Source organism: Pseudomonas sp. D1-1 (assembly GCF_051132225.1).
GTDB lineage: Bacteria > Pseudomonadota > Gammaproteobacteria > Pseudomonadales > Pseudomonadaceae > Aquipseudomonas.
The window spans coordinates 613,874-727,287 of sequence record NZ_CP071676.1 but is presented as its reverse complement, the minus strand read 5'-3'; the positions used below and the strand labels follow the sequence as shown (position 1 = coordinate 727,287).

Sequence of the window (113,414 nt, the reverse complement as noted above, 5' to 3'; positions counted from 1 at the left end):
ACTGCATCAGCAGCCCGGAGCTGATCAGCAGCGTGACGTTCCCGCCAAACACCGCGCTCTGGCCATAAAGAAATGCCATGATCCCGCCGCCCAGCAGCGTGATGACACACACCGGTTTACGCCCCCACCGCTCCACCAGCCAGGCCGCCATCAGGAAACCGGGAATCCCGCCGAGGGAAATCAGCACCGTGTAATAAACCGACTGGGTCACCGCAAACCCCGACTGCTGCAGCAGCGCGCTGAGCCAGGACGTCAGCCCGTAGAAGCCGAGCAAGGCAAAAAACCAGACGCTCCAGATCATCATCGTGCGCTGGCGGTACAGCGGTGACCAGATCTGCGCCAGAGCCGAAAAGAAATTGCCGGGCGCCGTCGCCAGTGTCGGCAGGCTAATCGGTTCGGGCAGGTCCTGGCGACCCAGCGAGGCCCGGACCTTGTCTTCGATCCGCTTGAGTACGGCGTCCGCGTCGGCGCCCCGCCCCGCCTGCTCCAGCCAACGTGGCGACTCGGGGATGAAGAAGCGAATCACCAGGACGAACACTGCCGGCACCGCCAACACCAGGAAAATGTCCCGCCAGCCGATCAGCGGCAGCAGGAAATACGACAGCACCCCCGCCGCCACGAAGCCCAGCGGCCAGAAGCCATCCATCAAGGCGATGTAGCGTCCGCGCTGCCTCGCCGGGATCAGCTCCGAGAGCATCGACTGGGCAATCGGAAACTCCATGCCCATGCCGACGCCCAACAGGATGCGAAACAGCGTCAGCATCTCCACGTCCTGGGCGGTGGAACACAGGTAACTGGCGAGCCCCCACAAGACGATGCTCCACTGGAACACCGGTTTGCGTCCGAAGCGATCGGCAAGCAGCCCCGACAACGAGGCGCCCAGCACCATGCCGAAAAAGCTTGAACTGGCCAACAAACCGGCCTGGGCGGCGCTCAAGCCGAACTCGGTTCTGATCGAGCCCAGCAGGAACGTCATCATGGCCAGATCCATGGAATCAAAGAAAAAAGCCAGCGCGATAATAATGAAGATGACCCGGTGATAGCCGCTCATGGGCAACCGCTCAAGACGTTCCGCTGCACTGTAAACGTGAGTGTCCACTATTGCGTTCCCCCAATCCGATAGAACCCCGGACCGAGTGTGCGCGAACCTCACGGGCGGCTATTGCTGATAACGACCTGTGTACCGCTCTAGAGCGCCATTTCCAGAACCTCTTGCCTGGCGAATCGATGGATTTTCTGTTGACCGAGCGCGGTTACCTGCAACGCCCTGGAGTCGCTGGGCAGGCTGAGCCAGCCGGACTGCATGAACAATTGCAGCAATGCCGCCCCCAGCGCCCCTCCCAGATGTGGACGAAGTTCGCTCCAGTCGGGGCAGGCGCAGGCCATACGCGTCTCGCGATGAGCCAGTGCCTGGATGAACAGACCTCGCCCAGCCAGTTGGCTGGCACCTTTATGCGTGACGACCACCCGATGCTCAAGCTGTTCGAGCCATCCGGCTTCCAACAGCCGCTGATACAGGTCCGCCGCCAGTGTGCCTCCCAGGTGGTCATCGCAAAGCCTGGCCCGCATCAACGAAGCGGGTGCCGTCGGCGTCCTGTTAGGCATGAGGCTGCGCTTGAAGACTTCCGGAACCTGTCGCGGCGTGCTGGCCAGGGTTGCGCTCGCCAATGCATCGACGGCAGCGCCGATCTCGGGTGCCGCCAGGCGAAAAAACCGCTTGCGGCCACGGATTTCGACCTTCACCAGGCCACCGGCAGACAGACGTCCCAGATGGGCATTGGCCGAGGATGGCGAAAGCCCGGCCAGCAAGGCCAACTCTTCAGCTTGCCGGGCCGTACCGTCCATCAACGCCCACATCATTGCGCTGCGCTTGGGGTCGGCCAGCAGCGTGGCGATCTGGCTGATGCAAGGTGCATGTTCCATGTATTCACTCCCTGTTGAATCGTTCGTCTACTGCTCTGGGCGTACTGAGCCGTAATGAGGTGCCGGCCGGTTCCTGGCCGGTTGCAGCCGTGCTCGATGCCATGCCGATACACTCGGCCGCTAGTATAAGCGCGCGGATCACGGTTGCCTGTCCTCCGGAAACCTTTGGAGGCGATTGTTCGTGAGGGAAAAGTCTCTATTTATCCGCGACTATGGCCATTATCAAAAAATCATTGAAAGAGCCTGTCGCTCCAGCTGCTTTAATCTCGCGCCTGAATAGCCAAACATGGGCTTCATCGACCCCCCTTACGGAGCTGCTGTATGAAAGCCATCGCGTATTACCAATCGCTGCCTATCACCCACCCGCAGTCGCTGCAGGACATCGAACTGCCCGAACCGGTTGCGGGTCCCCGAGACCTGCTGGTGGAGGTCAAGGCCATTTCAGTCAACCCCGTCGACACCAAGGTCCGCCAGAACGTCCAGCCCGAAGCAGGCGCGGCCAAGGTGCTGGGTTGGGACGTGGCCGGCGTGGTCAAGGCCGTAGGCAGCGAAGTCACGCTGTTCAAGGCCGGAGACAAGGTGTTCTACGCCGGTTCGATCGCCCGGGCCGGAGGCAACAGCGAGTTGCACGTTGTCGACGAGCGCATCGTCGGTCATATGCCGCAGACCCTCGGTTTCGCCGAAGCGGCCGCACTGCCGTTGACCGCTATCACCGCCTGGGAATTGCTCTTTGATCGATTGCAGATCAAGGAAGGCCAGAGCGATCTGGGCCAGAGCCTGCTGATCGTCGGCGCCGCCGGGGGTGTGGGTTCGATCCTGACGCAATTGGCCCGCCAACTCACCGGACTGAACGTCATCGGCAGCGCTTCCCGGCCGCAGACCCAGGAATGGGTGCGAGACCTGGGCGCCCACCTCGTCGTGGATCACAGCCAACCGCTGAGCGATGCACTGAAGGAGGCGGGCCAGGCCCAAGTGACCCACGTTGCCAGCCTGACGCAGACCGATCAGCACCTCGACCAACTGGTCGAAGCCCTGGCGCCCCAAGGCAAACTGGCACTGATCGATGATCCCAAATCGCTGGACGTGACCAAGCTCAAGCGCAAGAGCCTGTCGTTGCATTGGGAGTTCATGTACACCCGTTCACTGTTCGAGACCGTCGACATGCTTGAACAACACAAGCTGCTCAACCGTGTGGCCCGACTGATCGATGCCGGCACGTTGAAGACCACGGTGGGCGAACACTTTGGCACCATCAATGCCGAGAACCTGCGCCGGGCTCACGCGTTGCTGGAAAGCGGCAAGTCCAAGGGCAAGATCGTGCTAGAGGGCTTCTGACTGCAGCGGGCAGTTGCCCTGCAAACAATCCTGCTGGGGGCAACTGCACCGTTAGTCCGACAATTGACCGTCGTCACAACTGCGCTGGCATTCGGGTCTACACTCGAGGCCTTTGCAACGCAATCTTTTACGTGAGGAGGTCAGCAATGAAGATCCTGATAAAAGAGGTGGCAAAATCCCAATGGCAAGTGCGTCTTGACCAGCACGTCGTGACCTTTCGCTCAGAAGCCGAAGCCCAGGCTTTCGCCGCGACCTTGCAAGCGCGCATCCATGCGCCGCATCAATTTCCCGAACATCAGCAACGTGCCGCCAGCTGACTCAGCTCTGCTGGCCCGCCTGAGCGAGCGCCCGGGCGTTCTGCAGCCGACGGGTCAGCATCGCGGCACCCACCACCAATAGTCCGCACAGGCTGATTACCATCGCCATCGGCACTGCCGTGCCGTCATGCAGCGCCGCCACCAGTGCGGCGGCCCCGGCGGCTACGGAAAACTGCAGGCACCCCAGCATCGCCGAAGCGCTACCGGCCCGGGCCCCCTGCCCGTTCATGGCGCAGGCCGATGCATTGGGAAGGATGCAGCCAAGGCTGGCGATGCAGATGAACAATGGGATCAGTAACGGCCACAAACGCTCCGGCTGCAAGGCGCTGACAGCCAGTAAACTGAGCCCGGCTATCCAGTAGACCCAGACGGCGCGAGCCAGCAAAAATGCCGGGCCTCGCCTGGACAACAAGCGGGCATTGACCTGGGCCACCAGGATGAAACCCGCCGCGTTGGTACCGAACAGCCAGCCGAAGTGTTCGGCCGGTACGCCGTAAAGCTTGATGAAGACAAATGGCGAACCGGCGATATAGGCAAACATCCCGGCAATCGCGATGCCGCCCGTCAGGGCGTGCCCTAGGAAAACCGAGTCTGTGAGAAGCCGACCGTACTGACGCAACGCGCCGGATAACGGTTGCCGAGGTACGTGGGCCGGCAAGCTCTCCGGGAGCCACAACGCGACGGCCGTCGCCGCGAGCGCGCTGAACAAGGTCAGGCCGATGAAAATTGATTGCCAACCGTACAGGTTCACCAGCAAGCCGCCGAGCATCGGCGCCAGGATCGGCGCCAGGCCCATCACCAGCATCAGTTGCGAGAACACCTTGGCCGAGCCCACCGCGTCGCATTTGTCGCTGACTACCGCCCGGGAGATCACCATCCCGGCACAGCCGCCCAACGCCTGGACGAAACGAGCGCCAATCAGCCATTCGAGACTGGGCGCATAGGCACAGGCCAGCGATGCCACGGTGAACAAGCCGACGCCTGTCAGCAACGGGATACGCCGTCCAAAGCGATCCGCCACCGGCCCGTAGGCCAGTTGCCCGAGGGACAGCCCGAGGAAGTAGGCGGCCAGGGTCAGCTGGACATGGTTTTCATCGGTGCCAAAGGCGATCGCCATTGCCGGGAAGGCCGGCAGATAGAAATCGATCGCCAAGGGACCAAAAGCGCTCAAGGCGCCAAGAATCAGAATGGTACGGAGGTTCATCGGGCGTCCAGCTCAGGCGTCAGTCGGCAGCCCGACAGTCTAGCCGGGCTGGGCGCTCTTGAACATTCCGATAGGTCGCTAACGATTGAAAAGTTTCAAGCAGGACTGGCTTCGTAACCCTCTTCCCTGATTGCCTCGATTACGGTATCGGACGACAACTTGCTTTGGACCTCAACAGTCTTGGCGCCCAGATCGACCTTTACCTCGGCGTCCGGGTCTTTGGCTTGAAGAGCCAGAGTGACTGCCTTTACACAATGACCGCAGGACATGCCTTGAACATTGAAGATCTGCATGAAAATGACTCCTTGGTTTGAGGTTGTGCGCAGTTTCAAGCTTGCCATCATGGCAAGGTCAAGTTCTGACGGAAACTGCCGGGCTGGCATTCGGCTGCGCGCTCGGCCAAGCTGCACACATCAAGGATTTAATACCGGAGGTTCAGCCATGCGCTGGTCAGCGTTCAGCCTGTTTTGCATGCTCGGTTTTTCTGCATTGGTGCCCCAGGCATCGGCCGCCGGCGAAGATTTCGGTGTGCTGATCATTTCCCGCGAGCGCCTGGAAGTGTCGACCAACTGCGAAATCGGCATCTACATTCAGGACCAGCTCGCGGCCAGGCTGTTCCAGGAGCAGAGCACTTCATTCAATTTGCCGCCGGGGCAGTTCTCCTTGCGCCTGAAATTGCTGCCAGGCCAGGCGCCGGGTTGCAACCCAGGCATGCTTGCCCCCGGTTCGCAGAACATCACGCTCAAGGCCGGCGACATCCTGAAGTACCGCATCGCCATGACGCATGAGGGCATGTACCTCAAGCAGGCTGATCTCGGTTACTGACCTCGCGAGTCCTTGTGGGAGCGAGCCTGCTCGCGAAAGCGGTGCGATAGCCGATGAAGAGATTGGCCTTACCGGCCTTCGCGAGCAGGCTCGCTCCCACGAGGGTCGCAAGCTTTTGAACTGGTGCTTGACCTTGCCCGCGTGGCAAGGTTGATCCTGTAGTCACTCACTACAGGGAGCCTGTCCGATGTCCGAGTCCACCACCTTCGATTTGCCGATTTCCGGCATGACCTGCGCAAGCTGTGCCGGGCGAGTCGAGCGAGCCTTGAGCAAGGTCGCCGGCGCCAGCGCCGTCAGCGTCAACCTGGCAACGGAACAGGCGCGGATCCAGGCCCCGCAGGGAAGCCTGCCGGCATTGATGCAGGCGGTCGAGCAGGCAGGTTACAGCGTTCCCGTCCAGACCCTGGAGTTGAGTATCGAGGGCATGACCTGCGCCTCTTGCGTGGGCCGGGTCGAACGGGCGTTGGGGAAAGTTGCCGGGGTGAACCGGGCCAGTGTCAATCTCGCCAATGAGCGAGCACACCTCGAATTGCTCGGGCAGGTTGATCCGCAAAGCCTGATCGATGCAGTCAAGCGCGCCGGTTACGACGCCAGTGTCTGGCAAGTCGAACAGCCTCGAAAAACCCAAGCCGATCAGCTGAGCCGCGAGCGCGTGGCCCTGGTGCTGGCGATTCTGCTGTCGATCCCGCTGGTATTGCCGATGCTGTTGCAGCCGTTCGGCGTGCATTGGATGCTGCCGGCCTGGGCGCAATTCGCGCTGGCGACGCCGGTGCAATTCATCTTCGGTGCGCGGTTTTACGTCGCGGCGTTCAAAGCCGTCCGCGCCGGCGCCGGAAACATGGACCTGCTCGTTGCCCTGGGCACCAGCGCCGGCTATGGCTTGAGCCTCTATGAGTGGGCGATGGCCCGACCGGGGAGCATGCCGCACCTGTATTTCGAGGCATCGGCCGTGGTGATTGCCCTGGTGCTGCTGGGCAAGTACCTGGAAAGCCGCGCCAAACGACAGACCGCCAGCGCCATCCGCGCCCTCGAAGCCTTGCGACCGGAGCGGGCGATTCAAGTGGTTGACGGTCAGGAACGGGACGTCGCTATCAGTGCCCTGCGCTTGAATGACCTGGTGCTGGTCAAGCCCGGCGAGCGCTTCCCGGTGGACGGTGAAGTGCTCGAGGGCCAGAGTCACGCCGACGAGGCGTTGATCAGCGGCGAAAGCCTGCCCGTGCCGAAGCAGCCCGGTGATCAGGTCACTGGCGGCGCGATCAATGGCGAAGGGCGCCTGTTGGTGCGCACCCGGGCCCTGGGGGCCGAGACCGTGCTGGCACGCATCATTCGCCTGGTGGAAGACGCCCAGGCCGCCAAGGCGCCGATTCAGAAGCTGGTGGACAAAGTCAGCCAGGTTTTCGTGCCGGTCGTATTGATCCTGGCACTCGCAACGTTGCTTGGCTGGTGGCTCTACGGTGCGCCGCTGGAGACGGCGCTGATCAATGCCGTCGCCGTGCTGGTGATCGCCTGCCCCTGTGCCCTGGGCCTGGCGACGCCGACGGCAATCATGGCCGGCACTGGCGTGGCCGCCCGCCACGGCATTCTGATCAAGGACGCCGAGGCGCTGGAACGTGCCCATGAAGTCGGCACGGTGGTGTTCGACAAGACCGGCACCCTGACGTCCGGCACGCCACGCATCGCCCATCTGGTGGCGCTTGACGGTGATGAAGACGCACTGCTGAACATGGCCGGCGCCTTGCAACGCGGCAGCGAACACCCGCTGGCCAAAGCGGTGCTCGACGCTTGCGCCGAACGCGGCCTGAGCGTAGCGGATGCCAGCGATAGCCAGTCCCTGACCGGACGCGGCATCGCCGGTAGCCTCGACGGGCGCCGCCTGGCCTTGGGAAATCGTCGTCTGCTGGAAGAGCTGGGCCTGAACCCCGGTTCGCTGGCCGAGTCGGCGCAAGCCTGGGAAACCGAAGGCCGAACCCTGTCCTGGCTCGTCGAGCAAGGCGCAACGCCTCGGGTCCTGGGCCTGCTCGCCTTCGGCGATACCCTCAAGCCCGGCGCTCTGGCGGCGGTCGAGGCCTTGAAGCAACGTCACATCGCCAGCCACCTGCTCACGGGCGACAACCGGGGCAGCGCTCGGGTCGTTGCCCAGGCATTGGGAATCGCCAACGTCCACGCCGAAGTGTTGCCGGGCGACAAGTCCGCCATCGTTCAACAACTGAAAACCCACTCGGTGGTGGCGATGGTCGGCGATGGCATCAACGACGCTCCGGCCCTGGCCGCCGCGGACATCGGCATTGCCATGGGCGGCGGCACCGACGTGGCGATGCAGGCCGCCGGCATCACCCTGATGCGCGGCGATCCGCGCCTGGTACCGGCGGCGCTGGACATCAGCCGCAAGACCTACGCGAAAATCCGTCAGAATCTGTTCTGGGCGTTCGTCTATAACCTGATCGGCATTCCGCTGGCGGCGTTCGGTTTGCTCAACCCGGTGTTGGCCGGCGCAGCCATGGCGCTGTCGAGCGTCAGCGTGGTGAGCAATGCATTGTTGTTGAAATTCTGGACACCCGCGCATCTGGAGGACAAGCGATGAACATTGGCCAGGCAGCCCGCCAGAGCGGCCTCAGCGCAAAGATGATCAGGTACTACGAATCCATCGGCCTGCTCAGGGCAGCCCATCGCACGGAGAGTGGCTATCGGATCTATGGCGCCGATGACTTGCATACGTTGGCATTCATCAAGCGCTCCCGGGATCTGGGGTTTTCCCTGGAAGAGGTCGGCAAGTTGCTGACTTTGTGGCAGGACCGTCAGCGTGCCAGCGCCGACGTAAAGGCTCTGGCCCGGCAACATATCGACGAACTGAACCAGAAAATTCGCGAACTGGCCGAACTGCGCGACACGCTCCAGGATCTGGTGGAGCACTGCCAGGGCGATCATCGCCCGGATTGCCCGATCCTCAGGAAACTGGCGTCGGGGTGATGTAGACCTATTACCACCTGTGGGAGCGAGCCTGCTCGCGAAGACGGCGGCCAATGCATTGATGCAAGCTGATCCACCGCTTTCGCGAGCAGGCTCGCTCCCACAAAAGCGTTTCTGAAGCACGCTAAAAACCCGGCCATGGCCGGGTTTCAGGTCAACCGATCACTGCATCCACGGCGGAGGCGGCTCTTCGGTCTTGCCGGGTGGCGCATCGTCAGCGGCGCGTACGGCCTGGCGGCGCTCTTCATCCAGGCGCGCGGCCTCGATTTCGCGCATGATCCCGCCGACATCCGCCAGTTCTTCCGGCTCGTCGAACTCACCGGTCAGCACGCTCGCCGGGTGCAGGGTGCCTGCTTCATACAGGGCCCACATTTCCTTGGCGTATTTGGTGCGTTTCAGCTCCGGGGCAAACCGACCGAAGTAGGACGCCATGTTGCCGACGTCCCGCTCCAGCATGCTGAAGGCGTGGTTGTTCCCGGCAGCGTCCACCGCTTGCGGCAGGTCAATGATGACCGGCCCCGTCGGCGTCAGCAGCACGTTGAACTCCGACAGGTCGCCGTGCACCAGACCGGTACACAGCATCAACACGATCTGGGAAATCAGAAAAGCGTGATATTCGCGGGCCTGATCCGGCTCCAGCACCACGTCGTTGAGACGCGGCGCCGCATCGCCGTATTCGTCGGCCACCAGTTCCATCAGCAGCACGCCCTCGAGGAAGTCATACGGCTTCGGAACCCGCACGCCGGCGCTGGCCAGCCGGAACAGCGCGGCCACTTCGGCGTTCTGCCAGGCGTCTTCGGTTTCCTTGCGGCCAAACTTCGAGCCTTTAGCCATGGCCCGGGCCTGACGGCTGTTGCGCACCTTGCGGCCTTCCTGGTATTCGGCCGCCTGGCGAAAACTTCGCTTGTTCGCCTCCTTGTAGACTTTGGCGCAACGTAGCTCGTTGCCGCAGCGCACCACATAAACAGCTGCTTCTTTACCACTCATGAGTGGGCGCAGCACCTCGTCGACCAGACCGTCCTCGATCAGGGGTTCAATGCGTTTTGGAGTCTTCATCAGCTTTTATTCTGGGTCCTTTATTACCAAACACGCGAATGACAGGTCGTTATACGGCAATCCTCCCTCCACGGGGAGGGGGTCCGACCTATGAACCCTGAATGCACACACTGTGCCGGGTCGGACAACCGAGCCAAATCATAGTCGAGACCGGGCGTGGGGTTGCTCAGTGAATGGCAAGCGGTTGCGACAAAAGCCAAACGAGTCAGCGTTTGAACAGTTCCCCCGGCGTAAAACCGAACAGTCCCTTGAATGCCGCAATGAAAGCGGACGTCGAATCATACCCACAGGATAAGGCCGCGCTGGTCACGCTATCGCCCTGTTCCAGCGATTCCAGGGAAGACAACAGGCGCATGCGCTGGCGCCACGCACGGAAGCTCAAGCCGGTTTCACGCTGGAACAGGCGCATCAAGGTTTTTTCCGACGTGCCCAGGCGCTCGGCCCAGGCTTGCAGGGTCACGTGGCCTTCGGGTTGCTCGATCAATTCGTTGCACAGTTCCAACAAACGAGCATGACGGGGCAATGGCAGGGAAAAGCCCACCTCCGGCAGCGCCGCCAATTGGTCCAGCAGCACTTGGACCAAGCGTGTTTCCTGGGTCTCGCCCTGTGGGTAAGTGGCGGGAAACTGGCAGAACACTTTGATCAGCTCCCGCGCCAGCGGTGTAACTTCCAGCACCCGGCAACGATCTTCGGACCACGGGCACGCCTGGCGATGGACGTAAAGACTGCGCATTTCCGCGCGCATGGACGTCACGACCTGGTGCTCCAGGTCGGCCGGGATCCAGATGCCCCACTGCGGTGGCGCGAAGAAGCTGCCTTCGGCCGTATGGACGCCGAGCACGCCACTGATCGCGTAGGAGAATTGCACCCAATCGTGGCGATGAGCCTGGGTCCACGAACCGGCATTCAGACTTTCGACCCGGGCATAAAGCGGCCGAGGCAGCTCCGTCAGGTCCGGAATGCGTCTTTCGAGCTGTTGGTGTCCGTTAGTCGGCATTGATTGGCCTTATGTCGCAAGACGACTGGGTAGACCGACGTTAGGCTAAGACGACTCTTCTTACAATCCGCGGTGCCCTATGCACATCCTCAGACACCTCAAGCGCATGGCGACCGACTGGTTCCTGTGCGGCATGTTGCTCGCCACGCTGCTGGCGTATTTCTTCCCACGCTTCGGCGCTACCGGCGGCGCCATGCATGCCGAATGGGTGGTCAACATTGGCATCTTCGTGGTGTTTTTCCTCCACGGCGTCAATCTGTCCGGCGAGCAGATCCGCCATGGCCTGAAAAACATCCGGCTGCACCTGATGGTGCAAGGCTTCACCTTTGGGGTATTTCCATTGATCTGGCTACTCGGCAACTGGACACTGGGCAGCCATGTGCCGTCCTTGTTGATGCTGGGGTTCTTTTACCTGTGCGCGTTGCCTTCGACCATTTCGTCCTCGGTGGCCCTGACCGGCAGCGCCGGCGGCAACGTACCCGCGGCGATTCTCAACGCTAGCTTGTCCAGCGTGCTGGGGGTTCTCCTGACGCCGCTGCTGGTCAGCCTGGTGGTCGGCAACGGTGCCGGCGGCATCGACCTGGGCTCGACGCTGCTCGACCTGTGCATGATGTTGCTGTTGCCGCTGGTGCTCGGGCAGTTTTTGCGGCGCTGGCTGGCCGGTTTTTTCGCGCGCTACAAGCGCTATACCAGCATCATCGACAAACTGGTCATCCTGCTGCTGGTTTACGCCGCATTCTGCAATTCGATGATTTCCGGGATCTGGCAACAACAAGGTCATGGCGTGCTGCTCAGCGCCGTGCTGGGCAGTGCGGTGTTGCTGGCTGTCATCCTGTGGATGACCACCCGCACCGCTCGCGCCCTGCGTTTCAACAACGCCGATGAAGTCGCCGCGGTATTTTGCGCGAGCAAGAAATCCCTCGCCGCCGGAGTGCCGATGGCGGCGCTGATTTTCGGCAACAACCCCGGCCTCGGGCTGATCCTGCTGCCGATCATGATCTATCACCCGCTGCAATTGATCGTCTGCTCGATCCTCGCCGAACGCTATGCAAGCCGGCAACGGGCGCAGGCATCGCAAAAGAGCGAGGCCATCGTCAGCGCTCGATGATAGCCGTCACCCCTTGGCCGGCGGCTGCGCAGATAGAAATCAGCCCCCGGCCCTTCCCTGCCGCGTCCAGCAACTTGGCCAGGTTGGCGACAATGCGCCCGCCGGTTGCGGCAAACGGATGCCCGGCGGCCAGTGAGCTGCCCTTCACGTTCAGCCGGCTGCGGTCGAGAGTACCCAGCGGCGCATCAAGGCCCAGGCGGGTCTTGCAGTAATCCGCGTCTTCCCAGGCTTTCAACGTGCACAGCACCTGGGCGGCGAACGCCTCGTGAATCTCGTAATAGTCGAAGTCCTGCAAGGTCAGGCCGTTGCGCGCCAACAGCCGCGGCACGGCATAGACCGGCGCCATCAGCAGGCCTTCGGCGCCGTTGACGAAGTCCACTGCCGCCGTTTCGCCGTCACGCAGGTAAGCCAGGATCGGCAGCCCACGGGCGTTGGCCCACTCCTCGCTCGCCAACAATACCAGCGAGGCGCCATCGGTCAGTGGGGTGGAGTTGCCCGCCGTCAGCGTGCCCTTGGCGGTTTTTTCGAAGGCTGGCTTGAGGGAAGCGAGTTTCTCCAGGGTCAGGTCCGGGCGCAGGTTGTTGTCGCGGGTCAGGCCGAGAAACGGCGTCATCAGGTCGTTGTGCCAGCCTTCGGCGTAAGCGGCGGCCATTTTTTGATGACTCTCCAAGGCCAACTGATCCTGCTCTGGCCGGGGGATCTGCCAGGTTTGCGCCATCAACTCGCAGTGCTCGCCCATGCTCAGGCCAGTGCGCGGCTCGTTGATGCGCGGCAGGTCAGGTACCAGGTGCCCGGGGCGCAATTGCAAAAACGTCTTGATTTTATCGGCGGTGGTTCTCGCGCGATTGGCTTGCAGCAGGATCCTGCGCAGCCCTTCATTGACGCCGATCGGTGCGTCGGAGGTGGTGTCCACGCCGCCGGCAATGGCGCTGTCGATCTGCCCGAGGGCGATTTTGTTGGCCACCAGCAGCACCGTCTCAAGCCCCGTGCCGCAGGCCTGCTGCACATCATAGGCGGGTGTGCTGGGCGACAGCCGCGAGCCGAGCACGCACTCGCGGGTCAGGTTCATGTCCCGGGACAACTTCAGCACCGCCCCCGCGGCCATCTCCCCGATATGCACGCCGTGCAGGTTGTAGCGCTCGATCAAGCCTTCAAGCGCAGCGGTCAGCATCGCCTGGTTGCTGGCGGTGGCATAGGGCCCGTTGGAGCGGGCGAAAGGAATGCGGTTACCGCCGATGATCGCGACGCGGCGTAGCTGTGCCATGTAGAACTCCCCTTTGTATGTCCAAATGTGCCGTCAGCGTTGACCCATCACCCATGGGAGCAGGCTTGTTCCCATGTGAAGGCGGTGCTCTGGAACACAGCTTAGGCTTTATCCCGCCGATCGAACGACTGATTGCCAAACATGGTCCACACTTGGAACCTCATCAGCCGGAGTGTGTTCCATGTCAGACCGTTACATAGACTTTGCCAATTCGCCCATTGGCCTGCGTCTGGTTGGCGCTCTCGGCTTGCCATCGCCGGTACGCCTGGAGCGTTGGCAAGCCGGGCGCCTGCGGCCAATCGAGGGTGCCTTGCTGCTGGGCGGCGGGCCGCTGACCGAACAGGTCGGCACATTCGCCAAGCGCCTGACCGACGCCATTTTCATCTACGGTGGCGAACCGACGCTCGCCACCGAATGGATCCCCGGGCACGGCCCGAAAATCAAGGCTGTGGTGTACGACGCCAGCCACCTGGCGCAGGTCGACCAGCTCAAGCAGTTGCGCGAGTTTTTCCAGCCGCTGATGAAAAATCTCGACCACAGCGCTCATGTCGTCATCCTCGGCCGCGCTCCGGAAAACCTCGACGACCCGTTCGCCGCCAGCGCCCAGCGGGCTTTGGAGGGTTTCAGCCGATCCCTGGCCAAAGAGCTGCGCCATGGCGGGACGCTGCAGTTGCTGTACGTCGGCGAAGGCGCCGAAACCCAGCTGGAAGGTGCGCTGCGGTTTTTCCTGTCGCCCAAGAGTGCCTACGTTTCCGGGCAAGTGATTCGTCTCAAGGCCTGTGCGACCCAGGTCCAGGACTGGACCCGTCCGTTGACGGGGCTCAAGGCATTGGTTACCGGCGCTGCCCGTGGCATCGGCGCCGCCATTGCCGAAACACTGGCCCGCGATGGCGCCGATGTGATCCTGCTGGACGTACCGCCAGCCAAGGCCGACCTCGATGCCTTGGCCGCACGCCTGAGCGGGCGCAGCCTGACGCTGGACATCTGCGCAGAAGACGCAGCCACGCAGTTGATTGAACACCTGCCCGACGGCGTCGACATCGTTGTACATAACGCTGGCATCACCCGGGACAAGACCCTCGCCAACATGACCCCGGAATTCTGGGACGCGGTGCTGGCAGTCAACCTCAATGCGCCGCAAGTGCTGACCAAGGCCCTGCTCGACAGCGGCACCCTGCGCGACAACGGCCGGGTCATCCTGCTGGCATCCATCAGTGGCATCGCCGGCAATCGCGGCCAGACCAACTACGCCGCGAGCAAGGCCGGGCTGATCGGCCTGGCTCAAGCCTGGGCGCCAACCCTGCAGGCCCGAGGCATCAGCATCAACGCCGTGGCGCCAGGCTTCATCGAAACCCGCATGACCGCAGATATTCCTTTCGCCCTGCGCGAAGCCGGGCGCCGCATGAGCTCGCTGGGCCAGGGCGGCCTGCCCCAGGATGTCGCCGAAGCCGTGGCCTGGCTCGCGCAACCGGGCACCGGTGCCGTGACCGGACAGGCGCTGCGCGTGTGTGGGCAAAGCCTGCTGGGGGCCTGATCATGACGATCCATTGGCATGAGATACACGCCGCGCAGTCGATGTCCGGGCTGTACGCCAAGGCCGCGACACGCCGCAAGATCACCGGCACTACCTTGCCGGACGTTGGGCTGCGCCAAGTGATCCAGGTTGATCAGCAACGCCTGGCGGCCTATCGCAAGGTCTGCGGTTTTACCGAAAACGGTCTGCTGCCACCGACCTATCCCCATGTGCTGGCGTTCGCCCTGCAAATGCAGCTACTGACGGATCGGGATTTTCCGTTCCCGCTGCTGGGGTTGATCCACCTCAGCAACCGCATCCGCATACTGCGGCCCATGGGCGGGGTCAGCCAGGTGCGCGCCAGCGTCAATGTCGAGAATCTCCAGCCGCACGCCAAGGGCGCGGTGTTCGATCTCGTGACCCGCATTGAAGATCAGTTGGGACCGCTGTGGCAGGCCGAAAGCCAGATGCTGTGCAAAGGCGTCCAGCTTGATGGGGCGCTGGTGGAGGAACCGGCGATTGCCGCCCTTGAGTTGACGGAAGTGGCACATTGGACAGCACCTGCGGACATTGGCCGGCAATACGCCAAGGTGTCCGGCGACTACAATCCGATCCACCTGAGCGCTGCCAGCGCTCGGCTGTTCGGCTTCCCCACCGCCATCGCCCACGGCCTGTGGAACAAGGCCCGGACGTTAGCGGCGCTGGACGACCATTTGCCCGAGGCCAACATCGAGATCGAAGTGAACTTCAGGAAACCGGTGCGCCTGCCCAGCGAGGTGACGCTGCTGGCGAGCGCCGCGGGCTCCAGTGGAAAACTGCGGCTGGTGGGGGCTGGAGAGTTGGAACACATGCTCGGCAGTTGGCAGCCGGTTGCCTGAATAAAAAACGCCGTCCCCTGTGGGAACGAGCCTGCTCGCGAAGGTGATGGTCCTGCCTACGCCGCTGCTGCTGAATGGGACGGCCTCTTCGCGAGCAGGCTCGCTCCCACAAGGGCCATCCGTCAACGCGGTGGATAATTCGACAGGATCCGCCCCACCGTCTCGCGCACCTTCGTGCTGCGCTCCGTAGGGTTGGGCGACTCGCTGAGCAGTTGCTCATCGCTACCGCGCCACACCAGCTTGCCGTCCTTGCCGTCGAGCAGGTCGATCTGCACCGTGGCGACTTTGTAGCTGACGTTGCGGGTTTCGTTATACATCGGCCCGCCCCAATAGCCATTCCAGGGGCCGCCCCAGCCGCCGCCGTAGTTTGTCGTCACCTGTTGCTGACGGTCCTCAACGATCAGGTAGGCCTGGACCTGCACATCGCTGCGGGTACCGGACGGAGCCGGGCGCAAGCCGCGCTGATCAAGCTGATCGGCAATGGCCTGGCGGATCCGCTGTTCGGTCAGGTCGCTCTTGATGCGCGGGTCATCCGGACGGTACTGCAGCGCCGGCTCTTTCCAGCTCCAGCTGCGGTAGGCCGCGAAATCGCGGGTGGTGTCGAAGTCATGATTGACCTGATTGGAAGTGCAGGCGCCAAGCAACAAGGCCAGGGCAAATGGGGCGATACGGCGGAACATGGTTTTTCTCCGTTGCGTAATCAACTGGGAGGATAAGCCGAAAGAGCCTTTTCCACTGCCTCACGAATGGCATCGCTACGTTCGCTCTGACTGCCTCGCTGGCTGGTCTCGGCGCTGGCACTCCACACCGGCTGGTTGTTGCGGGCATCGAACAGATCAACCCGAACCACCACGACCTGCTCCCGGTAAGTGCGTACCACGGGGACGCTGTTATACATGCCATAACCCGGCCCGTATCGGTTGTAACCACCGTAGTAGCCCGAATCATAATCATCGCGAACCTGGCGTACGCGGGTCTCCAGGCGCAGGTCGGCACTGACGAAGAGGTCCGCCGGCCGATTGTCATGCAGCGGGCGCAGGCCGCGCTGGTCCAGGGCATTGCTCACCGCTTCGGCCACCTGCGCCGAGTCCGCCCAGGCCGTGCCCGGTGGCAGTCGGCCGTTGAGCCAGGACCAGCTGCGATAGCGCCCGTAATCCCGGGGCGGCGCGGGATAGGCGCTGCGATCGAATACCGTGGCGGCCTCGGGTGGTGCTGGCGGCAGCGGCCTGGATGTCGCGACATAAGGGTTGCTGCCCTGACAGGCCGCCAGCCCCAGGCACAACACCATTAACCCTGAACGACCTTTCATTTCGCTCTCCGATTGCTTTGCGGATCAGAGGGGACGGCAAACCCAGTGCAAATAACGTCCCAAGCCGGCAAAGGCCGGATGGCGACGGTGGGCCAGTTCCATCTCCAGCAGTTGCGCAAGCTCTGCACGGCCCTGGAACTCCACCGGCATGTAGTCGTGAAAAACCCGCACCCCACTCTGGGTTTCGACCTGCCACAGGCCTTCAAGTTGCGCCGCCAATTCTCGTGGATCAAGCGGTTGCTGAGGGGTCAGGCTCTGTTTCTCGCCGGCCATGTCGTTTTTACGCAGTTTACGAAAGTGCCCCTTGAGCAGGTTGCGATAGACCAGCGCATCGCGGTTGTAGAACGCCAGGGACAACCAGCCGCCAGGCACCGTCAACTGATGCAGCACCGGCAGGATCGCATGGGGCTCGGCCAGCCATTCGAGCACCGCGTGGCACAGCACCAGATCGTAAGGTTCGGTGAGCTGGCCGAGCAGATCCTGCCACGGCGCCTGGATGAACGTTGCGGCCTGGCCCGCCTCGGCAAAGCGTTGGCGAGCGCCTTCGAGCATCGGCTCGGCCGGTTCGGCCAGGGTGACCTGATGCCCGCGCTCGGCCAGCCACAGAGACATGTGGCCCAGCCCCGCGCCAATATCCAGCACTCGCAAGGGGCGATCCGGCAACGCTTCAAGGAGATCGGCCTGAAGCACGGCCAGCCGAATCGCCCCCTTGGCTCCTCCATAGATTTTTTCGGCAAAACGCGTGGCGAGTTGATCGAAATGGCGATCGCTCATTGGCCGAACCGCCGTTCGCTGTCGGCCAACTTGCTGCGCACCACGGCGTCCATGTCCAGGCCCAGCTCGCTGCACAACAGCAACAGGTACAAGACGATGTCACCGATTTCCTGCCCGGCGTGGGCAAGTTTTTCCGCGGGCAACTGGCGTGACTGCTCCTCGGTCAACCACTGGAAAATCTCCACCAATTCAGCCATTTCGACGCTGGCGGCCATGGCCAGGTTTTTCGGGCTGTGAAATTGCCGCCAATCGTTACGATCACGGATGGCATGCAGGCGTTCGGTCAGTTCAACAAGGTTCATCGGGCTCTCCTGGATGCGCATAGCTTCGAGGGGATGACGAGGTAAGGCAAGAGTCTCGATACAAAGCGCCGGTTTGCCCCATAATCGAACGATCCCGGCCCGGACCGCTCCTACATTCAGGAGCAAAAGGCTCAACGTGGATTCCCTCTCATCAGGACGCACACATGCAGGTAGAAAGCTTTTTCGAATGGCTCGGTCAGGCGCTCGGTTCGGTGATCCGTTTTATCGTCGATCTGCTCAGTGGCCTGTTCAACACCCTGGCCAATGCCGGCGGCAACTTTGTCGAAGGCCTGTCCCGGACGCTGGGAATGGATACTTCAATCATCAGCATCATTGCGCTGATCCTCGGGCTGATGCTGCTGTACTCGGCGATCCGCGCCTTCATGCGGGCGTCGATCGTCATGGGCATCATCTGGCTGGTGCTGGGGTTGTGGCTGTTGAGCTGGATTATTCACTGAGGCGTTCACCGCCGAATACCTGTGGCGAGGGGATTTATCCCCGTTCGGCTGCGTAGCAGTCGCAGACCGGGCGGAACGGTTCAACTGGCGTACCGCAGTGTTCGGTTTTGGGGCCGCTGCGCAGCCCAGCGGGGATAAATCCCCTCGCCACGATGAATCCGAACGCTGAGGGAACGATTATCAGGAACCCGCTACAATCGCGCTCCTTCAAGGAGCCCGCATGCCCAAGCTGATTACCGACTGGCGCGACCGCCTTACTCATCGCCGGGTCTGGGCGCTGGCTGCGCCGATGATTCTCTCGAACATTTCCGTACCGCTGGTGGCGCTGGTAGACAGCACCGTCATCGGCCATTTGCCCCATGCCCATCAGTTAGGCGCAGTAGCGGTCGGAGCGAGTCTGTATACGGTGCTGGCATGGGCCATGGGTTTCCTGCGCATGGGCACCACCGGGTTCGCCGCCCAGGCGGCCGGGCGTGCCGACGGCGCGGCGTTGCGCCAGGTGTTGTTGCAGGGCCTGCTGCTGGCGATGGGGCTGGCGGTGCTGCTCGGTGCCGTCGGCATTCCCTTGAGCGACGTGGCGCTGCACTTCATGCAACCGTCCGCCGAACTCAACCAGTTGACCCGCGATTTCTTCCACACTCGCCTTTTCGGCTTGCCTGCGGCGCTGGCCAGCTATGCGCTGGTCGGCTGGTTCCTCGGCGCCCAGAACGCCCGCGCGCCGCTGGCGATCCTGCTGGTGACCAACCTGGTGAACATCGCGTTGAACCTCTGGTTCGTGATCGGCCTGGACTGGGGCGTGACCGGTTCGGCCCGGGCGTCGGTCATCGCCGAATGGACGGGCGCGCTGGTAGGCCTGGCCCTGGCGCGCAACACCCTGCGCAACTGGCCTGGGCAGATAGCCTGGGCGGCGCTGGGCTTGTGGCAGAGCTGGCGACCGTTGCTGGCGGTGAACCGGGACATTTTCATCCGCAGCCTGGTGCTGCAATCGGTGTTTTTCCTGATCACGGTGCAAGGCGCGCGTCTGGGCGATGCGACCGTGGCCGCCAATGCCCTGCTGCTCAACGGCCTGCTGCTGACGGCCCACGCCCTGGACGGCCTGGCCCACGCCGTGGAAGCACTGTGCGGCCACGCTATTGGGGCTCGCGACCGCCTGGCCCTGCGCCGTGCGCTGGTCGTTGCCAGCGGCTGGTCACTGATTGCCAGCCTCGGGTTTGCCCTGCTGTTCCTGCTTGCTGGGCATTTGTTCATCGACATGCAGACCGACATCGCCGAAGTGCGGAACACCGCTTACCACTACTTGCCTTATCTGGCGGCGTTACCGTTGATTGCGGTATCGAGCTACCTGCTCGATGGCCTGTTCATCGGCGCCACCCGCGCCCGGGAAATGCGCAACGGCATGCTCCTGACCCTGCTACTGACGTTGCCGTTCGCCTGGGTCCTGCAAGGATTGGGAAATCACGGCCTGTGGATCACTTTCCTGCTGTTCATGGCCTTGCGCAGCCTGACGCTCGGTACCTTCGCCTGGCGTTTGCAACGAGACGACAGCTGGCTCGGTGGCAATGCCCGGTGAGGCCTTCAATCCTGGTTGCCTTGCCATAGCCGCCGCAACTGCTCCAGACGCTCGTGTTGCGAGCCGCCAGCCAGCTCCGGCGCTGGCTGAGCATCAGGGTATTGCAAGCGTAGCCACAACCAGCCGTCGAGGGCGCTCTGTTCGCTGAACCCCAGCGCCAACCCTTGCTGCATATATTCCCAGAGCGACCAGTAGTCATGCCCAATGGAGCAGGACCAACGCCAGACATGACGCTCCAATACACACGCCTGCAACTGGCTTTGTTGCCTGTCACTGAGGCCCGGCTCGTTCTCCAGAGCCGGCACCGACAAGCCAGGATTGGCGAGCTGTTGCCAGCCCTCCGAGCCCATGGTCCGATCAGCCCAGGTGCCTCCGAACCAGCGCAGAATGCTGATCGGCCCCAGCCAGCAACTGAGTTCCCGAGGGTCGCAACCATCAAAAAAATAACTCGCGGTGTGCGGGTTGTAATAGCTCAACAAAGCCTTGTAGTGCAGGCCCAGCGTGACCGTCAGCATGCGCCGCAAATGCGTCAGCAATACTTCGGCAGGCGCCGCGCTCACTATCAGTAGCCCCGGCCAGGATTGACTATCCAGCTGGCACAGACTGGCCAGCGCTGGCGATCGCTGCAGATCAACCAATAGCGGGCCATCGTCCCTCAGTTCGTGAAGATCGGTGTTTTCGAACAGAAGAAAGCGCCGTGCCTCGGCAAATTGCTCCCGCAGGCGCTGCGCGGCTCCGCGGCCGTTCGGCGCGTCGAGCAGCAGCCATTGCGGCGTGGCCCCAGGCATGGCGGCAGCGTTCATGGCGCTGCGCCCGTACCACGTTGCGTCACCAGGCGGCAGATGCACACCGCCCGGGCGCAGGGGTTGAACGCCCCTGCGCCGGGCAGCAGGCACAGCAGGAACAGCGGCTCGCCACCGCGCACTGCAGACAACAGGTGGTCATCGACTTCAGGCGTCCCGGGTGTTTCTGACAAACTCGCACTGGCTGGCGCTGGCTGTGTGCCCATGAGGGGCGGTGGGCCGAGAAAGGCACAGATAAGCGGGCGATCCGGGTCACCCTCGATAAAGCTCACCAGGACCTCGGTGCCCTCACGAATCCGATCGCCTGCGCAGGCCGCCAGCTCAGGCGCCAACGGCAGCCAGCAATGGCTGGCGCTGGCCCCTTCCCCTTGATAGACCCAGTCGAACTGCACCGCCACTCGCCCAGGCACCTGGTCTGCAGGCTCATCCACGTCTACCACCCATCCGCGTTGCCGGCTCACCATGACCGGCTTCGCAGGCACCTTTTCTGCCACAAACGACAGCCCGAAGGGAATGGCTCGGAACCGGTTGGCATATCCACCTGACTGGCCACGATGCTCGACCCTGGTCAATAACCAGCGCCGGTTCCAGTCCTTGAAAGGGTGAGCGGTCAGGGTCAGGGTCTGGCCGCTGTGCAAGTGCATCAGATCGCTCTGGCCCTCGGCGGCCAGTATGCCGATACCCTCGGAGCCAGCCTGAACGCTGAAGGCGTGCACGGCGTCAGTCTGGCCGTCACCGTCGTAGATAACCTCGCCAGCGGAAAAGACACTGCCCGGCGCATCGGAGAAAACCAGGCAGTGCCCATCCCGGGCATGCTCAAAATGGAACCGGATACCAGACTCGGCGCATATCCTCTGCAGAAACTGCAGGTCGGACTCCCGGTATTGGCTACAGACATCCCGCGTCGCAAAATCACCGTTCAAGTCCAGGCACAGCCCGCGCCCGCCGATGCCGTGCCCGCTTAAGACCTGGCGAATGATCTGCGGTACCGAGCGGCCACTGAACACCCGCTGGCTGAAGCGCTGCGCCAGGTATGCAAGCTTCGGCTCGATGCGCACATCGCAATTACCTCCATGACGGTGCTGCACAACTTCGTGGAGCTGTCCGTGAATGCCCCGGCCGCAGCTCCCGAAACTCAACCAGACGCTGCGGTACAGCAGGCCCGCCAGGTCCAGCGGCGTGTCACTGGTCACCAGTTCCACCTCGAACAGGAAAGGTTCGCTGATGTTTTCATTGCCGGTGAAGGCCACGACAACAAAGGATTCGGGCAGACCGGCTATCTCCAGACGAAATGATGACTCGCGGGCTGGACATGACATCGGCGTTTCTCTACAGGAGGGGGCGACCGGGCATTCTGGCCGAGAGCCCGGGTCGAGTAGAGGGGCCAAGTACAAGTAAGGAACGGGACTACACGAAATAAGGACCTTTCCGATTAGCTGCCCCCGTGTGAGGAAATTTCCACAGCGCAAATCAAAACGCCCTCCGGAACTGTCCGAAAATACCCGCGGCATGCGACGTATTTTCTGACAGCCCCGGAGGGCGTTGCGCTTGGCGCTATTGCCCTGTCAGGAAGACAGGTAGGAGGAACGAGTCAACCCGAGACGCAGGGCATCCAGGAACTGGGTGCGTTCGGCCGCCGTGATCCGGGCGCTGGCGCACTTGTCACGGTAGTGAGTCATCAGCTCCTCCGGCGACAGGTGCACGTAGCGCAACATGTCCTCGATGGTGTCGTGGGTTTCGATACCGGCGTGGTACACGCTGCCGTCGGCGTTCTGGTAGATGTTCACCGAATCGGTGTCACCAAACAGGTTGTGCATGTCACCGAGGATTTCCTGGTAGGCACCCACCAGGAAAATGCCCAGCAGATAGTCTTCGCCCGGATTGAGCGAATGGACCGGCAGGCTGGTCTCGATGCTCTGCTCATCGACGTATTGCTTGATCTTGCCGTCGGAATCGCAGGTCAGGTCTTGCAGAACGGCGCGGCGCAGTGGCTCTTCATCGAGACGATGCAACGGCAGGATCGGCAACACCTGGCCGATCGCCCAGGTGTCCGGCAAACTCTGGAACACCGAGAAGTTGCAGATGTACTTGTCGGCCAGCTTGTCGTTGAGCTCATCGAGCACTTGACGGTGCGAGCGCTGACGGGCCTTCAGCGAGTTGTGCAGACGACGGCACACGGCGAAGTAGCACTGCTCGGCCAGGGCTTTTTCCGCCAGGGTCAGCTTGCCATCGGCGTACTGCGCAGCCACGTCGCTCATGTAATGGGTGGCACGCCAGTAGGTCTCGGTGACCATCTCGATATCGGTCGGGCCCAGCAGGTCCACCAGCCATTGCACGGTTTCCGGCAGGCTTTCCTTGTTTTCGATCACCGGCACATCGTCATGGTGCTTCTCGACGTCGGTGACCTGGACCACCAGCATCGCATGGTGGGCGGTCAACGAGCGGCCGCTCTCGGAAAAGATGTGCGGGTGCGGCAGGCTCTGCGCATCGCAGAACTCCTTGAGCATCCCCACCACGACCCCGGCGTAATCGTCCATGTCGTAGTTGATCGAGCTGGCGTTGCGCGAGTGCGTACCGTCGTAGTCGACGCCCAGACCGCCGCCGACATCGATGTGATCCACCGGCAGGCCGAGGTTGCGCAGCTCACCGTAGTAACGAATCGCTTCCTTGAAACCATGCTGGTAGTCCGCCAGGTTGGCGATCTGCGAGCCCATGTGGAAGTGCAGCAGGCGGATGCCCTGGTCGAGGCCGGCGCCGCGGAAGCGCTCGACCACCGACAACAACTGCGCGGCGGACAAGCCGAACTTGGATTTTTCGCCACCGGTATCGGCCCATTTGCTCGATGCCAGGGACGACAGGCGCACCCGCAGACCGACCTGCGGCTTGACCTTGAGCGACGCAGCCTCTTCGATCACCAAGCCGACTTCGGACTCTTTCTCGATCACGATGAAGACATTGTGGCCCAGCTTCTGGCCCATCAGCGCCAGGCGGATGAACTCGCGGTCCTTGTAGCCATTGCAGACGATGGTCCCGCCCTTTGGCGCCAGGGCCAGCACTGCCAGCAACTCGGGCTTGGAACCGGCTTCCAGGCCGATGGAGACATTCTGGGTGGCGATGATGTTTTCGATCACCGCCTCCTGCTGGTTTACCTTGATCGGGTAAAGCGCGGTGTACTGGCTCTGGTATTCCAGGCGTGCAATGTTGCTGTCGAACGCGCCGGTGAGCTGACGCACCCGATCTTGCAGGATATCGGGGAAGCGCACCAACAACGGCAACGAAAGGCCACTCTGGCGCAACTGGTCGACTTGCTCGTACAAATCGATCGGCGAACTGTCGGGGCCGTTCGGACGGACTTCGACGCGACCGGCTTCATTGATCGCGAAATACCCGGCCCCCCAATGGCGGATCCCATAAACGCTGCGGCTGTCCGCAACTGTCCATTGGCTGCCATCGTCTTTTCGTGTGCGTCGTACGGACATCGAAGTCCCCTATAAAGAAGTCAAAATGCACCATCCGGTCGGAGGCTGGCGCAGTCTAGAGAATGGAAATGACGATTTGCCTGTAAGCAGGTAGACCCTGCCCGCAGCGCTGAGTTTAGAACCCCGTTCAGAACAGGCTCTGTGAAAACCATGTGGGCGATCGCAAACCGAGGTCCGGATCAAGCCAGGGTGGGTTTCACAGAAGCTGCTAGCCGCCGGACTTCTTTGCCTTGAAACCGTGTCGGGTGAGTTCCGCCAGCAAGAGCTCGACGTGATCGCCCTGGATCTCGATGACGCCATCCTTCAACGCGCCGCCGGTACCACAGCGCTTTTTCAGCGTCGTTGCCAGTTCCTTGAGCGCGTCCTCGGCCAGCGGCACGCCGGTGACCGTGGTCACCGTCTTGCCACCTCGGCCTTTGCTTTCGCGGCGTACGCGAGCGATGCCGTCTCCGGCGGGTATGGCGGTCTGTTTGCAGATGCAGGCATCCACCGGCTGGCGGCAATCAGGGCAATGACGACCGGCGTCGGTAGAAAATACCAGGCCGCCCAGGGCGGCGAAGGATGCGGCTTTTTTGGCCACCGGCAATCCTCTTCGGAGGACAAAGACTGGTCGAGGGGCGAAAGTGCCTCGACCGCGAAGCCCCACTCAGGCAGGGGCAGCGCAGCTGGACCGAACGAAGTCGGCCAAGCTTGAAAAGTCGCGCAGTGTAACGACAAAAAGCCCACTTGCTAAGGGCCAATCAGCGCCAATTTACAGCTTCTTTGCGACACCGCGCTCACGGGCGCGCAAATAGCGCCCAAGCGCCGCCAGGGAGTCCGGGCAATACGGTTTGTGGCGTATTTCATCGAGCACCTGCTCGACGGGCAGAAAGCGCGCTTCCAGGACTTCTTCCGGTTGCAGGACCAACGGCCCGTCCCACACGGCGGAAAACGCCGCGCACCACAGGCGACTGCCGGCGTCCTCGAAATAGAAATGATCGTGGGCGACCAATTCGACGCCGCTCACGCCTAATTCTTCGGCCAGCTCGCGCGCCGCCGACTCGGCGTACGTCTCGTGGGCCTGAACCATTCCCCCTGCCGCGACATCCCAATAGCCGGGGTAGATAGCCTTGCTCAAAGTCCTTCGATGAACGCACAGCTCGCCCGCCGAATTGAACAGCATGATGTAGGTGCCGCGTCCGATCAGGCCTCGCTCGCGCAGATCCGAGCGCACCAGGCTGCCGAGCAGATTGTCGTCTTCGTCGACCCAAGCGATCAGCTCGGCATCCGAGGCCACTCGATGAGCGTCCTCCCGGGTGCTTTCGTCCATCCTTCAGCCCTGGTTGAGCAATTGCCGCAGGTCAATCACCGCCGCATTGGCGCGAGAAATATAGTTGGCCATGACCAGCGAGTGGTTCGCCAACACCCCGAAGCCGCTGCCGTTGAGAATCATCGGGCTCCAGATCGGCTCCTGTGAAGCCTCCAGTTCGCGAATGATCTGCCGCACGCTGACCGTCGCGTTCTTCTTCGCCAGCACGTCTGCGAAATCCACCTCGATGGCGCGCAACAAGTGAGACAGCGCCCAGGCTTGACCACGAGCCTCGTAGAACACGTTGTCGATTTGCAGCCAAGGTGTCTCGACCACCTCTTCGTCAACCTGCGGCACCTGGCCTGGCGCCGGGACCTCGGTCTTCAGCGAGGTGTTGAGCTTGACCCGGCCGACGCTGGCAGACAGGCGCTGGGACAGCGACCCCAGGCGCGTACCGACATCCCCCAGCCAGTTGTTCAGGTTGTCGGCGCGGGCGTAGAACAACGCGCTTTTCTGACTTGGATCGGACAGGCGCGCCTGATAACGGCTCAAGGAATTGATGCCTTCCTGGTATTCCGATTCGCTGGACGGCAGCACCCAACTGCGGTTGTCGAAGTTGAAGCGCGGCTCGGCCTTGGCCAGGTCGGCGTCTTCGGCGGACTGCGACTGGGAACGGGCGAAGTCCTTGCGCAGGGCACGGCTCAGGTCGCGGACCTGCACCAGCACGCCGTATTCCCAACTGGGCATGTTGTCCATCCACAGGCCTGGCGGGAAGCGGTCGTTGGAAATGTAGCCGCCCTGCTTGGTCAGCAAGGTTCCGGCGACGGTCTTGAGGGTTTCCACGGTGGTGTAGCCGACCACCATCTGCCGGCCATCCTTCTCGGCCGCTGCCTGGGCGTTCTGCTGTACCGGAAACAACTCGGGCTCCTGGCTCCAATACCAGCCGACTGCAATAGTCACCAGCAGGTACAGGCCAATGAGCGTGGCCAGCGCCCGACTGAAAAACAGCCCACCCAGATAGCTGCGGGTGTCCGATTTCGGTTCGGCGGCGCGTTCAGGCGCGCTGCCCGCGCGGTTCTTCCAGTCCAGCATGGCGATGTCCCTTCAATCACTTGAGTTCACGGTTCGACCACAACCTTACATCAACGTGCCTTGGCCGGCATCCGTCGTTGGGCTTATCGGAGAATTACCGCCACGAGACAAAGACCCGCCTAGGGGAATCCCTGAACCTCATCCGCTGGAAAATTGAAGAAACAACGTCGGAGAAAAGCGCAAGCAACATCCCGAAGCCGCGTCGTTGTGCCGTACCAGATAGCTTGGATCAGCTATTGGAAACCCCTGAAGACCTTTATTTATAGGGCCGTCACCACGTCCGCAAAGACAATTCCAGACCGACAGGTCAGAAACTGAATGGCGCCTCCTGGCAGATTATTGATGTAGAACACTCATGTAAGGGAAAAGAGGTGCTAGCATAGAGCCACCAGTCGATCTCAGCATGCCCCCTAACTAGTAGTCAGGATATGACCGAGCCAGAAGACCCCAGCCGCGAGCGCCTCAAGCACCACTTTGCCCAGCGGGTAATTCATCAGGCTCGCCAGATCCTGGAGATATGGCAGCGCCTGCAACGCAGCGAATGGTCCAGTACCGACCTGTCGGAGCTCAGTGAAGCCAATCTGCGCCTGCTGCGCTTTGCCGAGCGTTTCGAGCAACCTGAGCATTGCCAGCTTGCCCAAGGTATCGGCCAGTCGTTGCAAGCGGTAGATGCCAATCGCGGGCGCCTGAGCAGCCAGCTGATCACCGAGATCAACCGCTTGATGCAACGCCTGTCCCGCACCGGCTTGCGCCATGGCGACCAGCTCGAGCAGACCTTCCTGCCACCGCTGCGCAAGCCCATCTACATATTGCTGCAAGACCATGACCGTGCCGAACGGCTGGCCAAGCAACTGGAATTCTTCGGCCTCAGCGCCCAGTCCCTGGACAGCGTCGCGGCATTCCGGGCCGCGATGGTCGAGCGCCTGCCTGCGGCCATTGTCATGGACGTGGATTTCAGCGGCCCGGGCGTGGGCCTGAAGCTGGCTGCCCAAGCCCAGGAAGGCCTGGATCAACCACTGCCGCTATTGTTTTTCAGTTTGCTGGAAACCGATACACCAACGCGGCTGGCCGCCGTGCGCGCCGGCGGGCAGGAGTTTCTCACCGGCACGCTGGAGGCCTCGAGCCTGCTGGAAAAAATCGAAGTGCTGACCTGCGTCGCCCAGTACGAACCCTACAAAGTGTTGATCATCGATGACTCCCGCGCCCAGGCCCTGCACACCGAACGCCTGCTCAACAGCGCCGGCATTGTCACGCGCACGCTGATCGAGCCGATCCAGGCCATGGCCGAGCTGGCGGACTTCCAGCCCGACCTGATCATCCTCGACATGTACATGCCCGCCTGCACCGGTACGGAACTGGCCAAGGTGATCCGCCACAACGACCGCTACGTCAGCGTGCCGATCATTTACCTGTCCGCCGAAGACGACCTGGACAAACAGCTCGACGCCATGAGCGAGGGCGGTGATGACTTCCTGACCAAACCGATCAAGCCCAGGCACCTGATCACCACCGTGCGCAACCGTGCAGCACGGGCCCGCAATCTCAAGGCGCGGATGGTGCGCGACAGCCTCACCGGCCTGTACAACCACACCCATATCCTGCAATTGCTCGAAGACTGCAGCTTCCGCGCCCGCCGTGAGGGCAAGCCCTTGAGCTTCGCCATGCTCGATATCGACCATTTCAAACGGGTCAATGACAGCCACGGCCACCCCATGGGCGACCGGGTGATCAAGAGCCTGGCGCTGTTTCTCAAGCAACGCTTGCGCAAGACCGATTTCATCGGCCGGTACGGCGGCGAAGAGTTCGCTATCGTCATGCCCGACACCGACATTGATGCTGCCTGCACAGTGCTGGACGAAATCCGCCAGCGCTTTGCCGAGATTCACTACCCCGCCCAACCCCAGGACTTGTGGTGCACTTTCAGCGCCGGGGTGGTGGAGATGAGCGAAGAGTCCGACAGCCTGATGATGGCCAGCCAGGCCGACGAGGCGCTGTACCGTGCCAAGCACGCCGGGCGCAATCGGGTGCAGAGCGCCAGGCAATCAAAGCAAAGTGCCACTTTTTCATCGGAATCGACTGATTCGGTCATAAACGTGTAACGCAAACGCAATAACTTCAGGCACTTACGATTCTGCCCCCGGTAGACCCTTGATGCGCCTGAAGCTGCTGACCAACCTCAACACTGTTCTTTTAGTTGCCGTATGCCTTGGCCTCGGCGCCACCCTGTGGTGGTCGCAGATTGCCTTGGAGCGTCCTTATCTGCTGATGGAACGCTACCTGGGCCTGTCGCGGCAGTTCCAGGGCGAAGTGGCGCGCAACATCGAAGATTACCTGGCCAGCGGCGACGCCTTGCGCCTCAGCGCAGCCACCCAGGCCCTGGAAACCCTGCAAAAAGATCTGGACCAGTTCCCGCCGGACCTGGCCAGGACGCTAAGCCCGAGCCTGTCGAACCTTGACGGTTTCAGCAAGACCGACCTGCTGGCCGCCGGCAAACTGGCGGCTGATCCACAGGCCCTGTTGTTGCAGGCTGAACGTGAGCTGAGCGCCAGCCTGGACCAACTTGCCCAGTACGCCAACGGCGCGCCGGCTTATCTGCCGCCGCTGTTTGCTGCCTCACAGCATTTGGGCCGGTTATCACTCGCCCGGGACAAACTGGTCAGCAGCGGCCGCAGTGAACTGGCCGCCGATGTCGAACGGGAACTGGCCAACGTCCGCACCCAGGCCCAGCAACTGAACAGTCTGCCGCTGCTCGGCGTCACCGCCAGCAACGAATCGGGCAGCGATGACTTCGCCGCGCTGATGGGTCTGGAAACCGAGGAAAAGGCCGCCGCCGAAGACGCCGGGATTGCCCTCAAGCGCGAACTCAACAGCCTGCTCGGGCGTTATCCCGCGGAACTGGCGCGCACGCGCGAACTGATCCAGAAACGCACCGAGCTGGCCGATGCCACGCACTTGAAAACCACCGATGTGCAACAGGCAATCGACGCCATGGAGCCTGCGGTCCGTGCCCAACATGGGCAGATCCAGGGCGAAGTACGGGTCATCCAAGGGGTGATGATCGGCCTGATTCTGCTGATCGCCCTTCTTATCGATACCTTGCAGCGACGCCTGGCCCGGACCTTGACCCGCCTGGCGCCGGCCCTTTCCACTTGGGCCGAAGGCGATTTCAGTGGCGATATCCGTGTCGGCGCCAGCAACCGTGAATTGCAGGACATCGAAGCCTCGCTCAATCGCCTGCGCGCCTATCTGGTGGATCTGGTCGGTACCATCCGCCTGAACGCCGAACAGGTGGCCGGCAGCAGCCGGACCCTGGCCGAGCTCAGTGGCGAATTGCATAGCGGTGCCGAAGACCAGGCCGGTGACACGGCATTGATCCGCGACTCCCTCAGTGAGCTCGAAGCGACCATCCAGCAAGTGGCCGGCGATGCCAGCCAGGCCGCGGATGCCAGTCGCAGTGCGGGCCATGCCGTGGAGCAAGGCCAGAAAGTGATCGGCATGAGCCTCGCCGGCTTGCACTCGCTCGTCGGCGAAGTGCAGGGCAATGCGCAAATGATCGAACAGCTGGCTGAGGAGTCGGCGACCATCGGCGGCGTGCTGACCGTCATCCGCTCGATTGCCGACCAGACCAACCTGTTGGCCCTCAACGCCGCCATCGAAGCCGCCCGCGCCGGGGAAATGGGCCGCGGCTTTGCGGTTGTGGCCGAGGAGGTCCGCTCCCTGGCTCAACGCACCGCAGGCGCCACGGCCGAGATCCAGGCGCTGATTGCCCGTTTGCAGCAGGCTGCACGCCAGTCCGTGGAAGGCATGCGCGCCCAGGTCGAACACGCCGAAGCCACCGCCAGCCAGGCCCAGGCGGCCGATGGTGCACTGGATAAAATCGTCGAGGCGATCCAGACCATCGCCGATACCGCGGTGCGCATCGCCGATGTCACCGCCCAGCAAAGCGGCGCCGTCAGCGAAATCCGCGATCACAGCGAGCGGATCCACCAACTGGGCGGGGATAACCTGCAGCGCATCGGCCAAGGCCGGGAACAGGGCGACAACCTGCTGCTCCTGGGCGGGCGCTTGCACACGGCGGTGCAGGCGTTCCGGGTGTGATTTCAGAAGCCCACTGAACCTGTGGCGAGGGAGCTTGCTCCCGCTGGGTCGCGCATCTGCCGTAGAACCCGCCAGCGTTTCTTTCGATGCGCCATGTTGAAAGTCACAGGGCTCCTTGGGCGGGCCCTGATAGGTGTTGTCGCATGAAAAAGGTTACGGATTTTTTAACAGCCCCCCTCATGCTAGGCTCCCGGCCCTTCAAGAAATTGCAAAAGGAACATGCAATGAGGGTACCTTCGTCGCCACTCTGTTTCTGTCGAAGAAAACATGGCCGTGGCACACCATAAGAAAAATGTTCTGAAAGCCGGATCGGCTTTTATCTACTCTTGGTTTTATACCCAAGTAAGAAATCGTGGCCCTTGGGACTACAAGAAACTATCCGCGGAATATGAAGCCTTTGGAAATTTCAACTACGGCGCCACCGGAACCGCAGCAGGCTTCAGCGAAGACGTTCTTTTACGGGCAGCAGGCTTGGCCCAAAGTCGAGCAGGAACGACCACGGCGGAATTCGGGACATGGTGGGGGCAAGCCCCCTTCGGCGACGATCCGGGAGATCAGCGATGGATCAAGGAAGGGGTAAAATATGCCAAATTCAGAAACTACTAAAAAACCTGCCCTTCTCGCTGTCTTGTGCACAGTGCTTGCCCTCGCGCTGGCTTACACCAGTTGGACGTGTTTTTTCCGTCCAAATACGCCTGAGTTGACAGAGGTCGTATTACGAAAACCTTTGTCTCAGGATGCATTTATCTACGGCGTAAAGGATGAGCGTGGCGGAGCGACGGTTCCTTTCAGTTACCGCTACTACGTCTATCGGACCCTGGCAGCGGACGGTGACATACTTTCCGAACTGAAAACCGCGACGCCATTTCTTGTCACTCGGGATGATTCGGTAACCATAGACACTCAGGAACAGACGATTACGGTATTGGTTGACAAGGAGATCTACGCCTACCACAGCAATACCCTCTACCGAAACGCCGATGGCGAAGACTACACGGCGGTGAGTATTTATTTGCATTCTGGTCCAGCTGAGTAAAGGGAGCGAGCCAGCTCGCTCCCACAGGTGTGGCGCAGTATTCCGATCGTGAGTGACCGAATCCAGATACATGGTCACAAACTTCGCGCAAACATCGGTCAACGTGCCGGCTATTGCCGGGAACTGGACAGTCACAAAGACTTTGCGTCATAGTCTCCGGGTTCTGACACCTGCTCACAGACAACAAGGAACAGCAGATGGCGACCCTTCTGGTCCTGCACGGACCCAACCTGAACCTGCTGGGCACCCGTGAACCGGGCGTCTATGGCGCCGTGACACTGGCCCAGATCAACCAGGACCTGGAGCAACAGGCTCGTAGCGCCGGCCATCATTTGCTCTACCTGCAAAGCAATGCCGAATATGAATTGATCGACCGCATCCATGCCGCGCGCGGCGAAGGCGTGGATTTCATTCTGATCAATCCCGCGGCTTTTACACATACGAGCGTCGCATTACGTGACGCGCTGCTGGCAGTGAGCATCCCATTCATCGAAGTGCATTTGTCCAACGTGCACAAACGCGAACCTTTCCGCCATCACTCCTACTTCTCCGATGTAGCAGTAGGCGTGATCTGCGGCCTTGGCGCCAGCGGTTACCGACTGGCCCTGGAGGCCGCTCTAGAGCAGCTTGAAAAACAGGCAACAGCTTGAACAACAAGCGTTAAACGCCCCTGACCGACCCTTGGGAGTTGATGATTCATGGATATCCGTAAAGTTAAGAAACTGATCGAATTGCTGGAAGAGTCCGGCATCGACGAGCTCGAGATCAAGGAAGGCGAAGAGTCCGTACGCATCAGCCGCCACAGCAAGACCCCGGCCCAGCAGTTCTATGCACCGGCACCGATGCAAGCGCCAGCCGCTGCACCTGCTCCGGCAGCTGCGCCAGTTGCCGCCGCGGCACCTGCCGCACCGGCCGCGCCGACGCTGAACGGCACTGTTGCTCGCTCGCCGATGGTGGGCACGTTCTATCGCAAGTCTTCCCCGAGCTCGCCGTCCTTCGTTGAAGTTGGCCAGACCGTGAAGAAAGGCGACACCCTGTGCATCGTCGAAGCCATGAAGATGATGAACCACATCGAAGCTGAAACCAGCGGTGTGATCGAGTCCATCCTCGTCGAAGACGGCCAGCCGGTTGAGTACGACCAACCGCTGTTCACCATCGTTTGAACCGCGGAGAGCCTTTGATGACTGCGAAGTTGGAAAAAGTTCTGATCGCTAACCGCGGTGAGATCGCCCTGCGGATTCTGCGTGCCTGCAAAGAGATGGGCATCAAGACCGTCGCCGTTTACTCCAAGGCCGACAAAGAACTGATGCACCTGGGCCTGGCGGATGAATCCGTCTGCATCGGTCCGGCGTCGGCTGCGCACTCCTACCTGCACATCCCGGCGATCATCGCCGCCGCCGAAGTGACCGGCGCTACCGCCATTCACCCTGGCTACGGTTTCCTCGCGGAAAACGCCGACTTCGCCGAACAGGTGGAAAACTCCGGTTTTGCCTTCATCGGCCCAAAAGCCGAAACCATTCGCCTGATGGGCGACAAGGTCTCGGCCAAGCACGCCATGATCGCTGCCGGCGTGCCAACCGTTCCGGGCTCCGACGGCCCGCTGCCTGAAGACGAAGAAACCGCTCTGCGCATCGGTCGCGAAGTCGGCTATCCGGTGATCATCAAGGCCGCTGGCGGCGGTGGTGGTCGCGGCATGCGTGTGGTGCACAAGGAAGAAGACCTGATTTCCTCGGCAAAACTGACCCGCTCCGAAGCAGGCGCGGCGTTCGGCAACCCGATGGTCTATCTGGAAAAATTCCTCACCAACCCACGTCACGTCGAGGTCCAGGTACTGTCCGACGGCCAAGGCCAGGCGATTCATCTCGGCGACCGCGATTGCTCGCTGCAGCGTCGTCACCAGAAGGTCCTCGAAGAAGCGCCGGCACCAGGCATCGACGAGCAGGCTCGCCAGGAAGTCCTGGCCCGCTGCGTCAAGGCCTGCATCGATATCGGTTACCGCGGCGCGGGTACTTTCGAGTTCCTGTATGAGAACGGTCGTTTCTACTTCATCGAAATGAACACCCGCGTTCAGGTGGAGCATCCGGTTTCGGAAATGGTCACCGGCATCGACATCGTCAAGGAGATGCTCAGCATCGCCGCTGGCAACAAGCTGTCGTTCACTCAGGATGACGTGGTCATCCGCGGTCACGCGCTGGAATGCCGGATCAATGCCGAAGACCCGAAAACCTTCATGCCAAGCCCTGGCACGGTCAAGCATTTCCATGCCCCGGGCGGCAACGGCGTTCGCGTCGATTCGCACCTGTACAGCGGTTATGCCGTTCCGCCGAACTACGACTCGTTGATCGGCAAACTGATCACTTACGGGGCAACCCGCGACGAAGCCATGGCGCGCATGCGCAATGCGCTGGACGAGATCGTGGTGGACGGGATCAAGACCAACATCCCGCTGCACCGCGACCTCACCCGCGACGAAGGCTTCTGCAAAGGGGGCGTGAACATTCACTACCTCGAGCACAAGCTGGCTGGCGAGAAGCACTAAGCTTCAACCCGCACCAGACAAAGCCGCCTTCGGGCGGCTTTGTCGTTTCTGCAGGTTTCGCAAACCCTCCCACAAAAGCTTTGCGCTCGCGTAAACTTGCGCGCTTCGCTGGCCGCTAGGCTGCAATCATCATTTTCCAAAGGTGCCCGCCATGCCTTGGCTGCAAGTACGTCTGGCCATCAGCCCGGAACAAGCCGAAACCTATGAAGACGCCTTTCTTGAAGTTGGCGCCGTTTCGGTCACCTTCATGGATGCCGAGGACCAGCCGATCTTCGAGCCGGAACTCAACACTACCCCGCTGTGGTCTCACACCCACCTGCTGGCCCTGTTCGAGGGTGGCACCGAAGCCACCAGCGTGCTTGCTCACCTGGAGCTGCTGACCGGCGGCCCGCTACCCGAGCACCACAGCGAAGTGATCGAGGACCAGGATTGGGAACGCAGCTGGATGGACAACTTCCAGCCGATGCGCTTCGGCCAGCGCTTGTGGATCGTGCCGAGCTGGCATGCCGCACCGGAGCCGGACGCGGTCAACCTGCTGCTGGACCCGGGCCTGGCGTTCGGCACCGGCACCCACCCGACTACCGCGCTGTGCCTGGAGTGGCTCGACGGCCAGGACCTGAAGGACTGCCACGTACTGGACTTCGGCTGCGGTTCGGGGATCCTGGCTATTGCCGCGCTGCTGCTGGGCGCCAAGGAAGCGGTCGGCACCGACATCGATGTCCAGGCCCTGGAAGCGTCCCGCGACAACGCCGGACGCAACAACATTGCCGAAGCACTTTTCCCGCTGTATCTGCCCCAAGACCTGCCCCAAGTACAGGCCGACGTACTGGTAGCCAACATCCTCGCCGGCCCGCTGGTGTCGCTGGCACCGCAGCTGTCCAGCCTGGTCAAGCCGGGCGGACGCCTGGCGCTGTCGGGCATCCTGGCGGAACAGGGCGAAGAAGTCGCCGCCGCCTACGCCGGGGATTTCGACCTGGACCCGATTGCCAATCGCGATGGCTGGGTGCGCATCACTGGACGTCGGCGCTAGAATGGCCGCCTGTATCGACCGGATTGCCGCATGACCGACAGCTTCGTCACCCAGTGCCCGCATTGCCACACCAGTTTTCGTGTCAGCCATGCTCAATTGAGCGTGGCACGCGGGGTGGTTCGCTGCGGCTCGTGCCTGCAGGTGTTCAACGCCGCGCGACAATTGCTCGAGCAGCGCACGGCCAAGACCGTTGCGCCCCCACTCGCGCCGCTCGCCGCACCAGCCGTCGATACACCGCCGCCCCGCGCCATCAGCCAGAAACAATGGAGCGCCGCCGAGCTCGACCTCGATGACCTGGACAAGGAGCTGGCGCGTCTGGAGCGCCTCGAAAAGCGCGCCCCGGACAGCTTTGGCCGGCGTCGCGAAGACAACCTGAGCGCCCAGCGCGAGCAGCTTCCGCAGGAGCAGGAAGCCTGGTCCGACAGCCTCTACAGCGAAGCCCCCGACGAGCGCGCCGAAGGCGCTCTGCAAATGCCGGTCGAGCCGTTCGAGCCTCATGAGCCCGCCCGGCCGCCACGGACCGAACCTTCCTTGTCCCTGGCCCTTGAGCCCCTGGAGCCGGACGACGAACCCGTCGCCCCGCTCAGCCTCACGCCGGACGACGAGCCGCACGAACACCTTGAGCGCCTGTCCGCCACCGACGACCTGGATGACGAGCCGGAGCCTGCGGCAACGCCGCGCAAGAAGCGCGAGCGCCATGAGCCGGGGATACGCGCCGAAGCCCTGCAGGACCTGGACGATGATCCATTGCAACTGGACTGGCGCAAACGCCGCTCGCCCTGGGGCCGTCGCCTGCTCTGGAGCCTGTTGATATTGCTCGGCGCGGCAGCGCTGGCCGGCCAGTACATCGCCTACCATTTCGAAGAACTGGCCCGCCAGGACCAGTACCGTCCGTGGTTCCTGCAAATCTGCCCGGTCATTGGCTGCGATGTCCCGTCCAAGGTCGACATCGCCAAGATCAAGAGCAGCAACCTGGTGGTGCGCAGCCATCCGGAATTCAGCGGCGCCCTGGTGGTGGATGCGATCATCTACAATCGCGCGCCCTTCTCCCAGCCGTTCCCGCTGCTGGAGCTGCGTTTTGCCGACCTCAACGGTCACCTGATCGCCAGCCGTCGCTTCAAGCCAGGCGAGTACCTGGGCGGCGATCTCGAAGGCCGGGGGGAAATGCCGCCGCAGACGCCGATCCATATCGCCTTGGATATCCTCGATCCGGGGCCGAAAGCGGTGAACTACAGCCTGAGCTTTCATTCACCCGAATGAAGCCGCCAGGGCCGATTGATTGACGGCAGCTTTCTGACTCGACCCACCCAGACCAAACCGCTGGCGATAACAGAATAGCTGTTCAGATTTTATCCAATTCGACCTTTATCCAGTCATCGAGAGCGGGTATCATGCCAACCCTTTTTCGAAGTCTCATGATCCGGCCCCACTTCAGGGAAGTCCTATGTCGGCGGTACGCATCGGCCCATATACATTGCAGAACGGTCTGGTCCTCGCCCCGATGGCGGGCGTTACCGATCAGCCCTTTCGTCAGTTGTGCAAACGATTGGGCGCCGGTCTCGTGGTCTCGGAAATGGTCACCAGCGACATGAGTCTGTGGAACACCCGCAAATCGCGTCTGCGCATGATCCACGAAGGCGATCCCGAGCCCCGCTCGGTACAGATCGCCGGTGGCGACGCACAGATGCTGGCGGAGGCGGCCCGGGCGAATGTCGAGCTGGGGGCGCAGATCATTGACATCAACATGGGCTGCCCGGCGAAGAAGGTCTGTAACAAGGCCGCAGGCTCGGCGCTGTTGAAGGATGAAGCACTGGTCACCGAGATCCTGCAGGCAGTTGTCGCCGCAGTCGATGTGCCGGTGACCCTGAAGATCCGCACCGGCTGGGACCGGGACAACAAGAACGGCCTGACGGTGGCGAAGATCGCCGAACAGGCAGGTATCACGGCGCTGGCGGTGCATGGCCGCACCCGTGCCGACCTGTACACCGGCGAAGCCGAGTACGACACCATTGCCGCGATCAAGCAGGCGGTGTCCATTCCGGTGTTTGCCAACGGCGATGTCGATTCGCCCGAAAAGGCCCGGTACGTGCTGGACGCGACCGGTGCCGACGGCCTGTTGATCGGCCGGGCCGCCCAGGGGCGGCCATGGATTTTTCGTGAGATCGAACATTTCCTGCGCACCGGCGAAAAGCTCGCTGCGCCGCAATTGTCCGAGGTGGAACGTATTCTGCTAGAGCATCTGGCCGCGCTGCACGCCTTCTATGGCGAAGTCATGGGCGTACGCATCGCTCGCAAGCATGTGGGCTGGTATCTCGCAACCCTGCCGGGCGCCAGGGAGTTTCGCGCCCGTTTCAATCGTTTGGATGGTACGCAAGCACAATGCGCCGACGTTCAGGCGTTTTTCGCCGAACGTTACAAGAGCCTGACAGGGGACGAAGGGGTGGCCGCATGACGATGATGACCGAGACTTTAGTGAGTGGAATAACACCCGTGAGCGACAACGTGAATTTGAAACAGCACCTCAACACGCCCAGCGAAGAAGGCCAGACCCTTCGCGGGAGCGTCGAGAAGGCGCTGCACAATTATTTCGCCCACCTTGAGGGCGCTGCCGTCACGGATGTGTACAACCTGGTGCTTTCCGAAGTCGAGGCACCGCTGCTCGAGAGCGTGATGAACTACGTCAAGGGCAACCAGACCAAGGCCAGTGAGCTGCTGGGCCTGAACCGCGGCACCCTGCGCAAGAAACTCAAGCAGTACGATCTGCTGTAAGCATTCAATCAAACCAGAAAGGCGCCCGCGTAAAAAACGGTCGCCTTTTTTGCTGACTTCCCTTGCTTTTGATGGAAATTGAAATGACCGACCAGACCATCCGCCTGCCGATCCGCCGCGCCTTGATCAGCGTCTCCGACAAGACCGGGATCCTTGAATTCGCCCGCGAGCTGCAACAGCTGGGCGTCGAGATTCTCTCGACCGGCGGGACCTTCAAGTTGCTGCAGGACAACGGCGTCGCCGCGGTGGAAGTTGCGGACTACACCGGCTTCGCGGAAATGATGGACGGTCGGGTCAAGACCTTGCACCCGAAGATCCACGGAGGGATCCTCGGTCGTCGCGGCATCGATGACGCCATCATGAACGAACACGGCATCAAGCCGATCGATCTGGTGGCGGTCAACCTTTACCCGTTCGAAGCAACCATCAACAAGCCCGGCTGCGACCTGCCGACCGCCATCGAGAACATCGACATCGGTGGCCCGACCATGGTCCGCTCGGCGGCCAAGAACCATAAGGACGTGGCCATTGTCGTCAATGCCAGCGACTACGCCGGCGTCCTGGAAAACCTCAAGGCCGGTGGTTTGACGTACGCCCAGCGCTTCGATCTGATGCTCAAGGCCTTCGAACACACCGCCGCCTACGATGGCATGATCGCCAACTACATGGGCACCGTGAACCAGGCGGCCGAGACCCTGAGCACCGAAGGCCGCAGCGAATTCCCGCGCACCTTCAACACCCAGTTCGTCAAGGCCCAGGAAATGCGCTACGGCGAGAACCCGCACCAGAGCGCGGCGTTCTACGTGGAAGCCAAGCCAGCCGAAGTCGGCATCGCCACCGCGACCCAATTGCAGGGCAAGGAACTGTCGTTCAACAACGTGGCCGACACCGACGCCGCGCTGGAATGCGTGAAAAGCTTCGTCAAGCCAGCCTGCGTGATCGTCAAGCACGCCAACCCATGCGGCGTCGCGGTAAGCCCGGACGCCGAGGGCGGCATCCGCCAGGCCTACGAACTGGCCTACGCCACCGATACCGAGTCGGCCTTCGGCGGCATCATCGCCTTCAACCGCGAGCTGGACGCCGAGACCGCCAAGGCCATCGTCGAGCGCCAGTTCGTCGAAGTGATCATTGCCCCTTCCGTCAGCGAAGAAGCCCGCGCCATTGTTGCCGCCAAGGCCAACGTTCGCCTGCTGGCCTGTGGTCAGTGGTCGGCCGACCGCGCGCCGGCCTGGGACTACAAGCGCGTCAATGGCGGCCTGCTGGTCCAGAGCCGCGATATCGGCATGATCGGCAGCGAGGACCTCAAGGTCGTGACCCAGCGCGCGCCGAGCGAGCAGGAAATCAACGACCTTATCTTCGCCTGGAAAGTCGCCAAGTACGTCAAGTCCAACGCCATCGTCTACGCCAAGAACCGCCAGACCATCGGTGTCGGCGCCGGCCAGATGAGCCGCGTCAACTCGGCCCGCATCGCTGCGATCAAGGCTGAGCACGCCGGTTTGCAGGTTCAGGGCGCCGTCATGGCCTCCGATGCGTTCTTCCCGTTTCGCGATGGCATCGACAACGCGGCCAAGGTCGGCATCACGGCGGTGATCCAGCCGGGTGGTTCGATGCGTGACGCTGAAGTGATTGCCGCGGCTGATGAAGCCGGGATCGCGATGGTCTTCACGGGCATGCGCCACTTCCGTCACTAACAAGACAACGGCCGCACTGAAGCCGATATCTGCTGCGTTGGAGCCGACCTCGATGATGCTCATTGCCAAAAGGCAACTCCGCTCATCGAAGTCGACTCCGCCTTGCATCTACCGACTTCATTGCGACCTCCTACGGCGCAAAATGCCTTAGGTTCCGAACAGAATCAGCGTCATCCGAGGTTTTTGAAATGAATGTTTTGATCATTGGCAGCGGTGGCCGTGAACACGCCCTGGCCTGGAAAGTGGCTCAGGATCCGCGCGTGCAGAAGGTCTTTGTCGCACCGGGCAATGCCGGCACCGCCATCGAAGCCAAGTGCGAAAACGTTGCCATCGACGTGCTGGCCCTGGAGCAACTGGCCGACTTCGCCGAGAAGAACGTCTCGCTGACTATCGTCGGCCCGGAAGTGCCGCTGGTCGCTGGCGTGGTCGACCAGTTCCGCTCTCGCGGCCTGGACTGCTTCGGCCCGACCGCCGGGGCCGCGCAGCTGGAAGGTTCGAAAGCGTTTACCAAGGATTTCCTGGCGCGTCACAAGATCCCCACCGCCGACTACCAGAACTTCACCGAAATCGAACCGGCACTGGCTTACCTGCGCGAAAAAGGCGCACCGATCGTGATCAAGGCCGACGGCCTGGCCGCCGGCAAAGGCGTGATCGTTGCCATGACCCTGGCCGAAGCCGAAGATGCCGTGCGTGACATGCTCGCCGGCAACGCCTTTGGTGACGCCGGATCGCGGGTTGTCATCGAAGAATTCCTCGATGGCGAGGAAGCCAGTTTCATCGTCATGGTCGACGGCAAGAATGTCTTGCCGATGGCCACCAGCCAGGACCACAAACGTGTCGGCGACGGCGACAGCGGCCCGAACACCGGCGGCATGGGCGCCTACTCCCCCGCCCCGGTAGTCACCGCCGAGGTACACCAGCGCGTGATGGACCAGGTGATCTGGCCGACCGTGCGCGGCATGGCCAAGGAAGGCAACGTCTACACCGGTTTCCTTTACGCTGGCCTGATGATCGACAAGGCAGGCAACCCGAAAGTCATCGAATTCAACTGCCGTTTCGGCGATCCTGAGACCCAGCCGGTGATGCTGCGCCTGCAATCGAGCCTGGTGCTGCTGGTCGAAGCGGCCCTGGCCCAGGCGCTGGACAAGGTTGAAGCCCAATGGGATCCGCGTCCAAGCGTTGGCGTGGTGTTGGCGGCGGGTGGATATCCAGGCGACTATGCCAAGGGCAGCGCCATCAAAGGCCTGGACGCCGCCGCGCAATTGGAAGGCAAGGTGTTCCACGCTGGCACGGCACTGAAGGATGGACAGGTGGTCACCGCCGGTGGTCGCGTGCTTTGCGCCACGGCCATGGGCGCCAGTGTCGATGCGGCCCAGCAGCAGGCCTACCGGCTTGCCGCGCAGATTGATTGGGAAGGTTGCTTCTACCGCAACGACATTGGCTACCGAGCCATTGCCCGTGAGAGTGGCGAAAACCAGGAATAACCCGGCCGTTCAGCCAGGCAGAGGGCCATGGCCCTTGCCTGGCTGCCGGGGCGCCGCGCATAGTTATAATCTGGCATCAACCTATGAAGGGATTTCGCCGTGCGCTGGCTCAGGATTGCCATAGGCTTCACCGTTACCCTGCTGACATTGCTCTGCATGTTCCCGGCCCAGGCCGCGCCAGGCAGTGGTTGGGCGATATTGCTCGACGAACAGGGTAACCTGAAGCTCAGCGACATCCGCTCTGCCCGCTACACCAATCAATTCAGCCCGATAGACCTGGACCACCTCAAGGCGGCCGAACCCGGCGGAGCGTTATGGCTGCGTTTCCGGCTGGCGCCTGACCGGCATGAACAGATTCTGCGCATCTTTGCCCCAGACCTGTCGCGCCTGAATCTTTATGTGCTGGACGGCGATACGCTGATTGATCAACAGATCAGTGGCAATGCCTCGCCAGATACCGGACAGTCCGCTCCCAGCAGTGATCTCATGCTGGCACTGCCGCGCAGCGACAAGCCCCTCGACGTCTACCTGCGATTGGCCTCCCGGTACGAACTGCGCCCCTACGTCACGCTGCAACCGGCCATCATGGCGGCGGCCAACCAGAACCAGACGCTGATCTACGGCCTGCTGTTCGGCTGCATCGCCATGTTGATCCTGCACAACCTCACCCGTTACGCCTATACCCGCTCGCGCAGTTGCCTGTGGCTGGCAGCCTGTGAAGGGTTGCTGATGCTCAGCCTGATCCTGTTGCTGAACCTGGCCGGGGCCTGGCTGCCTGACTGGCCGGCGATCCAGACGCCGGGAGCGTACCTGGCGCTGTTGCTGACTGCGCCCTGCGGCTTGATGTTCGCTTTTCGTTTCTTCGCGCCGCTGGGCGAGCATCCGCTGAACCGGCTGCTGGTGGGGGAAATCGTCTTCATCGTGCTATGCAGCCTGCTGCTGTTGTTCGTCAACACGCTGCCGCTCAACATCATCACCTATGCACTGGTGGCGCTGGCCGGGCTGAGCATGTTGTTCGTCAGCGCCTGGCACTGGCAGAAAGGCTACCGCCCGGCACGCCTGTTCGTCGCCGCCATGGTGGTGTTCAACCTCGGCACGCTGATCATCCTCCCGGCCTTGCAAGGGCTGACGGAAGTCGCACCGCAAGGCCTGATCGTCACGCTGCTGGTCTTCATCTGCATCAGCGGCCTGTTGATGAGCGTCGCGCTGGGCGAACGCCAGCGGTCGATCAACGAGAGCCGCTTCAGCATCAGCCGCGACCTGGCGGCAAGCAACGCCGAAATCAACGCCAAGGCCGAGTTCCTGGCCAAGATCAGTCATGAAATCCGCACCCCCATGAACGGCGTGCTGGGCATGACCGAGTTGCTGCTGGGCACGCCATTGTCGGTCAAGCAGCGTGACTACGTGCAGACGATCCACAGCGCCGGCAACGAACTGCTCACACTGATCAACGAAATTCTCGATATATCCCGTCTCGAATCGGGCCAGATCGAGCTGGACGATGTGCAATTCGACCTGAATGCGCTGATCGAGGATTGCTTGAGTATCTTCCGCGCCAAGGCTGAACAGCAGAATGTCGAGCTGATCAGTTTTATCCAGCCCCAGGTGCCGCGCGTCATCAGTGGTGATCCGACGCGGCTGCGCCAGGCCCTGCTGAGCCTGCTGGAAAATGCCTTGAAGAAAACCGACGAGGGCGAAGTGCTGATCGTCGTCGCCCTTGATGAACGCAGCAACCAGCCACGCCTGCGTATCGCGGTGCAGGACAGCGGTTCGCCCATGGACGCCGAGGAGCGCGACACGCTGATGCACGCCGAGCTGCACAGCAAGAATTTTCTCTCCGCCACGCGGCTGGGGGGCAACCTGGGCCTGGTCATCGCCCGCCAGTTGATCATGCTGATGCATGGCGAGTTCGGCATCAAGAGTGGAAGCAGCCAGGGCAGCACCTTGTGGCTGACCTTGCCACTGGACCCTGACCGCCTCGAACACCCGACTTCCGATCTCGACAGCCCGCTGCAAGGGGCGCGGGTATTGGTCGTCGACGACAACGACACCTGCCGCAAGGTGTTGGTCCAGCAATGCAGCGCCTGGGGCCTGAACGTCAGCGCGGTGCCATCGGGCAAGGAAGCCCTGGCGCTGCTGCGCACCAAGGCGCACCTGCGTGATTATTTCGACGTGGTGCTGCTGGACCAGAACATGCCCGGCATGACCGGCATGCAATTGGCGGCCAAGATCAAGGAAGACCCGAGCCTGAACCACGACATCCTGTTGATCATGCTCACCGGCATCAGCAACGCGCCGAGCAAGATCGTGGCGCGCAACAGCGGCGTCAAGCGCATCCTCGCCAAACCGGTGGCCGGTTATACGCTCAAGACCACCCTGGCGGACGAGCTCAACCAGCGCAATAAAGGCCAGGCCCCGATTGCCCCGGTGAATGCCGGCCCTCTCCTGCCGGTGAAAGTGCCCAGCGACTTTCGCATCCTGGTAGCCGAAGACAACAGCATTTCCACCAAAGTCATCCGCGGCATGCTCGGCAAGCTCAACCTGCAACCCGACACCGCCAGCAACGGCGAAGAAGCCCTCAAGGCCATGAAGGAGCAGCGCTACGACCTGGTCCTGATGGATTGCGAAATGCCGATACTCGACGGCTTCTCCGCCACCCAGCAATTACGCGCCTGGGAAGTCGGCAACCAACGGACGCGCACCCCGGTGGTCGCGCTGACGGCGCACATCCTGGCCGAACACAAGGAGCGTGCGCGCCAGGCCGGGATGGACGGACATATGGCCAAGCCGGTGGAGCTGTCGCAGTTGCGCGAGCTGATCGAGCATTGGGTGGCCCAGCGCGACCAACAGAACCGTACGGCGCAGACGTCCTGAGCCGACAGGCACCAAAACCCCTGATAGACTCCCGTCGTCCTCCTCCGCCTTGAGCCTCTACCATGCTCCATGTGCTGTTCAGCGTTTACCTGAAAATGCTGGTGCTTTATAGCCCGTTCTTCGTGCTGTCGTGTTTTATCAGCCTGACCCGCGGCTATTCGCGTAAGGAGCAACGTCGGCTGGCCTGGAAGGTCGCGACCGCGACGCTGGTATCCAGCGTATTGCTCTATCTGTTCGGGCGGGTCATCTTCAGCGTGTTTGGCATCACCGTGGATGCATTCCGTATCGGCGCCGGCAGCGTGCTGTTCATTTCGGCGCTGGGCATGGCCCAGGGCAAATCGGCGGTACAGACCGACAATGTCCAGCAGGACGTGACTATCGTCCCGCTGACCATTCCGTTGACTGTCGGCCCCGGCACCATCGGTGCCCTGCTGGTGATGGGCGTAAGCCAGCCGCACTGGGACGACAAGCTCATGGCGATCATCAGCATCGCCCTGGCCAGCTTCACCGTTGGCGTCGTGCTTTACCTGTCCAGCCGCATCGAACGGATCCTCGGCGACCAAGGCCTGCAGATCGTCAGCCGCCTGATGGGGCTGTTTGTCTGCGCGCTGGCGGCGCAGATCATTTTTACTGGAGTAAAAGGGTATCTGGCCCCGTAGCCATTTACCCGCGCTTGCGACGGCTGAACCTTTTGCTCAATGCTTCTTTGCGATACTCACCCAAGTATTTCTCGATTTCCTGCCTGAACGTTTCATAACGGGCCGGGTTGAAGGTCACGAACGATTTACCACGGAAAAATTCCCGCGCCGAGGCCCGCCAGTTTACGAATAGAACACCGCCTTCATTCGAAGAGCCGGAGTGTTTTATCGACGCGGCAGAAGCAATCAGGAGACCGTTGGAAAGCTGCTCACAAGGGATGACTGACAAGCGCGCGCCATCAAAAGTCTTCGCCTGGCTGTGGAAGAGGTTGATGGTCTTGTCGTCCTGCTTCAAACCATCGATCGTGGTATCCACCACGGCCCCAAGCACCGTCGCTGCCGGGAAACCGGCCTTCACTCCATCAATGATTCCTTTGACGATATCCTTGATCACCAGGTCCAGGTCTACCCGCACGGAACTTTCGGAATAACGGGTATAGCCACTGTCGGGCACGAAACACCCTAGAGACTCCAGGCACTGTATGAACTCCTCATACCACTCACGCGTATTCCTGCCATCGGGGAAGCTGGCGTTTGCTTCGAGGATCGCCATGCTCATCAGGTTTTCCATGATTGTCATATTTTCGAGGGTCATGTTATTGCCATAACCCACCAGCGCGTCGCCCAGCATCAGCGCATCGAGTTCCTTGGTCGGGTTGACCTGCGACTGCACAACGGATCTGCGTACACGCCGCCCGGCCGGAACCGATGACTTGCGCCTGTCGATACGCGCATTAATAAACTCGATAGTTTCTGCGACGCTGATTTTACTTTCAGACAGTTCCATACAATCTTCCTTGGTTATTTGAGTGACCGCTCCTGCGGACAGTGTCGAATCTAGTGACTTTTCAAACCAACAACAAACGCCAAACAATTACAACATGTTCGGGGCGCCTACCAGCCCCCCCCTGAAAACATCCGGTTTCCAAACAACAAGCCCCGCCACTTGAAGTTCACACGCGTTGTTGTATTTATGAATACATCACTCAACTTTACGGATAAAAAGGAATGACCAATAAAACACTCACCGGCCTCATAACGGGCCCCAGCCTTTTTTCATACATCGAGACACTCTCCCTGTCAGAGCATGACGATATTGCCGATTGCAATAACTTCGCCATCCTCATTGCTGACGAAAAACACAACCGTTATTACGATCCGGAGCGTTGGCTTGAACAGTATGTCGGTGTGTTGAAGGCTCTCGGCTGGTCAATCTATCAGGACGCAATATTTACTAGAACACAACATATCCTCACAGGCTCTGTGGCGGACTTTCTGGTCGAGAGCGCAAACGGGATGAGCGATAGCCGGCAAGGCAATGCCATGATCGACACGCTCGACAGCTTGAAAACCAACAGCCCGGCGCTGTTGTCCTTTGACCGGGAAAGCGGTTCAGGGGACAGCTTCCAAGTAGTTCCAGCCCGCTACGACGCGCGAGGCCTTCTCAATATCGCCGTTTTCAAACTTGAGCTGAACGCCTACATGAAGAGAACCAACTTCCTGTTCTGGACTTGGGAAAAACGCTCAGCCAGGATAGTCCAGCGAAAAGCCTACCTGAGGTTGAACAAGACGATACTCGACGGGCAGCGAGTATTGATAAACAGGCGATTGGAAAAAAAACGCATGGAGCGATTCGACCTCAGCCAGAACCGCCCCATGGACAATTAAATCACCTGACACCCTGACGCTACTTCATGCCCCGGGCTTATCGCCGTACCAACGCGGCGTATACACCCAGTCGCCACCTTCGACGCGCGGAAATACGCAGGTGGTCGAGGAGCCGATTAGCACCATGGTGCGCATGTCCACCTGGTCCGGGGTCAGTTGCCCGAGGGTGGTGACGCGCAGGGTCTGGCCCGGTCGGCCGATGTCACGTCCCAGCACTACTGGAGTATCAGCCGCGCGGTGTTGTGCGACGATTTTCAGCGCTCGTCCCAGTTGCCAAGGACGGGAGCGGGAGATCGGGTTGTAGAACGCCAGGGCCAGGTCCGCCTCGGCCGCCAGGTCCAGGCGTTTCTCGATGATCGACCACGGCTTGAGATTATCCGACAAGGACATCACGCAGAAATCATGACCCAGCGGCGCGCCGGCCTGGGCCGCCGTGGCCAGGGAGGCCGAGACGCCTGGCAGGATTTGCAGGTCGACATTATGCCAGTCGGCATCAGTCGACTCATGCAGCGCTTCCAGTACAGCGGCAGCCATGGCGAATACGCCAGGGTCACCGGATGACACCACCACCACCGACCGGCCCTGAGCCGCCAGTTCGAAGGCATGTCGGGCACGCTGCATTTCTTCGCGGTTATCGGTGCAATGCTGCACCTGGTCGGCCCGCAAAGGCCCGGCCATGCGCACGTAAGTCTCATAGCCGAGCACATCGTTGGCGCGGTCGAGTTCGGCACGCACGGCCGGGACCATCAACTCTGCCGCTCCAGGGCCAAGGCCGATCACCGCCAGACGTCCGCGCGCACGGCCAAGCTGCAGCGGGTCGACGGGCCGCTCAGCCACGGCGATGGCCACGCCGCCCATTGGTTGCAACGAAACCGGCAGGCCCAACGCATCACCCAACCATTGCTCGATGTCATCGCTGGCCCGCGCGAAGCGCAGCGGCACACCCAGCGCCAGCGCAGCGTGGTGCAACTCGGCGCGGGCCATGTCGCTGTCCGCCGCCAGCAGGCACGCCAGCGATTGCACGGCGAGGCCGGTTCGGTGCAGCGCGTCGCTGACCGCAGTCGACACGTCCGGCGTGCCGGCACTCACCGCGACCACCACGTTGCGCGGATAGATCCGCAATTCGTCCGGCGCGGGTACACCCGCGGCGCTGTCGATGCGTATCGCCAACCGTGCCTGCGCATCCTGGGGCAATTGCGCCTGGTCCAGCCACGGCGCCGCACCTTCGACCCGCACCGGCTCGCCGGCGAGCAGGTCGGACACGAAGCGCTTGCCCTGTTCCAGGTCGCCGAGGCTGTAGCCGCTCGGTGGATTGAGCAGGCAGGTGCCAAAACGCAACTCGCCGCTGGTGGTGATCGCCGGGGCGACTTGCAGCGCTGTCGCGATTTCCCGGGCCATGACATTCACGCCGCCCAGACCGCCCAGCAGCGGCACCACGGCGCTGCCATCCTCGGCCACCGCCAGCACCGGCGGCTCGACGCCTTTTTCCAGCAACAGCGGCGCGAGGGTGCGAATGACGATGCCCGCCGCGCACAGCGCAATGATCGGCGTGTCCTGTTGATAGAGTTCGCGCAACGTGGTGCCGAACTCAAGGTATTGCCGATCGCCGTCGACCCGCCCGACGAGGCCATGGATCAGCGCATCGGGATAGCACTGCTGGATTCGTCGGGCCGTCGCGAGACTGCCCGGGCCGAGGATGACAATTGCCGCCGGTTTCCTCATCCCTGCCACCGCTCGCCCGGGACGATGATCAGCGAGAAGTACGGCGAAGACATCGGCTCGACTTCATCCAGCGGCACGATTTTCTGGTTGGCCATGGTCGCGCGCTCGACGTACAGCGCCCGCCCGTCCATGCCCAATTCCTCAAGCACCTGCCGAACCTTGGGAAAATTGCGCCCCAGCTTCATGATCACCGCCGCATCGGCATCGGCCAGCCGACGCTTGAGATCGTCGTGGGGCAGGACGCCGGAGAGCACCGACAGGCTCTGGTTGCGATAAACCAGCGGGGCTCCCAGCACCGAGGCACCACCGAGCATCGAACACACGCCGGGAATGACCTCGGCCTCGTAGCGCTCGGCCAGGCGGTCGTGCAAGTACATATAGGAGCCGTAGAAAAACGGATCGCCCTCGCAGATCACCGCCACGTCGCGACCGGCATCCAGGTGCACGGCGAGTTGCTCGGCGGCGGTGTCATAGAAGTCGGCGATTACCTCTTCGTAGGACAACGGCGCCGGCAGCACTTCGGTGGTGACCGGGTAGACCAGTGGCAGCAAGGTTTGCGCGTCCTGCAGATGGGCCTCGATGATGCCGAAGGCGTTGCCTTTCTTGCCCTTGGCGACGAAGTACGCCACCACCGGCGATTCCCGCAGCAGGCGCAGTGCCTTGACCGTGATCAGTTCCGGGTCACCCGGCCCTACGCCGAGGCCGATCAAGCGTCCAGGCTGCTGCATCATTCAACCTCCGTGGCGAGGGCATTGACGGCGGCGGCGGCCATGGCGCTGCCGCCCAGGCGGCCTTGCATGATCACGAACGGCACGCCACGGCTGTCAGCCGCCAGCGCCGCCTTGGACTCGGCGGCGCCGACAAAACCCACCGGGAAGCCAAGGATCAGGGCCGGTTTCGGCGCGCCGGCATCGAGCATTTCCAGCAGATAGAACAGCGCGGTCGGTGCGTTGCCGATGACCACGACGCTACCTTCCAGGTGTGGACGCCACAGCTCCAGCGCGGCCGCCGAGCGAGTGTTGCCCAGCTCGCGGGCCAACGCTGGCACGCTGTCGTCGCGCAAGGTGCAAATCACCGGATTGTTGGCCGGCAGGCGCGCCCGGGTCACGCCCTCGGACACCATCCGCGCATCACACAGGATCGGCGCACCGGCCGCCAGTGCCTGGCGCCCCGCCGCGCCTGCGCCTGCGGAAAACTGCAGGCCATCGACCGCCTCGACCATGCCGCAGGCGTGGATCACCCGCACCGCTAGTTTTTCCAGATCGGCAGGAATGCGCGCCAGATTGGCCTCGGCGCGGATGATCGCGAAGGAGTTGCGATAGATCTCCTGACCGTCGCGGATGTAATCAAGCATCAAGGGGGCTCCGGGGATGAGCGTCGAGCCAGTGGCCGAGCGCTTCGATTGTCAGATTGTGTGCTTGCAGCGCGCCGAAACCCGGCAACGCGGCATCACGAAAATAGAGGTCATAACGATCGGGGGCGACCGCCAGCAACGTCGCCGGGGCGATGTGGGCCGCCGCGCACGATCGCTGGCAGCCGGACAGATGAATGCTCAAAGCCTGGCCCCGACGTTGCAGCAGATCCGCCAACTGGCGGGCATCGCCCTTGGTGTCGGCCAGGCCTTTGCCACAGCCACTGGAGCCGGTGCAGGCGATGAGTTGCGCCAGGGAGTGATCGAGCGAACACAACAGGCCCAGCGCGTCGAGCTGGGTCAACACGGCATCCGCATTTTCGCGGCGCACGTTGGGCAGCAACAGGCTTTGCCAGGGAGTGAAGCGAAGATTGCCGTCGCCCTTCTCCCGCGCCAACTGCGCCGCGCCGCGCAGCATGACCGTATCAAGCCGGCCGAGGGGCGCCGCCGCGCCGACATAGACCCGTTCGTCGTGCTGGGAATGAATACCGATGTGCAGGCCGCCGGGCGACGCACTCCGCCGCCAGTCAAGGCAAGGTTGCAGCGGCACGCGGCCGGCTAACCGGGTCATGAATTCATCCACGGCATATTCAGCCAGCAGTTGGCGCATGCGGTTCTGGTCCGGGCGGGCCAGTTCGAGAAACAGCTCCAGCACCGCTACCACCAGGGCATGCCCTTGGGCCAGGGGCACCTTGCCCGCCGGCGTGTCCAATGGCGAACCGGCCAGGCCAAAGGCAAGCCAGGGCTCGCCGTGCTGGACAAGCGCCGATAGCCACAGGTCATGGTGATGCTCGAGCATCGCCAAGGCTTCGCCACCGTCCAACTGCACGGCGAACTTGGCCGAGAGTTCGTGGAAGCGTTCATGGGTTTGCAGGGTGAAGAGGATCTGCGCGGCCAGCGGACGGGTGTCGAACAGCATCTGCCGGTCGAGCCCCGCCGAGGGGCTGAGCATCAGGTTGCGCACGTCATCGCCGGCCGCCTTGCGCGGGCCAAGCCCGGCGGCCAGCAACGGCTCGATCAACGCATCCGGCTCAGGGCCGATACCGCGGATCTGCAAGTTGCCGCGGTTGGTGGCCTCGATCACGCCCCCGGCGAACTGCTCGGCCACCCACGCGACGGTTTCGGCCTGATCCGCGTGGATGACGCCGCCATCGAGCTTGATTCGGCAGATTCCTCCGTCCAGTGCCTGGACAACACGCAGCAACCCCGGACAAACCGAGGGGCGAATGACGTTGGAAGAGGGACGTTCGTTCAAGGCAGAACCGGTAAATAGGAAACGCCGCAGCGGCGAGGGCCGCCATTATGCCTGCTTTGCCTGCGGTCATGAAAAGCTTGCCGGTCGGATTGCTGATGGTGGGCACATAAATCCCATGCTCACCGCAAATCCCCTGTGGGAGCGAGCTTGCTCGCGATAGCGGTCTGTCTGAAAAGATAATGTTGAATGTAACGCCGTCATCGCGAGCAAGCTCGCTCCCACAAGGGATGGTTCACGTCAGATCCGTCGAGGCACGGTATGATGGCGACCCGGTTCGCGGCGGCAACAAGCCTGGCGATCAACCCATTTATTCGAGGAACAGAGATGACCCCCTGGCTGACCGTAGTGGGCATCGGTGAAGAGGGCTTCAAGGGCCTGGGCCGAACGGCTCGCCATGCATTGCTGCGGGCGTCGCGGATACTGGGCAGCGCCCGTCAATTGGAACTGCTGCCGCTGTGTATCCGCGGCGAGCGGAAGCTGTGGCCAAGCCCGTTCTCCCTGGAACCGCTGCTGGCTCGACGGGGCGAGCCGGTGTGCGTGCTGGCCAGTGGTGATCCGATGTTCTATGGCGTCGGCGCCAGCCTGGCGAAACAGCTGCCGGCCGAGGAAATGCAGGTCATCCCCGCGCCGTCCTCCTGCTCACTGGCGGCGGCGCGCATGGGCTGGCCGTTGCAGGACGCGGTCACGCTGTCGCTGGTGGCCCGCCCCCTGGCAGCGCTCAATGCGCACTTGTCCAGTGGCGTCAGGCTGTTGCTGCTGAGTAACGACCGCCACAGCCCCAGCGCCGTGGCGATGCTGCTGCGCGAGCGCGGATTCGGCCCGAGCGCCATGACCGTGCTGGAGCATTTGGGCGGTGCGGCAGAACGACGGATCGACGGTTGCGCTGCGCACTGGTCCGATGAGGCGGTCGCCGATCTGAACCTGATCGCCATCGAATGCCGGGCCGATCCGTCGACGCAGTGCCTGTCACGCCTGGCCGGCCTGCCGGACAGCGCTTTCGAGCATGACGGCCAGCTGACCAAGCGCGACGTGCGTGCCGTCACCCTGGCTCGCCTCGCCCCAACTCCCGGCGAGTTGCTCTGGGACGTCGGCGCCGGCAGCGGCTCGATCGGCATCGAATGGATGCGCGCCCACCCCAGTTGTCGAGCCCTGGCCATCGAAGCCGACGAAGGCCGCCAAGCCTTGATCGAACGCAACCGCGACACCCTTGGCGTGCCCGGCCTCCAATTGATTCGCGGCAGCGCCCCGCAGGCGCTGGAGAACCTGGAGCGTCCGGACGCGGTGTTCATCGGTGGCGGCGTCACCCGCGAAGGCGTGCTTGATGCCTGTTGGGCCCGGCTCAAGCCTGGCGGTCGGCTCGTCGCCAATGCCGTGGCCCTGCAAAGCGAGATGACACTGATGAGCTGGCGCGAACGCCACGGCGGTGAGCTGACCCGCATCCATGTCGCCCAGGCCCAGCCTTTGGGCGCATTCGATACCTGGCGCCAAGCCTTGCCCATCACCTTGCTGGACCTGACGAAACCTCTCGATGCGTGACGAAACCGCCGAGCAACCCGCCCCCCTGCGCAGCGGCCTGACCACCGGCAGCTGCGCCACGGCCACCAGCCTGGCGGCGGCGCGACTGCTGCTGTGCGGCACCGAGGCCGATGCCGTGGAGATCGTCCTGCCCAAGGGCAAGCAGGTGCAGATGCGCCTGGAGTTCTGCCGGCTGACCGAACAAGGTGCCGAGGCCGGAACGATCAAGGACGCTGGTGATGACCCGGACGTGACTCATGGCGCGCTGTTGTTTTCCCAGGTGCGCCTGATTGCCGAACCTGGCGTGCGTTTTGTTGCCGGTCGTGGCGTCGGCACGGTGACGCGACCGGGACTAGTCTTGGCTGTCGGTGAGCCAGCGATCAACCCGGTGCCGCGCAAAATGATCAACGATCACCTGGGTCGCCTGGCCGAGGAAAGCGGTTATGCCGGGGGGTTCGAAGTCACAGTCAATGTCGAGGGCGGCGAAGCCCTGGCGCTGAAAACCATGAACCCGCGACTGGGGATCCTCGGCGGTCTGTCGATCCTCGGCACCAGCGGCATCGTCCGGCCGTTTTCCTGCGCAGCCTACATAGCGTCGATCCACCAGGGCATCGACGTGGCGAAAACCAACGGCTACCTGCACATCGCCGCGTGCACCGGCAATGCCAGCGAAGACACCATGCGCCGGGTCTACAACCTGCCGGAAATCGCGCTGATCGAAATGGGCGACTTTGTCGGCGCCGTGCTCAAGCATGTGCGCAAGGTGCCGGTGGAAAAGCTCAGTCTTTGCGGCGGCTTCGGCAAGATCAGCAAACTCGCCGCCGGGCATATGGACCTGCACAGCCGCCACTCAAGCATCGACCTGCCACAACTGGCCAAATGGGCGACGGCAATCGGTGCCGATGAGAAGTTGCAGCACGACATTCGTCAAGCCAACACCAGCCAGCAAGCCCTCGCGATGGCCAGCGCCGTCGGCATCGCCCTCGGTGATGCCGTGTGCGAGCACGCCCTGGCCTTCGCTCGCAGCGTGGTCCCGGCCCAGGTCCAGGTCGAAGTCTTCGCCATCGACCGTCAGGGCGCAATCGTCGGCCACGCTGGAGCCTTTAAATGAAACGCATCCTGCTCCTCGGTGGCGTCACCGAGGCCCTGGCCATCGCTCGCACGCTCGGCCCCGAGCACATCTACAGCTTGGCGGGCATCGGTCGCGTCCCCACCGACCTGACCTGCCAGGTACGTGTCGGCGGCTACGGCGGCGCCGAAGGCCTGGCGCAATTCATCCGCGCCGAGGGCATCGACCTGCTATTGGACGCAACCCACCCCTACGCCGCGCAAATCAGCTACAACGCCGCCCGTGCCGCCCGCGCCTGCGCCATCCCCTGCTGGGCCCTGCGCCGTCCGGCCTGGCACCCACGGGCCGGCGATGACTGGCGCGAAGTGGCCGACTGGGCCGAACTGATCCAGGCCTTGCAGCCTTTCCGCCGCCCCTTGTTCACGCTCGGCCGGGAGCCGCTGCAGCATCTGCATGAAATTCCCACCGAACAGTTCTGGACCCTGCGAGCACTGGACGTTTACCCCGGCAACGAACGCTGCGAAGTCATCGGCGCCCGTGGGCCGTTTCACATTGACGGTGAACGCGAACTGTTCGAACGGCGACGAATCGATGTGCTGGTCAGCAAGAACAGCGGCAGCACGGCCACCGAGCCGAAGCTGGAGGTGGCCCGGGAACGGGGGGTGCCGGTGCTGGTGTTGAAGCGGCCGGTGTTGGCGGGGGTGGATCGGGAGTTCGCAGCGGTCAATGACGTGCTGGATGCTTTATCCGTACCCAACGGCTTTTGAACTCAGCAGATCAGCGAGACATTTCTGACAAGCTTTCCAGACGCAGCCGGCTGTTTCGTCCAAGACGTTCAATTCTATAGTTCCGCTCCTTGATACCCACCGCAGCGTCTGGCAGTCATCAAGCATGAGCGATCCGTCTCGCGCCTGGAAATGCGCTGCTTGCCACAGCGTATCCCAAGGAATACGATCCAATGATCGAATTTGTACAGTCCCGGATCTTCTCAAGCTGGCTTGACGGTTTGAGAGACGTCACAGGGAAAGCTCGCGTTATTGCCAGGATTCGATCTGCCGAACATGGCAATCTTGGTGATTGCGAACCAGTCGGCAACGCAGTGTATGAGATGCGCATTCACTCGGGCCCAGGCTACCGAGTGTATTTTGCCCGTCGAGATTCCGTGCTTTACCTGCTGCTTGCGGGAGGTGATAAATCAACTCAGAAACGGGACATCAAACGCGCTGTTCAAATAGCGCAAGCCATGGGTGATGAGGAGTGAATCATGACCGCAGAATTCACACGTTTCGATGCAGCCAGCTACCTCAAGACGCCGGAGGAGATGGCCGCTTATCTGGATGCCTGTTTTGAAGAAGATAGCGGTGACGGCGCACTGGTTCGCGCAGCTCTCAACGATATCGCCAGGGCAAAAGGCATGACGCAGATCGCCCGTGATGCCGGGCTCGGGCGAGAGAGTCTTTATAAAGCCCTGGGCAGTGCGGGCAATCCAGAATTCACAACTATCATCAAAGTCATGAAAGCTCTGGGCTTGAAGTTACGTGCAACGACCATTTGAAAATCCATTGCTACTGTTAACACCAGCCCTGCGACCCTACACCGCACGTGGCTTTTTTACTTCTGGACACCGATCAGGCTAAATACCGCCACCTGATCGCCCAACCGAGCGGATTGCCCCATGTCCCGACAACGGCTTGCATTTGCCTGGATCGCCTGCTTCGCAGTGCTGTTCAACATGCTTGCCATGCCGCTTTCCAATAGCGCCGGTGCAGCCGCCAGTACGCCAGCGGAACAAATGCTGTGGGGCAGTTTCTGCTCATCCAGCGGCACGAAGATGCTGGCGGTTTCCCTCGGCAAGCTGGAACAAGGCGCGCCACAGAAAGACAATCACTCGACGATTCAGCATTGCTGGTGCTGCTCAGGCCCGGCACCGCTGATGGCGCTCGCCGGGCACGCCCCGCAGTTGTATCTGGACGCACAACGGGCCGATCGCGGTACGGCCCACGCAAAGCTCGACAGCCCGACCCCGCGCCAGCAATGGCCCAGCCTCAACCCCCGTGCTTCGCCTCTGGCCTGATTCTTCCCGCATGAAACTGCGTCCTGAATCGTTCCGGAGAATTGCCATGTTGAACCGACTCATCCTGCTGGCCGCCCTGCTGCTCCCGGTTGGCTTCGCCCAGGCCCACCAGTACAAGGCCGCCGAGCTTGAGATCGCCCATCCGTGGTCCCAGGAGTTGCCGCCCAACGCGCCAACCGTGGCCGCGTACTTCGTGATTCACAACCGCGGCGCCACCGCCGACAAACTGCTCGGCGTCGACTCGCCGATTGCCGGCAAGGCCGAGCTCCATGAACATGTGATGCAAAACGACCTGATGAAAATGCAAGCGGTGCCCGTCGTCGCCATCGCCCCCGGTGCGACCGTCACCTTCGCGCCGATGGCCTATCACGTGATGTTGCTGGACCTGAAGGACCGCAGCTTGCTCAGCGACGGCAAACGTTTCCCCATGACCCTGCATTTCGAAAAGGCCGGGGACGTGACGGTGGATGTCGCGGTGCAGAAAAAAGCACCCGACGGCACCAAGACACACCAGCACGCCCAGTAGACGTAGCCGCCCATGCAACCTCGTCGCGCCAGCCCGTCCAGGCACCGCCGTCAGCCCATGAGCCTGACACGCGGCAGTTGGATCAGCCTGTTCGCCATGCTGATGATCTTTATCGGACCACTGGTTTCCCAGTCGATGCCGATGGATCAGCGCATGTCCATGCCTGTGTCCATGAGCATGGATATGGAGATGAGCATGGACATGCCGGTGCACGAGCACTGCGCGCCCCAGAACGAACACCACGCGTTATGGGAAAAATGCGGTTATTGCAGCCTGCTGTTCAACTGCCCGGCGCTGCCTGGCGGCCACACATTCGCCGTCTTCGGCACCCCTCCCAGCCACACCTACACCAGCCCTTCCCCGCGCCTGGGTCATGCCCGGACGGCGTTCTTTCCGGGCGCCCGCACCCGCGCACCGCCACTCGACGCGTAAGCCCGCACCTGCTCACCCGGTCGCAAAGGACAGCCCAACGCTGCCTTAAACACGGATGAGTGCCTGACATCTGGGCCGAAGCAAACATAAAACCCGTGGGAGCGAGCCTGCTCGCGAAAGCTTTCGCGAGCAGGCTCGCTCCCACAGAGGTTGCATCGCTCAGCCGATATTTGAAGAACCGAATTTGCCCTGCGGAGCGCTTTGCAATGAGCCAACCGAAACCCAATTTCTACAACCTGGCCTGGCGCTGGCATTTTTATGCCGGGCTGTTCGTGGCGCCGTTCATGGTGATGCTGGCCCTGACCGGGATCATCTACCTGTTCAAGCCGCAACTCGATCCATTGATGTACGGCAACCTGCTGAACGTACCGGCCGGGCATCACAGCCTGGCGGCGGACGACCTGCTCAAGCAGGTCCGCCAGGCCTACCCCGAAGGCCAGGTCAAACAGTACCTGCCGCCGATCAACGCCGAGCGCAGCGCGCAATTCGTGGTGATCGACAAGGGTCGGGAGCTGAATGTGTTCATCGACCCGTACCACGGCGACGTGCTCGGCGAGCAGGACGCGAAAGACAACCTGCAAGCCATGGCCCGGGCGATTCACGGTGAATTGCTGATCGGCACCGTCGGTGACCGGCTGGTGGAAATGGCTGCCGGTTGGGGCGTGGTGCTGGTGGTTTCCGGACTGTACCTGTGGTGGCCGCGCGGGCAATCCTCGGCCGGTGTGCTGTGGCCGCGCTGGAGCGCTCGCGGTCGGGTGTTCTGGCGCGACTTGCACATCGTTGTCGGTTTCTGGGGCGCGGCGTTCCTGTTGGTGATGCTGCTCAGCGGCATGACCTGGACCGGCTTCTGGGGCAAGCAGTACGCGGACCTGTGGAACCGCTTTCCGGCGGCGATGTGGAACGACGTACCGAAGTCCGACATCGAGGCCGGCAGCCTCAACAATGCCCATCGCCAGACCGTGCCCTGGGCGGTAGAGAACACGCCAATGCCGATGTCCGGCGACCACGCCGAACACATGGCCCACGGCGGCATGCACGAAGGCCCCGCCGCGCCGACCGTCAGTTTGCAAGCGGTGCAGGACATCGCCACCGAGCGCAAGGTCGAGCCCGGCTACAGCATCACCCTGCCAACGACCGCCTCGGGCGTATTCACCATCGCCGTGTTTGCCGATGACCCGCGCAACGACGCGACCTTGCACGTGGACCAGTACACCGGAAAAGTCCTGGCCGACGTGCGCTGGGAGCACTACAACCTCGTTGCCCGCGCCACTGAAACCGGGGTGATGCTGCACGAAGGCAAGATGTTCGGTCCGGTGAACCAGATCATCGTCCTGCTGATCTGCCTGATGATCCTGCTCAGCGCCGTGAGCGGAATGGTGATCTGGTGGAAACGCCGGCCCCAGGGCAAGTTCGGCGTGCCGCCACTGCGCCACGACCTGCCGACGTGGAAGACCGGTGTGTTCATCATGTTGGCCCTGGCGGTGGTGTTCCCGTTGGTGGGGGCGTCGCTGGTGGTGGTGTGGCTGTTGGACCGGCTTGTTACCCGGTTCAATCGCCAGCCTGAGGCCGCTTCATCTTCAAGCTGAGAATTGCGCGTTAACGGAAAGCGGCGCGAAAGCTCTACAATCGCGCCCGCCTTCCAAACCTAAACACCATCCCTGTGGGAGCGAGCTTGCTCGCGATGGCGGCAGTACTTCAACAATGATGCAAGCTGAACCACCGCTATCGCGAGCAAGCTCGCTCCCACAAGGGACCCGCGCGCCGCCCATGATTCGAGTAAATGCATGACCTCGCTAACCCTCTCCCACCTCGCCTGGACCCCGCTGGGCCATGGCCACTGCCATCACCAGTTCCAACTGCGTGATGCCACGTTGCAGGTGGCGGCCGGGGAGTTTGTCGGGTTGATCGGGCCCAACGGCAGCGGCAAGACCAGCCTGTTGCGCTGCGCCTACCGCTTCAGCCGGCCAGAAAGCGGCGAGGTCAGACTCGAACACCACAACGTCTGGAAACAGCCCTCGCGCTGGTGCGCCCAACGCATCGCCGTGGTGCTGCAAGAGTTTCCCGACGCCTTCGGCCTGACGGTGGATGAGGTGGTCGCGATGGGGCGCACGCCGCACAAGGGTCTGTTCGATGGTGACAATCAGGAAGATCGCCGACTGATGCTCCAGGCATTGGAGTCGGCCGGGCTTGCAGGCTTTGGCGACCATGCATTCGCCACGCTCTCGGGCGGTGAGAAGCAACGGGTGATCCTCGCACGCGCCCTGGCCCAGCAGCCGCAGTTGCTGATCCTCGACGAACCGACCAATCACCTCGACCCGCGCTATCAATTGCAGTTGCTGCAACTGATCAAGGACCTGGGCATCGGCACCCTCGCCAGCATTCATGACCTGAACCTTGCCGCCGCGTTCTGCGACCGCCTGTACGTGATCGAACACGGGCGCATCGTCGCCAGCGGCACGCCCAGGGACGTCCTCACTGTCGACCTGTTGCGCGAAGTGTTCGGCGTCGCGGCCCTGGTGGACGAACACCCGCTGGCCGGCTACCCGCGAATCACCTGGATAACCCAACCATGATCCTGCGTCCCCTGCTGTTGCTTCCGTTATTGCTGGCAAGCTTGCATGTCCAGGCCGAGGCCAGCCGCTACCCGCTGACGATCCAGAGCTGCAACCGCCAAGTGGTGTTCAACGAGGCCCCTCGGCACGCCCTCAGCCATGACATCAACATGACCCAGATGATGCTGGCCCTGGGGCTAAAGCCACGCATGGTTGGCTACAGCGGCATCAGCGGCTGGAAATCGGTCACGCCGGACATGGCCAAGATCCTCGATGGCCTGCCGGAACTGGCCGCCAAATATCCCTCGGTGGAAACCCTGCTGGACGCCAACGTCGATTTCTTCTTCGCCGGTTGGGACTACGGCATGCGCGTCGGCGGCGACCTGACTCCGCAGACCCTGCAACCGCTGGGCATCAACGTCTACGAACTGACCGAGTCCTGCGCGTTCGTGATGAAACGTCCGGCGGCCTCGCTGGAGGACACCTACAACGACCTGCGCAACCTTGGGAAAATCTTCGACGTGCAGGATCGCGCCAACGCGCTGATCGCCACGATGCAGGCCCAGGTGGCCGAAGTGCGCAAGCACCTGCCAACCCGACAACCGCGGGTGTTCCTGTATGACAGCGGCGAAGACCGGGCCATGACCTCCGGCCGCTTGGGCATGCCCCAGGCCCTGATCGACGCGGCCGGCGGGCGCAACATTCTGGATGACGTGGACGCCAGTTGGACCCGCGTCAACTGGGAGAACGTGGTGGAGCGCAATCCCCAGGTCATCGTGATCGTCGATTACGGCGAAGTCAGTGCCGAGCAGAAACAGCAATTCCTGCTAAGCAACCCGGCCCTGCAATCAGTCGATGCGATCAAGCACCGGCGCTTCGTCGTGATCCCTTACGTACAGGCCACGCCAGGTATCGATAACGTGCTGGCGGTGCAAACCCTGGCGCAGAGTTTCCACGGCCAATGAACGATCGTCGCTATGGTGCACTGCTGCTACTGCTCGGCGCGCTGCTGCTGGTGTCGTGCGTGGTGTCGCTGGGTTTCGGGCCGGCGCGGGTACCGGTGGCCGTGGTCTGGGATCTGCTGCTGCACAAGGCCTTCGGTGTCGGCGAGGTGCATTGGACAGCCGGCCAGGAGCATATCGTCTGGCTGATCCGCGTCCCGCGCCTGCTGCTCGGGGCGCTGGTAGGCGCAGGGTTGGCGTTGATCGGCGCGGTGCTGCAAGCGGTGACACGCAACCCGCTGGCCGATCCGCACCTGCTTGGCGTCACCTCCGGCGCCACCCTCGGGGCGGTCATCGTGGTGTTGCATGTCGGCGAGATCATCGGCCTGCTGACCCTGCCGCTGGCCGCCTTCATCGGCGCGCTGTCGAGTATGTTGCTGGTGCTGGCCATCGCTGCCCGCCAGGGCCGCCTGGAGAGCGATCGCCTGCTGCTCTGCGGCGTAGCGGTGTCGTTCGTGATGATGGCGGCGGCCAACCTGCTGCTGTTCCTCGGTGACCATCGCGCCAGTTCGGCGGTGATGTTCTGGATGCTCGGCGGCCTGGGCCTGGCACGCTGGGAACTGCTCGCGGTGCCAGCCGCCAGTGTATTGCTGGGGCTGGTGTTGCTGCTGGGCATGGCCCGGCCGTTGAACGCGCTGATGGCCGGGGAGCAGACCGCCGTGACCCTGGGGCTGAACGCGGCAAAGGTGCGATTATGGATCTTCCTGATTGCGTCGCTGATGACCGGCGTACTGGTGTCCATCAGCGGCTCGATCGGTTTTGTCGGGCTGATGGTGCCCCACATCGCGCGACACCTGGTGGGCGCCGAGCATCGTCGGCTGCTGCCGGCCTGCGTGCTGCTGGGCAGCCTGTTCCTGGTATGGGTGGACGTGGCGGCTCGCACGCTGATCGCGCCGGAGGATTTGCCGATCGGGGTCGCTACAGCCGCTATCGGTGGGCTGTTCTTTATTGGTCTGATGCGCCGTCGCTGAAAAGATGCTTCTTCTTGTACACGCCGAATAGCTCGGTACCAAGGCCGCCATTTCGATAATGCTCCAGCTCCGCTCGAACCATATCAATGACCAACGCCCGGTCCTCGGCCTTTGCAAGATTAAAATTTCCACTGTAGGCGAGATTGACCATTCGCCAGAGGAAGCAGTTGGTACGGTAAACATCTACCGGCTTGAGCCAACGTTCGAGGAGCGCGGTAATTTCCTCACTTCGAATACCCTCGAAGCACCCGATCGAGTGGTCCTTGTCTGGAATGACAGCATCGACAACCTGGGTATCGGCGTTCAGCCGGTAGCGTGCCGGCAATGCCGAGAACGCGGCATCAGCCGCAATTATTGCCTCAGGCCACAAGCGATTGCCATTGCGCCCCACGGCCTCACCCACACTCCAGAACTCGCCATCGTTTTTCAAACTATGGGAGATAAAGAGCATCACTTTTTCCAGCTCGATCAAATGGTGCAATGCCGAGACGCAGATAATAACGTCCCACTGCTCACCGGTAGGCACCAGGTTATTCGCATCGGCCACGATCAGATCGAGGCCGACCCCTGAAGAAAACTGCTTCGCCGCGATGTGAAGCAGGTCTTCATTGATATCCAGCAGTGACCATTCCACGCCTTCCGGAACAGCGGCCGACAGACCTGCTTCTATCCGCGCGGCACCACTGCAGATCGACAGGACTTTTATTGCACCGTGATCCCTGACTTTCCGACGTAGCCTTGCTTGAAAGTCGGGCGGCGTTTGCGGGACGTTCGCCCTCAGCATACGAGTGGCATAGGAGTAGGCGACCTCTCCTTCAAACGGCTCCAGAATCACCATCTCGGACTGGGCACCCTGCCCTTGCGCTGGAGCCAGTCCATTCAATCGGCGAACGTTGCGAGCTACGCCCATGGCCGCTTCACTCTGTCGCTCCTGAACGCTCGAGTAAAACTCGTTCCGGTAGACGCTACTGAAGTGTGCTATCTCGTTTTTCACGCGCATCTGATGGTGTGTTTTCGCCAGGAGAAGCTTCATCACTCCTTCCCTGGCAACGCACAAGTCAGCTATCGCCAACCAGTCGGCTGTAGGGTCATTTTTGGCCCCTGGCCCGCACGTTACCAAGAGACGGCCACGTTTCCCCGCCAACCAAGCCAGATCCAGATCGACCGACCGCCATTCCGACGGCGTAGATCCTCCGCAAATATGAAAGATCCCGAGTGGGAATTTGGTTTGACCTGGATCATCGACAAAAACAACTGAACACGTGAGCCCGTCGACACTGATGCCTGGCAGCGCTGCCGAAAAACGAATGTAGAGTCTGGAATCGGAAAATACATCCAGCTGGCTACTTCGCAGATGTTCCCCGGCGGTGAGAATCAGCGAATATCTCGCTTCTCGCAAATGCGTCACGTGCATCCATTGCGGATGCCCGGCCGGTTTGACTTCAGGCAACACGGCGAATGCTGCCGTCTCGTCGAGAAGGAAATAACTTGCAGCGCCAGAGTCAGTATTCAAACGGCTTTCCTTACTTCGCAATGGCAGAAGAGTCAGCATAGTCGGGCGGGCGATAATTTCACCTTGGGTCAACCTCATCCGCGCCCCAATGCGGAGCGCCATCCTGCACCAGCACCAGCGATGTGGTCGCTGATGGTGCATCGTCACTTCCCTCTCTCGCCGTCGACCCCGCATTTCAAAGCTTTTCCCCGACCGGGCACACCCCTTGCAAAAGCGCTTTCAGCGTTTGCATCTGCCATCCAGAAAAACATAAAGACCACGGAGATCGCACAATGAAGCGTCGTAGCTTGATCAAGGCTTTTACACTCTCGGCAAGCATTGCCGCGATGGGCATGGCCTGGTCCGTCCAGGCCGCCGAGACCATCAAGGTCGGCATCCTGCATTCGTTGTCCGGGACCATGGCGATCTCCGAAACGTCCCTCAAGGACATGGCGTTGATGACCATTGACGAGATCAACGCCAAGGGTGGCGTGAACGGCAAGAAGCTTGAAGCGGTGGTCGTGGACCCGGCATCGAACTGGCCGCTGTTTGCTGAAAAGGGCCGCCAGTTGCTGACCCAGGACAAGGTCGCCGTGGTGTTCGGCTGCTGGACCTCGGTGTCGCGCAAATCCGTGTTGCCGGTGTTCGAAGAACTCAACGGCCTGCTGTTCTATCCGGTGCAGTACGAAGGCGAAGAGATGTCGCCGAACGTGTTCTACACCGGCGCGGCGCCAAACCAGCAGGCGATTCCGGCGGTGGAGTACCTGATGAGCGAAGAAGGCGGCAGCGCCAAGCGCTACTTCCTGCTGGGCACCGACTACGTCTACCCGCGCACCACCAACAAGATCCTGCGTTCGTTCCTGCATTCCAAAGGCGTGGCGGACAAGGATATCGAAGAGGTCTACACCCCGTTCGGCCACAGCGATTACCAGACCATCGTCGCCAACATCAAGAAATTCTCTGCCGGCGGCAAGACAGCCGTCATCTCCACGGTCAATGGCGATTCCAACGTACCGTTTTATAAAGAGCTGGCGAACCAGGGCTTGAAAGCCACCGATGTACCGGTCGTGGCCTTCTCGGTGGGCGAAGAGGAACTGCGCGGCATCGACACCAAACCGCTGGTGGGTAACCTGGCGGCATGGAACTACTTCGAATCCGTGGATAACCCGGCGAACAAGAAGTTCGTCGATTCGTGGAAAGCCTACGCCAAGGCCAAGAACCTGCCGGGCGCCGACAAAGCGGTAACCAACGATCCGATGGAAGCCACCTACGTCGGCATCCACATGTGGGCGCAAGCGGTGGAAAAAGCCAAGTCCACCGATGTCGACAAAGTCCGCGAAGCCCTGGCCGGCCAGACCTTCGCCGCGCCGTCGGGCTACACCCTGACCATGGACAAGACCAACCACCACCTGCACAAGCCGGTGATGATCGGCGAGATCCAGGCCGACGGTCAGTTCAACGTGGTCTGGCAGACCGAAGGGCCGATCCGCGCGCAACCGTGGAGCCCGTTCATCGCCGGCAACGACAAGAAGCCTGACTATGCGGTGAAGAGCAACTGAGCCCATGGGTGTCGGCCTGAATCTAGGGGTCAACACCCATCCCTTGTGGGAGCGAGCCTTCTCGCGAATACGGTGGGTCAGCCAGCACTCATGTCGCTGATACACCGCATTCGTCGGATCGCCGCCCGGAGCAGGCTCGCTCCCACAGAGAAAGAAGTTCGCGCAAGGCCTAGCATATGCCCACCGTCCTCCACCGCTTGATCCTCGCCATCGCACTGTTACTGCCGATGGCCTCATACGCCGGCGAAGCCGAAGACTTCGTCGCCGCCAACCCGACCCAGCAGGCCAAGCTCCTGGAAGCCTGGGCCGCGCAGCCCGACCCGGCACGCGTCGAATTGATCAATGCCCTGCAGCAAGGCCAATTGACCATCGACGGCCAGCCAAAGACCCTGCGCCTGAACAACCGTTTGCGAGGGCTGATCGAAACCGCTCTCGCCAGCCACCAGCTACTCGCCGTGGACGCCCGTGTGCGCCTGGCCGCCGCGCAGCAATTGCAAAAAAGTGCCCGCCCCGCGCAACTGGCGTTCCTTGATCGGCAACTGGCCGGCGAGCAGGACGAAGACGTGCATGCCGCCCTGAGCCTGGCCCTGGCGAACCTGCAACTGGTGGATGCCAATCCTGCCGTGCGCCTGGCCGCCGTCCGCCTGTTGGGGGAAACCGGCGACCCGCTGGCCCGCACCCGCCTGGAAGCCCTGCTCGAACCCGGCGTCGAAACCGATGCCGCCGTGCGCACCGCCGCCGAAACCAGCCTCGGCCAGGTCAAGCGCAAACTGCTTATCGGCGAGTTGCTGGGCCAGGCCTTCAGCGGCATGTCCCTGGGCTCGATCCTGCTGCTCGCCGCCCTCGGCCTGGCAATCACCTTCGGCCTGCTCGGGGTGATCAACATGGCCCACGGCGAGATGCTGATGCTCGGCGCCTACTCCACGTATGTGGTGCAGATGCTGTTCCAGCGCTTCGCCCCGAACGCCATCGAGTTCTACCCGCTGATCGCCCTGCCGGTGGCGTTTTTCATCACCGCGGCCATCGGCATGGCCCTGGAGCGCACGGTGATCCGCCACCTCTACGGGCGCCCGCTGGAAACCCTGCTCGCTACCTGGGGCATCAGCCTGATGCTGATTCAGCTGGTGCGCCTGGTGTTCGGCGCGCAGAACGTCGAAGTCGCCAACCCGGCCTGGCTCTCGGGTGGGATCCAGGTGCTGCCGAACCTGGTGCTGCCGTACAACCGCATCGTGATCATCGCCTTCGCGCTGTTCGTGGTGGTCCTGACCTGGCTGTTGCTGAACAAGACGCGCCTGGGCCTGAACGTGCGCGCCGTGACCCAGAACCGCAACATGGCCGCCTGCTGCGGCGTGCCCACCGGGCGGGTCGACATGCTCGCTTTCGGCCTCGGCTCGGGCATCGCCGGGCTCGGCGGCGTGGCTTTGAGCCAGATCGGCAACGTCGGCCCGGACCTGGGCCAGAGCTACATCATCGACTCGTTCCTGGTGGTTGTACTCGGCGGCGTCGGCCAACTGGCCGGCAGCGTGTTCGCCGCGTTCGGCCTGGGCATCGCCAACAAGATCCTCGAACCGCAGATCGGCGCCGTGCTCGGCAAGATCCTAATCCTTGCGCTGATCATTCTGTTCATCCAGAAGCGTCCGCAAGGTCTCTTCGCGCTTAAAGGACGGGTAATCGACTGATGAACCAGCCCCTGATGCTCACGGCCACACAAAAGGCCGGTCCCAAACTCACCGTTGCCGTCGGCGCGCTGATCCTCGCCGTGCTGCTGAGCCTGCCGTTGCTGTCGTTGCTGGCGGCGGACAATCCGCTGCACATCTCGGCCTACACGCTGACCCTGGTGGGCAAGATCCTCTGCTATGCCATCGTCGCCCTGGCGCTGGACCTGGTCTGGGGCTACGCCGGCCTGCTCTCCCTCGGCCACGGCCTGTTCTTCGCCCTGGGCGGCTACGCCATGGGCATGTACCTGATGCGCCAGGCCGCCGGTGACGGCCTTCCGGCATTCATGACGTTTTTGTCGTGGACCGAACTGCCCTGGTACTGGGCCGGCACCGACAGTTTCCTCTGGGCGCTGTGCCTGGTGGTGTTGGCACCGGGTTTGCTGGCACTGGTTTTCGGCTTCTTCGCGTTCCGCTCGCGGATCAAGGGCGTGTATTTCTCGATCATGACCCAGGCCCTTACCTTCGCCGGGATGCTGCTGTTTTTCCGCAACGAGACGGGTTTTGGCGGCAATAACGGCTTCACCAATTTCCGTTCGATCCTGGGCTTTGGCATCACCGAGCCGGGCACCCGCGCGGTGCTGTTTTTTGCCACGGTGCTGTTGCTGGTGGCGAGCCTGTTCATCGGTTGGCGCCTGGCCCGCAGCAAGTTCGGACGGGTGCTGACGGCCCTGCGCGATGCGGAAAACCGCCTGATGTTCTGCGGCTACGATCCCCGTGGTTTCAAGCTGTTCGTCTGGGTGTTGAGCGCAGTGTTGTGCGGCCTGGCGGGGGCGCTGTACGTGCCGCAGGTGGGCATCATCAACCCCAGCGAAATGTCGCCAACCAACTCAATCGAAGCTGCCGTGTGGGTGGCCCTTGGCGGGCGCGGCACGCTGATCGGACCGCTGCTGGGCGCTGGCGTGGTCAATGGCATGAAGAGCTGGTTCACCGTGGCGTTTCCTGAGTACTGGCTGTTCTTCCTCGGCGCGTTGTTCATTGTCGTGACGCTGTATCTGCCCAAGGGCGTGATCGGCTTGCTGAAGAAAAGGGGCGAATGATGCGAATCACACCCACGGCGGACTTCATGCTCGAACCGATTATCGAGCCCCCTGTCGATGCCAATCGGGACCAAGGCAGCAGCCGCGATGCGATCGGCCTCGGCCAAGCCGCTGGCGTGGGCCTGGACACCCGCCACGGCACCATCCTGACCCTGGAAGACATCAGCGTCAGCTTCGACGGCTTCAAGGCGCTCAACGATCTGAACCTGTACATCGGCGTCGGCGAATTGCGCTGCATCATCGGCCCCAACGGTGCCGGCAAGACCACCTTGATGGACGTCATTACCGGCAAGACCCGACCCAGCCACGGCAAGGCCTGGTTTGGCGAAACCCTGGACCTGACCAGCATGAGCGAAGTGCAGATTGCCCAGGCCGGTATCGGCCGCAAGTTCCAGAAGCCGACGGTGTTCGAAGCCCTGAGCGTGTTCGAAAATCTGGAGCTGGCGCTCAAGACCGACAAATCGGTATGGGCCAGCCTGCGGGCGAAACTGACCGGCGAGCAACATGACCGTATCGGCGAAGTGCTCGAAACCATCCGCCTCACCGCCTCGGTCAATCGCGCCGCCGGGTTGCTGTCTCACGGGCAGAAGCAATTTCTCGAGATCGGCATGCTGCTGGTCCAGGACCCGCAACTGCTGCTGCTCGACGAACCGGTGGCGGGCATGACCGACGCCGAAACCGACTTCACCGCCGAGCTGTTCAAGTCCCTGGCCGGCAAACATTCGCTGATGGTGGTGGAACACGACATGGGCTTCGTCGGCGCGATCGCTGATCACGTCACCGTGCTGCACCAGGGCAGTGTGCTGGCCGAAGGGTCGCTGGAGCAGGTGCAGGCCGATGAGCGGGTGATCGAGGTGTATCTCGGTCGCTAGAACGACACATGCTGTTTCCTGTGGGAGCGAGCTTGCTCGCGATAGCGGTAGTTCAGCCTGCACATGTGTTGAATGTGCCGCAGTCATCGCGAGCAAGCTCGCTCCCACAGGGGACTTGAGGAGAGTCTAAAACATGCTGCAAGTCGACAAGCTGCACCAGTACTACGGCGGTAGCCACATCCTGCGGGGCCTGTCGTTCGACGTGAAGGTCGGCGAGGTGACGTGCCTGCTGGGCCGCAACGGTGTGGGCAAGACCACCCTGCTCAAATGCCTGATGGGCCTGCTGCAGGCCAAGGAAGGCGTGGTGAACTGGGAAGGCAAGGCCATCACCACCTTCAAGCCGCACCAGCGGGTGCATGCCGGCATCGCTTACGTGCCCCAGGGCCGGGAGATTTTCGCTCGGCTGACGGTGGAAGAAAACCTGCTGATGGGCCTGTCGCGTTTTCCCGGTTCCGAAGCCAAGGAGGTGCCGGCCTTTATCTACGAACTGTTCCCGGTGCTGCTGCAGATGAAACAGCGCCGCGGCGGTGACCTGTCTGGTGGCCAGCAACAGCAGCTCGCCATTGGCCGGGCCCTGGCCAGCCGTCCGCGCCTGCTGATTCTCGACGAGCCCACCGAAGGCATCCAGCCGTCGGTGATCAAGGAGATTGGCGCGGTGATCAGGAAACTCGCGGCCCGGGGCGACATGGCGATCTTGCTGGTGGAGCAGTTCTACGACTTCGCCGCCGAGCTGGCCGATCAGTACCTGGTGATGTCCCGGGGCGAAATTGTCCAGCAGGGTCGCGGCGAAAATATGGAGGCAGAGGGTGTGCGCGGGCTGGTAACGATCTAGGCTTTGTACGAAAAGTGCCTGCGCGACGATCATGCTGCGTTGAAAACAGGCTCGGAATGCTCATTGACAACCAGTCAACTCCGCTTCCTCGCCTGTTTTCGCCTTGCCTGATCGCCGCTCGGCGACTTTTCGTTCAAACCCTAGTCTTGGCATCCCGACGATAATCAGAAAATCATGAATCTACCTGTATCGCCCTCCGCCCTGTTCACCCCCAGCTGGCATGCCGAGCTGGACTTGGGCTATGCCCGATTCGGCGACTGCACGCGTCCGGTCCAGCGTCGCCACAAAGGTCCACTGCGGGTGCAGAAACACCTGTACGCCGAAGGTCCCGAAGTCTGCCAGCACATCATCGTCCACCCGCCCGGCGGGATTGCCGGCGGTGATCGGCTGGACATCTCGGCTCACGTCGGCCCCGGTGCCTGGGCGCAACTGACCAGCCCCGGCGCGGCCAAGTGGTACCGCGCGGCCGGCCCGGCGTACCAGCAACTGAAACTGAGCGTGGCTGGCGGTGCGACCCTGGAATGGCTGCCTCAGGAAACCATCGTGTTCAGCGCGGCCCAGGCCGAACTCAGCACCTGCATCGATCTGCAGGGCGACGCCCGGCTGTTCTACTGGGACATGGTTGCCCTCGGCCGACCGGCCAGCGGCGAACGCTTCGACCTCGGCCACTTTCAATCGCGGCTGGACATTCGCCGCGACGGCCAGTTGTTGTGGCATGAACGCCAGCGCATTGTCGGCGGTGACGGCTTGCTCGATTCCCCCATCGGGCTGGGCGGTGATCCGGTGTTTGCGACGTTGCTGGTAACCGGCGAGATCGACAGCGGGCTGCTGGAGCGCTGCCGATCCCTCGGCCATGCCGTGCGCGGCGACCTGACCCAGTTGCCCGGCCTGGTCGTGGCCCGCTGCCTGGCGAGCGAGGCATTACTGGCGCGCGGGTGGTTGATTGAATTGTGGCGCTTGCTCAGGCCCGCATTGCTCGGACGAGAAGCCATGCCACCGAGAATCTGGAGTACCTGAATTTGCCTTTACCTGTGGGAGCGAGCTTGCTCGCGATAGCGGTGTATCAGCCAACCATTATGTTGAATGTTCGATTGCCATCGCGAGCAAGCTCGCTCCCACAAGGGATCGGTGTTTACTGCGAAAAAAATTATCTGCCCTTACTGGACTGCACATGGACCTGACCCCACGCGAAAAAGACAAGCTGCTGATCTTCACCGCCGGCCTCGTCGCCGAGCGGCGCCTGGCTCGTGGCCTGAAGCTCAACTATCCGGAAGCCATGGCCTACATTTCCGCCGCGCTGCTGGAAGGCGCTCGTGACGGCCAGACCGTGGCCGAGCTGATGCACTACGGCACAACGCTGCTGAGCCGCGAGCAGGTGATGGAAGGCATTCCGGAAATGATCCCCGAGATCCAGGTCGAGGCGACATTTCCCGACGGCACCAAACTGGTCACCGTCCACCAGCCCATCGCCTGAGGTCGCGGCATGACTTATCAGATTCGTGACGCCCGCCCTGCCGACCTGCCGGCGATCCGTGACATCTACAACGATGCGGTCCTCAACACCACGGCGATCTGGAACGAACAGGCTGTGGACCTGGGCAATCGCCAGGCCTGGTTCAGCGCCCGGCAAATCCAGGGTTATCCGGTGCTGGTGATCAGCGACGCCGAAGATGACGTGCTCGGCTACGCTTCATTCGGCGACTGGCGGCCGTTCGACGGTTTCCGCCACACCGTGGAGCATTCGGTGTACGTACGCAGCGATCAACGTGGCAATGGGCTCGGCCCGTTGCTGATGGGTGCGCTGATCGAGCGCGCCAGGGCCTGCGGCAAACACGTGATGGTTGCGGCCATCGAGAGCGGCAATGCGGCGTCGATTCGCCTGCACGAGCGGGCCGGTTTTGCCATCACCGGGCAGATGCCCCAGGTGGGCACCAAGTTTGGTCGCTGGCTGGACCTGACCTTCATGCAGTTGGTCCTCAATCCCGGGGCGCCACCGCCCACCATCGACAAGGAGTGATACCGATGAATGCCGCGCAGTTGCGCCGAGTCCACGCTGAAAGCTTCGCGCATTACCGCCAGGGCTTGATTGATCTGCTGCTCGACGCCGTGGGCTATGGCGCCAGCGTGGGGTTCATGGCTGACCTAGATGCCGTCCAGGCCCGCGCCTATTTCGACGAGGTCCAGGCCAGCCTCAACCAGGGCCATCTGCTGCTGTGGGTGGTGGTCAAGGACGAGCAGGTGCAAGCCAGCGTCCAGCTCGCGCTGTGCCAGAAGCCCAACGGCCTCAACCGCGCCGAAGTGCAAAAGCTGCTGGTGCGCGGCGATGCCCGCCGCCGCGGCCTCGGCCAGCAGTTGATGAATGCCTTGGAGCTCGGTGCGCGCCAGCACCAGCGCGGCTTGCTGTACCTCGACACCGAGGCCGGTTCCGAGGCCGAGGCGTTCTACCGCGCCATGGGCTACACCCGCGTCGGCGAACTGCCCGACTACTGCCAGAGCCCGGACGGGACCTACAGCCCGACCGCCATTTACTACAAGACTTTGGGGCAACCGCAATGATTCCAGGCCAGTACCAGGTCCAGCCCGGCGACATCGAGCTCAACGTCGGCCGCCGTACCCTCAAGCTGAACGTCGCCAACAGCGGCGATCGGCCGATCCAGGTCGGCTCGCACTTTCATTTTTTCGAAACCAACGACGCCCTGGCCTTCGACCGCGCCGCCAGCCGAGGCATGCGCCTGAACATCCCGGCCGGCACGGCGGTGCGCTTCGAACCGGGTCAGAGCCGCGAGGTGGAACTGGTGGACCTGGCCGGGCATCGGCGGGTGTTCGGGTTTGCCGGGCGGGTCATGGGCGATCTGTAAGTCATAGGGTGCCTGCACTGGCCTCATCGCGAGCAAGCTCGCTCCCACAGGGAAACGCGATCAAATGTGGGAGCGAGCTTGCTCCGGGCGGCGTTCCGACGATGAGTGAGCGCAGCGAACGGTTCCAATATTCAATTGAATCTCAAGGCAAGCACATGAAAATCTCCCGCCAAGCCTACGCCGACATGTTCGGCCCCACCGTCGGCGACAAGGTTCGCCTGGCCGATACCGAGTTGTGGATCGAAGTGGAAAAGGACTTCACCACCTACGGCGAAGAAGTGAAGTTCGGCGGCGGTAAGGTGATTCGCGATGGCATGGGCCAGAGCCAACTGCTGGCCGCCGAGGTGGTCGACACGTTGATCACCAACGCACTGATCATTGACCACTGGGGCATCGTCAAGGCCGATGTCGGCCTCAAGGACGGGCGCATCGCGGCGATTGGCAAGGCCGGCAACCCGGACATCCAGCCCGACGTGACCATCGCCATCGGCGCGAGCACCGAAGTGATCGCCGGCGAAGGCATGATCCTCACCGCCGGCGGCATCGACACCCACATCCACTTCATCTGCCCGCAACAGATCGAAGAAGCCCTGATGAGCGGTGTCACCACCATGATCGGCGGCGGCACGGGCCCGGCTACCGGGACCAACGCCACCACCTGCACCTCCGGGCCGTGGCACCTGGCGCGCATGCTCCAGGCCGCCGACGCGTTCCCGATGAACATCGGTTTCACCGGCAAGGGCAACGCCAGCCTGCCGGAGCCGCTGGTCGAGCAGGTCAAGGCCGGGGCCATCGGCCTGAAGCTGCATGAAGACTGGGGCACCACGCCGGCGGCCATCGACAACTGCCTGAGCGTGGCCGACCAGTACGATGTGCAGGTGGCGATCCACACCGACACCCTCAACGAATCCGGCTTCGTCGAAACCACCCTGGCGGCGTTCAAGGGCCGCACCATCCACACCTACCACACCGAAGGTGCCGGTGGCGGTCATGCGCCGGACATCATCAAGGCCTGCGGTTTTCCTAACGTGTTGCCCAGCTCCACCAACCCGACCCGGCCATTCACCCGCAACACCATCGACGAGCATCTCGACATGCTGATGGTCTGCCACCACCTGGACCCGAGCATCGCCGAAGACGTGGCCTTCGCCGAAAGCCGCATCCGCCGTGAAACCATCGCTGCCGAAGACATTCTCCATGACCTCGGCGCGTTCTCGATGATCAGCTCCGACAGCCAGGCCATGGGCCGCGTCGGCGAGGTCATCACCCGCACCTGGCAAACCGCCGACAAGATGAAAAAGCAGCGCGGCGCCCTGCCCGGCGATGGCGCCGGTAACGACAATTTCCGCATCAAGCGCTACATCGCCAAGTACACCATCAACCCGGCGATCACCCATGGCATCAGCCATGAGGTGGGCTCCATCGAAGTCGGCAAATGGGCCGACCTGGTGTTGTGGCGCCCGGCGTTCTTCGGCGTCAAACCGACCTTGATTCTCAAGGGCGGGGCGATTGCCGCCAGCCTGATGGGCGATGCCAACGCCTCGATTCCAACACCGCAACCGGTGCACTACCGGCCGATGTTCGCCAGCTACGGCGGCTCACGACACGCCACCAGCCTGACCTTCATCAGCCAGGCCGCCGCCGAGGCGGGCCTGCCGGAGCAATTGGGCTTGAAGAAACGGATCGCCGTGGTGAAAGGTTGCCGCGATGTGCAGAAGACCGACCTGATCCACAACGACTACCTGCCGAGCATCGACGTCGACCCGCAAACCTATCAGGTCAAGGCCGATGGCGTGCTGTTGTGGTGTGAACCGGCGGACGTCCTGCCGATGGCGCAGCGGTATTTTCTGTTTTGAGTGGATAACTGGCCGAACGCAAACTCCGTGGCGAGGGAGCTTGCTCCCGCTGGGGTGCGAAGCAGCCCTCGCTTTTTGGCGGTTGCTGCGCAACCGAGCGGGAGCAAGCTCCCTCGCCACAAGGTTTTATGTCCGGGCCTGCCTCATTCGACCAACCGCCCCAGCCGCTGCTTGAGCATGCGGTTTTCGCTGCGCAGCTGCTGCACCTCTTCCAGCAGGTCCAGCGCCAGGGCGACGCCTTCCCATTCCAGCTCCAACTCGCGGCGCAGCTTCGCTGCACGCCGGGCCAGGACCAGTTCGTAATCAGTGAAACGCCAGTCCGTGGGGGCCGTGCCGTGAGGTTCGAGAATGCCGTGTTCGACGATTTCAATCACATGGACATCGGCCAACGCAGCAGCCTCACAGAATTCCATCAGGTTCAGTTCAATGATCGGGTTGTTCATGGTCTGCTTCTCCCAATGCTTCAACTGTCGAGTCTAGCCATGATCCTCGGTTCAGAAGTTCTCCCGTGGATCAAATGCGGCTTTCTTCGCCAGCTCCGCCCACAGCGCCTTGACCGATTCGTCGCTGGCCTTGGGCATCACGGCCTTGAGCTGCACGAACAGGTAACCGCGCTCGCCGGCCTTGTTGCGCAGGCCGTGGCCCTTGGCGCGCATGCGCTGGCCGTTCTGGCTGCCGGCCGGCACCTTGAGGTTGATCTTGCCGGTGAGGGTCGGCACCGCCACCTCGGTGCCCAACGCCAGTTCCCACGGCGCCAGGGGCAAAGTGATGATCAGGTCCTGGCCTTCGACATCGAACTTGGGGTGCGGGGCGAAACGAATGGTCAGGTACAAGTCGCCATTGGCGCCGCCACCGATGCCGGGCGCGCCCTGGCCCTTGAGGCGGATGCGCTCGCCATCGGTCACTCCCAGCGGGATCTTCACGTTCAGGCTTCTGCTGGTATTGCTCACATGCTGGCCCGCGGCGTTGTACTGCGGCACCTGGAAGCTGACCTTCTTCGATTCGTTCGACAGGGTCTCTTCCAGGAAGATCGGTAATTCCATTTCCACGTCTTGCCCCCGACGGCCGGCGCTGCGACCCGATTGTCCGCCACCGAAACCCGGCCCGCGATTGCCAAAGATCGAACTGAAGAAATCCGAGAAATCGCCAGTGTCCTGCCCGCCAAAACCACCACGGCTCTGCCACCCCGGCGGTCCCTGGAACGGCTGGCCGTGCTGGCCATAGCGGCGCAAGTCATCGTACTCGGCGCGTTTGTCCGCACTCTTCAGCGCTTCATACGCCTCGGAGACGTCCTTGAACTTGGTCTCCGCGTCTTTCTCTTTGCTTACATCCGGGTGGTATTTACGCGCCAGTTTGCGATAGGCGGCCTTGATCGTGGCGTCGTCGGCCGTCGGCTCCACACCCAGGATCTTGTAATAGTCTTTGAAATCCATCTAAGCATCACCATCCGTTATCGATGTCGCACCGCCACGCACGGCATGCCCGGATGACCGGACAGCGGGTTGACCGGCCTCAAGATTGTGACCGGACGGTGCATCAGAAGTTTATCGGCAGCTGGCGGCGGATCTTGTACCGCCCTGTGCCACCAGACCCATGCCAGCAAGTTTGGGGGGCCGACGCGGTCTTTCAAGGCCGGGGTTTGCGAATTAGTGGACAACCGGCCTTCGAATCCGCGTCGCACTGGCATACACTGCGCGGCCGTTTTTACGACCGGAACTGAAAGACATGAAAAACCCATCCCCGGCGCGTGCCTGCGGTATCGACTTCGGCACGTCCAACTCCACCGTCGGCTGGCTGCGCCCCGGCATGGAAACGTTGATCGCGCTGGAGGACGACAAGATCACCTTGCCCTCGGTGGTCTTTTTCAATCTTGAGGAACGTCGCCCGGTCTACGGTCGCCTGGCACTGCACGAATACCTGGAAGGCTACGAAGGCCGGCTGATGCGCTCGCTCAAGAGCCTGCTGGGCTCCAAGCTGATCAAGCACGATACCAGCGTGCTCGGCACGGCGATGCCGTTCAAGGATCTGCTGGGGTTGTTCATCGGTCAGTTGAAGAAGCGTGCCGAAGCCACCGCCGGGCGGGAATTCGAAGAAGTGGTGCTGGGGCGTCCGGTGTTTTTCGTTGATGACGATGAAATGGCCGACCAGGAAGCCGAGAACACTTTGGTGGACGTGGCGCGGGCCATCGGTTTCAAGGAAGTCTCCTTCCAGTACGAACCCATTGCGGCGGCATTCGATTATGAATCGACCATCGAAAAAGAAGAGCTGGTGCTGATCGTCGACATCGGCGGCGGTACTTCGGACTTCTCCCTGGTGCGCCTGTCTCCCGAGCGCCGCATGCACGACAACCGTCACGCCGACATCCTCGCCACAGGCGGCGTGCACATCGGCGGCACCGATTTCGACAAGCAGCTCAGCCTGCAAGGCCTGATGCCGCTGTTCGGCTACGGCAGCCGGATGAAAAGCGGCGCCTACATGCCCACCAGCCATCACATGAACCTGGCGACCTGGCACACCATCAACGCGGTGTATTCGCAAAAGTCCACGCTGGCCCTGGGCAGCATGCGCTACGACATCGAAGACACCGGCGGTATCGACCGGCTGTTCAAGCTGATCGAACAGCGTGCCGGGCATTGGCTGGCGATGGAAGTGGAGGAAACCAAGATTCAGCTGACCCACGCCGACCAGCGCCACGTGGCCCTGGACCGGATCGAGCCGGGCCTGAGCGTGGACCTGAGCCGCGCCTTGTTCGAATCGGCGATCGACGGCCTGCTGGAGCGAGTGCGCAACAGCGTCACGCAACTGCTCAACGATGCCAACGTGCGGGTTGATCAAGTCGACACGGTGTTCTTCACCGGCGGCTCCAGCGGCATTCCGGCGCTGCGCAACAGCGTCGCGGCGATGCTGCCCCAGGCGCGCCATGTAGAAGGTAATATTTTCGGCAGTATTGGCAGCGGGTTGGCGATCGAGGCGATGAAGCGGTATGGCAGCCAGGTCTGATCTGAGACCGAGGCGCCTGAATCGCGAGCAAGCTCGCTCCCACACTTGACCGCATCCTCCTGAAAAAACCCGGTTAACTGTGGGAGCGAGCTTGCTCGCGATGGCGCCAGATCAGACAGCACATCCTTTGGATCAAACCATCCCCACCTGCTTCAACTCGCTCTTGAGATACGCATAGTAGATCGGCCCCGCCACCACACCCGGCAGGCCGAACGCGGCTTCGAACACCAGCATTGCCATGAGCAGTTCCCACGACTTGGCACTGATCTGCCCGCCGACGATGCGGGCGTTGAGGAAGTATTCGAGCTTGTGGATCACGATCAGATAACCCAGCGCCGCCACGGCCACCCAGATCGACAGCGACAATGCGACGATGGTGATCAGGGTGTTCGACATCAGGTTGCCGATCACCGGCAACAGCCCCAGCAGGAACGTCATCACGATCAGGGTCTTGGTCAACGGCAGTTGAATGCCGAACAGCGGCAGCACCACCGCTAGGAAAATCCCGGTGAAGAAGGTGTTGAGCAGGGAAATCTTGATCTGGGCAAAAACGATGTTGCGAAACGCCTTCACCAGCAGGTTCAGGCGGTCGAACAGCGCGGCGGCCAGGGGCTTGCGCTTGGTCAGGTCGGGGATGCGCTGCAAGGCGATGATGGCGCCCAGCACCATGCCGATCAGCAACGTCACGAACATGTGCGCCGCGTCCTTGCCCACCAGCTGCAGGTCGCTCAGGTGCTTGCTCACCCAGTCGCCGATCGCCACCCGGAACTCGGCGGCGCTGGCCGGCAGGTAGGCGTCGATGAACGGCGGCAATTGCCCACGGGCGCGGTCGACCACGCCCATGAATTTATCCAGGGATGCGCCCGGGTTTTCCGCTTCGTGCAGCAGGAAACTGAAGGCCCCGGCGAAAATCAGGCTCAGCACACTGACCACCAGCGTGCCCAACAATGCTACCGCCAGCCAGCGGGCACGCCGGCCTTCGATCAGTCGTTGCAACTGCGGGGTGAGCATGTTGACCAGCTCGAACACCAGCAGCCCGGCCAACAGGCTCGGCAACAGGCGCAGCGGCAACACCAGCAACAACCCACCAAAAATGATCACCCAACTGATCACCAACAACACATGACGCTGAGAAAACGTTGGCATACAGCCCCAGGACAAAAACGGCATGAAAGGATCGGCAGTCTGCCAGCGTTCCGCTGGCAGCACTAGGGATTGTATCGGCCGATCCTGGCCGGGGTTCAGACGTTTTTTGGTTTCTTGCTCCGGCCTCATCGCGAGCAGGCTCGCTCCCACATCGGATTGGCGTTGGCTGGGTCCAATGTGGGAGCGAGCCTGCTCGCGATGGGGCCCTGGAGGGGTTAGAAAAATCCCGGTGCTTACTTTTTCTTCAGGCAATCACTCATGAACGCCTTGCGCGCATCGCCCTTCAAGGCCTGGGTCGTCGCCGTGGCGTTGCAGGTCTTCATGCGTTCCTGCGGTGTACTGGGTTCAGCGGTGGCCGGAGTGGCCTTCAGGCAGTTGCTCATGAAAGCCTTGCGTTCGTCACCCTTGAGGGCCTTGGCGGTGGCGTCGGCGTTGCAGGTGGTCATCTTGGTCTGTTGGGCGGTGGCGGCGAAGCCCTGGGAACACAGCAGCAGGCCGATCATCAACAAAGGGACACGCAGCATCTTCATGGTGTTTCTCCTGGTTGCCGCCCGAGAAGGACGGCGATGAAGTGCAGTGTAGACAAAGCCTGTTACACCTTCATCGCCAGATCTTCATTGCTTGATCTACCGCTTTCGCGAGCAGGCTCGCTCCCACAAGGGGCACGGCGCAGAGCCACTGTGGGAGCGAGCCTGCTCGCGAAGAACGATAACGCGGTCGTGCTGATGTGCTACACCCCGGCATCCTTCAACCGCTGCGCATGCTCGACAAACAGCCGGATCGGCTCCGCTCCCCTGCCCACCAGTCCCAGCGACTGATTGACGATGTCGAAATGGTCCAGCGGATAATCATCACGAATCACCGTGCCCAGGTGCGAGCTGTAGCGCCCGACCATGCCGTCGCACTGCCCGGCTTCGCGCACGAAGGTGCGCGCGAACAGCCGGCAGCTGCGATTGGTGCCGTCGAACAGGTTGCGGCCCCTGTCGGTCTTGCCCGGCTGCAGAGTCCCGGACCACGAGTAATAACGCACCCCATTGACTTCTTCCGGCCCCTGCCCGCCCCAGGTCTGCGGCAGGCCTTGTGGATAACGCTCGTTGAACAACGCCACGCCGGCAGTCGTCAGCGAGGCGTGGGAGGCGCGGATGTCTACCGGCAATTTCGGTCCGTGGTAGCCGGTGTCGAGCAGGCTCATCAACGCGTTGATCAGCCGCAGAAAAGCGCTGAGCAACCGCCCTTTGGCGCTGTCGGCCGGATAATGGTCTTGCAGGTAATCGGCCAGTTCGGACCCGTGGTTGGTGCCGGCCACCGATGTGACCGAGGCGACCAGATCCGGGCGCAGCGCGGCTGCATAGCGGGCAGTGAGGGCGCCCTGACTGTGGCCGATCAGGTTGACCTTTTGCGCGCCGGTTTCCCTGAGAATCTCCTCGATCCGTGCCAGCAATTGCTCGCCGCGAACTTCGGACGAATGCAATGGCGAAACCTTCACCGCGACCACCACGGCTCCACCCCGGCGCAACGCCTCGACGATGCCATACCAATACGGATACAACACCAGGCGAATGAACCCAAGCATGCCCGGGACCAGCACCAGCGGGTAGCGAGTGGCGCAGCGTTGCGACATGGCGACGTCCTTGTGATCAAGAGGTGGTCAGCATCGGTATCGATGATGACCAGTCTATGACACACCCGCCACTTCGGCCCGCGTCGTCAGTCGAAGGCGTCGACGCCAGCCCCGTTGTAGCGATCGAGCCCGTTCAGAATGTTCGCGCCAGCGCCAGCAAGCGCCGCTCGGCCTCGGCGTAGGACCGCGCGAAGCTGTGCTCGGCCGACTCCTCTCCTTCAGCGGCCACCACCGTCACGTCGCTGATGCCGATAAACTCCAGGACCGTGCGCAGCAGCGTATCGGCGTGGTTCATGGATTCCAGCGAGCCTCCGGGGCCGAAGCCGAAATCGCCACGGCTGGTCACGATCAGGGCCTTCTTGCCCAGCACCAACGGCTCATATTGCGAGACGCCGTTATCCAGGCTGTGGTTGAACGTCACGCCAATGCGCACGATCTGGTCGATCCAGGCCTTCACGCCGCTGGGCACGCCGAAATTATGCATGGGTGCGGAAATCACCAGCCGGTCATGGGCCTGCAGCTCCGCCACCAACGCATCGCTCAAGGCCAGGTCGGCCTGCATGGTCAATGGCCTTCCCTGAGGCTCGGGGTGGAACGCCGCGGCGATGAAGGCTTCGTTGACCGGAGGAATAACGGTCCGGCCGACCTCGCGGCGGGTCGGTTGGGTATGTGGATTGGCAGCCTGCCAAGCCGCTATGAAAGCCTCCGTCAGACGCCGGGAATGGGAACGCTCGCCGCGAGGGCTGCCGTGTACCACAAGAATATTGCTCATCTGAAACTCCTGGACTGTGACTACACTGGGAACCACGCATGGCTCTCAGACTGAAGCCAAAGCCTGCATCAGCTCAAATGAGCGTTAGTTGACCGGGATGAGCTGCTCTCATCCATTGGAGTTTCCAGATGTTTGCTGCCCTGCCACTCAACGCGTTGCGTGCCTTCGAATCCGCTGCACGATTGCTCAGTTTCAAGGCCGCGGCGGCTGAGCTGTCGGTAACGCCCACGGCGATTTCCCATCAGATCCGCTCACTGGAAACCTGGCTGGGTGTGCAACTCTTTGAGCGCCTGCCTCGCCAGGTGCGGCTGACCGAAGGTGGCCAACGCTTGTTCCACAGCCTGCACGGTGCCTTGCTGGAAGTGGCGCAAAGCGTCGATACCCTGCGCCCGCAACGCAGTACCGCGCACCTGACGATTTCCACCACCGCCGCGTTCGCGGCGCTTTGGCTGGTGCCGCGCCTGGGTCGGTTCTACGCGCGCCATCCCACCATCAATGTCCGCCTGGACACGCACTGCGAAGTGATCGACCTGCACCAGGACGCCAGCGTGGACATGGTGGTGCGCTATAGCCTGGAGAACTACCCGAACCTGTATGGCATGTGCCTGTTCGATGAGTACTTCGGTGTATACGGGTCACCTGAGCAAATAGCCGCTCTGGCGACCCGACAACCGACGACGTTGATCAGTGTGCGGTGGCACAACACCAAGCTTTATGCCCATGGCTGGGACGCCTGGTGCGCGCGGGCGGGAGAAACCTGGCTGACCCGTCAGCCCTGCATACGCGAATACGACGAGGAGCATTACGCCCTGCAAGCGGCAATTGCCGGGCAAGGCCTGGTCCTGGCGAGCAACGTGCTGGCATCCGAAAGCGTCGCCAGCGGCCTACTGGTCGCTTACCACCCGCACGTCCAGGTCAACGGCGCGGGCTACAGCGCCTTATGCGTTCCGGGCCGGGAACGCCACCCGCCAGTACGAGCGTTCTTCAAATGGCTGGAGGAAGAAGCGCGGCAGTCCGGGCACGCACTGACGAGTTCGATGAAACTGTTCCAGGACCGTGTCAGCCAGAACCAGAGCAATCATGCTGGCAAAACATGAGGCTCCGGAATGCTCGCTGGAGGAAGCTCGACAATCAATGAGTTCGCGGCGGCCGGCAGGCCGCGCCGCACCTTTTGTTCAATACCGTTTCTTTCGTAACGGGCTGAACTGAGTTGCCTTGTGGAAACATTCACACTGACCTGTCCCGCTACATGCTTGCCCGTGAAACGCTGCTTGAAAAAAAGCTCATCAACACATCGCGAGGTCCGAAACCTCATAGATACATCCATGACTGCTTATTACCACCATCCAAGCGGCCGCATGCAACCCTGTCCGATTCGTTAAAAACCAAGACGGCGTTACAATTCGACCAATAACACTAACCAAGTCAGAAACTAATAGAACAGACAGCCCATTAACTTTCTGCTACCCAGCAAACATCCGCCCACTTCGCAAACGCGATCAGTCCTTTACCGTCTTCGGCGCCTTGCCGGCCTTCATCTGTTCGAGCAACGGTGCACATTGGTTGGGCTCACCGCCGCTGGGAGCGACCAACGCGAGCAACCCCGCCGCCGGCGCGGCGATGACACCCAGCGCGACCATTCCGGCCCCACGCAACATCAGCGGCACGGCCTTCACCCCGGCGGCGGGCTTGGCGAAGGTGCCTCGTACGTACAGCGGCGAACGCAGGGAAATCAATCGCCAGCCCTTGGACTCCGGGGTAACAGTCAGGTCCAGTTGTTCAGTGGCCATATTCGCCGTGCCATCGATATAGATGATCGCGTTCTCGGTATCGAATACAAACAGGCGAGTGGTCGCCAGGCCGGTCTTGATGCCGAAATCAGCCGCCGCGCAATTGATCTTCACTTCCTTGTCGCCGAAGATTTTTCCTACCACATAGTTGCCAACGTTCAACCCTGCCAGTTCCATCAACTCCCGACTGATAGCGCCGTCGTTGATGAGCATCTTCAAGTTGCCATTGGCGGTGCCCAGCAACGCTGCTACCGAATTACCTCGGCCGGACAGATCGGCATCGCCATTGAGCTCGCCGAAACTGGTTTTCATCGGTTCGAAACCCGGGAAAAGCTGCTTGAGCTTGAAGCCTCGCGCGGTCAGTTTCGCCTGGCCTTCGAGGGGCCGAGTCTGTCCATTGAGGCGAATCTGCGCATCGAGACGGCCACCGGCCACGCCAAAGCGCAAGGGTTCAAGGCTCAACTGGCCATTGTTCAGCAGCAAATGAGTGTAGAGGTCGGTGAAGGGCAATTGCTCGCTATGGACGATGCGCTTGCCGGTGAACTCCACGTCGGCATCCATTACGCTCCAGCGCTCAGTGCGGAACTCTTCCACCGGCAAGACCTTGTCGGACGGTTGTTTGCTGGCACCGCCGCGCGCCTTCTGTTGCGTGTTGGAGTCGGCGCCGATAAGCGGCGCCAGGTCGCTGAACAACAGCTGATCGGATACCAGCGCGCCAGTGAGTTTCGGTCTCGGCTGGCTGGAAACATAAGCCAGGTCGCCGTGAATATCGCTTTCGCCAATCTTGCCGTTGAACGCCTCGTAGCGGAACTGCGCCCCCTCCGGTTCGTGGAGCTTGGCGATCAGGCGACCATCAGTGGCATAGGGCGGCGAATCCGGCAGCGTCACGCCAGTCAACGGGTAAAGATTGGCCAGGCTTTTACCGGCCAGTTTCAGACGCAGGTCCAGGGCGCCAAGGTTCTTCGGGTCGGTAAGGGTGCCGGCCAGCTCGATGCGGGTGTCGGCAATCTTCGCCTGGGCCTGCAGGGGAAAGGGTTGCGATGCATCCTGCAAGGCCAGCAAGCCACCGACCTTGCCGGAACCGCTCAGGTTCTGTCCTTGATACTGCCCGTCAGCCTTGAAAGCAAAGGCGTAGTCCTGTGGTGCCGCACCTTGTTCCCGGGCTTTGTTCGCAGTCTTTTCACCGACGATATCGCTGAACGGAATGGGTTTGCCCAACGGGTCGATCAACACCTCGAGCCTGGTCTTGAGCGTCTGGTCATCCAGCGTGACATGCCCCTTGTCAAAGCCGATGGCACCGATATCGACCGACCAACTGGACGGTTCGGCGTCCGGGTCCTTCGGATCGAACTGGAAGGTCCAGTTGGCGCGGCCATCAGCCAGGCGCTGCAGGCTGGCGTTGGGTTCGGTCAGGTCGATGCGCGGGATCGCCACCCGCCGGGCCAACAGGGCCAAGGGCGAAATACGTAGCTCGACGCGCTTTAGCGTGACCATTTGCGGGGTTTTCGACCAGTCCGGGTTTCCCAGGCTCAAATCTTCGGCCACGACATGGGGCCACGGCACAAAGGCGCGCCAGCCGCCTTCCTGCGGTTCGCGCTGCCAGATCACCGCCAGGTTGCCATTGATTGCGAATGGACGATGCAACTCCTCGGAAACCTTCGCGTTGAGCGTGGGCTTGAGGCGGTTCCAGTCGAAGAAAGCGATGACCAGCACAAGCGCGGCCAGCAATGCGATGAGGCAGGCAAAGCCCCAGGCGAAAATTTTTGAGGTGCGCGTCATGCACAAGGCTCCTGACAAATTTGGCGTGCGGACCGCGACGCCTGAGGCAAGGCGAACCGCTACTGGCTCACTGCCGATAAACGATTGGACTGCCGAAACGGCCGACAGGTTTACCACCAAGCGCGACGACCGGCACGAAAAAACGCCTCGGAACCTGACCGTTTCGACAGCTACCTGTTACCGCGCCCGCACTTTTGCGGGGCGCGAGTGGGTACAAACTACCCACTCCAGGGCAAAACCGCCCCTCTGAAAGGCCCGTTCTAGAGCCTTCCCGCAGAACAATCAATTCCGTTGATTATTACCATTGTGTTTATGAACTTTTATATCGACTTATCGAGAGTAGCATTGCCCTCGTACCCACTTTTCAGCCCTCTCGAGGAGCAACGATCATGAAACGCCAACTACTGATGAGTCTTTCCCTTTCCCTGCTGGCCTCTACCGCTTTCGCCTTGCCAGCTTCCGAACAGGCCACGCCGCAAGTCAAGGACAGCCATTCTGTCTATAGCCAGACCGTAGCCGAAGGTGGCCGTGACCGCCTGGAAGAGAAAGGCCTGGTCGAAGGTGGTTCCGACCGCACTCCACAGGGCCAGACCCTGGCGGCTGACGGTTCCGACCGCACTCCACAGGGCCAGACCCTGGCGGCTGACGGTTCCGACCGCACTCCACAAGGCCAGACCCTGGCGGCTGACGGTTCCGACCGCACTCCACAAGGCCAGACCCTGGCGGCTGACGGCTCCGACCGCACCCCACTGGGCGAAACCCTGGCTGCTGACGGTTCCGACCGCACCCCACTGGGCGAAACCCTGGCCGCTGAAGGTTCCGATCGCACTCCACAAGGCCAGACCCTTGCCGAAGGCGGTGGTGACCGCGTAATCGAACGCAACAGTGCAGTGAGCTGAGCCCATGGTGGCCCGTAAAAAAGCCCGATTCCCTGAATCGGGCTTTTGACTTTTCAAGCCCCTCGTTTTCCCGACTGATCCGTCCCTACCGTTCGACGCCGCCAAAGACGATTTGCTAAAGTGCATCGCTCCCATGACCTGGAAGTCAGCCCTGCAATGCTTCCCCGCGCCGAACAGAAACAACAGACCCGAAATGCCCTGATGGATGCAGCGCGCCATTTGATGGAGTGCGGCAGGGGATTCGGCAGCCTGAGCCTGCGCGAAGTCGCCAAGACAGCCGGCATCGTACCCACCGGGTTCTATCGACATTTCGACGACATGGACCAGCTTGGCCTGGCGCTCGTCAGCGAAGTCGGGCAGACGTTTCGCGAAACCATCCGGCTGGTGCGCCACAACGAATTTGTCATGGGCGGCATCATCGATGCGTCTGTGCGGATTTTTCTCGACGTGGTGCATGCCAACCGATCGCAGTTTCTGTTCCTGGCCCGCGAGCAGTACGGCGGCTCCCTGCCGGTACGCCAGGCCATCGCGAAGCTGCGCGAAGACATCAGCTCGGACCTCGCCGCCGACCTGGCATTGATGCCCAAGTTGCAACACCTGGACCTTGCGGGACTGAGCGTGATGGCCGACCTCGTCGTCAAGAGTGTCTTCGCCACCCTGCCGGATATCATCGACCCGCCCGCCAAAGCGCTCCCCGAACATCTCACCCCCCAGGCGAAGATTACCCAGCAACTACGGTTCATCTTCATCGGCCTCAAGCATTGGCACGGGTTGGGTAGCACCGAGTAACTGCCTGCCCCCCAACCCTCCATGTGGGAGCGAGCCTGCTCGCGAAAGCGCCGGGTCAGCCAGCATTGATTTTCCTTATGCACCGCTTCGCGAGCAGGCTCGCTCCCACAATGTCTCGCGTGCGATTCAAAGTGGTGCAAGTTTTCCCGAAGCGCACCATAACGGCACGAAGCCCGCCCCATCCAGGGACGCCATCCCCCGCCATTTCCTACATCCCCTTCGATTGGCAAGCCCCTTGCTCTAAACACAGCACCGTTCATTGCTGGAAGCACTCCGATGCTGGTTATCCACCGCAGAATCGACACTCAACCGCGCTGGGACGCCGAGCTGCACCTGATCTTTGACGCCCGCAGCAAAAGCCGTCTGCGCTGTTTCAGTGCCGAGGGTGAAGACGTGGGATTGTTCTTGGAGCGAGGCCAGCCGCCGCTGTACGACGGTGAATGCCTTCAGGCCGAAGATGGGCGCATCGTGCGTGTCTGCGCCCGCCCTGAACAATTGCTCCACGTTACCTGCGCCAATGCGTTCGAACTGACCCGTGCTGCCTACCACTTGGGCAATCGCCACGTTGCCCTGCAGGTGGGCGATGGCTGGTTGCGCCTGCTGGATGATTACGTGCTCAAGGCGATGCTTGAGCAACTGGGCGCCAGCGCCGAATCCATTGAAGCGCCGTTCCAGCCGGAACACGGCGCCTACGGCGGCGGCCATCATCATTCCCGGCACGGCGACGAAGATTTCAATTACGCACCGCGCCTGCACCAGTTCGGCGTGCGTTCATGAACCCGGCCTGGGCACTGCTGCGCCTGGCCAGTCCGCAACTGCCGATTGGCGGCTACAGCTACTCCCAGGGCCTGGAAATGGCTGTGGACAAAGGCTTGGTCAAAACGCCCGACGACGCACGCCGCTGGATCAGCGATCAGATGCTACTGAACCTGGCGCGTTTCGAAGCGCCCTTGCTGCTGGCTCATTGCAGGGCGGCCGCTGCCGACGATTGGCACGCGCTGCTGGAGCTTTGTGAACAACACCGTGCCAGCCGGGAAACCCGCGAGCTGTACCAGGAGAGCCGGCAGATGGGCTACTCGCTGCAACAATTGCTGGCGGGCCTGCCGGAGCTCGACAGCGCCGCCCGCAGCTTCCTTGAACAGCGTAGCGAACCGCACCTGGCGCTGGGCTGGGCCCTGGCGGCCCGTGCCTGGGATATCAAGCCAGAGGATGCCCTCGCCGCCTGGTTGTGGAGCTGGCTGGAAAACCAACTGGCGGTGCTGATGAAAACCCTGCCCTTGGGCCAGCAAGCCGCGCAGAGGTTGACCAGCGAGCTGCTGCCATTGCTGCAACAGGCCCAGCAGATCGCCTCGAACCTCGACCCCGACCATTACGGCAGCGCCGCGTTTGGCCTGTCCCTGGCGTGCATGGCCCATGAGCGCCAGTACAGCCGCCTGTTCCGTTCCTAGGAGAGACACATGAATACACAACCTTTGCGCGTCGGTATTGGCGGCCCGGTAGGCTCCGGCAAGACCGCACTGACCCTGGCTCTCTGCCTGGCCTTGCGCGAGCGCTACAACCTGGCCGTGGTCACCAACGATATCTACACCCGTGAAGACGCTGATTTCCTGGTGCGCAACGAAGCCCTGGCGCCGGAGCGGATCATCGGCGTGGAAACCGGTGGGTGCCCGCACACGGCGATTCGCGAAGACGCCTCGATCAACCTTGAAGCGGTGGACCAGTTGAACCGGCGGTTCCCGGGCCTCGACCTGATCCTGGTCGAGTCCGGTGGCGACAACCTGTCCGCGACCTTCAGCCCCGAGCTGTCGGACCTGACCATCTACGTGATCGACGTATCGGCTGGCGACAAGCTGCCGCGCAAGGGCGGGCCGGGCATCTGCAAATCCGACCTGCTGGTGATCAACAAGATTGACCTGGCGCCACTGGTGGGTGCCTCCCTGGAACTGATGAACAGCGATACCCAGCGGATGCGCAACGGCAAGCCCTTCGTGTTCAGCAACCAGAAGACCGGCCAGGGCCTGGACGACATCATCGCCTTCATCGAGCGCCAGGGCCTGCTGAGCGCGGCGTGACTTTCCCCATTCGAACAAGGAAGCTTATCCATGACATTCAAACGTATCCTCGGAACCCTCGCCTTGCTGCTGACCCCAGCTCTGGCCTTTGCCCACCCCGGTCACGGCGATAACGGCCTGATCGCCGGCCTGGGCCACCCCATCGGCGGGCTCGACCATCTGCTCGCGATGTTGGCGGTCGGCTTGTGGGCGGCCCAACAACAAGGCGCCGCGCGCTGGGCACTGCCATGCACTTTCGTTGGGACGATGCTGCTCGGTGGTTTGCTGGGCTTCGAAGGCCTGGACCTGCCTGCGCTGGAAAGCGGCATCGCCGCCTCGGTGCTGGCCCTGGGCCTGGCGGTGGCGCTGGCGGTGCGTCCGCCGCTAAGCCTGGCAGTCGGTGCGACCGCGCTATTTGCGCTATTCCATGGCGTCGCCCATGGCTTGGAGCTGCCGGACATGTCGAGTCCGTGGGCCTATGCGGTGGGGTTCGTCGCCGCAACGGCGGCGCTGCACGGCGCGGGCTTTGCGCTGGTTCGTGTGTTGCCACGCGCGGCGGCGCCGGTGATCAGGTTGGCCGGGGCTGCTTCGGCGGCGGCTGGGGTCTGGTTGTTGGCCAGCTGACCTTTTCTGTTTTATTCAAAACCTCTTCGCGAGCAGGCTCGCTCCCACATGGATTGGCGTCCACCGTCCATGTGGGAGCGAGCCTGCTCGCGAAAGCGGCCTGACAGGCACCGCATCGCCAAGACCTGCCACTCTGCTACCATGTCGCGCAAACGCCCCCGCCGTGACGACGTCCGCCAATGCCTGAAGCCTCCCGCTCCGCCCTTCTACCCGAATTGACCACGCTGTTCGCCAAGGTGCATCAGCAGCTTCACGATGTAATCGTGCCGATGTGGCAAGGTCCGGGCTGGAATGCCGAGCTGGCGTTGCCCTACGAGTCCCTGGATACCCAGCACAAGCCGCTGCCGCCCCAGCGTTATCGCGCCATGGCCTGTGCGCGGCAGTTGTATGTGTTCGCCAGCCTGATCGGCGAAGTGCCGCAGGCCGAGGAACGGGCCGCCGCGCTATTTCGCTCGCTGCAACGGCACTTCCACGATGCCGAACATGGCGGCTGGTTCTACAGCATCGACCCGCAGGGGATACCGCTGGATACCGGCAAGGATCTGTACACCCACGCCTTCATCCTGTTCGCCTGCGCCCATTACTGGGGCAAGGTTCGCGAACCGCTGGTGGAGTCGGTGCTCAACGCGGCCCTGGAAATCATCGCGCGACGCTTCGCCACTGGCGACGGTCTCTACGAAGCCAGCCTCGGCCGCGACTGGTCGACAGCCGAGACCGGCCCGCTGCAGAACCCGCTGATGCATCTGGCAGAAGCTTTTCTCGCGACCCTGGCGGTTCGCGACGATGCCGCTGTTCGCCAAGCGTTGCTGAGCCTGTGCGAGGGGATGTTCAAGTGCTTCGTTGATCCGCAACGACAAGTCATGATGGAGAAACCGCTCAAGGCTGTGGATAACTGGTTCGAGCCGGGGCATCAGTTCGAGTGGTATTTCCTGCTGGCCTCATCGCCCTTGTTGCGTGACGGCAAACTGCACCTGGCCCTGGAACGCAGCTTCGGCGATACCGAACAACAAGGCGTCGATCCGGATACCGCTGGCGTTTGCGCCATGCTGGCCCTGGAACCGCAGACGGCTCCGCGCGATGCAACCCCACGCATCTGGGCCCAGGCGGAATACCTACGGGCACTCACGTTGCGCCCTGGCAGCGAAGGGACGTTGCTGCGCCAGCTACGGGCGTTGCAGCAATGTTTCCTGCATCCCCTAGGCTGGAACGAATGCCTTGATGCCAACGGCAATGTCAGCCGCCGGGACATGCCGTCCACTACGCCCTACCACCTGCTGACCTGCTATCGCGGGCTGGCCGAATATCTGGCCTGACACACCTTTGTGGTGAGGGAGCAACTCCCACACCACAAAAAGCTCATCTCGAAGACCCCGTCAGGCCTTGTTGCGCTCGATGGCGAAGCCGGCCCAGGTCTGGCTCACCGGCATCAGCTCCAGGCTGTTGATGTTGATGTGCGCCGGGGTGTTGAGCACCCAGAAGATGGTGTCGGCGATGTCCTGCGGCTGGATCGGCTCGGCGCCGGCGTAAGTCGCGTTGTAGCGCTCCTGGTCACCACCGAAGCGCACCAGGGAAAATTCGCTCTCGCACAGCCCCGGCTCGATATTGCTCACCCGCACGCCGGTGCCCTGCAGGTCACAGCGCAGGTTCAGCGAGAACTGTTTGACGAACGCCTTGCTCGCGCCATACACGTGGCTGCCCGGATACGGATAGTTGCCGGCGATGGAGCCCAGGTTGACGATCCCGGCGCCGCGCCCATGGGCAATCAGCCGCGGCAACAGCAGGCGGGTGCTGTAGATCAGGCCCTTCACATTGGTGTCGACCATGGTGTCCCAGTCATCGAGGTCGCACTTGGGCGCCGGGTCGACGCCCAGGGCCAGGCCGGCGTTATTGATCAGGCCGCGCAATTTGGCGAACGAAGGCGGCAGGCTGGCGATGGCCTCTTCCATGGCCTTGCGATCACGCACGTCCAGAACCAGGCCATGGACCTCGGTCTGCTTCGATAACTCGGCACAGAGGGCGCTGAGGCGCTCTTCACGACGACCGGTCAGCACCAGTTTCCAACCGGCCTCGGCAAAACGACGGGCACAGGCTTCACCAAAACCGGACGTAGCGCCGGTGATAAACAGGGTGTCGGACATCGTGTTCTCCTTGCTTGGGCTTCAAACCATTAATGGAAATCGGTCCACAGCATGCCCGCCCTGACACGCCGTGGGCAAGGCTTGAGGACGCGTTTTTGCCTGCACGGCTGCTCATAAAACAACCAATCGAGCCCAGGCCTTGCCAAACAAGGGCTGCAGAGGGTTGCGCGCATCTTATCCACAGGCACGTCCACAATAATCGGGGGCAAGTACAAACACTGGAAGCCGCTGTGTATAAGGCTTTGCGGGACATTTGGAAATTTTTTTCGCTTGACCCACCAAGTGAGGTTGTGCAGCAGAAGTTATCTGCTATAAGCCGAGGCCAGATAGACGATGGCGCCAAGCCAGCAACGACGCTGCTCCGCGCGGTCTTTCCAGAGTTTAGTCACAGACTTATCCACAGGCTTGCTCACCGTTTTCCGAACGCCAATGACGCTCAGAAAACTGTTGACAACTGCCACATCCGAATGACCAAAACCGCCTGATCAAAAAACGCTCACCACGCTGAAAGCCACGCAATCAAAGGGTTCCAGCCAAGTACACCCACGTTACCCACAGCCAGTTCCACAGCAAACGGGGACAAGTCAAAACCGTGACAAAACAACTGTTTGCGGCGACTTTATGTCGCGGTTTCGCAGGGCTTCGAGATTGTTGTCCACAATTCTGAAAACGCTATATATCCCTGTGGGAGCGAGCCTGCTCGCGAAGGCGGCGCATCAAATACATGGACGGCAATCGATCCGCCGCATTCGCGAGCAGGCTCGCTCCCACAGGGGGACGATGGTGGTTTGGAGAGATAAAAAAACCGGCAATCACTCGCCGGTTTTTTTCATTGCAGCTGCCGCCTCAATGCCCGCCAAGATACGCGTTGCGCACCTCTTCGTTGGCGAGTAGTTCCTTGCCGCTGCCGGTCAGGCGGATTTCTCCGTTGACCATCACATAGGCCCGGTCTGACAGCTTGAGCGCGTGGTTGGCGTTCTGCTCCACCAGGAAGATAGTCATGCCGGTGGACGCCAGTTCCCGCAGGGTGGCGAAGATCTGCTTCACCACGATCGGCGCCAGCCCCAGGCTCGGCTCGTCGAGCAGCAACAACTTCGGCCGGCTCATCAAGGCCCGGGCGATGGCGAGCATTTGCTGCTCGCCGCCGGACATGGTCATGGCTCGCTGGTTGCGGCGCTCCTTGAGCCGCGGAAACAGCTCGAACATGCGCTGCATGTCTTCGCTGGCGTATTTGTCACCGATAGGAATGGTGCCCATCAGCAGGTTTTCCTCAACGGTCATGTCGGGGAACACCCGGCGCCCTTCCGGCGATTGAGCGATGCCGTTGGAGGCGATGTAGTGCGACGACTTGTGGGTGATGTCCACGCCCTGGTAGATGATCTGCCCACCCGCAGCGCGGGGCTGGCCGAAGATCGACATCAGCAGCGTGGACTTGCCGGCACCGTTGGAGCCGATCAGGCTCACGGTTTCGCCTTCGCCGATGTGCATCGAGACTTTCTTCAGGGCCTGGATCGGCCCGTAGAACACGTCCAGCTCCTTGAGTTCGAGGATAGGCCCACTCATACCAATTCCTCTTCATCGGCGCCCAGGTAAGCCGCGATCACCTTCGGATCGTTGCGAATCGCCTCGGGACCGCCCTCGGCAATCACGTTGCCGTGATCCAGCACTACGATGTGATCGGAAATACTCATCACCATGCCCATGTCGTGTTCGATCAGCACCACGGTCAGATCGTGCTCGTCGCGCAGCAGCCGGATCATCGCGCTCAGCGCTTCGGTTTCCTGAGGGTTGAGGCCGGCGGCCGGTTCGTCGAGGCAGATGATCTGCGGACGCGTGCACATCGCCCGGGCGATTTCCAGGCGGCGCTGCTGGCCGTAGGAAAGCTCACCAGCCAGGCGGTTGGCACAGTCCACCAGGTCCACAACTTCCAGCCAGTAGAAAGCGTGGTCCAGGGCATCGCTTTCCGCCTGACGATAACCCTTGGTGTTGAGGATGCCCGCCACCAGGCTGCGATTGACCCACATGTGCTGGGCCACCAGCAGGTTCTCCAGCACCGACATTTCCTTGAACAGGCGAATGTTCTGGAACGTTCGCGCCAGGCCGGCGCGGTTTACCAGGTGGGTGCCGCCGAACATCTTGTAGTACAGCCGGCTGGCGAAAGACTTTGGCGAGACAAAGTCCGTCGGGCGGAACGCTTCGCCCAACAACTTGATCACGTTGGTCTGCTCGCCACGCACGTTGAGTTCGATCTTGCCGCCCGAAGCCTTGTAGAAACCGGTCAGGCAGTTGAACACCGTGGTCTTGCCCGCGCCGTTGGGGCCGATCAGGGCGAAGATCGAGTTGCGCTTGACTTGCAGGCTGACGTCGCTGAGGGCCTTGATGCCACCGAACTGCATCATCAGGTTTTCGACTTTGAGTACGACTTCGCTCATGGCGCTACCCCCTTGCGCGGCGTCACACCGGTACGGCTGATGCGGATCAGGCCGCGTGGGCGCCAGATCATCATCAATACCATCAGTACGCCGAATAGCAGCACGCGGTATTCCGAGAAACTGCGCAGCAGCTCCGGCGCCACGGTGAGCACGAATGCCGCGATCACCACGCCAACCGTCGAGCCCATGCCACCCAGCACGACGATCGCCAGGATCAACGCCGACTCGAAGAAGGTGAAAGAGGACGGATTGACGAAACCCTGGTAACTGGCAAAAAACACTCCCGCCAGGCCAGCGGTGGAAGCACCGATGGTGAACGCAGAAAGCTTGACCAGCACATGGTTCAAGCCCATGGAGCGACAGGCGATTTCGTCCTCGCGCAGGGCCTCCCAGGCGCGGCCGACCGGCATGCGGGTCAGGCGATGCTTGACGTAGAGCACCAGCAATACGGTGATGAACAACACGATGTAGATGAACAGGAATTTGATGTTGGGGTTGTAGTCGATGCCGAAGAACTCATGGAACGGCACCCCGCCGTCCTTCGCTCGCCTGCCGAACTCCAGGCCCAGGAAGGTTGGTGCAGGAACCGGCATGCCATTCGGCCCGCCAGTGAACGACAACCAGTTGTTCAGCACCAGCCGGATGATCTCGCCGAAGCCCAGGGTCACGATGGCCAGGTAGTCACCGTGCATTCGCAACACGGGGAATCCTAAAATACACCCGGCCATCGCCGCTGCGATGGCCGCCAGCGGCAGCACAGTCCAGAAACCCAGCCCCAGGTATTGGTAACCCAGCGCCAGGCCGTAGGCGCCGATGGCATAGAACGCCACGTAACCCAGATCGAGCAACCCGGCCAGGCCGACCACAATATTCAGGCCCAGGCCCAGCAGCACGTAGATCAGCCCGAGGATGACTACGGTAAGCACGTACTTGTTGGCGAAGAACGGGAACACGATGGCAATCACGATCAGGGCCGGGATGATCCAGCGCAGCCGCGATTTGTAGTCGGGTGGCAGCACATGCACGCCGGAGCCAGTGCTCTCGAACCCCTGGAGGATCTTCAGCCCCTTCGGGGTTTGCAGGAACAGGCTCAGGGCAAAGCGCCCGACCATCACGATCGCCACCAGCCAGCCGACGCGGGCCGGTTGCAGGTTGAAGCTGTAGCCGTCGAGCACTACGCCGACGATCGGCCCGAATACGATCAGCGAGATCAGGCCGGCCAGGATCGCGTCGATGACGCTCTTTTTGATATCAAGCGGTTTATTGGCAGCAGACATACTTATACCTTCGCCACGAGTGGGCGACCCAACAGGCCTTGGGGACGGAAAATCAGAATCAGCACCAGCAGCGAGAAACTGAACACGTCTTTGTAGTCGGAGTTGATCAGACCGGCGAACAGCGACTCGGAGATCCCGAGGATGATCCCGCCGAGCATTGCCCCAGGCAGGGAGCCGATGCCGCCGAGTACCGCCGCGGTGAACGCCTTGATGCCGATGATGAAGCCGGCATAGAAGTCGAAGGTGCCGTAGTTCATGGTAATCAGCACACCGGCCAGGGCCGCCATGGCCGCACCGATGATGAACACGTAGGAAATCACCCGGTCGGTGTTGATGCCAAGGATGGAGGCCATCTTGCGGTCTTGCTGGGTGGCACGGCACATGCGGCCGAGCTTGGTGTATTTGATGATGTAGGTCAGCAGCGCCATGCCGGCGAATGCGGCAATCAGGATGAATATCTTGGTGTAGGTGAGCTGCACGAAGCCGGTACCGATGTCGACGCGCATGGCGCCTTCGAGCAGTGTCGGCACACCCTGTTGGCGGGCGCCCTGGCTGATCTGCGCGTAGTTCTGCAGGATCAGCGAGATGCCGATGGCGCTGATCAGCGGTGCCAGTCGGGTGGAGTTGCGCAGGGGTTTGTAGGCGACGCGTTCGATGACCCAGCCGTATACCCCGGTGACCACGATCGTGAACACCAGAGTGCCAAGGATCATCAGCGGAAAGGATTCGATACCGAAGTAAGCCAGCAGAGCCAGACTGATTGCCGCGAGGTAAGCGGAAATCATGTAAACCTCGCCGTGGGCGAAGTTGATCATGCCGATGATGCCATAGACCATTGTGTAGCCGATGGCGATCAGACCATAGACCGACCCGAGGGTCAGGCCGTTGATCAGTTGCTGCAGGAAAATACCATCCATAACGCAATCTCACGCAGTGAGAACCTGCACACCCAAGGTGTGCGGTTCTTCTAAGGAAAATACAGATTTACGTCGGAGCAATGTCAGGCGCGACCAGCACGCACCTTCTGGAAACCGGAGCTTGGCCGGCTTCCAGAAGGGCCTGGACGGTCGCTTCAGCCCTTACTTCTGTTTTTCCAACTGGTGGTATTTGCCATCCTTGTCCCACTGGTAGACCACGTAATCGGAGACTTTCAGGTCGCCTTTGGTGTCCCAGGCTTTTTCGCCCATGACGGTTTTCACCGGGTTGGCTTTCAGCCACTTGGCGGCGTCTTCGCCCTTGTTGGACTTGGCACCATTGAAACCGGCGGCCAGCGCCTGGACCGAGGCATAGGCGTACAGAGTGTAGCCCTCAGGCTCGACGCCCTGGGCACGGAAAGCGTCCACCACGGCCTTGCTGTCCGGCAGCAGGCGCGGGTCGGCGCCGAAGGTCATGTACACGCCATCGACGTATTGCGCGCCACCAGCGGTAGTGACCAGTTCATCGGTGACGATGCCATCGTCGGACATGAACTTGACGTCCTTGAGTCCTTGCTCACGCAGCTGGCGAACCAGCGGGCCGGCTTCCGGGTGCAGGCCGCCGAAGTAGACCACGTCGGCACCGGCCGAACGGATCTTGGTCACCACGGCGCTGAAGTCTTTTTCGCCACGGGTCAGGCCTTCGTACAAGACAGGGGTCACGCCACGCTTGGCCAGTTGTGCCTTGGTAGCATCCGCCAGGCCTTGGCCGTAGGTGTCCTTGTCGTGCAGGACGACGACTTTCTTGCCCTTGAGCACGTCGACGATGTAGTCGCCAGCCACGATGCCTTGCTGGTCGTCACGACCACACATGCGGAACATCGCGCTCAGGCCACGTTCGGTAACGGCCGGGTTGGTCGAGCCTGGGGTGATGGCAATGATGCCTGCTTCGTCATAGACCTCGGAGGCCGGGATGGTGTTGGACGAGCAGAAGTGCCCGACCACGCCGATCACTTTGTCCTGGTCAACCAGTCGGTTGGCCACGGCCACGGCCTGCTTCGGTTCGCAGGCGTCGTCACCGGCGACCAGGACGATTTTTTCGCCATTGACGCCACCTGCCTTGTTGATGACATCGGCCGCGGCCTGCGCACCTTTCATGTACTGCTCGCCAAACGCGGCGTTGGCGCCGGTCATCGGCCCCGCCACACCAAATTTCACATCAGCCTGGGCAAACGCAGAAACACCCAGCGCAGCTGCCACTGCGAGGGCCAGAAAGCCTTTCTTGTAAAACGTCTGGGACATGAGGTGGTGCTCCAAGGTTTTTTTTAGTTGGCACTGCGACTTCACTTCACTGAAAAGCTAAGAGCAAGGGCCGTGCCATCGGTTTTTTATTCTTAAAAAAGTCGCTGCTTTATTGTTATTTCGACTGTTTCGGGCCCTTTTTCACAGGGCGTGCAACCGTCTAAACCGGACGAGGTGCAACCGTTTTTACAAGTAGGTGAAACCCTCCATGAGCCATCATTGCAACCGCCATACGAAACGGCGTGCAACCACTGTGTAACAACCTGCGTCACCTAACTGCACACTACCAGTGCGCGGCTGCTACAGCCCGCACCATAACAGGCTAGCCGCTGTGTTGAAAAACGCCGCTGCTCGTAACACTTTTCAACAATCAGATGACGATCCGCAGGCACTGGCCCGCGTGATACAGGGAAAAGCCCGCCTCATACAGGCAACTGCGCAGGCCCACGCCGGCCAAGGGTTGCATGGGCGCGAAAGGGATGGGCAATGCCTTGGCATCGCCGTGGCACAGATAGTCGGCGAATGCCTTGCCGACCACGGTGCCGGTGGTCACGCCTCGACCGTTGTAGCCGGTGACTGCCACCAGGCCTGGCGCCGGCTCGAACAGGCGCATCAGATGATCGGGCGTGAACGCAATGCAACCGGTCCAGGTGCACTCCCACTCCACAGGCTTGAGGTAAGGGAAATAATGCTGCTGGACGCGGTCCGCCCAGGCCTTGAGAAACCAGGTTGGCTTACGGTTGCCATTGCCCAGGCTGCCGAGCAGCAAGCGACCGTCCTTGTCCCGGCGGATGCTGCTCAATACCTGGCGAGTATCCCAGGAACCTTGCCCACCCGGCAGAATTCGGTGGGCGGCCGCGTCGGTCAGTGGGACCGAAGCGACCTGATAGTAATATCCGGGAAAGAAATTGCGCCGCAGTTCGGTCCAGTCGCCTTCGGTATAGGCGTTGGACGCGATCACGACTTGCTCGGCCAGCACCGAGCCCTGGGCAGTCTGCACTGACCAGCGCTGGCCTTGGCGTTCCAGGCGCGTGACCGGCGAATGATCGAACAACTGGCCGCCAAGGTCCTTGGCCGCCTTGGCCAGCCCGCTGGTGTAGGCCATCGGGTTGAGCGTGCCGGCGCGGCGATCGAGCAATGCCGCGGCGATCCTGTCGGTGCCGGTAGCCTCGGCACAGGCTTGGCCGGTCAGCAGTTCCACCGGCGCGCCACGGCGTTTCCATTGTTCTTCGCGGCTGCGCAGGTCCGCCTCGCCCCGGGCGTTGTGGGCCATATGCAGGGTGCCTTCGCGGCGCAGCTGGCAATCGATGTTGTATTTGTCGACGAGGCTGAACACCAAGGCCGGCGCGGCCCCGAGCATGCGGTTGAGCTGGCTGCCCACCGCCTCGCCAAAACCGGCCTCGATATCATCCGGCGGGATCCACAGGCCGGCGTTCACCAGCCCGACGTTACGCCCCGAGCCGCCATGTCCGGCCCGATGGGCTTCCAGCACTGCCACGCGTTTGCCCTGCTCGAGCAAGTGCACCGCCGCTGACAGACCGGTGAAACCGGCGCCGATGACGCAGACATCCACCGTCACCTCGCCTGTGAGCACGGTGTTTTCGGGCCGTTGTGGCGTCAGCTTTTCCCACAGACATTCTTCGCGTAACGGCATTGCCAGACTCCAACAGAAACCTAACAAACACAGAATTCAATGTGGGAGCGAGCCTGCTCGCGAAGCGGTTCATCTGCAACCTTCATATTGGCTGATCCGGCGCTTTCGCAAGCAGGCTCGCTCCCACAGGGGACTATTTCCACAGAGAGCTTTCGCTGACCGGTTCTCAGTCGAAAGTAATCCCCTGGGCCAAAGGCAGTTCCAGCGAATAATTCACAGTATTGGTCTGACGACGCATATAGCCGCGCCATGCATCGGAGCCGGACTCGCGACCGCCGCCGGTTTCCTTTTCGCCACCAAAGGCACCGCCGATCTCCGCGCCGCTCGGGCCGATGTTGACGTTGGCGATGCCGCAATCGCTGCCCACCGCCGACATGAACTGCTCGGCCTCACGCACATCAGTGGTGAAGATGCACGACGACAGGCCTTGGGGCACGGAATTGTTCAAATCCAGTGCTTCAGCAAAATCCTTGTAACCGACCACGTAGAGGATCGGCGCGAACGTTTCGTGACGCACCACGTCGCTTTGCTCCGGCATTTCGACGATGGCCGGCGAAACGTAGTAGGCGTTCGGGAACTGCTCTTCGAGCTGGCGCTTGCCACCAAACACCCGGCCGCCTTCGCTGAGGGCCTGCTCCAGCGCATCCTGCATGTTGTCGAAGCTCTGCTTGTCGATCAGCGGCCCTACCAGGTTGCCTTCCAGCGGATGACCGATGCGCACTTTCGAGTAGGCGGCCTTGAGGCGGGTGACGATCTCCTCCTTCACCGATTCATGGGCGATCAAACGGCGCAGGGTGGTGCAGCGCTGGCCGGCGGTGCCGACGGCGCTGAACAGGATCGCCCGCACTGCCATGTCCAGGTCGGCGCTCGGGGCCAGGATCATGGCGTTGTTGCCACCCAGTTCGAGGATACTGCGGGCAAAACGCGCCGCGACTTTTGGTGCGACTTCGCGCCCCATCCGGGTGCTGCCGGTGGCGCTGATCAACGCCACGCGCGGGTCATCCACCAGGGCTTCGCCGGCATCGCGACCACCGATGATCACTTGGCTCAGGTACGGCGGCGCATCACTGAAATTCTCCAGTACGCGCTCGAACAATGCCTGGCAGGCCAGGGCGGTCAGCGGGGTTTTCTCCGACGGTTTCCAGATCACCGAATTGCCGCACACCAGGGCCAGCGTGGTGTTCCAGGCCCACACCGCCACCGGGAAGTTGAAGGCGCTGATCACCCCGACCACCCCCAGCGGGTGCCAGGTTTCCCGCATGTGATGGCCCGGTCGCTCGGAGGCGATGGTCAGGCCATACAACTGGCGGGATAGACCGACGGCGAAATCACAGATGTCGATCATCTCCTGCACTTCACCCAGGCCTTCCTGAGTGATCTTGCCGGCTTCCCACGACACCAGTTCGCCGAGGTCGGCCTTGTATTCACGCAGCAGGTCGCCAAACTGACGCACCAGCTCGCCGCGACGGGGCGCCGGCACCTTGCGCCACAAATCGAAGGCATGTTCGGCACGGCTGACCTGTTGCTCGACTTCGGCGGCGCCTTCCCAGTTCACCGCGCCGATGCGGCTGCCGTCGATGGGCGAATGCACGGGCTGTTTGCCGTTCTGGTACAGGGCCGGGTTGACGCCCAGACGATCAAGCAATGCAGCAACCATGGGTAATTCCTCATGCGAAAGACAAAGATGTGGCAGCCGGGCAATCACGGCTGATCAGACCTGTAGTTGTAGCTGGCCCGAGACTTGCCAACAAACGACCTTTAAGCGAGATATCATTCCGTTTATTCATGCTGCCACTCAAGCAGACTCTTCAGCATAAAAGCAGAGCGACAAAAATAAGGCTCCATCATGCTCAATAAGCGCTATTTGCCGTCTATCACCGCGCTGCAGTGCTTCGAAGCGGTGACCCGTCACCTGAGCTTCACCCGCGCCGCCGAAGAATTGAACCTGACCCAGAGCGCCGTCAGCAAACAGGTCGCGCAGCTTGAAGAGTTGCTGCAACACCTGCTGTTTCGCCGCGTTCGCCGACGCTTGCAGCTGACGCCCGCCGGGGATCTGTATCTGGGGGAGGTGCGAAAAATCCTTTCCCAGGTAGAGATGTCGACCCATTACCTGCGTTCCTACGGTGGCGACACCGAAGTCCTGCGAGTCTCTACGCCTCCGACCTTCGGCGCCCGCTGGCTGGTCCCGCGGCTCAAGGGCTGGCGCCTGCGCCATCCCAGCATTCATCTGGACCTGTGCAGCGAGCAGGAGGCCGACGACCTGCAGCAGGGACGCAGTGACCTGGCGTTCTATTTTGGCCAGGGATCGCGGCCGGGCACCGAATCCCTGAAGCTGTTCGGCGAAGAACTGGTGCCGGTCTGCGCCCCGGGCAGCTTGCCGGACGAGCCTTTTACCGACCCCACGCAACTGACCGGGCTGGTGCTGCTGCAGAACGCCTCCCGGCCCCAGGCATGGCATGACTGGTTCGACCATCAGGGTTATCACACCGAACACAGCTACCACGGGCCACGCTTCGAGACGTTTTACATGTGCATCCGCGCCGCCCAGGTCGGCTGTGGCGTGGCCCTGTTGCCAAGATTCCTGGTGGAGGAAGAACTGGCTGACGGCAAGCTGGTCATCCCTTGGCAACATCCGATGCCCAGTACCAATGCCTACTACCTGGCGTACCCGGAACATTCGGCGGAAGTGCCCAAGGTGCGGTTGTTCGTGGAATGGATGCTGGAGCAGATCGAAGGTACTGGCACAGCCCCCTAGCAGCTGCGATGTAACCTTGTGGCGAGGGGATTTATCCCCGCTGGACGCGTAGCGTCCCCATCTTTTTTAGGACTGCTGCGCAGCCCAGCGGGGATAAATCCCCTCGCCACAGAGAGCTTCGCGACCAAAAAAACACTGGCAATATCCACCTGTGTTATGCGCCACTAGACCTTTCAACACGACTGCCGCACGCCGCAGCACCCGTCTGGAGATTCCCATTATGAGCGAGAGCGTGTTTGCCGATCGCATCGTGCAGAACCTGCTCGACACCGACTTCTACAAGCTGACGATGATGCAGGCGGTGCTGCACAACTACCCCAACGTCGAAGTGGAATGGGAGTTTCGTTGCCGCAACAGCGAAGACCTGCGCCCTTACCTCGCGGAAATTCGTTTCCAGATCGAACGCCTCGCCGAGTTGAGCCTGAGCGCCGACCAGCTGGGTTTCCTTGAGCGCATCAGCTTCCTCAAGCCGGATTTCCTGCGCTTCCTGGGCTTGTTTCGCTTCAACCTGCGCTATGTGCACACCGGCATCGATAACGGCGAGCTGTTTATCCGTCTGCGCGGGCCCTGGCTGCACGTCATCCTGTTCGAAGTACCGCTGCTGGCCATCGTCAGCGAGGTGCGCAACCGTTATCGCTACCGTGAAGTCGTCCTGGAACAGGCGCGAGAGCAGCTTTATCGCAAGTTCGACTGGCTGACGGCCAACGCCAGTGCCGACGAATTGTCCGAACTGCAAGTGGCCGACTTCGGTACTCGCCGCCGGTTTTCCTACCGTGTCCAGGAAGAAGTGGTGAACGTGCTCAAGCACGACTTCCCCGGCCGCTTCGTCGGCACCAGCAATGTGCACCTGTCCCGAGAGCTGGACATGAAGCCCTTGGGCACCATGGCCCACGAATGGATCATGGCCCACCAGCAGCTGGGTCCGCGACTGATCGACAGCCAGATCGCCGCGCTCGATTGCTGGGTTCGTGAATACCGAGGCCTGCTGGGCATCGCGCTGACCGACTGCATCACCATGGATGCGTTCCTCAAGGACTTCGATCTGTTCTTCGCCAAGCTGTTCGACGGTTTGCGCCATGATTCGGGGGATCCGGTCATCTGGGCTGAAAAGGCCATTGCCCACTACCACAAACTGGGCATCGACCCGATGAGCAAGACCCTGGTGTTCTCCGACAGCCTGACATTGCCCAAATGCCTGGATATTTTCCGCGCCTTGCGTGGTCGCATTAATGTGAGCTTCGGTATCGGGACCAACCTGACTTGCGACATTCCAGGCGTGGAGCCGATGAGCATCGTGCTTAAAATGATCAGCTGTGACGGGCAACCCGTGGCCAAGATTTCCGACGAGCCCGGCAAGACCCACTGCAAGGACCCGAATTTCGTCGCCTATATGCGACATGTTTTCCAAGTACCTGCCGCCCTTTCCGGCACATCAAGCAAGGAGTGAATTCATGCAAGCCGTACAGCGTGAGATTGCTGAACAGCTCAAGGTCCAGCCACCGTTCGCCGATGACGCCGCCCTCAAGGCCGAAATCGCGCGCCGGGTGAGCTTCATTCAGGACTGCCTCGTCAACTCGGGTCTCAAAAGCCTGGTGCTGGGAATCAGCGGTGGGGTCGACTCGTTGACCGCCGGCCTGCTGGCCCAACGTGCCGTGCGCGAGCTGCGGGAAAAAACCGGCAATTCGGCGTACCGGTTCATCGCCGTGCGCCTGCCGTACGAAACCCAGTTCGATGAGCACGAAGCCCAGGCCTGCGTCGATTTCATCGAGCCGGACGAGCGCCATACCGTCAACATCGGTCCGGCGGTCAAGGCATTGGCGAAGGAAGTCCTGGCATTCGAAGGCAAGGCGCCGGGTTCGCGGGATTTCGTGTTGGGCAATACCAAGGCGCGGATGCGCATGGTGGCGCAATACACCATCGCCGGCGCGGAGCAAGGTCTGGTGATCGGGACCGATCACGCGGCCGAAGCGGTCATGGGTTTCTTCACCAAGTTCGGTGATGGCGCCTGTGACCTGGCCCCGCTGAGCGGCCTGGTGAAAAACCAGGTCCGGGCCATCGCCCGGGATTTCGGCGCGCCGGAGTCGCTGGTGGAAAAAGTCCCCACCGCTGATCTGGAAGACCTGTCGCCGGGCAAGCCGGATGAAGCCGCCCATGGCGTGACCTACGGCGAGATCGACGCCTTCCTGCATGGCCAACCGATTCGCGAAGAGGCGGCCAGGATCATTTGCGAAACCTACCGCAAGACCGAGCACAAGCGAGTGATGCCGTACGCTCCGTGATCACCGCGGTGGTCTGATATCACCTGTGGGAGCGAGCCTGCTCGCGAAGGCGTCGCATCAGCTACATCAATGCTGGCTGACACACCGCCTTCGCGAGCAGGCTCGCTCCCACAGGGGTCGGGTATTTACCAGGTATAAAAAAAGCGCCCTGCTTGGGGCGCTTTTTTTGTGTCTGAAATTGATTATTTCAGGGTAACCGTGCCTTTCATCATCGAGATGTGGCCCGGGAACGAGCAGAAGAAACCGTACTTCTCGGAAGCACTCAATTTCGAAACATCAAAGGTCACCGAGTCGGTTTCCTTGGCGCCGATGATTTTGGTGTGGGCGATGATGCGAGCATCACCTTCCTTCAGGTAATCCTTGTCAATGCCAGCGGCCAGACCGTCGGTGGCGATCGGCTGCATGTCAGCCTCTTTGCTCAGCACCCAGTTATGACCCATGACGTTTTTTGGCAGGTTGCCGGAATGAGTCAGCTCAACGGTGAAGGTTTTGCAGCTCTTGTCGATTTCGATGGCCTTGGCATTGAAGGACATCTGGTCGGTGGAATCGATGGTGGTCTTGCACTCCGCTGCCATCAGTTGGCTGCTGGCCAGCGTCAACAGGGATACTGCTACAAGTTTGGCGAACATCATGAATCTCCAAGGCATGGTTAACAAAAATCCGTCAAAGGGGAAGACTGCCTGATTTTCCAGCAAGTTCCTATGACCTGTGTCAAAGATTGTATACAACTTAAGACTATCAGCCTGATGGACAGAATCAACCAGCCACAAGTATGACTCGCCCGTTACGATCGGCTCCATCACCTCTCTGGAGCAACCGTCATGAACCTCAACAGCCTGTTATGCAGCCTGCTCGCCGCCTACGCCTGCGGCGCCAGCGGCACCTACGAAAAACCCCGGCGCGAGGTTTAATTCTTTGCGCAACGAGGGGCAGGCTTTACTCTGGACCGGTTAGCGATCACGGAGTAAAGCATGTCCATAGCGTCTGTTTGTGTATTTTGCGGCGCCAGCGCCGGCAGCCATCCCGCCTATCGCGAAGCGGCTCAGGCCCTGGGGCAGGCACTGGCGGAGCGAAAACTGACCCTGGTCTACGGCGGCGGCGCGGTCGGCCTGATGGGAATCGTCGCTGATGCAGCCCTCGCGGCTGGCGGCGAAGTGATTGGCATCATCCCGCAAAGCCTGAAAGACAAAGAAATCGGCCACAGCGGCCTGACACGCCTGGAAGTGGTGGACGGCATGCATGCGCGCAAGGCCCGCATGGCTGAACTCAGCGACGCCTTCATCGCCCTTCCCGGCGGCCTCGGCACCCTGGAAGAACTTTTCGAAGTGTGGACCTGGGGCCAGCTCGGCTACCACGCTAAACCGATGGGGCTGCTGGAAGTGAACGGTTTCTACAGCAAACTCACCGGTTTTCTCGATCACATCGTCGGTGAAGGCTTCGTCCGGGCGCCGCATCGTGACATGCTGCAAGTGAGCGACTCGGCCCATGACCTGCTCGATGCGCTGGATGAATGGCAACCCTCGGTGCCGCCGAAATGGGCCGAGCAAAAACCCAGCTAACGGCTCGACCCCGATACAGGGCAGAATACGCGCCGCTCAACCTCACCTTCGACCCCAGAGGATCGCCCATGGCCAAACCCAATTATTCCTTCGCCAAACGTCAGAGAGACCTGGCCAAGGAGCAGAAGAAAGAGGAAAAGCTCCAGCGCAAGAAAGCCACCGCCGATGAAGCAGCACTGAACCCCGATGCTGAAGGTGAAGTGGCGGCAGACGATGATACAGATGCACCGAAAGACCAGGCCCCCGACGCCTGACTCCTCCAGGGCCCGATGATCCGATCCGGCCCCACGGTTTTGTGTCCAGGGCCGACAGCCTCGCTGCCGGCCCTCACAACCCCAGCGCGTTGATAATCGACAAGCGATAACCAGCCGGCAGGTTCGCTGGCAACTGGCTTGGCTCGAACAGCCCGATCTCCTTGTGCTCATGACTGATCGTCGGCACGAAACCGCCCAGCAACTGGCAGCGGTAAGTGGAGATGAACACGTGTTTGCCGGGAATCACCTCGAACAGATACGAATCCAGCGGTTCGCCCACGCTGACCTCGACCGCCAGCTCCTCGGCGATTTCCCGTGCCAGGCACTGCGGCGGCGTTTCGCCCAGCTCGATCCGCCCACCGGGCAGCTCCCATTCGTCACGCTCGTTGAGCATCAGCACGACCAGGCCGTCGGGAGATTGCAGTACGCCTTTGATGGAAACCGGGAACATGCATTTTCCTCTCAATTCAATACATACCCTGTGGGAGCGAGCTTGCTCGCGATAGCGGTGTATCAGTCACATCAAGGCTGACTGAACCTGCGCTATCGCGAGCAAGCTCGCTCCCGCATTGGTCCCACTGCACTCACGACTCCAACGGCATCACCGTCACCCGTACCTCCGGGTCATGGGTACCGCCCCCCAGGATCACCCCGCGCAAAGGCGACACATCGGAAAAGTCCCGGCCCCAGGCCAGGGTGATGTGCTCCAGGGACGGTTGCACGTTGTTGGTCGGATCGAAATCCACCCATCCCAGCACCGGGCAAAACACCGAAATCCAGGCGTGAGACGCATCGGCACCAATCAATCGAGCCTGGCCGGGGGGTGGCTGGGTCAACAGATAGCCGCTGACGTAACGCGCCGCCAATCCGCGAGAACGTACGCAGGCCAGCATCAGGTGGGCAAAATCCTGGCAGACGCCCCGGCGTCGCTCCAGCACTTCCACCAGCGGTGTCGCGACCTGGGTGGCCTCCGCGTCGAAAGTGAATTCCTCGAAGATTTTTTCCATCAGCGCCTGGACGCCGAGCATCAACGGACGACCAACCGGGAAACAACTTTCGGAAAACTCGACGAAGCTGCGCTTGAGGTGCACATAGGGTGACTCGAAACGATAGCGGCATGCATCCAGCAACTGCGCCGTCAGCGGCCGGCCGCTGTAGGTCAATGCATGACGAGTGGATTCCCAGGCGGGCGATGAACCGAAATCCAGTGGCGGGCGCGCCAGCACCTCGACGCTCAGGCGGGCATTGACCAGCAGCTCATCATGGGGCCGCTCGAAGGCCAGGCGGGTCAGCGGATTGCCGAACACATCCTCTTCATCGCGACGGGTCGTGGGCTCCGGGCTGATGGTCAGTTGTCGTTCGGTACAGCGCTGCCATTCACAGGGCCGCGGCCATAGATGCGCCAGTTGCTGGGCGAGGGACACCGGGCTGTCGTAATGATAGTGGGTGTCGTGAAGGATCTGGTAACGGGCATTCATCAGACGGATACCGTGCGCTGGCTGACGTCGTCAACATGGGCGAAATGGCGCAAGGCCAGGCGATCGGACACCTGCCCGCTGACATCGGCGACTTCCTGCAGCAGATCGGCCAGCCCGTCGAGCGCCGCGCGCAGGCTGGCTTCGCCAAACAAAAGACTCTCCAGGCAGCGCAGGTCAAAGCGCGACAGTCGCGCCACCAGTTCCGGCAGGGCGGTTTCTCTCGGCGCGCCAAAATCGTCGTTCAGACGCTTGACGGTGCGCGCCACCAGTTTCAACTGGAAGAGCACTGCGTGAGGGTTCTGTTCGTCCAGCAACAGAAGATCGAGCACCGGGATCAGCTGCGCCACCGCCAGGTATCGCGAACGGTAGGTGATGCTGCTATTGCCCAACTCCAGCAACCATTCCAGCCCGGCCTGATCGAAAACCGCCTCGCCGCGCAGGAATGCCGCCAGGCTGCTGCTGAGAAATTGCAGACGCTCCAGGCGCCGGCCGATCATCAGGAAACGCCAGCCCTCGTCGCGGGTCATGTCGTCCAGGGCGAACCCGGACAACGCGGCCAGGGACATCACCAGTCGATTGAGAAAATCCAGCAACTCACCGAAGTCCGGCTCGCTGGTTTCCAGTTCCACGGCTTCGCGTTGCAGTTCCACCAGTGCCTGCCAGTTCTCCCGGGACAGCTTGCCACGGACCTGGGAGGCCGCCCACTGCAAGCGCTGCAGATTGGAGCGCAGGCTGAACGACCAGTCATCCCCGAGCATGGCCGCCAGCAGGCGTTCGGGCAACTCGCCCTCCTCCGGCAACAACATCAGGCTCTCGCCCAGGGCGACCGCCGATTGCAAGGCCTGCGGATCATCGCCATCGACATAGCGCGCCAGCATGATCCGCAGCAGACGGGCGCTGTCGTCGCAACGTTCGCAGTAGCGGCCAAACCAGAACAGGTTTTCCACCACACGAGACGGCAGATAGGGATCGCGGCGCACCAGATCATGCACGCCCACGGTTCGCTGGGCCTTCCATTGCTCACCGCCGGGCGCCTGCTCGCCAAGTACCCAGGTGTCCTTGCTCGCGCCTCCGCGCTGCATCGACACCACTTCGGCATCAGCCTCGGCGGCCACGCGGGTCAGGCCTCCCGGCAGCACTCGATAATCGTCTTTGCCGGACACCGCATAAACCCGCATGCCAATGGCTCGAGGCTGGATCTGGCCGTCTTCAGCCTGCCATACCGGCGCCTGGGACAGTTGCGCCAGTTCCTGAGCAACATAGGCATAGGGCCGCGCCTGCATGCGTGCGGCCAATCGAGCGCGCTGGTCTTCGTCCAGGTCACGACCGAATACCGGCGTGAAGCTCTGGGACGGAAACGCCGGCTTGATCAACAACTGCGGCAGTTTCTCCAGGGCCTGGGCCAGCACCGGCGGCTCTCCGCACCACCAGGTGGCGATGGAGGGCAGCATCAGCTCTTCACCGAAAAGAAACTGACTTATTTTCGGCAGGAATCCCAAGAGCCCGGGAGACTCCAGGACTCCGCTACCCAGTGCATTGGCCACCAGCACCCGCCCCTGACGCACCGCCTCCAGCAATCCGGGCACGCCCAGGGCCGAATCGGTGCGCAACTCCAGCGGGTCGCAGAAATCATCATCGAGCCGACGCATGATCGCGTGCACCCGACGCAGCCCGCTAAGCGTCTTCAGATAGACCGTGGCGTCGCGGACGGTCAGGTCGCCGCCTTCCACCAGCGGATAGCCGAGTTGCCGCGCCAGGTAGAGGTGTTCGAAGTAGCTTTCGTTGAACCGACCGGGCGTCAGCAGTACCACCAGCGGCGGCTCGCCGTTGCTGGGAGCCTGTCGCGCCAGGGTTTCTTGCAACGTGCGGAAGAAACCGGACAGGTGTTGCACCTTGAGGTCGCGATAAAGGTCGGGAAAGGCTCGCGACACGATCGTGCGATTTTCCAACGCATAACCGGCGCCCGAGGGCGCCTGGGTCCGATCCGCAGTCACCCACCAGCGGCCGTCGGGCGCGCGCGCCAGATCCACGGCATACAAGTGCAGGAAGTTGCCGTCTGGCGGCGTGATGCCCTGGCAGGGCCAAAGGAAATTGTTGTGCCCGAACACCAGCTCTGCCGGCAAGAGCCCCTCGCTGATCAACCGCTGCGGCCCGTACAGGTCGGCCAGAACGGCATTGAGCAAGCGTGCCCGCTGGGCAATGCCGGCCGACAGTTGCGTCCATTCCCGAGCGTCGATGACATGGGGCAGCAGGTCCAGCTCCCAAGGCCGATCAGCTCCCTTGGGGTCTGCATAGACGTTATAGGTGACGCCATTTTCCTGGATCTGCCGGGCGAGCAATGCCTGGCGCTGGATCAACTGAGCCGGCGTGCTGCGCTGCAATTGGTCGAACAGCCGCCGCCAATGCGCACGCACCGCACCGCTGTCATCCAGCAATTCGTGATAGGTGCCCGTCGTCAACGGGTAACGGTCAAGCAGGTCAGGCATGGAAAGCTCGGCAGGACGGCAATGAAAGGTGAGACTAGCGCAGGCAGATGACACCCGGATAGGTATGTTTGAGCTGAATCCGGCAAGAGGCTTCAGGGGCAATCATCGTGGCGAGGGAGCTTGCTCCCGCTCGGTTGCGCAGCGACCGTAAAATCCTGGGGCTGCTGCGCAGCCCAGCGGGAGCAAGCTCCCTCGCCACAGGGTAAATCTATCGCTTCAATGCCCCTTGGAAGCGTCGCAGATCGAGAGTGAAGGGAAATTCGTCATCCGTTGCCAGGTTCGGTATCGGAAGTTTCCCAGGCGTGTGTCCGATCCTAAAGAAACGCGCCATCCGCCGGCTCTCCGCCTCGTTGGCGTTGACCGGCAGGCTGTCATAGTTGCGCCCGCCCGGATGCGCCACGTGGTACTGACAGCCGCCCAGCGAACGTTGCATCCAGGTGTCGAGCACATCGAATACCAGCGGCGCATGGACCGGGATGGTCGGTTGCAGGCAGTTGGCCGGTTGCCAGGCGCGGAAACGTACCCCGGCGACGAACTCACCGACTCGACCGGTGGGTTGCAAGGGTACCGGTACGCCGTTGCAAGTCAGCAGATAACGTTGTGGCGCCAGGCCGCTGAGCTTGACCTGCAAGCGCTCCAGGGACGAGTCCACGTAGCGTACGGTGCCCCCCGCCGTGCCCTCCTCTCCCAGCACATGCCAGGGTTCCAGCGCCTGACGCAACTGCAGCTCGATACCATTGACCGCGTAATCGCCGACCTTGGGAAAGCGGAACTCCAGGTGCGCGGCGAACCACTCGGCCCGCAGCGGATAACCGGCGACATTGAGATCGTCGATGACATCGGCAAAATCCTGCTCGATGAAATGCGGCAGCAAGAAGCGATCATGCAGCTCGGTGCCCCAGCGCGCCAGTTTCGCCGGCGCGTAGGGTTCACGCCAGAACCGCGCCACCAGCGCCCGCAGCAGCAATTGCTGGGCCAGGCTCATGCGGGCGTGGGGCGGCATTTCGAAAGCGCGCAGCTCCAGCAAGCCGAGACGCCCGGTGGCGCCGTCCGGTGAATAGAGCTTGTCGATGCAGAACTCGGCGCGGTGGGTATTACCGGTCACGTCGATCAACAGGTTGCGCAGCAATCGGTCCACCAGCCAGGGCGGACACGCTTCGCCAGGCTCGGGCATTTGCGCGAAGGCGATCTCCAGCTCATATAACGCATCGTTGCGCGCTTCGTCCACGCGGGGCGCCTGGGACGTCGGGCCGATGAACAGTCCGGAAAACAGGTAGGACAACGACGGGTGGTTATGCCAGTAGCTGATCAAACTGCGCAGCAAGTCGGGACGACGCAGGAAGGGCGAGTCAGCCGGCGTCGCGCCGCCCAGGACGAAATGGTTACCGCCACCGGTGCCGGTGTGTCGACCGTCGATCATGAATTTTTCGGTGGTCAGCCGGTTCAGCCGCGCCTGCTCGTAAAGAAACTCGGTGCGCTCGACCAGCTCATCCCAGGTCGCCGACGGTTGCACGTTGACCTCGATGACGCCCGGGTCAGGCGTGATGCGAAAATTGCTCAGGCGCGGATCGCTCGGCGGCTCGTAGCCTTCCAGCAGCACAGGGCAGCCCAGTTCTTCGGCTGTCGCCTCGATGGCGCTGACCAGTTCCAGGTAATCCTCGACCCGCTCCAGCGGCGGCATGAACAGATAGAGCCGCCCGTCCCTGGCCTCGGCACAGAACGCGGTGCGCGTCAGCCAATCGGCCGATTCGTCGACCTTCGGCGCGCGCTCCTGTTCCAGGGCCGGCTCGCCGTGATGGGTGAGCTGCTCGGTGCCGGGCAACTCGGGCAAGTCCTGGTTCGGGTCGGTGGGATGGATGAAGGGATACTCGGCTGCCGTCACCCATGGCTGCGCCGCCAGCGGCAAGCGATAGCCCAGCGGCGAATCGCCCGGCACCAGCCGACAATGGCTGTCGCGCAAATACCAGCGGCCGCTTTGCCATTGATCGCCCTTGGCGGTGCGCGCCAGCGGCAAGACCTGGCCGACCACTTTGTCCAGGCCCTGGCTGAACACCTTGCGCAACCGCGCCCGCTCCAGGGGATCCTCGAGCCTAGGGTCCTCGGCTGTCACGTTCGAAGGCAAATTACCCTCGCGCCAGAGGTAATGGAAATTATCTTCGTAGGCCGCGAAGACGAACCGCGCAGGAATATTCAGGCGTTCGGCGACACTCGCCAGGAAGCGCCCGGCCAGTTCGCCATCGGCGCCGTAGTCCTGCTGTTCATCGGCGATCAGCGCGTTGTCGCGCCAGATCGGCACGCCGTCACGCCGCCAATAACAGTTGAGCGACCACCGCGGCAGTTGCTCGCCGGGGTACCACTTGCCCTGACCGAAGTGCACCAACCCCTCGGGCGCGTAGTGCTTGCGCATGCGCTGGAACAACTCGGCGGAGAGGCGACGCTTGTCCGGGCCGAGCGCTGCGGTATTCCACTCGGCGCCGTCCGGATCGTCGATGGAAACGAAGGTCGGCTCGCCGCCCATGGTCAAGCGCACGTCGCCCTCCAGCAGGTCGCTGTCGATCTGCCGGCCCAACGCCTGGATCGCCTGCCATTGCTCTTCGGTGTATGGCTTGGTGACCCGTGGCGCCTCCCAGATTCGCTCGACGGACATTTCGTGGCTGAACTGGCACTCGCAAGGTTCCACCAGGCCGCTGATCGGCGCTGCCGAGGACGGATCGGGACTACATGCCAAGGGGATATGCCCTTCACCGGCGAACAACCCGGACGTGGCGTCCAGGCCGATCCAGCCAGCGCCGGGCAGGTACACCTCGCACCAGGCATGCAGGTCGGTGAAGTCCACTTCCGTACCGGACGGGCCGTCGAGGCTTTTCACATCGGCGGTCAACTGGATCAGGTAACCGGAGACAAACCGCGCCGCCAGGCCCAGATGACGCAACAGTTGCACCAGCAGCCAGGCCGAATCCCGGCAGGAACCGGACGCATGCTCCAGGGTGTGCTCCGGCGTCTGCACGCCGGGCTCCATGCGGATCAGGTAACCGATGTCTTCGCTCAAGCGCTGGTTCAACCCCACCAGGAAGTCCACCGCCGGCAGCGGCGTGCGGTCGATGCCGTCCAGATAAGCCTTGAACTTCGGCGTCAGCGGCAGCTTTTCCAGATAGGGCATCAGCTCGTGTTTTTCGTCGGCCGCATACGTAAACGGAATTTTCTCGGCGTAGGGCTCGAGGAAAAAATCGAATGGATTGAACACCGCCATCTCGGCGACCAGATCGACCTCGACCCGCAGCTCATCGGTCTTTTCCGGGAACACCAGCCGCGCCAGGTAATTGCCCTGAGGGTCTTGTTGCCAGTTGATGAAGTGCTGATCAGGCGAGACTTTCAGCGCATATGAAAGAATGCGTGTACGGCTGTGGGCGGCCGGGCGCAGGCGCACGATCTGCGGACCGAGTTCGACAGCGCGCTCGTAGCGATAATGTGTGACATGGTGCAAAGCGACATGGATCGACACGGCGTGCCTCCTGCGGAGCCTGGGCGTTATCGAAAGCGGCGCAAGACTTATGCCATGCAGGCAGGTCGGACACTTTCTACGTCTACTCAGGGCAGTAGAGCACTAAAACCGCGCGATGCCTGTATTGATCTGCAACGGCCGCACATAAATGCGGCGCGGGCGGTAGCGAATCGACTCAACGGCGCGGGCGCGAGGCCTTGGCGGATTGGATGATGCGTTCGCGCTGGTGGCGGATCTCGACGAGCTTGCGGCGCATTTCCCGGTGGCGTTTGCTGTTGATCAGGAGCAGTCCCAGTAGGGGTAACAGCACAGCGAAGATGTACACGCCCTGGTGCGGCCCGTAAGCAAACGTCGGCACCGCCGCCGCCAGACAGGCTAGGAAATAACCCGCCACACCCCAGATTGCCCAAGCGCGCCCGCGTGCAATCAGCAGGTTGCCCAAGACTAGAACCATCACCAGGGCCAACGTGCCGAAACCGACATAGTCGGTCCTGATCGAGGGCTCCAAGGCGCGCCAATAAGTGGCTCCGGCCAGAACGAGCAGCGTGGAACCGGAAAAACAGCCGAGCAGGATGGTGCCCATGAAAATCGGAAAATAGCGGGCCAGGAATGGCTTCAGTGATCCGCCGCCGATCATTCCGTGAACTCTTCGTACAGGCCGACGGCAACGGTTTTCACATGGCCACCACCGGTATAACTGCCGATGACGCCCAGGGCGCCGCCCAGCGAGTCCTTGATCTGAGTCAGGGTCGCATGCCGGATCTCAGCGGACGAGTAACGCTTGGGCAAAGCCCCTGCCCGTTGCTGCAACTTGAGCAACTTAGCGGTCAGGCTTGGGTCCTTCAGCGTCAGAAGTTCCTTGGTCAACTTACTGCGCTCTTGGCGATTCAGGCCCTTGAGCAACTGGTACCAGCTCTTGCCGGTGCCGGCCGCCTTGTTGGCCTTGAGCAATCGAACAGTCGTCAGCGCCGAGCCACCGACGCCCACCAGGGAAACACCGTCAAGAATCGGCGACACGATGTTGTACCAGTCAGCATCGTTCATCTCATCGTTGCCAGTAGGGTTGCTCAACTCGTTCGCCACCCGCATTCCGCCAATGACGCACTGCGCGGTACTGGCCGTAGCGGCAGCGGCGCCCAAGGCGACCACAAAAGCGCTGGCACCAGCCGTAAAGGGCACGGCAACGCTGCCACTGAATACCACCACCCAACCAATCACCGCGGCGACACAGGACAAGCCGGCATTGGTCGCCTCAATCCCGAGCTTCGACTCGCGTGGACTGCTTTTCACCTGTTCTATGAATTGCTGCGGAGCAATGTACTTTTTCGCCTCGCGCAAAATGATGCGTTTGGGCGCGATGCTGCAGATCGGCTTGAACTCCCGCAGCGTCACCACGTTGTAGTCGGAATCGACATACACCACCCCCGCACCGGCGATGTTGGGGTCGGCGTCGATCGCGGCAAACAGGCGCGGCAGGTTGATCTGGCTTTCGATGCGTTGACGGGCCATGAACTGGGAAAAGCTCAAGTCCATGCCGATGCCCGTTGAAGCGCTGCTCATATGAATCGTCCTTGAGAATCGATGGATTTAATTTCTTTCCACACGGAACCCCGTGGCGAGGGGATTTATCCCCGCTGGGTTGCGGAGCAGCCCTAAAAGGCTTAACGCAATCGACCTGCCCCACCGAGGTGGAAGGTTCTAGGACTGCTGCGCAGCCCAACGGGGATAAATCCCCTCGCCACAAGGACCTCGTATTCACCTCGGCGCCATAACGCGGCGCCACGATAACAAACGGCCAGCACTGCCGCTAGA

108 protein-coding genes (1 of these 108 cut by a window edge) are annotated in these 113,414 nt (G+C 61.9%); 63 read left to right on the top strand and 45 right to left on the bottom strand.

The annotated features are described in order from the left end of the window. Both J3P86_RS03155 and J3P86_RS03150 read right to left on the bottom strand, forming a co-directional pair. Positions 1 to 1,051 carry the 5' portion of an MFS transporter gene (locus J3P86_RS03155; protein WP_434700599.1) on the bottom strand. Its footprint begins 284 nt before the window's first position, so the window shows 1,051 of its 1,335 coding nt (coding positions 1-1,051); its start codon is at positions 1,049 to 1,051; its stop codon lies beyond the left edge, outside the window. 137 nt (positions 1,052 to 1,188) lie between these two features. Continuing rightward, on the bottom strand, positions 1,189 to 1,923 hold the full coding sequence (locus J3P86_RS03150; RefSeq protein ID WP_434699396.1) for an ArsR/SmtB family transcription factor: 735 nt from the start codon (positions 1,921 to 1,923) through the stop codon (positions 1,189 to 1,191). Between the two features lie 321 nt (positions 1,924 to 2,244). On the opposite strand from J3P86_RS03150, the gene J3P86_RS03145 reads away from it, so the two are divergent. Then, positions 2,245 to 3,258, top strand: coding sequence for a zinc-binding alcohol dehydrogenase family protein (locus J3P86_RS03145; RefSeq protein WP_434699394.1), 1,014 nt, complete (start codon positions 2,245 to 2,247; stop codon positions 3,256 to 3,258). Positions 3,259 to 3,404: 146 nt separating this feature from the next. Then, positions 3,405 to 3,575, top strand: coding sequence for a hypothetical protein (locus J3P86_RS03140; protein WP_305497035.1), 171 nt, complete (start codon positions 3,405 to 3,407; stop codon positions 3,573 to 3,575). Between the two features lies 1 nt (position 3,576). Here the strand turns inward: J3P86_RS03140 and J3P86_RS03135 are convergent, their stop codons facing one another. Further along, entirely contained in the window at positions 3,577 to 4,779 is a 1,203-nt protein-coding gene (locus J3P86_RS03135; protein WP_434695966.1) for a multidrug effflux MFS transporter, read from the bottom strand. 95 nt (positions 4,780 to 4,874) lie between these two features. Then, positions 4,875 to 5,072 carry a heavy-metal-associated domain-containing protein gene (locus J3P86_RS03130; protein ID WP_434626291.1) on the bottom strand — a complete coding sequence of 66 codons (198 nt, stop codon included), beginning with the start codon at positions 5,070 to 5,072 and terminating at the stop codon, positions 4,875 to 4,877. A 148-nt stretch (positions 5,073 to 5,220) separates the two neighbouring features. Between J3P86_RS03130 and J3P86_RS03125 the strand changes: the two genes are divergently transcribed. The 3 genes from J3P86_RS03125 (at position 5,221) to cueR (ending at position 8,571) form a co-directional block, all read left to right on the top strand. Further along, positions 5,221 to 5,604 (top strand): hypothetical protein, encoded by a 384-nt coding sequence (locus J3P86_RS03125; RefSeq protein WP_434626292.1) that lies wholly within the window; start codon positions 5,221 to 5,223, stop codon positions 5,602 to 5,604. Between the two features lie 187 nt (positions 5,605 to 5,791). Then, the gene (locus J3P86_RS03120) at positions 5,792 to 8,185 is read left to right on the top strand and encodes a heavy metal translocating P-type ATPase (RefSeq protein WP_434626293.1); all 2,394 of its coding nucleotides are present in this window, start codon (positions 5,792 to 5,794) and stop codon (positions 8,183 to 8,185) included. Further along, positions 8,182 to 8,571, top strand: a complete 390-nt coding sequence (cueR, locus tag J3P86_RS03115) for a Cu(I)-responsive transcriptional regulator (protein ID WP_434626294.1) — start codon at positions 8,182 to 8,184, stop codon at positions 8,569 to 8,571. The genes J3P86_RS03120 and cueR overlap by 4 nt, the downstream gene beginning before the upstream one ends. A gap of 162 nt (positions 8,572 to 8,733) precedes the next feature. Here cueR and J3P86_RS03110 read toward each other — a convergent pair whose 3' ends face one another. Then, positions 8,734 to 9,627 (bottom strand): PA4780 family RIO1-like protein kinase, encoded by an 894-nt coding sequence (locus J3P86_RS03110; protein WP_072410317.1) that lies wholly within the window; start codon positions 9,625 to 9,627, stop codon positions 8,734 to 8,736. A gap of 205 nt (positions 9,628 to 9,832) precedes the next feature. Beyond that, positions 9,833 to 10,624 (bottom strand): helix-turn-helix domain-containing protein, encoded by a 792-nt coding sequence (locus tag J3P86_RS03105; protein WP_434626295.1) that lies wholly within the window; start codon positions 10,622 to 10,624, stop codon positions 9,833 to 9,835. Between the two features lie 79 nt (positions 10,625 to 10,703). Between J3P86_RS03105 and J3P86_RS03100 the strand changes: the two genes are divergently transcribed. Further along, positions 10,704 to 11,732, top strand: coding sequence for a bile acid:sodium symporter family protein (locus tag J3P86_RS03100; RefSeq protein WP_434695971.1), 1,029 nt, complete (start codon positions 10,704 to 10,706; stop codon positions 11,730 to 11,732). On the opposite strand, the gene J3P86_RS03095 is transcribed toward J3P86_RS03100, so the two are convergent. Further along, complete coding sequence (locus J3P86_RS03095; RefSeq protein ID WP_434699393.1) at positions 11,719 to 12,996, bottom strand: acetyl-CoA C-acetyltransferase; 1,278 nt, start codon at positions 12,994 to 12,996, stop codon at positions 11,719 to 11,721. The genes J3P86_RS03100 and J3P86_RS03095 overlap by 14 nt on opposite strands. A gap of 181 nt (positions 12,997 to 13,177) precedes the next feature. Here J3P86_RS03095 and J3P86_RS03090 point away from each other — a divergent pair, with 181 nt between their 5' ends. Together J3P86_RS03090 and J3P86_RS03085 are read left to right on the top strand one after the other, a co-directional pair. Then, positions 13,178 to 14,530: a 3-oxoacyl-ACP reductase gene (locus tag J3P86_RS03090; RefSeq protein WP_434626298.1), complete on the top strand. Its 1,353-nt coding sequence runs from the start codon at positions 13,178 to 13,180 to the stop codon at positions 14,528 to 14,530. Positions 14,531 to 14,532: 2 nt separating this feature from the next. Continuing rightward, entirely contained in the window at positions 14,533 to 15,387 is an 855-nt protein-coding gene (locus J3P86_RS03085) for a MaoC family dehydratase (protein ID WP_434699392.1), read from the top strand. Positions 15,388 to 15,509: 122 nt separating this feature from the next. Here J3P86_RS03085 and J3P86_RS03080 read toward each other — a convergent pair whose 3' ends face one another. From J3P86_RS03080 to J3P86_RS03065, 4 genes are read right to left on the bottom strand one after another with little or no spacing between them, the layout of a single operon-like run. Next, a complete protein-coding gene (locus J3P86_RS03080; RefSeq protein ID WP_434569926.1) occupies positions 15,510 to 16,067 on the bottom strand; it encodes a DUF4136 domain-containing protein in 558 nt (185 codons plus the stop codon). 20 nt (positions 16,068 to 16,087) lie between these two features. Continuing rightward, positions 16,088 to 16,696 carry a DUF4136 domain-containing protein gene (locus J3P86_RS03075; protein ID WP_434626300.1) on the bottom strand — a complete coding sequence of 203 codons (609 nt, stop codon included), beginning with the start codon at positions 16,694 to 16,696 and terminating at the stop codon, positions 16,088 to 16,090. A gap of 24 nt (positions 16,697 to 16,720) precedes the next feature. Further along, entirely contained in the window at positions 16,721 to 17,470 is a 750-nt protein-coding gene (locus tag J3P86_RS03070; RefSeq protein ID WP_434569927.1) for a methyltransferase, read from the bottom strand. After that, positions 17,467 to 17,772, bottom strand: a complete 306-nt coding sequence (locus J3P86_RS03065) for a MazG-like family protein (RefSeq protein ID WP_434626302.1) — start codon at positions 17,770 to 17,772, stop codon at positions 17,467 to 17,469. The genes J3P86_RS03070 and J3P86_RS03065 overlap by 4 nt, the downstream gene beginning before the upstream one ends. Before the next feature lie 164 nt (positions 17,773 to 17,936). Here J3P86_RS03065 and J3P86_RS03060 point away from each other — a divergent pair, with 164 nt between their 5' ends. Both J3P86_RS03060 and J3P86_RS03055 read left to right on the top strand, forming a co-directional pair. Next, positions 17,937 to 18,230, top strand: coding sequence for a hypothetical protein (locus J3P86_RS03060; RefSeq protein ID WP_305497064.1), 294 nt, complete (start codon positions 17,937 to 17,939; stop codon positions 18,228 to 18,230). A 220-nt stretch (positions 18,231 to 18,450) separates the two neighbouring features. Beyond that, a complete protein-coding gene (locus J3P86_RS03055) occupies positions 18,451 to 19,800 on the top strand; it encodes an MATE family efflux transporter (protein WP_434699391.1) in 1,350 nt (449 codons plus the stop codon). Positions 19,801 to 19,805: 5 nt separating this feature from the next. Here the strand turns inward: J3P86_RS03055 and J3P86_RS03050 are convergent, their stop codons facing one another. From J3P86_RS03050 to J3P86_RS03025, 6 genes are all read right to left on the bottom strand, one after another. Then, complete coding sequence (locus J3P86_RS03050) at positions 19,806 to 20,603, bottom strand: DUF4123 domain-containing protein (RefSeq protein WP_434699390.1); 798 nt, start codon at positions 20,601 to 20,603, stop codon at positions 19,806 to 19,808. Beyond that, on the bottom strand, positions 20,600 to 21,922 hold the full coding sequence (locus tag J3P86_RS03045; protein WP_434699389.1) for a type VI secretion system Vgr family protein: 1,323 nt from the start codon (positions 21,920 to 21,922) through the stop codon (positions 20,600 to 20,602). Before J3P86_RS03045 ends, J3P86_RS03050 begins: the two co-directional genes overlap by 4 nt. A 246-nt stretch (positions 21,923 to 22,168) precedes the next feature. Continuing rightward, positions 22,169 to 24,082, bottom strand: a complete 1,914-nt coding sequence (gene speA, locus J3P86_RS03040; protein ID WP_039593533.1) for an arginine decarboxylase — start codon at positions 24,080 to 24,082, stop codon at positions 22,169 to 22,171. 208 nt (positions 24,083 to 24,290) lie between these two features. Further along, positions 24,291 to 24,662, bottom strand: coding sequence for a translation initiation factor Sui1 (locus J3P86_RS03035; protein ID WP_434626306.1), 372 nt, complete (start codon positions 24,660 to 24,662; stop codon positions 24,291 to 24,293). A gap of 171 nt (positions 24,663 to 24,833) precedes the next feature. Beyond that, positions 24,834 to 25,391: an NUDIX hydrolase gene (locus J3P86_RS03030; protein WP_434602708.1), complete on the bottom strand. Its 558-nt coding sequence runs from the start codon at positions 25,389 to 25,391 to the stop codon at positions 24,834 to 24,836. Between the two features lie 3 nt (positions 25,392 to 25,394). Then, positions 25,395 to 26,462, bottom strand: coding sequence for a DUF2333 family protein (locus J3P86_RS03025; protein WP_434569934.1), 1,068 nt, complete (start codon positions 26,460 to 26,462; stop codon positions 25,395 to 25,397). 428 nt (positions 26,463 to 26,890) lie between these two features. Here J3P86_RS03025 and J3P86_RS03020 point away from each other — a divergent pair, with 428 nt between their 5' ends. The 15 genes from J3P86_RS03020 (at position 26,891) to J3P86_RS02950 (ending at position 44,642) form a co-directional block, all read left to right on the top strand. After that, positions 26,891 to 28,561 carry a diguanylate cyclase gene (locus J3P86_RS03020; protein WP_434569935.1) on the top strand — a complete coding sequence of 557 codons (1,671 nt, stop codon included), beginning with the start codon at positions 26,891 to 26,893 and terminating at the stop codon, positions 28,559 to 28,561. A 52-nt stretch (positions 28,562 to 28,613) separates the two neighbouring features. Further along, a complete protein-coding gene (locus J3P86_RS03015) occupies positions 28,614 to 30,560 on the top strand; it encodes a methyl-accepting chemotaxis protein (protein WP_434699388.1) in 1,947 nt (648 codons plus the stop codon). A gap of 267 nt (positions 30,561 to 30,827) precedes the next feature. Then, positions 30,828 to 31,166 (top strand): polymorphic toxin type 44 domain-containing protein, encoded by a 339-nt coding sequence (locus J3P86_RS03010; RefSeq protein ID WP_305501366.1) that lies wholly within the window; start codon positions 30,828 to 30,830, stop codon positions 31,164 to 31,166. Continuing rightward, positions 31,144 to 31,596, top strand: a complete 453-nt coding sequence (locus J3P86_RS03005) for a hypothetical protein (RefSeq protein ID WP_434626308.1) — start codon at positions 31,144 to 31,146, stop codon at positions 31,594 to 31,596. Before J3P86_RS03010 ends, J3P86_RS03005 begins: the two co-directional genes overlap by 23 nt. Positions 31,597 to 31,793: 197 nt before the next feature. Next, positions 31,794 to 32,246, top strand: coding sequence for a type II 3-dehydroquinate dehydratase (gene aroQ, locus J3P86_RS03000; RefSeq protein ID WP_434699387.1), 453 nt, complete (start codon positions 31,794 to 31,796; stop codon positions 32,244 to 32,246). A gap of 48 nt (positions 32,247 to 32,294) precedes the next feature. Next, positions 32,295 to 32,759 carry an acetyl-CoA carboxylase biotin carboxyl carrier protein gene (gene accB, locus J3P86_RS02995; protein ID WP_053118072.1) on the top strand — a complete coding sequence of 155 codons (465 nt, stop codon included), beginning with the start codon at positions 32,295 to 32,297 and terminating at the stop codon, positions 32,757 to 32,759. Between the two features lie 17 nt (positions 32,760 to 32,776). Further along, the gene (accC, locus tag J3P86_RS02990) at positions 32,777 to 34,135 is read left to right on the top strand and encodes an acetyl-CoA carboxylase biotin carboxylase subunit (RefSeq protein WP_007971365.1); all 1,359 of its coding nucleotides are present in this window, start codon (positions 32,777 to 32,779) and stop codon (positions 34,133 to 34,135) included. Between the two features lie 151 nt (positions 34,136 to 34,286). Continuing rightward, a complete protein-coding gene (gene prmA / locus J3P86_RS02985) occupies positions 34,287 to 35,165 on the top strand; it encodes a 50S ribosomal protein L11 methyltransferase (RefSeq protein WP_305497077.1) in 879 nt (292 codons plus the stop codon). 30 nt (positions 35,166 to 35,195) lie between these two features. Then, positions 35,196 to 36,425, top strand: coding sequence for a DUF3426 domain-containing protein (locus tag J3P86_RS02980; protein ID WP_434695982.1), 1,230 nt, complete (start codon positions 35,196 to 35,198; stop codon positions 36,423 to 36,425). Between the two features lie 184 nt (positions 36,426 to 36,609). Beyond that, positions 36,610 to 37,617, top strand: a complete 1,008-nt coding sequence (dusB, locus tag J3P86_RS02975) for a tRNA dihydrouridine synthase DusB (protein ID WP_434569938.1) — start codon at positions 36,610 to 36,612, stop codon at positions 37,615 to 37,617. Next, on the top strand, positions 37,614 to 37,934 hold the full coding sequence (gene fis, locus J3P86_RS02970) for a DNA-binding transcriptional regulator Fis (protein ID WP_025211617.1): 321 nt from the start codon (positions 37,614 to 37,616) through the stop codon (positions 37,932 to 37,934). Before dusB ends, fis begins: the two co-directional genes overlap by 4 nt. 83 nt (positions 37,935 to 38,017) lie before the next feature. Further along, entirely contained in the window at positions 38,018 to 39,625 is a 1,608-nt protein-coding gene (gene purH, locus J3P86_RS02965; RefSeq protein ID WP_434699386.1) for a bifunctional phosphoribosylaminoimidazolecarboxamide formyltransferase/IMP cyclohydrolase, read from the top strand. 188 nt (positions 39,626 to 39,813) lie between these two features. Next, entirely contained in the window at positions 39,814 to 41,109 is a 1,296-nt protein-coding gene (gene purD / locus J3P86_RS02960) for a phosphoribosylamine--glycine ligase (protein WP_434699385.1), read from the top strand. A 99-nt stretch (positions 41,110 to 41,208) separates the two neighbouring features. After that, complete coding sequence (locus J3P86_RS02955) at positions 41,209 to 43,983, top strand: response regulator (RefSeq protein ID WP_434699384.1); 2,775 nt, start codon at positions 41,209 to 41,211, stop codon at positions 43,981 to 43,983. A gap of 62 nt (positions 43,984 to 44,045) precedes the next feature. After that, positions 44,046 to 44,642: a MarC family protein gene (locus tag J3P86_RS02950; RefSeq protein ID WP_039593516.1), complete on the top strand. Its 597-nt coding sequence runs from the start codon at positions 44,046 to 44,048 to the stop codon at positions 44,640 to 44,642. Between the two features lie 4 nt (positions 44,643 to 44,646). On the opposite strand, the gene J3P86_RS02945 is transcribed toward J3P86_RS02950, so the two are convergent. Beyond that, entirely contained in the window at positions 44,647 to 45,468 is an 822-nt protein-coding gene (locus J3P86_RS02945) for a hypothetical protein (protein WP_434626314.1), read from the bottom strand. Between the two features lie 221 nt (positions 45,469 to 45,689). Here J3P86_RS02945 and J3P86_RS02940 point away from each other — a divergent pair, with 221 nt between their 5' ends. Next, entirely contained in the window at positions 45,690 to 46,349 is a 660-nt protein-coding gene (locus J3P86_RS02940; RefSeq protein ID WP_434699383.1) for a hypothetical protein, read from the top strand. A 24-nt stretch (positions 46,350 to 46,373) separates the two neighbouring features. On the opposite strand, the gene cobJ is transcribed toward J3P86_RS02940, so the two are convergent. The 4 genes from cobJ to cobG are packed head-to-tail and all read right to left on the bottom strand — an operon-like array spanning position 46,374 to position 50,737. Then, complete coding sequence (cobJ, locus tag J3P86_RS02935) at positions 46,374 to 48,071, bottom strand: precorrin-3B C(17)-methyltransferase (protein WP_434699382.1); 1,698 nt, start codon at positions 48,069 to 48,071, stop codon at positions 46,374 to 46,376. Further along, on the bottom strand, positions 48,068 to 48,799 hold the full coding sequence (locus J3P86_RS02930) for a precorrin-2 C(20)-methyltransferase (RefSeq protein WP_305501368.1): 732 nt from the start codon (positions 48,797 to 48,799) through the stop codon (positions 48,068 to 48,070). Before J3P86_RS02930 ends, cobJ begins: the two co-directional genes overlap by 4 nt. After that, positions 48,799 to 49,425, bottom strand: a complete 627-nt coding sequence (locus J3P86_RS02925; RefSeq protein ID WP_434569945.1) for a precorrin-8X methylmutase — start codon at positions 49,423 to 49,425, stop codon at positions 48,799 to 48,801. The genes J3P86_RS02930 and J3P86_RS02925 overlap by 1 nt, the downstream gene beginning before the upstream one ends. After that, positions 49,418 to 50,737, bottom strand: a complete 1,320-nt coding sequence (gene cobG, locus J3P86_RS02920; RefSeq protein ID WP_434699381.1) for a precorrin-3B synthase — start codon at positions 50,735 to 50,737, stop codon at positions 49,418 to 49,420. Before cobG ends, J3P86_RS02925 begins: the two co-directional genes overlap by 8 nt. A gap of 324 nt (positions 50,738 to 51,061) precedes the next feature. Here cobG and cbiE point away from each other — a divergent pair, with 324 nt between their 5' ends. From cbiE to J3P86_RS02860, 12 genes are all read left to right on the top strand, one after another. Next, on the top strand, positions 51,062 to 52,273 hold the full coding sequence (gene cbiE / locus J3P86_RS02915) for a precorrin-6y C5,15-methyltransferase (decarboxylating) subunit CbiE (RefSeq protein WP_434699380.1): 1,212 nt from the start codon (positions 51,062 to 51,064) through the stop codon (positions 52,271 to 52,273). Next, complete coding sequence (locus tag J3P86_RS02910) at positions 52,266 to 53,363, top strand: cobalt-precorrin-5B (C(1))-methyltransferase (protein WP_434626320.1); 1,098 nt, start codon at positions 52,266 to 52,268, stop codon at positions 53,361 to 53,363. The genes cbiE and J3P86_RS02910 overlap by 8 nt, the downstream gene beginning before the upstream one ends. Next, the gene (locus J3P86_RS02905; protein WP_434699379.1) at positions 53,360 to 54,088 is read left to right on the top strand and encodes a cobalt-precorrin-6A reductase; all 729 of its coding nucleotides are present in this window, start codon (positions 53,360 to 53,362) and stop codon (positions 54,086 to 54,088) included. The genes J3P86_RS02910 and J3P86_RS02905 overlap by 4 nt, the downstream gene beginning before the upstream one ends. Positions 54,089 to 54,279: 191 nt before the next feature. After that, complete coding sequence (locus J3P86_RS02900; protein WP_434699378.1) at positions 54,280 to 54,582, top strand: type II toxin-antitoxin system RelE/ParE family toxin; 303 nt, start codon at positions 54,280 to 54,282, stop codon at positions 54,580 to 54,582. A 3-nt stretch (positions 54,583 to 54,585) separates the two neighbouring features. Then, positions 54,586 to 54,876 (top strand): addiction module antidote protein, encoded by a 291-nt coding sequence (locus tag J3P86_RS02895; RefSeq protein ID WP_305497099.1) that lies wholly within the window; start codon positions 54,586 to 54,588, stop codon positions 54,874 to 54,876. Positions 54,877 to 54,996: 120 nt separating this feature from the next. After that, positions 54,997 to 55,395, top strand: a complete 399-nt coding sequence (locus tag J3P86_RS02890; protein WP_434699377.1) for a DUF2946 domain-containing protein — start codon at positions 54,997 to 54,999, stop codon at positions 55,393 to 55,395. Between the two features lie 46 nt (positions 55,396 to 55,441). After that, positions 55,442 to 55,921 (top strand): copper chaperone PCu(A)C, encoded by a 480-nt coding sequence (locus tag J3P86_RS02885; protein ID WP_434699376.1) that lies wholly within the window; start codon positions 55,442 to 55,444, stop codon positions 55,919 to 55,921. Between the two features lie 12 nt (positions 55,922 to 55,933). Further along, a complete protein-coding gene (locus tag J3P86_RS02880; protein ID WP_434699375.1) occupies positions 55,934 to 56,353 on the top strand; it encodes a DUF2946 domain-containing protein in 420 nt (139 codons plus the stop codon). A 206-nt stretch (positions 56,354 to 56,559) separates the two neighbouring features. Further along, complete coding sequence (locus tag J3P86_RS02875) at positions 56,560 to 57,939, top strand: PepSY-associated TM helix domain-containing protein (protein ID WP_434699374.1); 1,380 nt, start codon at positions 56,560 to 56,562, stop codon at positions 57,937 to 57,939. Between the two features lie 198 nt (positions 57,940 to 58,137). After that, entirely contained in the window at positions 58,138 to 58,926 is a 789-nt protein-coding gene (locus J3P86_RS02870) for an ABC transporter ATP-binding protein (RefSeq protein ID WP_434699373.1), read from the top strand. Continuing rightward, positions 58,923 to 59,870, top strand: coding sequence for an ABC transporter substrate-binding protein (locus tag J3P86_RS02865; RefSeq protein WP_434699372.1), 948 nt, complete (start codon positions 58,923 to 58,925; stop codon positions 59,868 to 59,870). The genes J3P86_RS02870 and J3P86_RS02865 overlap by 4 nt, the downstream gene beginning before the upstream one ends. Further along, positions 59,867 to 60,877, top strand: a complete 1,011-nt coding sequence (locus tag J3P86_RS02860) for a FecCD family ABC transporter permease (protein ID WP_434699371.1) — start codon at positions 59,867 to 59,869, stop codon at positions 60,875 to 60,877. The genes J3P86_RS02865 and J3P86_RS02860 overlap by 4 nt, the downstream gene beginning before the upstream one ends. Here J3P86_RS02860 and J3P86_RS02855 read toward each other — a convergent pair. Then, positions 60,852 to 62,390 carry a class I SAM-dependent methyltransferase gene (locus J3P86_RS02855; protein WP_434699370.1) on the bottom strand — a complete coding sequence of 513 codons (1,539 nt, stop codon included), beginning with the start codon at positions 62,388 to 62,390 and terminating at the stop codon, positions 60,852 to 60,854. The two genes, J3P86_RS02860 and J3P86_RS02855, sit on opposite strands and share 26 nt — an antisense overlap. A gap of 272 nt (positions 62,391 to 62,662) precedes the next feature. Here J3P86_RS02855 and urtA point away from each other — a divergent pair, with 272 nt between their 5' ends. The 11 genes from urtA (at position 62,663) to ureC (ending at position 73,101) form a co-directional block, all read left to right on the top strand. After that, a complete protein-coding gene (gene urtA / locus J3P86_RS02850; RefSeq protein ID WP_434699369.1) occupies positions 62,663 to 63,928 on the top strand; it encodes an urea ABC transporter substrate-binding protein in 1,266 nt (421 codons plus the stop codon). A 176-nt stretch (positions 63,929 to 64,104) separates the two neighbouring features. Further along, positions 64,105 to 65,607, top strand: a complete 1,503-nt coding sequence (gene urtB, locus J3P86_RS02845; RefSeq protein WP_434699368.1) for an urea ABC transporter permease subunit UrtB — start codon at positions 64,105 to 64,107, stop codon at positions 65,605 to 65,607. After that, the gene (gene urtC, locus J3P86_RS02840) at positions 65,607 to 66,683 is read left to right on the top strand and encodes an urea ABC transporter permease subunit UrtC (RefSeq protein ID WP_434569961.1); all 1,077 of its coding nucleotides are present in this window, start codon (positions 65,607 to 65,609) and stop codon (positions 66,681 to 66,683) included. Before urtB ends, urtC begins: the two co-directional genes overlap by 1 nt. Then, positions 66,683 to 67,555 carry an urea ABC transporter ATP-binding protein UrtD gene (urtD, locus tag J3P86_RS02835; protein WP_434658325.1) on the top strand — a complete coding sequence of 291 codons (873 nt, stop codon included), beginning with the start codon at positions 66,683 to 66,685 and terminating at the stop codon, positions 67,553 to 67,555. Before urtC ends, urtD begins: the two co-directional genes overlap by 1 nt. 133 nt (positions 67,556 to 67,688) lie before the next feature. After that, positions 67,689 to 68,387 carry an urea ABC transporter ATP-binding subunit UrtE gene (urtE, locus tag J3P86_RS02830; protein WP_434699367.1) on the top strand — a complete coding sequence of 233 codons (699 nt, stop codon included), beginning with the start codon at positions 67,689 to 67,691 and terminating at the stop codon, positions 68,385 to 68,387. Positions 68,388 to 68,561: 174 nt separating this feature from the next. Further along, positions 68,562 to 69,404 carry an urease accessory protein UreD gene (locus tag J3P86_RS02825; protein ID WP_434699366.1) on the top strand — a complete coding sequence of 281 codons (843 nt, stop codon included), beginning with the start codon at positions 68,562 to 68,564 and terminating at the stop codon, positions 69,402 to 69,404. 154 nt (positions 69,405 to 69,558) lie between these two features. Then, complete coding sequence (gene ureA / locus J3P86_RS02820; protein ID WP_003197350.1) at positions 69,559 to 69,861, top strand: urease subunit gamma; 303 nt, start codon at positions 69,559 to 69,561, stop codon at positions 69,859 to 69,861. Between the two features lie 9 nt (positions 69,862 to 69,870). Then, positions 69,871 to 70,404, top strand: a complete 534-nt coding sequence (locus J3P86_RS02815) for a GNAT family N-acetyltransferase (RefSeq protein ID WP_434699365.1) — start codon at positions 69,871 to 69,873, stop codon at positions 70,402 to 70,404. Between the two features lie 5 nt (positions 70,405 to 70,409). Continuing rightward, positions 70,410 to 70,943, top strand: coding sequence for a GNAT family N-acetyltransferase (locus tag J3P86_RS02810; protein ID WP_434626340.1), 534 nt, complete (start codon positions 70,410 to 70,412; stop codon positions 70,941 to 70,943). Continuing rightward, entirely contained in the window at positions 70,940 to 71,245 is a 306-nt protein-coding gene (locus tag J3P86_RS02805; protein ID WP_434602683.1) for an urease subunit beta, read from the top strand. Before J3P86_RS02810 ends, J3P86_RS02805 begins: the two co-directional genes overlap by 4 nt. A gap of 155 nt (positions 71,246 to 71,400) precedes the next feature. Then, positions 71,401 to 73,101 (top strand): urease subunit alpha, encoded by a 1,701-nt coding sequence (gene ureC, locus J3P86_RS02800; protein ID WP_434626341.1) that lies wholly within the window; start codon positions 71,401 to 71,403, stop codon positions 73,099 to 73,101. Between the two features lie 143 nt (positions 73,102 to 73,244). Here the strand turns inward: ureC and J3P86_RS02795 are convergent, their stop codons facing one another. Beyond that, positions 73,245 to 73,544, bottom strand: a complete 300-nt coding sequence (locus tag J3P86_RS02795) for a chaperone modulator CbpM (RefSeq protein ID WP_030140113.1) — start codon at positions 73,542 to 73,544, stop codon at positions 73,245 to 73,247. Between the two features lie 51 nt (positions 73,545 to 73,595). Beyond that, positions 73,596 to 74,534 carry a DnaJ C-terminal domain-containing protein gene (locus tag J3P86_RS02790; protein WP_434569968.1) on the bottom strand — a complete coding sequence of 313 codons (939 nt, stop codon included), beginning with the start codon at positions 74,532 to 74,534 and terminating at the stop codon, positions 73,596 to 73,598. A gap of 292 nt (positions 74,535 to 74,826) precedes the next feature. On the opposite strand from J3P86_RS02790, the gene J3P86_RS02785 reads away from it, so the two are divergent. Beyond that, on the top strand, positions 74,827 to 76,101 hold the full coding sequence (locus J3P86_RS02785; RefSeq protein WP_305497121.1) for an Hsp70 family protein: 1,275 nt from the start codon (positions 74,827 to 74,829) through the stop codon (positions 76,099 to 76,101). A gap of 132 nt (positions 76,102 to 76,233) precedes the next feature. Here J3P86_RS02785 and J3P86_RS02780 read toward each other — a convergent pair whose 3' ends face one another. The 4 genes from J3P86_RS02780 to J3P86_RS02765 form a co-directional block, all read right to left on the bottom strand. Further along, positions 76,234 to 77,247 carry an AI-2E family transporter gene (locus J3P86_RS02780; RefSeq protein ID WP_305497122.1) on the bottom strand — a complete coding sequence of 338 codons (1,014 nt, stop codon included), beginning with the start codon at positions 77,245 to 77,247 and terminating at the stop codon, positions 76,234 to 76,236. Positions 77,248 to 77,480: 233 nt separating this feature from the next. Further along, entirely contained in the window at positions 77,481 to 77,777 is a 297-nt protein-coding gene (locus tag J3P86_RS02775) for a PsiF family protein (RefSeq protein WP_434699364.1), read from the bottom strand. Between the two features lie 200 nt (positions 77,778 to 77,977). Next, the gene (locus tag J3P86_RS02770; protein WP_434699363.1) at positions 77,978 to 78,868 is read right to left on the bottom strand and encodes an alpha/beta fold hydrolase; all 891 of its coding nucleotides are present in this window, start codon (positions 78,866 to 78,868) and stop codon (positions 77,978 to 77,980) included. Positions 78,869 to 79,001: 133 nt separating this feature from the next. Further along, complete coding sequence (locus J3P86_RS02765) at positions 79,002 to 79,640, bottom strand: FMN-dependent NADH-azoreductase (protein WP_434699362.1); 639 nt, start codon at positions 79,638 to 79,640, stop codon at positions 79,002 to 79,004. Between the two features lie 128 nt (positions 79,641 to 79,768). Here J3P86_RS02765 and J3P86_RS02760 point away from each other — a divergent pair, with 128 nt between their 5' ends. After that, complete coding sequence (locus J3P86_RS02760; RefSeq protein ID WP_434626346.1) at positions 79,769 to 80,737, top strand: LysR substrate-binding domain-containing protein; 969 nt, start codon at positions 79,769 to 79,771, stop codon at positions 80,735 to 80,737. A gap of 402 nt (positions 80,738 to 81,139) precedes the next feature. Here J3P86_RS02760 and J3P86_RS02755 read toward each other — a convergent pair whose 3' ends face one another. Beyond that, a complete protein-coding gene (locus tag J3P86_RS02755; protein ID WP_434626347.1) occupies positions 81,140 to 83,209 on the bottom strand; it encodes an AsmA family protein in 2,070 nt (689 codons plus the stop codon). A gap of 389 nt (positions 83,210 to 83,598) precedes the next feature. On the opposite strand from J3P86_RS02755, the gene J3P86_RS02750 reads away from it, so the two are divergent. The 7 genes from J3P86_RS02750 to J3P86_RS02720 all read left to right on the top strand — a co-directional run bounded on the left by J3P86_RS02750 (position 83,599) and on the right by J3P86_RS02720 (position 88,885). Next, positions 83,599 to 84,108, top strand: a complete 510-nt coding sequence (locus J3P86_RS02750; RefSeq protein ID WP_434699361.1) for a hypothetical protein — start codon at positions 83,599 to 83,601, stop codon at positions 84,106 to 84,108. Positions 84,109 to 84,264: 156 nt separating this feature from the next. Next, the gene (locus J3P86_RS02745; protein WP_305497134.1) at positions 84,265 to 84,897 is read left to right on the top strand and encodes a TetR family transcriptional regulator; all 633 of its coding nucleotides are present in this window, start codon (positions 84,265 to 84,267) and stop codon (positions 84,895 to 84,897) included. Between the two features lie 276 nt (positions 84,898 to 85,173). Beyond that, on the top strand, positions 85,174 to 85,674 hold the full coding sequence (ureE, locus tag J3P86_RS02740; RefSeq protein ID WP_434626349.1) for an urease accessory protein UreE: 501 nt from the start codon (positions 85,174 to 85,176) through the stop codon (positions 85,672 to 85,674). Next, positions 85,671 to 86,345, top strand: coding sequence for an urease accessory protein UreF (locus tag J3P86_RS02735; protein WP_434626350.1), 675 nt, complete (start codon positions 85,671 to 85,673; stop codon positions 86,343 to 86,345). Before ureE ends, J3P86_RS02735 begins: the two co-directional genes overlap by 4 nt. Before the next feature lie 9 nt (positions 86,346 to 86,354). Continuing rightward, a complete protein-coding gene (ureG, locus tag J3P86_RS02730) occupies positions 86,355 to 86,969 on the top strand; it encodes an urease accessory protein UreG (RefSeq protein WP_305497140.1) in 615 nt (204 codons plus the stop codon). A gap of 30 nt (positions 86,970 to 86,999) precedes the next feature. Next, positions 87,000 to 87,572 (top strand): HupE/UreJ family protein, encoded by a 573-nt coding sequence (locus J3P86_RS02725; protein ID WP_434626351.1) that lies wholly within the window; start codon positions 87,000 to 87,002, stop codon positions 87,570 to 87,572. A 179-nt stretch (positions 87,573 to 87,751) separates the two neighbouring features. Continuing rightward, on the top strand, positions 87,752 to 88,885 hold the full coding sequence (locus tag J3P86_RS02720; RefSeq protein ID WP_434699360.1) for an AGE family epimerase/isomerase: 1,134 nt from the start codon (positions 87,752 to 87,754) through the stop codon (positions 88,883 to 88,885). A 60-nt stretch (positions 88,886 to 88,945) separates the two neighbouring features. Here the strand turns inward: J3P86_RS02720 and J3P86_RS02715 are convergent, their stop codons facing one another. The 8 genes from J3P86_RS02715 to amaB all read right to left on the bottom strand — a co-directional run bounded on the left by J3P86_RS02715 (position 88,946) and on the right by amaB (position 98,946). Continuing rightward, positions 88,946 to 89,710: an SDR family oxidoreductase gene (locus J3P86_RS02715; RefSeq protein ID WP_434569981.1), complete on the bottom strand. Its 765-nt coding sequence runs from the start codon at positions 89,708 to 89,710 to the stop codon at positions 88,946 to 88,948. Between the two features lie 846 nt (positions 89,711 to 90,556). Next, positions 90,557 to 91,273: an ABC transporter ATP-binding protein gene (locus tag J3P86_RS02710; RefSeq protein WP_305497148.1), complete on the bottom strand. Its 717-nt coding sequence runs from the start codon at positions 91,271 to 91,273 to the stop codon at positions 90,557 to 90,559. After that, positions 91,270 to 92,142: an ABC transporter ATP-binding protein gene (locus J3P86_RS02705; protein WP_434569982.1), complete on the bottom strand. Its 873-nt coding sequence runs from the start codon at positions 92,140 to 92,142 to the stop codon at positions 91,270 to 91,272. Before J3P86_RS02705 ends, J3P86_RS02710 begins: the two co-directional genes overlap by 4 nt. Beyond that, complete coding sequence (gene livM / locus J3P86_RS02700) at positions 92,139 to 93,419, bottom strand: high-affinity branched-chain amino acid ABC transporter permease LivM (protein ID WP_434569983.1); 1,281 nt, start codon at positions 93,417 to 93,419, stop codon at positions 92,139 to 92,141. Before livM ends, J3P86_RS02705 begins: the two co-directional genes overlap by 4 nt. 2 nt (positions 93,420 to 93,421) lie before the next feature. Further along, positions 93,422 to 94,336 carry an ABC transporter permease subunit gene (locus tag J3P86_RS02695; protein ID WP_039592565.1) on the bottom strand — a complete coding sequence of 305 codons (915 nt, stop codon included), beginning with the start codon at positions 94,334 to 94,336 and terminating at the stop codon, positions 93,422 to 93,424. Between the two features lie 162 nt (positions 94,337 to 94,498). Beyond that, on the bottom strand, positions 94,499 to 95,635 hold the full coding sequence (locus J3P86_RS02690; protein WP_434626354.1) for a branched-chain amino acid ABC transporter substrate-binding protein: 1,137 nt from the start codon (positions 95,633 to 95,635) through the stop codon (positions 94,499 to 94,501). Positions 95,636 to 96,005: 370 nt separating this feature from the next. Beyond that, positions 96,006 to 97,289: an L-pipecolate oxidase gene (gene amaA / locus J3P86_RS02685; RefSeq protein WP_434626355.1), complete on the bottom strand. Its 1,284-nt coding sequence runs from the start codon at positions 97,287 to 97,289 to the stop codon at positions 96,006 to 96,008. Positions 97,290 to 97,455: 166 nt separating this feature from the next. Beyond that, complete coding sequence (gene amaB / locus J3P86_RS02680) at positions 97,456 to 98,946, bottom strand: L-piperidine-6-carboxylate dehydrogenase (protein WP_434673413.1); 1,491 nt, start codon at positions 98,944 to 98,946, stop codon at positions 97,456 to 97,458. Positions 98,947 to 99,135: 189 nt separating this feature from the next. Between amaB and J3P86_RS02675 the strand changes: the two genes are divergently transcribed. The 3 genes from J3P86_RS02675 to nadE all read left to right on the top strand — a co-directional run bounded on the left by J3P86_RS02675 (position 99,136) and on the right by nadE (position 102,323). Continuing rightward, positions 99,136 to 100,044 (top strand): LysR family transcriptional regulator, encoded by a 909-nt coding sequence (locus J3P86_RS02675; RefSeq protein WP_434699359.1) that lies wholly within the window; start codon positions 99,136 to 99,138, stop codon positions 100,042 to 100,044. Positions 100,045 to 100,264: 220 nt separating this feature from the next. Continuing rightward, on the top strand, positions 100,265 to 101,491 hold the full coding sequence (pncB, locus tag J3P86_RS02670; RefSeq protein ID WP_305497159.1) for a nicotinate phosphoribosyltransferase: 1,227 nt from the start codon (positions 100,265 to 100,267) through the stop codon (positions 101,489 to 101,491). 4 nt (positions 101,492 to 101,495) lie between these two features. Next, on the top strand, positions 101,496 to 102,323 hold the full coding sequence (gene nadE, locus J3P86_RS02665; protein ID WP_434626359.1) for an ammonia-dependent NAD(+) synthetase: 828 nt from the start codon (positions 101,496 to 101,498) through the stop codon (positions 102,321 to 102,323). Between the two features lie 182 nt (positions 102,324 to 102,505). Here nadE and azu read toward each other — a convergent pair whose 3' ends face one another. Continuing rightward, a complete protein-coding gene (gene azu, locus J3P86_RS02660) occupies positions 102,506 to 102,952 on the bottom strand; it encodes an azurin (protein WP_434700597.1) in 447 nt (148 codons plus the stop codon). A gap of 342 nt (positions 102,953 to 103,294) precedes the next feature. Here azu and J3P86_RS02655 point away from each other — a divergent pair, with 342 nt between their 5' ends. Both J3P86_RS02655 and J3P86_RS02650 read left to right on the top strand, forming a co-directional pair. Beyond that, positions 103,295 to 103,882 carry a TIGR00730 family Rossman fold protein gene (locus J3P86_RS02655; RefSeq protein ID WP_434699358.1) on the top strand — a complete coding sequence of 196 codons (588 nt, stop codon included), beginning with the start codon at positions 103,295 to 103,297 and terminating at the stop codon, positions 103,880 to 103,882. A 68-nt stretch (positions 103,883 to 103,950) separates the two neighbouring features. Then, a complete protein-coding gene (locus J3P86_RS02650; RefSeq protein ID WP_434699357.1) occupies positions 103,951 to 104,136 on the top strand; it encodes a hypothetical protein in 186 nt (61 codons plus the stop codon). A gap of 73 nt (positions 104,137 to 104,209) precedes the next feature. Here the strand turns inward: J3P86_RS02650 and J3P86_RS02645 are convergent, their stop codons facing one another. From J3P86_RS02645 to J3P86_RS02620, 6 genes are all read right to left on the bottom strand, one after another. Then, positions 104,210 to 104,587: an NUDIX hydrolase gene (locus J3P86_RS02645; RefSeq protein ID WP_305497168.1), complete on the bottom strand. Its 378-nt coding sequence runs from the start codon at positions 104,585 to 104,587 to the stop codon at positions 104,210 to 104,212. 133 nt (positions 104,588 to 104,720) lie between these two features. Further along, a complete protein-coding gene (locus tag J3P86_RS02640) occupies positions 104,721 to 105,614 on the bottom strand; it encodes a transglutaminase family protein (RefSeq protein ID WP_434696027.1) in 894 nt (297 codons plus the stop codon). Continuing rightward, positions 105,614 to 108,100 (bottom strand): circularly permuted type 2 ATP-grasp protein, encoded by a 2,487-nt coding sequence (locus tag J3P86_RS02635; RefSeq protein ID WP_434696028.1) that lies wholly within the window; start codon positions 108,098 to 108,100, stop codon positions 105,614 to 105,616. The genes J3P86_RS02640 and J3P86_RS02635 overlap by 1 nt, the downstream gene beginning before the upstream one ends. Positions 108,101 to 108,308: 208 nt before the next feature. Next, complete coding sequence (locus J3P86_RS02630) at positions 108,309 to 111,602, bottom strand: DUF2126 domain-containing protein (RefSeq protein ID WP_434699356.1); 3,294 nt, start codon at positions 111,600 to 111,602, stop codon at positions 108,309 to 108,311. A gap of 175 nt (positions 111,603 to 111,777) precedes the next feature. Next, entirely contained in the window at positions 111,778 to 112,239 is a 462-nt protein-coding gene (locus J3P86_RS02625; RefSeq protein WP_434626365.1) for a hypothetical protein, read from the bottom strand. After that, the gene (locus J3P86_RS02620) at positions 112,236 to 113,162 is read right to left on the bottom strand and encodes an NAD synthetase (RefSeq protein WP_434653815.1); all 927 of its coding nucleotides are present in this window, start codon (positions 113,160 to 113,162) and stop codon (positions 112,236 to 112,238) included. The genes J3P86_RS02625 and J3P86_RS02620 overlap by 4 nt, the downstream gene beginning before the upstream one ends. Positions 113,163 to 113,414: the final 252 nt, after the last annotated feature.

Coding starts and splice junctions, on each gene's coding strand:
- J3P86_RS02755 (WP_434626347.1), bottom strand. CDS start 83,209: ATGACGCGCACCTCAAAAATTTTCGCCTGGGGCTTTGCCTGCCTCATC.
- urtA (WP_434699369.1), top strand. CDS start 62,663: ATGAAGCGTCGTAGCTTGATCAAGGCTTTTACACTCTCGGCAAGCATT.
- J3P86_RS02900 (WP_434699378.1), top strand. CDS start 54,280: ATGATCGAATTTGTACAGTCCCGGATCTTCTCAAGCTGGCTTGACGGT.
- J3P86_RS03050 (WP_434699390.1), bottom strand. CDS start 20,603: ATGAACGCTGCCGCCATGCCTGGGGCCACGCCGCAATGGCTGCTGCTC.
- J3P86_RS03135 (WP_434695966.1), bottom strand. CDS start 4,779: ATGAACCTCCGTACCATTCTGATTCTTGGCGCCTTGAGCGCTTTTGGT.
- J3P86_RS02750 (WP_434699361.1), top strand. CDS start 83,599: ATGAAACGCCAACTACTGATGAGTCTTTCCCTTTCCCTGCTGGCCTCT.
- J3P86_RS03005 (WP_434626308.1), top strand. CDS start 31,144: ATGCCAAATTCAGAAACTACTAAAAAACCTGCCCTTCTCGCTGTCTTG.
- J3P86_RS02745 (WP_305497134.1), top strand. CDS start 84,265: ATGCTTCCCCGCGCCGAACAGAAACAACAGACCCGAAATGCCCTGATG.
- J3P86_RS03125 (WP_434626292.1), top strand. CDS start 5,221: ATGCGCTGGTCAGCGTTCAGCCTGTTTTGCATGCTCGGTTTTTCTGCA.
- J3P86_RS02760 (WP_434626346.1), top strand. CDS start 79,769: ATGTTTGCTGCCCTGCCACTCAACGCGTTGCGTGCCTTCGAATCCGCT.
- J3P86_RS02735 (WP_434626350.1), top strand. CDS start 85,671: ATGAACCCGGCCTGGGCACTGCTGCGCCTGGCCAGTCCGCAACTGCCG.
- J3P86_RS02895 (WP_305497099.1), top strand. CDS start 54,586: ATGACCGCAGAATTCACACGTTTCGATGCAGCCAGCTACCTCAAGACG.
- J3P86_RS02710 (WP_305497148.1), bottom strand. CDS start 91,273: ATGAGTGGGCCTATCCTCGAACTCAAGGAGCTGGACGTGTTCTACGGG.
- urtC (WP_434569961.1), top strand. CDS start 65,607: ATGAACCAGCCCCTGATGCTCACGGCCACACAAAAGGCCGGTCCCAAA.
- J3P86_RS02655 (WP_434699358.1), top strand. CDS start 103,295: ATGTCCATAGCGTCTGTTTGTGTATTTTGCGGCGCCAGCGCCGGCAGC.
- cueR (WP_434626294.1), top strand. CDS start 8,182: ATGAACATTGGCCAGGCAGCCCGCCAGAGCGGCCTCAGCGCAAAGATG.
- ureA (WP_003197350.1), top strand. CDS start 69,559: ATGGACCTGACCCCACGCGAAAAAGACAAGCTGCTGATCTTCACCGCC.
- J3P86_RS02785 (WP_305497121.1), top strand. CDS start 74,827: ATGAAAAACCCATCCCCGGCGCGTGCCTGCGGTATCGACTTCGGCACG.
- purD (WP_434699385.1), top strand. CDS start 39,814: ATGAATGTTTTGATCATTGGCAGCGGTGGCCGTGAACACGCCCTGGCC.
- ureG (WP_305497140.1), top strand. CDS start 86,355: ATGAATACACAACCTTTGCGCGTCGGTATTGGCGGCCCGGTAGGCTCC.
- J3P86_RS02765 (WP_434699362.1), bottom strand. CDS start 79,640: ATGAGCAATATTCTTGTGGTACACGGCAGCCCTCGCGGCGAGCGTTCC.
- J3P86_RS03070 (WP_434569927.1), bottom strand. CDS start 17,470: ATGAGCGATCGCCATTTCGATCAACTCGCCACGCGTTTTGCCGAAAAA.
- J3P86_RS02705 (WP_434569982.1), bottom strand. CDS start 92,142: ATGAGCGAAGTCGTACTCAAAGTCGAAAACCTGATGATGCAGTTCGGT.
- J3P86_RS02870 (WP_434699373.1), top strand. CDS start 58,138: ATGACCTCGCTAACCCTCTCCCACCTCGCCTGGACCCCGCTGGGCCAT.
- J3P86_RS03100 (WP_434695971.1), top strand. CDS start 10,704: ATGCACATCCTCAGACACCTCAAGCGCATGGCGACCGACTGGTTCCTG.
- J3P86_RS02825 (WP_434699366.1), top strand. CDS start 68,562: ATGAATCTACCTGTATCGCCCTCCGCCCTGTTCACCCCCAGCTGGCAT.
- J3P86_RS03130 (WP_434626291.1), bottom strand. CDS start 5,072: ATGCAGATCTTCAATGTTCAAGGCATGTCCTGCGGTCATTGTGTAAAG.
- J3P86_RS03090 (WP_434626298.1), top strand. CDS start 13,178: ATGTCAGACCGTTACATAGACTTTGCCAATTCGCCCATTGGCCTGCGT.
- J3P86_RS02620 (WP_434653815.1), bottom strand. CDS start 113,162: ATGAGCAGCGCTTCAACGGGCATCGGCATGGACTTGAGCTTTTCCCAG.
- J3P86_RS02905 (WP_434699379.1), top strand. CDS start 53,360: ATGAAACGCATCCTGCTCCTCGGTGGCGTCACCGAGGCCCTGGCCATC.
- prmA (WP_305497077.1), top strand. CDS start 34,287: ATGCCTTGGCTGCAAGTACGTCTGGCCATCAGCCCGGAACAAGCCGAA.
- nadE (WP_434626359.1), top strand. CDS start 101,496: ATGCAAGCCGTACAGCGTGAGATTGCTGAACAGCTCAAGGTCCAGCCA.
- J3P86_RS02890 (WP_434699377.1), top strand. CDS start 54,997: ATGTCCCGACAACGGCTTGCATTTGCCTGGATCGCCTGCTTCGCAGTG.
- purH (WP_434699386.1), top strand. CDS start 38,018: ATGACCGACCAGACCATCCGCCTGCCGATCCGCCGCGCCTTGATCAGC.
- J3P86_RS03095 (WP_434699393.1), bottom strand. CDS start 12,996: ATGGCACAGCTACGCCGCGTCGCGATCATCGGCGGTAACCGCATTCCT.
- J3P86_RS02715 (WP_434569981.1), bottom strand. CDS start 89,710: ATGTCCGACACCCTGTTTATCACCGGCGCTACGTCCGGTTTTGGTGAA.
- J3P86_RS03010 (WP_305501366.1), top strand. CDS start 30,828: ATGGCCGTGGCACACCATAAGAAAAATGTTCTGAAAGCCGGATCGGCT.
- J3P86_RS02720 (WP_434699360.1), top strand. CDS start 87,752: ATGCCTGAAGCCTCCCGCTCCGCCCTTCTACCCGAATTGACCACGCTG.
- urtE (WP_434699367.1), top strand. CDS start 67,689: ATGCTGCAAGTCGACAAGCTGCACCAGTACTACGGCGGTAGCCACATC.
- ureC (WP_434626341.1), top strand. CDS start 71,401: ATGAAAATCTCCCGCCAAGCCTACGCCGACATGTTCGGCCCCACCGTC.
- J3P86_RS03015 (WP_434699388.1), top strand. CDS start 28,614: ATGCGCCTGAAGCTGCTGACCAACCTCAACACTGTTCTTTTAGTTGCC.
- J3P86_RS02625 (WP_434626365.1), bottom strand. CDS start 112,239: ATGATCGGCGGCGGATCACTGAAGCCATTCCTGGCCCGCTATTTTCCG.
- accB (WP_053118072.1), top strand. CDS start 32,295: ATGGATATCCGTAAAGTTAAGAAACTGATCGAATTGCTGGAAGAGTCC.
- J3P86_RS02885 (WP_434699376.1), top strand. CDS start 55,442: ATGTTGAACCGACTCATCCTGCTGGCCGCCCTGCTGCTCCCGGTTGGC.
- J3P86_RS03030 (WP_434602708.1), bottom strand. CDS start 25,391: ATGGACGAAAGCACCCGGGAGGACGCTCATCGAGTGGCCTCGGATGCC.
- cobJ (WP_434699382.1), bottom strand. CDS start 48,071: ATGAGGAAACCGGCGGCAATTGTCATCCTCGGCCCGGGCAGTCTCGCG.
- J3P86_RS02810 (WP_434626340.1), top strand. CDS start 70,410: ATGAATGCCGCGCAGTTGCGCCGAGTCCACGCTGAAAGCTTCGCGCAT.
- amaB (WP_434673413.1), bottom strand. CDS start 98,946: ATGGTTGCTGCATTGCTTGATCGTCTGGGCGTCAACCCGGCCCTGTAC.
- speA (WP_039593533.1), bottom strand. CDS start 24,082: ATGTCCGTACGACGCACACGAAAAGACGATGGCAGCCAATGGACAGTT.
- J3P86_RS02865 (WP_434699372.1), top strand. CDS start 58,923: ATGATCCTGCGTCCCCTGCTGTTGCTTCCGTTATTGCTGGCAAGCTTG.
- J3P86_RS02930 (WP_305501368.1), bottom strand. CDS start 48,799: ATGCAGCAGCCTGGACGCTTGATCGGCCTCGGCGTAGGGCCGGGTGAC.
- J3P86_RS03145 (WP_434699394.1), top strand. CDS start 2,245: ATGAAAGCCATCGCGTATTACCAATCGCTGCCTATCACCCACCCGCAG.
- J3P86_RS02690 (WP_434626354.1), bottom strand. CDS start 95,635: ATGTCCCAGACGTTTTACAAGAAAGGCTTTCTGGCCCTCGCAGTGGCA.
- J3P86_RS03105 (WP_434626295.1), bottom strand. CDS start 10,624: ATGCCGACTAACGGACACCAACAGCTCGAAAGACGCATTCCGGACCTG.
- J3P86_RS03150 (WP_434699396.1), bottom strand. CDS start 1,923: ATGGAACATGCACCTTGCATCAGCCAGATCGCCACGCTGCTGGCCGAC.
- J3P86_RS02875 (WP_434699374.1), top strand. CDS start 56,560: ATGAGCCAACCGAAACCCAATTTCTACAACCTGGCCTGGCGCTGGCAT.
- J3P86_RS02645 (WP_305497168.1), bottom strand. CDS start 104,587: ATGTTCCCGGTTTCCATCAAAGGCGTACTGCAATCTCCCGACGGCCTG.
- J3P86_RS03060 (WP_305497064.1), top strand. CDS start 17,937: ATGCAGGTAGAAAGCTTTTTCGAATGGCTCGGTCAGGCGCTCGGTTCG.
- J3P86_RS02775 (WP_434699364.1), bottom strand. CDS start 77,777: ATGAAGATGCTGCGTGTCCCTTTGTTGATGATCGGCCTGCTGCTGTGT.
- J3P86_RS02980 (WP_434695982.1), top strand. CDS start 35,196: ATGACCGACAGCTTCGTCACCCAGTGCCCGCATTGCCACACCAGTTTT.
- urtB (WP_434699368.1), top strand. CDS start 64,105: ATGCCCACCGTCCTCCACCGCTTGATCCTCGCCATCGCACTGTTACTG.
- urtD (WP_434658325.1), top strand. CDS start 66,683: ATGCGAATCACACCCACGGCGGACTTCATGCTCGAACCGATTATCGAG.
- J3P86_RS03080 (WP_434569926.1), bottom strand. CDS start 16,067: ATGTTCCGCCGTATCGCCCCATTTGCCCTGGCCTTGTTGCTTGGCGCC.
- J3P86_RS02795 (WP_030140113.1), bottom strand. CDS start 73,544: ATGAACAACCCGATCATTGAACTGAACCTGATGGAATTCTGTGAGGCT.
- J3P86_RS03120 (WP_434626293.1), top strand. CDS start 5,792: ATGTCCGAGTCCACCACCTTCGATTTGCCGATTTCCGGCATGACCTGC.
- cbiE (WP_434699380.1), top strand. CDS start 51,062: ATGACCCCCTGGCTGACCGTAGTGGGCATCGGTGAAGAGGGCTTCAAG.
- J3P86_RS02860 (WP_434699371.1), top strand. CDS start 59,867: ATGAACGATCGTCGCTATGGTGCACTGCTGCTACTGCTCGGCGCGCTG.
- J3P86_RS02675 (WP_434699359.1), top strand. CDS start 99,136: ATGCTCAATAAGCGCTATTTGCCGTCTATCACCGCGCTGCAGTGCTTC.
- amaA (WP_434626355.1), bottom strand. CDS start 97,289: ATGCCGTTACGCGAAGAATGTCTGTGGGAAAAGCTGACGCCACAACGG.
- J3P86_RS02945 (WP_434626314.1), bottom strand. CDS start 45,468: ATGGAACTGTCTGAAAGTAAAATCAGCGTCGCAGAAACTATCGAGTTT.
- J3P86_RS02640 (WP_434696027.1), bottom strand. CDS start 105,614: ATGAATGCCCGTTACCAGATCCTTCACGACACCCACTATCATTACGAC.
- J3P86_RS02815 (WP_434699365.1), top strand. CDS start 69,871: ATGACTTATCAGATTCGTGACGCCCGCCCTGCCGACCTGCCGGCGATC.
- J3P86_RS02925 (WP_434569945.1), bottom strand. CDS start 49,425: ATGCTTGATTACATCCGCGACGGTCAGGAGATCTATCGCAACTCCTTC.
- J3P86_RS02805 (WP_434602683.1), top strand. CDS start 70,940: ATGATTCCAGGCCAGTACCAGGTCCAGCCCGGCGACATCGAGCTCAAC.
- dusB (WP_434569938.1), top strand. CDS start 36,610: ATGTCGGCGGTACGCATCGGCCCATATACATTGCAGAACGGTCTGGTC.
- J3P86_RS03140 (WP_305497035.1), top strand. CDS start 3,405: ATGAAGATCCTGATAAAAGAGGTGGCAAAATCCCAATGGCAAGTGCGT.
- azu (WP_434700597.1), bottom strand. CDS start 102,952: ATGTTCGCCAAACTTGTAGCAGTATCCCTGTTGACGCTGGCCAGCAGC.
- fis (WP_025211617.1), top strand. CDS start 37,614: ATGACGATGATGACCGAGACTTTAGTGAGTGGAATAACACCCGTGAGC.
- J3P86_RS02910 (WP_434626320.1), top strand. CDS start 52,266: ATGCGTGACGAAACCGCCGAGCAACCCGCCCCCCTGCGCAGCGGCCTG.
- J3P86_RS02635 (WP_434696028.1), bottom strand. CDS start 108,100: ATGCCTGACCTGCTTGACCGTTACCCGTTGACGACGGGCACCTATCAC.
- J3P86_RS02695 (WP_039592565.1), bottom strand. CDS start 94,336: ATGGATGGTATTTTCCTGCAGCAACTGATCAACGGCCTGACCCTCGGG.
- pncB (WP_305497159.1), top strand. CDS start 100,265: ATGAGCGAGAGCGTGTTTGCCGATCGCATCGTGCAGAACCTGCTCGAC.
- J3P86_RS03075 (WP_434626300.1), bottom strand. CDS start 16,696: ATGAAAGGTCGTTCAGGGTTAATGGTGTTGTGCCTGGGGCTGGCGGCC.
- J3P86_RS03045 (WP_434699389.1), bottom strand. CDS start 21,922: ATGTCATGTCCAGCCCGCGAGTCATCATTTCGTCTGGAGATAGCCGGT.
- J3P86_RS02725 (WP_434626351.1), top strand. CDS start 87,000: ATGACATTCAAACGTATCCTCGGAACCCTCGCCTTGCTGCTGACCCCA.
- aroQ (WP_434699387.1), top strand. CDS start 31,794: ATGGCGACCCTTCTGGTCCTGCACGGACCCAACCTGAACCTGCTGGGC.
- J3P86_RS02950 (WP_039593516.1), top strand. CDS start 44,046: ATGCTCCATGTGCTGTTCAGCGTTTACCTGAAAATGCTGGTGCTTTAT.
- ureE (WP_434626349.1), top strand. CDS start 85,174: ATGCTGGTTATCCACCGCAGAATCGACACTCAACCGCGCTGGGACGCC.
- J3P86_RS02650 (WP_434699357.1), top strand. CDS start 103,951: ATGGCCAAACCCAATTATTCCTTCGCCAAACGTCAGAGAGACCTGGCC.
- J3P86_RS02940 (WP_434699383.1), top strand. CDS start 45,690: ATGACCAATAAAACACTCACCGGCCTCATAACGGGCCCCAGCCTTTTT.
- J3P86_RS03020 (WP_434569935.1), top strand. CDS start 26,891: ATGACCGAGCCAGAAGACCCCAGCCGCGAGCGCCTCAAGCACCACTTT.
- J3P86_RS03110 (WP_072410317.1), bottom strand. CDS start 9,627: ATGAAGACTCCAAAACGCATTGAACCCCTGATCGAGGACGGTCTGGTC.
- J3P86_RS03085 (WP_434699392.1), top strand. CDS start 14,533: ATGACGATCCATTGGCATGAGATACACGCCGCGCAGTCGATGTCCGGG.
- accC (WP_007971365.1), top strand. CDS start 32,777: ATGACTGCGAAGTTGGAAAAAGTTCTGATCGCTAACCGCGGTGAGATC.
- J3P86_RS02790 (WP_434569968.1), bottom strand. CDS start 74,534: ATGGATTTCAAAGACTATTACAAGATCCTGGGTGTGGAGCCGACGGCC.
- J3P86_RS03065 (WP_434626302.1), bottom strand. CDS start 17,772: ATGAACCTTGTTGAACTGACCGAACGCCTGCATGCCATCCGTGATCGT.
- J3P86_RS02770 (WP_434699363.1), bottom strand. CDS start 78,868: ATGTCGCAACGCTGCGCCACTCGCTACCCGCTGGTGCTGGTCCCGGGC.
- J3P86_RS02780 (WP_305497122.1), bottom strand. CDS start 77,247: ATGCCAACGTTTTCTCAGCGTCATGTGTTGTTGGTGATCAGTTGGGTG.
- livM (WP_434569983.1), bottom strand. CDS start 93,419: ATGTCTGCTGCCAATAAACCGCTTGATATCAAAAAGAGCGTCATCGAC.
- J3P86_RS03055 (WP_434699391.1), top strand. CDS start 18,451: ATGCCCAAGCTGATTACCGACTGGCGCGACCGCCTTACTCATCGCCGG.
- J3P86_RS02880 (WP_434699375.1), top strand. CDS start 55,934: ATGCAACCTCGTCGCGCCAGCCCGTCCAGGCACCGCCGTCAGCCCATG.
- J3P86_RS03025 (WP_434569934.1), bottom strand. CDS start 26,462: ATGCTGGACTGGAAGAACCGCGCGGGCAGCGCGCCTGAACGCGCCGCC.